Below are 114341 nucleotides of genomic sequence, written 5' to 3' on the forward strand. Positions count from 1 at the left end.
GCTGGACGAAAACGCCCGTTGGCGGCTGCTGGAGGGACTGGACGACATCAGCCTCACCCTCCGGGAGGAAGACTCCATCGCCGCATACGAGGCGAACAGACTGCCCTTCAAGCCGAACGTCGTTCTGTAGTCCGCAGCCGATCCGCACAAAATCCGCCGACCCTGTGAACGGCCGGCGGAAAACGAACAACATTCACCGGGCCGCAGCCACGCGGACCGGGCGAATTAACCTCGTTCTGCGACCGCCCCAAACCAGGCGGTATGTCACGACGCAGAGCAAAGAGGTAGTCCATGTCCATGCCCACCAAGGCCGTTGTCGTCATCGCGGAAGAACTTCCGGTCGGCGTCGCGCTCAATACCGCCGCACTGCTGGGGATCAGCCTCGGCAATCGGGCATCGGATCTGGTGGGTGAGGACGGACCGGACGCCTCCGGGCACCGGCATCTGGGGATGAGTACGCATCCCGTTCCGGTGCTCAAGGCGTCCGCCGAACGCCTCCAGGAACTGTACGCGGACGCCGCGGCGCTGGACGGTGTGCTGGTCGCCGATATGAGCGAGGTCGCGCAGAAGTCGCGCACCTACGACGCCTATCTGGCGACTCTCGGCGGCACCAAGCCGGAGGACATGCGGTATCTGGGCGTGATGCTGCACGGCGCGCGGCCGGCCGTCGATTCCCTCACCGGACAGCTTCCGCTCTATCGCTGAATCCCGGCACATTCTCGCATGGTGAGACTGCTGCGTTCCCCTTCCGGCGCGGCGTGATCGGCGATCTGCTCTCTCATGTTCGCTGCGACGGTGCCGCCGCGCGCTCAGGTCGAATGAGTGAACGGCGAAATGGCGATAGGTGCTGAACAGATTCGGCATCACTGGTTCGGACCGCCCGCCATTGTTAGCTTCTGGGTCGTGGGGGTCGCCTTCTCGGCTGCGCTCCGCATCTCGCATGTTGATACTCACCAAACGCTGGGGGCTCTGTGTCAGTTGACAAGGGAACGCGACGTATATCGGTCTTCGATACGACTCTTCGGGATGGGGAGCAGGCCCCCGGGAATGCCATGACGCCCGAGGAGAAGCTCGATATCGCGCTGCGGATCGAGGCCCTGGGCGTGGACCGGGTGGAGGCCGGCTTCCCGGCCGCGTCGCCCCGTGACTTCGAAGCGACCCGGCTCATCTCCAAGAGCGTCACGAACGCTCAGTTCGTTACCTTCTGCCGTGCCGTGCGCGGCGACGTGGAGGCGGCCGTCGAGGCCGGCGGCACCGCCAACCACCAGGTGGAGACGGTGACCGTGGGCAGTGACATCCACCTCGAGTACAAGCGCGGCATCACGCGCAAGGAAGCCGTCGCGGAGATCGTCGACGTCGTCGAGTTCGCCAAGTCCTTCGGCGTCGAAGAGGTCGCGGTGGCCATCGAGGACGCCACCCGCGGCGCGGACGAGCACCTGCGCAACGTCTCCGAAGCGGTCGTCGAGGCCGGCGCGAGCTGCATCGTCGTTCCCGACACCGTCGGTGCCCTGGTCCCCGGGCAGTACGGTGAGCTGATCGCGAAGTTCCGCGAATGGGTGCCCGGCGTCCGCATTTCCACGCACTGCCACGACGACTTCGGCCTTTCGCTGGGCAATGCGCTGGCCGGCATGGAAGCGGGCGCCGACGAGATCCAGGTGACGCTCGGCGGAATCGGCGAGCGGGCCGGCAACACCCCGCTGGAGCAGCTCGCCGCCGTACTGGCGTACAAGAGCGATTACTACGGCGTGCACAGTGACATCGACCTGGCGGGCATTCACGACGCCTACGCCAGGCTCCGCGAGATCATCAAGCTGGAGGAGCCGCGCAACAAGCCCATCGTCGGGGCCTATGCCTTCGGTACCACCGCAGGCATTCACCAGCAGGGCCTGCTGCGCAACCCCGAGACGTACGAATACGTGAGGCCCGGCGTATTCGGCCGTGAGACCACGATTCTGATCGGCCGGCACTCCGGCCGTGCGGTACTGCGCCATCTGCTCGACCAGATCGGCGTCGAGGTGGATGACAAGCAGCTCGAAGCGCTCTACGAGACGCATATCGCCGAGCGTCCGGGCAGCGACTGCGAGGACCTTTCGGTGGTGCGCGACCGCCTCGAGCGCGAGCTGGCCGACTGGCCGCGGAAGGCCCGGTGAGTCCGGTGCCGAGCAAGGCGGAAGAACTGGTCCGCAGCTACTACGAACGGGTCGACGCCGACGATGTGGACGGCCTTCTGGGGCTCTTCTCCGAAGAAGCCGTCTACCGGCGGCCCGGCTATGAAGCGATGAACGGCCGGGCCGATCTGGAGGCGTTCTACCGGGGGGAGCGGGTGATCCGGAAGGGCAGCCACACCGTGCACACCATCACCGAACAGCTGCCCCGGGTCGCGGTCTCCGGAAGTTTCTCCGGCGAACTCAAGGACGGCCGACAGGTCTCCGTGGAATTCGCCGACTTCTTCACGCTCGAATCGGACGGTCGTTTCGGCCGGCGGGAAACGTTCTTCTACGCGCCGCTGGTGTGAGACCGTTACCGAACGATGGGGGAACTGTGGCAGGCAATGCCAAAGCCGTGGGCGTATCGGTGACGAGCCGGGCGCTCGCGATTCTCGGAGCATTCGACAGGGTGTACAGCGGCCTGTCGCTCTCCGACCTCTCCAGGCGCACCGGGCTTCCACTGGCCACGGCACACCGGCTCATCGGTGAACTCGAATCCTGGGGCGCGCTGGACCGCGATCAGGACGGGCGTTACCGGATCGGGCTGCGCATCTGGGAGCTCGGATCGCTGACGCCCAGCCGTACGGGACTGCGTGAGGCGGCCCTGCCGGCCCTGCTGTCCCTCTCGGAGCTGTCCCGCGAAGAGGTACAGCTGGTCGTCGCGGACGGCGACGACGCGGTGTGCGTGGAACACCTCGGGCCCCGTGAGGGCATCCGCTCGGCGGACCTGAGAGGACTGCGCAGGCCGCTGACCGAGTCCGCCTGCGGGCTGGCGCTGCTGGCCCATCGCGGCGCGGACGGCGAAACGGGACGGGCCGGCGGAGCACCGCGGACCGATGAGGCGCTGCGGGCAGACCCGTCCGTACGCAGCCGCCTGCCACTGATCCGCCGGCACGGCTGTGCGGTGCTCAACGACACCGGACGCCCCGGCCGGCAGACCGTCGCCATGGCCGTCTGTGACGAGGGCGTCGCCGTGGCCGCGATCGGCCTTTCCACGCCCGAGGGCTCCGCCATCGGGCACTGGAGAGAGATGCTGATCGCCGCCACGGCCGGTATCCAGCGGGCGCTGCCGCGCCGCCACGCCGTCGCGGCCTGACCGGCCGCGATCTCTGGGGCGCCCGGCACCACCCGGCCGGGCGCCCCTTCCCGTACAGGCGTTCCCTTGAACTGAACTACTCCCCGGTGAGGCATCACTGTGAGCAAGCAAATTGTCATCATCGGAGGCGGTGCCACCGCCGTGAGCGCCTTCGCGCATCTGGCGGGCAGCTCCGGGGTGGAACGGGTCACCTTCGTGGCGCCCGGCCCCATCGGCCTGGGCACCGCTTTCGGCACCACCGACCCGGCCCTGCTGTGCAACACCTCCGTGGACGTGACGGCCCTGAAGGCCGACGGGCGCTCGGACTTCCTCGACTACCTCGCGTCCCGCGGCCACCCGGTGCACCGCGCCGACTTCGCCCCGCGCTACCTCGTCGGCCAGTACTGCCGCGAGCGCTTCTGGCAGTACTCCGACACGGCCCGCCGGGCCGGCACCCGCGTCACCCACATCCGCGACCGCGCGGTGGCCATCGACCGGCACACGGACACGGACACGGACGGCACGGCGTACCGGGTGGCGCTCGCCGGCGGGGGATCGGTCACCGGCACCGACATCCTGTTCTGCGCGGGCGCGGACAACCCGGTCCTGCCGCCGGAGCTCCGCCCGTACGCCGGGCATCCCCGTCTGATGGCCACCCCGTACCCCTCGCACAAGCTGCGCGCGCTGCCCGCCGACGCCCGCGTCCTGGTCCTGGGCACCAAGCTGTCCGCGATCGACGCGGCGGTGACCCTCTGCAGGACCGGCAACCGGCGTACGGTCATGACCTCGCCCTCGGGCATGCTGCCGGCCGTCCGCAACCGCCTCGTCCGCCCGGCCACCCCACGGCTGCGCCAGGACGTCTGGGCGGCCCTCGCCGCGAGCGGCACCCCGGAAGGACCCGCGGACGACACGGCGCTGGACCGCACCGTCGCCCGCGAACTGCTCTCCGCCATCCGTGCCGGAGCGCCGGGCGCCCGGGTCGCCCGGCCCCGGCTCTCGGGGCGGCCCGCGCCCCTGCTGCGCGAGGAACGGCACCGCGCCGCGGCCGGCCGCATCCCCTGGGAGGACGTGATGGCGGAGCTCATCGACACCGTCAACGCCCAGGTGTCCCGCTGGCGCGCCGACGTGCGCGCCCGTGTGCTGCCCCGCTACCGCGCCCTGATGACCCGTTACATATCCGCCTTCCCGCTGCGCAACGCCACCCTGCTGGACGGCTGGCTCACCGAAGGCAGGCTCCGCGTCGCCCCGCGCTATCCGGAACGGATGGAGCCGAGCGGGACCGGCTGGTCGGTGCGCTGGCCGGACGGCACGACCGAGACCTTCGACCACATCGTGTGCGCCTCCGGATACCGGGTCGCGCCGCTGACGACCACCGCCACCGGCGTACGCATCGGAGGCGAGGCAGCGGACGGCGCCGCAGGCGGGGCGGGCGACGCCGGGCCGCGGCCGGAGATCCTCGAAACCCTGCGGATACGGCTGCGGCCCGACGGCCCCGCCGAACGCATCTGGGCGCTGGGCGCCGGCGCCGGTTCGCGCTTCCCCATCGTCAACTACCTGCGGGCCGCCGCCCAGCACGCGGCCGTCGTCGCCGACCAACTCGGGCAGTACAGCCCCGGAACAACCGAGCCGCTCGCCGAAAGGACGGCCCTGTGATCGCCCTCGTCAACCCCGTCTCCAGCGGAGCGCAACTGACCGAAGCCCTGCTGGAGGAGGGCGCCGAATTCCTGCACGTCTACACGGAGGACCGGGCGCCCGCCGCACCGTCCGGCGGCCTGCCGGTCAAGACCGTGGTGCACGCCGGCCTCGACGCGACCGCCGGACGGCTGCGCGCGATGGGCGTCAGCACCGTGCTCGCGGGCAGCGAGTTCGGCGTCACCCTCGCCGACGAGCTCGCCGAGGCCCTCGGCGTGCCGCACCACCGCCACGAGCTGCGCGCCGCCCGCCGGGACAAGTACTGGATGGCCCGCGCGCTGGCCGACGCCGGTGTGCCGCACGCCGGCACCGAAGCCGTGCGCAGCGAGGAGGAGTTGCGCACCGTGCTGGACCGCTGGGGCACCTTCCCCGTGGTCGTCAAGCCGTTCAACAGCGCGGGCAGCGACGGCTGCCACATCTGCCCCGACGCCGGCCGGGCCCTCGACGCCTTCCGCGCCAACAGCGGCCGGCGCAACCTCATGGGCGAGGTCAACGACGGCGTACTGGTCCAGCAGTTCCTCGAAGGCCCCCAGTACATCGTCAACACGGTGAGCATGGCGGGCCGCCATCTGCTCGCCGAGATCTACGCCGAGCGCATCGACCGCGAGCAGGGCGCGCCCGTCCTGCGGCACATCGTCTCCCGCCGCACGCTCGACGAAGCCGAGACCGAGCTCGTCGCGTACGTCATGCGCTGCCTGGACGCGCTGGGCGTCCGCGAGGGCGCCGCACACACCGAAGTGATCCTCACCGCGGACGGCCCGCGCCTGGTGGAGGTCAACTCCCGGCTCATGGGGCCGTACCTGTCCGCCGACGCCTACCACGTCGCGTACGGGTACAGCAGCCCCCATCTGCTGGCCGAACGCCTGTTGCGGCCCGAGGAGTTCACGAACCGCTTCGACCTGCCGTACGGGCCGGGACGGTCGCTCGCCAAGGTCTATCTTCGGGCCCACCGCGCCGGCACGGTGCGGGCGCTGGACGGTCTGCGCCGGATCCGCCGGCTCCCCGGATTCCACAGCGTGGCCCGGATCCCGGCGGTCGGCGAGCCGGTCCGGGACGGGCAGCTCACCACCGGCGGCTGCGGCGTCGCCTTCTTCGTCCACGAGGACGCCGAACTGCTCCAGCACAGCCTCGACGTCCTGCACGAGATCGAGGACGCGGGCGAGCTGTACCGCATCGAGGACGAGAGCGACGCGTCCCCGGCCGCGGAGAGCGGGAGCTGACCGTGCCCGTCCTCTGCATCATGGCATCGGTACTGCTGCAGTCCGGGGTGTACGGATTCGTCTCCGGCCGGCTCGGATCCACGGACAGTCTGGCGCTGTCCTGTGCGGGATTCGGCGCCGCCGCCGTGGTCTTCAATGCGGTGCTGCTGGTCCGGCGCCTCCGTGCGGGGCGGGGCAGCGCGCCCGTCGCAGCGCCGCCGGGGGCCGGGCGGCTGCTCCTGGCGATGAACGTGGTCACGGCCGTCACCTTCCTCAGCTTCTACGCCGCGCTGAGCTGGATCCCCTCCGCACTCGCCACCGGCATCGAGACCGCCATCGGCCCGGCCGTGCTCGCCCTGCTCGGGCTCGCCGGGATCGGCCGGCGAGCCACGGCTCCGGGCTGGGCGGCGGCGGGCCTGCTGGTGCTGCTCGGCGGGGCCATCGCCTGGAGCTTCACGGGGGACGGCGGGCTGCGGTCGGCCGGATCGGCGGCGGGGATCGGGCTGGTGCTCGTCGCGGGCATCGGAGCTTCCGTACTCGCCCTGGTATCAGCGGAGTTGGGGCGCCGGGGCATCGACCCCGTGCACGCCACCGCGCACCGCTTCCACCTCACCTTCCTCTGCGGCGGCGCGCTGCTGCTCGTCGTGGGCGGCACCGGCGCGGTGCGGTCGGCGGACTGGCCGGCGCTGCTGGTCACCGGTGTCCTGGCGGTCACCGTGCCACTGTTCCTGCTGCAGCGCGGGCTCCAGGGCGCGGACCCGATGGTCGCGATGGTGCTGCTGACCACGCTGCCCGGGGTCACCTATCTCGCCGAGACCGCCTTCCACGGCGGCTTCGACGGATTGTCGTTCGCGCTGATCTGCGCGCTGATGGCGGTCGCCCTGTGGTACGCCCGGCTGTCCCGGGAGGAACCGTCGAAGGGCGAGGGTGACGGCGACGGTACGGAGACCCGTTCCCGCGCGGAGTCCGGCCGGAAGTCCGGTCAGGAGTCCGCGCGGGTCCCCGGTTAGCGCAGCGCGGACAGCACCGCTTCGCGCGTCTCCTCGCTGCGCAGCAGGTCCTTGCGGTCGCAGTCGATCCGTACCTCCCGTACGTCGGCGGCCCCGTGCGCGAAATGGCGACCGGAGCCGCCGGCTGAGTCGATGTGCAGGACCTCGCCGTCCCAGGGGGAGACCCGGGAGCGGTGCGCGGCCACCAGATGGCTGAGCCAGTCGGCGTACGCGCCCGCCATGTGCGCCGCGCTCTCGACGGCCTCGGCCGGGCCGCTGCCCAGCGCGCGCAGCGCGTCAGCGGCCCGCCGTTCGAGGTCGTCCACGAGGGCGTCGACGAACCCCCGCGGATCGTCGGCGAGGCGGTCGGGGGCCGCCCGCTCGCGGACCTCCTCCTCGGACGGGTGGACACCCAGCTGGGCGAGCGCGTCGCGGTAGCTGTCCAGGACCGGGGCGAGCGTTCCGGGTTCGGCGTCGACGAGGACGAGCCGGGGCGCGGCCCCGCCCTCGGGCGCGACCGCACGGGCGAGTTCGAACGCCAGCGGGGCCGAGGCGCAGTAGGCGGCGATGGCGGTGACCGGGCCGGCGGGCGCCGGGTTGGCGAGCAGCGACCGCGCGGCGTACGCCGAGCCGTCCGTGACCCGGGGCAGCGGACGGCGCAGCAGGTCGTGGGTCCGTACGCCGTGCCCGTCCAGGCGGAGATCGGCGAACCGGGCCTCCGGACGGTAACCGGGGTAGTCGAGTACGAGCAGCAGCGGCTCGTCGTGGTGGTCCATCAGTGCTGTTCCTCCAGCGAGCGGAGTTGTGCGGTCATGAGGTCCGCCATGTCGTCGAACATGCGGCCCATGAGGGCGAGTTGGCGGGTGGCCACGCCGGACTCAGGCGTCCCGGGGACAGCGGATTGCGGAGTCCCGGACCGAGGCCGCGCCGTGCGGGACTCCGTGGCCGTCTCCGGAGGCGCGGACATTGCCGGTGCCGTCCCCGGCAGGGCGGGGATCTCGTACCGGTCGCGGCGGAACGGATGGCCCGGCAGCGGGATCCGCCGTCCACGCGGCGCGATGCTCGCCCAGTCCACGTCCGTGCCCTGCTCGTACAGCGCGCCGAGCGCGGGCCACAGCGCCAGGTCAGGACCCGCGCCGCGGGCCCGGCTCGCCGTCCAGCGGCTGTCCGGCAGGGCGGCGCGGCCCATCCCGGTGAGCACGTCCCCGGGGCCGATCTCCAGGAAGTCCGCGCAGCCGGCCGTGCGGAGGGCCGTCAGGGCTTCGTGGAAGAGCACCGGTCGGCGGGCCTGGCGGACCAGGAAGCCGGCGTCCAGTACGGTCCCCGCGTCCAGCACCGTGCCCCCGGCGGTGTCGGCGCACGGCATCCGCAGCGGCGTGAAGCGCACCTTCGCGGCGGCGTCCCGCAGCTCGTTCGCGACCGGGTCGAGCAGCGCGGAGTGGAAGGCCCGGTCGACGGCCAGCCGCCGGTACGCGAGGTCCTCGGCGGCCAGCAGGCGTTCCGCGGCCTCGACCCGCTCCGGCGCCCCGGAGAGCACATGGGACCGGAGGCCGTTGACCGCGGCGACATCGAGACCCGCCGCGTCCCCGACGCGCCGTACGGTCGCCTCGTCGGCGGCCACGGCGAGCATGCCGCCGGCCACCGCCCCGCCGCTCATGGCGCGCCCCCGGGCGATGACGAACCGGAGACCGTCCTCCAGCGAGAACGCGCCGGCATCGCAGAGCGCGGCGATCTCGCCGAGGCTGTGGCCGATGGCGTGCGACGGCTCGACACCCACCGACCGCCACCACCGTGCCTGCGCCATCTGCAGGGCGAACAGCGCGGGTTGGGCCACCGCCGGCTGCGAGGGTGCGGCTTCGGCCCCGTCCGCCAGCAGCACATCGAGCAGACTGCCGCGCTCCGTCCGCCGGTGGATCTCCTCGCAGGTGTCCAGCACCTCGCGGACGACGGGGAGTTCGGCGTAGAGGCCGCGGGCGGCGTCGACGGGGGAGGTGCCCTGCCCGGAGAAGGCGAAGGCAGGCGGTCCCGGGCGGCCGGCCGCACGCCGGTCCCCGCCCTCGCGGCCGGCCAGGAAGTCCCCCAGGGAAGTGGCCAGTTCGGCCGCCGTCCGGCCGTACACCACGGTCCGGTACGCATGGTGCGTCCGGCCGCGCGCCAGGGTGAACAGCACGTCGGAGGCGGAGATGCCGGGATGCCGGGTGAGGTGGTCGCGGAGCGCGACCGCCAGCTCGCGCAGCGACTCCGGGTCGCGGGCGCTGACCGGCACCGGTACCGGCGCGGCGGGCAGCGGTGCTGCGGACCGGACGGGTGGCTCCTCCAGGACGACATGGGCGTTGGTGCCGCCGAACCCGAGCGTGCTGACCCCCGCACGCCGCGGCGCACCCTCCTCGGTGGCCCACTCGCGGGTCTCGGTGGCGAGCCGGAACGGACTCTCGGCCCATGGCAGCCGGGGGCTGGGCCGGGTCGCGTTGACCGTCGGCACGAGGGTCCGGTGCCGGAGCATGAGCACCGTCTTGATCAGTCCGGCCATCCCCGCGCAGGTGTCCAGATGCCCCACGCTCGGCTTCACCGAGCCCAGCACACAGCGCTGCCGGGTCCGGCCGGCACCGTCCCCGGGCGTCCCGTACGCGCGGGCCAGCGCGGCGAACTCGACCGGGTCGCCCAGTTCGGTGCCGGTGCCGTGGGCCTCCACGTACCCCACCGACTCGGGCGCGACCCGGGCGCGGGCCAGTGCCTGCCGTACCGCCTCGGTGTGGCCCCGTACCCCCGGCGCGGTGAACCCCGCCTTGGCGTCGCCGTCGTTGTTCACCGCCGAGCCGAGCAGCACGGCATGGATCTCGTCGCCGTCCGACAGCGCCCGGTCCAGCCGCTTCAGCAGTACGACGGCGACTCCATTGCCGCCTACCGTGCCGTCCGAGGCGGCGTCGAAGGCCCGGCAGACGCCGCTCGGCGACAGGATGAAGTCGGGCTGGTAGGCATATCCGGCCTCCTGCGGCAGATGCACGGCCGCGGCTCCGGCCAGCGCCAGGTCGTTCTCGCCGGACAGCAGGGACTGGGCGGCCAGATGGACGGCCACCAGCGAGGTCGAGCAGGCCGTCTGGACGCCGATCGCGGCGCCGGTGAGGCCGAGCCGGTAGGCGACCCGGGTGGCCAGGAAGTCGTACTGGCCGCCGATCAGGCGCTGCATCTCCGCGGCGATGCCGCCGGTGCCCGAGCCGTGCCGGGCGTAGTACGGCAGGCGCGGGCCGTAGAGGTTCATTCCGCCGCCCGCGTAGACGCCGATGCGGTGACCGTCGTCGCCGCCGGACCCGGCGTCCGCGTACCCGCCGTGCTCCAGCGCGCGCTGGCAGCACTCCAGGAACAACCGGTGCGCGGGGTCGGTCAGTTCGGCCTCGCGCGCGCTCATCCCGAAGAAACCGGCGTCGAAGCGGTCGGCGTCGTCCAGCACGCCCGCCACCGGTACCCGGTCCGGCCCGGCCGGCGCTCCCGGATCCGGCGCGAAGGCGCGCACGCTGCACACCCCGGCCCGCAGATTCTCCCAGTACTGATCGACATCGGCGGCGCCGGGGAGCCGCGCGGCCATGCCGACGATCGCGATCCGCCGGTCGTCGCCGTCCGGCGGCCCGCCGACGCGTTCCTGCGCCGCGGCATCCCCGGAGCCGTCGCCGGTCGCCGCCAGATGGGCCGCGAGGGCGACCGCGCTCGGGTGCTCGAAGAGATCGGTGTCGGTGAGCGGCCGGCCCAGGTCACGCTCCAGGCGCAGCCGCACCCGGACCAGCGCGAGCGAGGTCAGCCCCAGTTCGAAGAACGGCGTGGCCGGGTCGGCCGGCCGCCCCAGGACGTCCTCGACGGCCGTACGGATGTGCCGCAGCAGCTCCTGTTCGGTGCGGTGGGCCATGTCAGGGCTCCTTCCGCGCCGACGCCAGCCGGTCCGCCATGGCGCGGACGGTCGGCGCGGCGAAGAACTCGGCCACCGGGATCCTGCTGCCCAGCTCCGCGCGGACCCGCTCCAGCAGCCGCACAGCGGACAGCGAGTTCCCGCCCGCGTCGAAGAATGACCGGTCCGGCGGCACGGTGCCGCCGCCCAGCTCGACCGCCCACAGCTTGGCCACCCGCTCCTGCAGATCGGCCGGCTCGCCGGGGCCGTCCTCGGCGTCCCGGCCGTCGGCGGGCGTCGCGGTGCCCATGGCCAGCAGCCGGGCGCGGTCGAGCTTGCCGTTGGGGCCGTAGGGCATCCGGTCCAGCCGGAGCCAGAGCTGCGGCACCAGGTAGTGCGGCAGTACCGCGCCCAGCCGCCTGCGCAGCGGCGTACTCCAGTCGTCCCCGGGCGCTGCCTCCGCGCCGTGGCCGGCGCGCGGGCCGTCCGGTACGACGTACGCCGCCAGCGCCGTCTCGCCCGCCGCGTCGGGCCGGGCCAGCACCGCGGCCTCCCGTACGCCGGGCAGCCCGCTCAGCGCCCACTGGGCCTCTTCGGGCTCCACACGATGGCCGCGGATCTTCACCTGGGTGTCCCGGCGCCCGTGGTACTCCAGGACGCCGTCCGACCGCAGCCGGACGAGATCGCCGGTCCGGTAGTACCGCTCCGCGTCGCCGGAAGCCGGCGCGGCCGTGCCGAAGCCGCGCTCCGTGCTCTCGGGATCACCGACGTAGCCGTGCGCGACCTGCACGCCCCCGATGAGGAGTTCACCGACCACCCCGACCGGCACCGGCCGGTCGTGGCCGTCGACGATGCGGACGGTCACGTTGTCGACCGGCCGGCCGATGGGCGGTACCGGCCCGGCGGCCGGATCGACCCGGTGCGAGGTCACCACCACGGACGTCTCGGTCGGCCCGTACTGGTTGCACAGCGTCAGCCCGGGGCACGCGGCGGCGAGCGCGCGCAGTTCGGGCGTGAGGGTGAGCTTCTCGCCGCCGATCAGGAGCTGCCGCAGCGACGGCACCCGCGCCAGCTCGCCCGCCAGGCTCTTGAGCGGCGTGAACGGCACGCTCATGCGCTGCACTTCGTACTCCCGCAGTTGGTCGGCCACCGCGGCGGGATCGTGGCGCGTCGCGTCGTCGAGGAGGACCAGCGTGGCGCCGGAGCCGAGGGTCGAGAAGATCTCCTGCACGCTCACGTCGAAGCCCGGTGAGGTCCACTGGACCGTGCGCAGCGTCCCCAGCGTCCGCAGCTGCCAGCGGATCAGGTTGACCGGGCCCCGGTGCGGCACGGCCACCGCCTTCGGCCGGCCGGTCGACCCGGAGGTGTAGATGAGATACGCGGCGTCCTCGGGGTCCACTGTGCGCCCGAGAGGCGTGTCCGGCAGGGCGTCGTCGAGGTCGTCGATCCACTGGACGGGGCACGGGAAGCTCTCCGCGTCCCCGCCGTCCGCCTCGCGGTCGGCGACGACCAGCGCGGCGCCACTGTCCGTCAGCATGAACCGGCGGCGTTCGGCGGGCAGCGAGCGGTCCACGGGTACGTACGCGGCGCCGCACTTCAGGATGGCGAGGACCGCGGTGATCAGGGCCGTACCGCGCGGCAGACAGACCGCAGCTGTGTCACCCCGGGCCAGGCCCCGGGCCGCGAGGGTGTGCGCGAGCCGGTTCGCGGCGGCGTCGAGCGCGCCGTAGCCGACCGGCTCGCCGTCCCCCACGAGGGCCACCGCGTCCGGTGTCTCCGCGGCCCGCGCCTCGACCAGCCCGTGGAGCGTCGCCGGGTCCGTGGGGTCCGCGTCGACCCGCTCGCCCTGCAGGCGGTCGAGGGTCCGCCGGTCGCTTTCGATGAGGGCGGGCAGCCGGGACAGCGGGAGGCCGGGGGAGTCCACCGCGTGGCGCAGCAGCTCCGCCACGTACTCGACGATCCGGCGCACCGTGGTCCCGTCGAACAGTTCGGTGTCGTACTCGGCGGTGCAGCGGATGCCGTCCGGGCGGTCGGCGAAGTAGAGCGTGAGGTCGACCGGTGTCTCGTTGCGCGGTACGTCGAGCAGCTCGGCGGTCAGGCCGGTGCCGCCGAAGTCGGGCGTGCTGTGCGCTTCGAACTCCACCATCACCTGGAACAGCGGGTTCCGGCCCGCGGCACGCTCCGGGTTGACCGCCTCGACGACCTGGTCGAAGGGGATGTCCCGGAACTGCATGGCCTCGGCCGTCCGCGCGCCGACCCGCCGTACGAGGTCCCCGAAGGCGGGGTCGCCCGACAGATCGAGCCGCAGCGCGACCGTCTCGATGAACATGCCGACCGTGTGCGCGGCGTCGCTCGGCCGGTTGCTGACGGCCGTTCCGAGCACGACGTCGTCCTGTCCGGCGAACCGACCGAGGGTGGCGCCTACCGCGCCGAGGAGCGTCATGAACAGTGTGCAGCCCTGCTCCCTGCCGAGCGCCCGTACGCGCTCGGACAGCGTGGCTTCCAGGGTGTGCGCGAGGCTGGCGCCGGCCGCCGGGGCCGCGGTCCGCGGCCGGTCGGTGGGCAGTTCGAGGGGCGCGGCCCCGGACAGCTCGCGGCGCCAGAACTCCAGGCCCTCGGCGAGGTGACCGCCGGACGGGGCGTCCTCGTCCGCGGACGGCGCGGCGGCGGTGCCCACATCGGCGAGATCCGTCGGTTCGCCGGGCCAGGCGCGGTAGAACGCGGCCAGGTCCTGGCACAGGACGCCGGTGGAGGCGGCGTCGAAGACGATGTGGTGGGCGACCAGGTACAGCAGATGGCGGTCGTCGGCGAGCCGGCCGATCCGCGCGCGCAGCAGCGGCCCCCGCGCGAGATCGAAGTCCTCGGCGTCCGCGTCGTCCCGCAGACGCAGCAGCGCGGTGTCGTCGTCGAGGCCGGCCAGCGGGACGACCGGGCAGTCGACGGCGACGGAGTCCAGCACGGTCTGCTCCAGGACGCCCTCGGCGTTCTCCCGGAAGACCGTACGCAGCTGCGGATGCCGGTCGACGGTACGCCGCAGGGCGACCCGCAGCGCATCGGTGTCCAACGGGCCTTCGAGGAGCAGCGCCTTGGGCTCGTGGTAGGTGTGCCGGCCCGGGTGCATCCGGTCGAGCAGCCACATGCGGCGCTGGAGGGGGGTGGCGGGGGCGCGCCTGGGGGCGGCGCGCCGGTCGTCGGTCCGGAGGGCGGCGTGCCGGTCGTCGGCGCGCGGAGGGTGCCGGTCCTCGGGCCGCGGGGTGTGGCTGTCCTCGGGTCGCGGGGCGTGGCCGTCCTCGGGCCGTGGGGCGGACCGTGTGTACTCCTCGCGGAGTCCGTCCAGTTCGGGAAGCGCGTCGAGCATCAGGTCCGGCCGCACACCGAAGTCGATGAAGCAGCCGATCTCGTCGGCGCCCGCCGCCGTCAGCGCGTCCAGCACCGGGCGAACGCTGTCCCGGCTGCCGATCAGCGCCCGGGACGCGCAGTACCGGTCGTACGCCCGGTCCAGGACGAAGCCCAGGTCCTCCGGGTCCGTGGCCGCCAGGTCGACGTCGATCCCGAGGCTGTTGGCGAGGGAGTCGAAGAGGCCCAGCGAGGACCGCAGATAGTCGCAGAAGGGCCGGCGGGCCTCCTGCCGCGCCCGTTGCGCGTCCGCGCCGAGATACGTGTGGACGAGCACGACGACCCGGCCCGCGTCCGGATCCAGGCCGTGGGCCGCGCGGGTACGCCGGTAGAGCGCGATGTTCTCCCGCAGGTCCTCGACGCTCTGCGACATCAGATTGGTGACGATGCCGAGCCCGGCCCGCGCCGCCCGCGCATAACTGTCCGGGTTCGACAGCACGGCGGCGAACATCGGGGGCGATTCCTGTACGGGCGCGGGGTGCAGGGCGATCTCCACCGCCTCACCGGTGCCGGACATGGCCGGTACGGCACGCCCGGCCCACAATTCCCGTACGGTCTCCAGCCCTTCGTACATCACGTCCCGCTGGCGGCCGTAATTCTCCGGCGCCAGCGCGAAATCGCGGGAATGCCAGCCGCTGGCGAAGCTCAGTCCCGCCCGGCCGCCGGAGAGATTGTCCACGACGGACCATTCCTCGGCGACCCGGACGGGATGGTGCAGCGGGAGCACGACGGAACCGGCGTGCAGCCGGATGCGGGAGGTGACGGTGGCCAGGGACGCCGCGAGCACCGAGGGATTGGGGAAGAGCGCGCCGAAGGAATGGAAATGCCGCTCGGGGATCCAGAGCGTGTGGAATCCTCGCTCGTCGCCGAATTGTGCGGCCTTGAGCAGGTGTTCATAGCCGACCGCGGCGTTCTGGTCCGGATAGTCGCCGAAGAAATAGAGGCTGAAATCGGGGCGGTTGGTGGGGCCCGGTGTCGCGGCGGGCCGCGGGGAGGGGGCCGTCGCCGCCGCAGGCGAGGGCAGTCGGGGGGCCTCGGGGGCCGGGGTGCGGTCCGCCGGCGGGGCGTCCGCGGGCCGTAGCCCGCCGAGCACCCGAAGCTGCTCGGCCGCCAGCTCCGAGAACTTGGTGAACATCCGGTCCGCGAGCTGCAGCTGGGCATTGACGACCGCGACGGCCGACTCTTCCGCCGACTCCGCCAAGGGCCCTGCGGCCGGCTCCACGGCGGGCCCCGCAGCGGGCTCCGAGGCGTCCTCCTGGGCAACCTTCTGGGCCGCCACCGAAACCGCCCCCCGCTCCGCCAGCACCCCCGCCAGCTTATGCGGCGTATCGGTCCCCGAGAACAGTTCCCGGACCGAGACCCGCACTCCGAATTCCTTCTGTACCTCTCTCACCAGAGCCATCAGGGACAGCGAATCCGCGCCGGAGGCGACGAACGTCCGGTCACCGTCGAGCTGTTCCGCCGGGCGTCCCAACTGCCGGGCGACCAGGGCCAGTACGTCAGTAGTGCTTGCCACTTCGCGATTCTCCATTCCTCCGCCGCCCGTCACGCGCCGCGTCGCCAGAACGCGCCCAGGCCGTCGATGTCCTCGATCGGCTCCGTCACGCCGTATTCGTCACGCCAGTCGTGGACCGCTTCCCGGCACACCGGAATGTGGTAGTCGTCGACGATGACGAATCCGCCGGGGGACAGCTTGGGATAGAGATGGACGAGTGTGTCCCTCGTGGATTCGTAGAGGTCGCTGTCCAGCCGGAGAATGGAAAGCCGGTCGATGGGCGCGGTCGGCAGGGTGTCCTTGAACCAGCCGGGCAGAAAGGACACCTGCTCGTCCAGCAGCCCGTACCGCTCGAAATTCCCGCGCACGGTGGTCAGATCGGTGGCGAGAAACGCGTTGTACTGGTCTGTCGCCAGTTCGCGGTCGCCGTCGTGCGTCGTGGCATCCGCCTGCGGCATTCCCTGGAAGGAGTCGGCCACCCATACCCGGCGGTCCGTGACGCCGTACGCCTTGAGAACCGCCCGCAGGAAGATGCAGGTACCGCCGCGCCACACCCCGGTCTCGATGAAGTCGCCGGGAACGCCGTCCGCCAGAACGGTCTTGACGCAGCTCTCCACGTTCTCCAGCCGGCGTATTCCGATCATGGTGTGCGCGACGCTCGGCCAGTCGACGCCCAGCCGCCGGTTGAGCTCGTCGTACTGCTCGGCGGGCGCCCAGGCCGCGGGGATGGGCGGGTCCTCGTAAATGGTGTTGGCCAGGACCTTCTTCATCAGGTCCAGATAGAGCTGTGCGGTGTTTTCGGTCTGTTCGGTCTGCGCGGTCGAGTGCACGACAACCATCCCAGGGCGTCTCAGGGGGAGGGACCGGTGCGGGTGATCCCGCTCTGGACCCTAGGGACGTTGTGCCGCGTCGCGGCCGAGTCTTCCGCAGGACGAAAGCCTTCTGCCGGGCCGGCCCGCGCTCGTGACATCGTCGCCGGGTCGGCCGGGCGCCGGCCTAAGGAGCGGAGGAGAGACCTGGTGTCCATGCGCGTGGGCGAGTTGATCGGGGAACAGGTACGGCGGCGTCCCGACGCCACCGCCCTGATCGCCCCGGACGGCCGGATCGGCTACGCGGAACTGGACCGGCGCGCGAACTCGCTCGCCGGGCGCCTGGTGCGCGAAGGCGTGCGCCCGGGGGACGTGGTGCTCGTCCAGGCGCCGCGCGGTCTGCGGCTCGGCGTGGCCGTGCTGGCCGTGCTCCGCGCGGGCGGTGCCTTCTGCGTCGTGGACCCCCGCTACCCCGAGGACCGCACCCGCCACATGTGGCAGCGCAGCGGGGCACGCCTCGCACTCACGACACCGGACCAGGCACCGGCCCAGGTGCCGGACGGTCTCCGCGTGCTGGTGATGGACGGTACGGAAGGGGCAGACGGGACCGGAGCTCCGGACGACGCGTACGAGCCGGTCGCGGTGCGCCCCGAGGACCCGGCGTACGTCGTCTTCACCTCGGGCTCCACGGGCGGCCCCAAGGCCATCGCCATGCCGCACCGCGCCCTGGACAACCTCATCGCCTGGACCCTGGCCAGTACGTCCGGCCGGCCGTTGCGCACCATGATGTTCGCGCCCCTCGGCTTCGACGTCTTCGTGCAGGAGGTCTTCACCGCCTGGTGCAGCGGCGGCACCCTCCACACTCCGGCCGATGACGAACGCGCCGACCTGCAGCGCGTGCTGGACCGCCTGATCGAGTGGGAGATCGAGCGGCTCTTCGTCCCGCCCGTCGCGCTGAGCCGACTGGCCGACCTGGCCCGCGCGTTCGGCCGCTTCCCGACCGGGCTGCGGGAGGTGGCGGCGGCCGGCGAGGCGCTGCGCATCACCCCGGGAATCCGCGCGTTCTTCGAGCGGCTGCCCGGCTGCCGGCTGCACAACCACTACGGGCCCGCCGAGACGCATGTGGCGGTCGCCCATACCCTCACCGGCCCGCCGCGCTCCTGGCCCGACGCCCCGCCCATCGGCCGGCCGATACCGGGCTTCGCGGCGCATGTACGCGCCGGCGAACTGTGGCTTTCGGGAGTGGGCCTGGCCCTGGGGTACGTGTCCGAGCGGGAGCTGACCGCCGAGTGCTTCCCGGTGGCCGAGGCGGCGCCGGGCGGGGCGCGGGTCCGTATGTACCGCACCGGCGACCTGGTCGCGCGCCGCCCGGACGGCATTCTCGAGTACCGCGGTCGGGCCGATGACCAGGTGAAGATCCGGGGCTACCGTGTCGAGCCCGCCGAGATCGAGGCCGTACTGGGCCGCCACCCCGCGGTCCGGGAGTGCGCCGTGGTGCCGTGGGAGCCGTCGCCCGGCGCCGAGCAGCAGCTGGTCGCCCATGTGGTGGCCGAGCCGGGGTACGAGGCCGGGCAGGAGACCCTGCGACGGCATCTCGCCGCCCGGCTGCCCGACCACATGGTCCCGCGGCACCTCCGTACCGCCGCGTCGCTGCCGCTCTCCCCGAACGGCAAGATCGACCGCAGACGGCTGCCGCCCCCGGTGACCGACCCGGCCCGTACGCCCTCCACCGGACCCGCCGCGTCCTCCCCCTCCCACCGGGGCGGCGTCGAGGGCGCCGTCACCGAGATCTGGTCGGAGGTACTGGGCGTGCCCGTCGGCACGCGCGACGCGTCCCGGCCGTTCGGCGAACTGGGCGGGACGTCGCTCTCGGCCGCCCTCCTCGTCACCCGCCTGCACGCGCGCTTCCAGGTGCGGATCGACATCCACGAGTTCCTGGAGAAGCCGACCATCGGCGCGCTGACCGCCCTGGTCACCGAACGGAGACCGGTATGAGGCCGCCCTGGATCCGCACCTTCCACCGCTCGGCCGCCCCGGCCCGCCGGCTGCTCTGCTTCCCGTACGCGGGCGGCTCGGCGAGCTACTACTTCCCGCTGTCCGCCGCGCTGTGCCCCGCCGTGCAGGTGCTCGGCGTGCAGTACCCCGGCCGCCAGGACCGGGCAGCGGAACCGGCAATCGAGGATCTCGGCGTCCTCGCGGACCGGATCGCCGAGGCGGTCGCCGAGGACATCGAAGGCGCCCGGCCGGTCCTGTTCGGCCACAGCATGGGCGCCTTGCTCGCGTTCGAGACCGCCCGGCGCCTGGAGGAGAAGCACGCCGCGCCGCCCGCCGGTCTCATCGTCTCGGGCATGGTCCCGCCGGACCGCCGCCCGGCGCTCCGCCTCGGCACCGAGGACGAGATCGTCGAGGAGCTCCGCCTGCTGCGCGGTATCGACCCGGCGCTGCTGGCGGACCCGGAGCTGCGCGCCCTGATCCTGCCGGCGCTGCGCAGCGACTGGCGGGCGGTCGCGTCGTACGCACCGGATACGCACGCGGTCCTGTCCTGCCCGATCACCGTGCTGACGGGGCGGGACGACGCAGTGGTGGACCCGGACGCCGCAGGCGGCTGGGCCGCCCGGACCACCGCGGACTTCTCCCTGCGTACGTTCCCCGGCGGCCACTTCTACCTCGACGGCTTCCCGCCGGAGATCACCGCGGCCGTCAAGGCGGCGACCTTCCTGGCCTGAATCCCCGCACGCCCCAAGCCCGCAAGCCCGCAAGCCCGCAAGCCCGCGCACTCCGGGCCCGCGCACCCAAGGCCCCCTGCCCCGGCGGCCCGAAAGGACAGCATCCACCATGCCGGTACGGCTCTATCTGCTCGCGGCCGGGACCTTCTTCCTCGGCACGGACGTCTTCGTCATCGCCGGCATGCTGCCCGGGATCGGGCACTCCCTCGGTACGACGCTCGCCGCCGCCGGCCAGCTCATGACGGCCTTCTCGCTCGCCTACGCCGTGCTCGGCCCGCTGCTGTCCGGCGCGCTCGGCAACCGGGCGCCGCGCACCACCCTCACCGCCGCGCTCTGTGCGGCAGCGCTCGGCAATCTCGTCTGCGCCGGCGCCGACTCGCTCCCGGCCGCGATGGCCGGCCGCGTGCTGGTGGCCGCCGGGGCCTGCCAGTTCACCCCGCAGGTGGCGGCGCTGGCCGCGGCGCTGGTGCCCGAGGACCGGCAGGGCAGGGCGCTGGCGCTGGTCAACAGCGGGCTGGTGATGGGCTCCGTGCTCGGCGTCCCGGCCGGCACGTGGGCCGCCTCGGCCTTCGGCTGGCGCCCCACCCTGGTCGCCCTCGCGCTGGGCACGGCCGCGGTCGGCCTGGGCCTGGTCAGGGGGCTGCGGGGGATCGGTACGGTACGGCCTGCCGTCGGCGCGCGCGAGCGGCTCGCCGCCCTGCGCGGACCGGGCATCCGGGCCGTACTGGCCGTCACCGTCTGTGCCGTGATCGCCGAGTACTCCGTCCTCACCTACGCGGGCGCGGTGTTCGCCGACGCGACCGGCGGCGACGGCACCCGCCTCGCGGTGCTGCTGCTCGCCTTCGGCCTCGGCGGCATGGCGGGCAACACCTTCGCCGGGGCCTGCATGGACCGGCCCGCCGGCCGCCGGCTCGTCCTGATCTCGGTCGTCGGCATGGCCGTCAACTTCCTCGCCATGCCCTGGGCCGTGACCTCCTTCCCGACAGCGCTGGCGTCAATGGTGCTGTGGGGCGTCACCGGCTGGATGTACGCGGCGCCGCAGCAACACCGGCTGCTGCGGCTGGCCGGGCCCGCCGGGCCGCTCGCCGTATCGATGAACAGCTCGGTGATCTACGTGGGAGCCGCGCTCGGCGGCGCGACCGGCGGCCTGCTGCTGTCGCTGCTGTCCCCGCTGGACGGCCGCTGGATCGCCCTCCCCGCCGCGGCCGCCTGCGCCCTGGCGCTCGTGCCCGAGGCCGCCTTCCACCGCGCGACGCGGACGCGCCGGGCCACGCCGCTGCCGTCGGCCCGCTGACCGTACCGAGCCGAGCAGCAGGCTGACCGTACGGAGTCGACCAACCCGTTGAGCATACGGAGCCGGGCGTCGCTCAGGGCCGTCCCGGCGCGCCCGCGCGGAGGCCGGCCATCACGAGGTCCAGGAGGCGGGTCGCGCGGGTCTCCCAGTCCCCGTGGGCGCCGATCTGCCAGAGGCCGGCGATGGCGAGCAGGAAGTCGTCGGGGGTCACCCCCGGGCGGATGGTGCCGGCCTCCTCGTTCGCGCTCAGCAGGAGCGTGACGGCAGAGGTCAGCGGGGCGTGCCCCAGGCCGGCCAGGCTGCCCTGGGAGCAGGTGGCCTTGCGCATCGCGTCGGCCAGGCCGGCCTTGGCCATCGCGTACTGGGCGAGGCGGCTCATCCACTCCCGCAGCGCCTGGTCGGGCGGGCGGGTTTCGAGGAGCTGGGCCGCGGCGTCGGCGACCTGCTGCATCTCGTAGCGGTAGACCTCCAGGACGAGCGCCTCGCGGTTGGGGAAGTTCCGGTAGAAGGTCCCCTGCCCGACGCCCGCCTTCTTCGCGATCGTGCTCAGCGGGGCTTCCGCCGAGCGCGTCAGTTCGGTCAGTGCCACTTCCAGGATGCGCTCGCGATTCCGTTGCGCGTCCGAGCGCAGTGGTGGGTCGTTCGGCTGCTGCACTCGTCCTCCTTCCGAGAACCGCGGACGGGAATCACCGCCGGGCGGGCCTTGCTAAGCGGACAGCTGTCCGATAGGTTCCATGCTTACGGACAGTTGTCCGCTTAGACTCACCATAGCGGCAGATACGGGGGAGTGGACGGCCGGTGGTGACCGAGACCGGTTCAGAGCCTGCGTGAGGGGACCGTACCGGCCCTCCGCCCGGCCGAGCCCGCCGTCTCGACCCGTGCCTCGTCGCCCACCGCGTACCCCACACCGAGACCACCGACACTCACCGCGCACCACACACGCGAAAGAAGGCTGTTCATGGCCCCATCGACGTCCAGCGCCATCACCTTGCACGTCAACGGAGAGAAGTACACGCTGCCCGTCGACCACCGCACCACCCTGCTCGACGCGCTGCGCGAGCGGCTCGATCTGACAGGTACGAAGAAGGGGTGCGACCAGGGGCAGTGCGGCGCCTGCACGGTGCTGCTCGACGGGCGGCGGGCCGTGTCCTGTCTGCAGCTCGCGGTGGCCGCCGAGGGGCGCGAGATCACCACCATCGAAGGCGTGGCCGACGGCGACCAACTGCACCCGGTGCAGCAGGCGTTCGTCGACCTCGACGGTTACCAGTGCGGCTACTGCACGCCGGGACAGATCTGTTCGGCCCTCGCCGTGATCGAGGAGCACGCGGCGGGCTGGCCGAGCGCCGTGACCGACGACGTGCGGCCCGAAGCGGGGCCGCCGCCGCTCACCGCCGATGAGATCCGGGAACGGATGAGCGGCAACCTGTGCCGCTGCGGTGCGTACGTGTCCATCGTCCAGGCGGTCGCGCGCGCGGCCGGAGTGGAGGCCGCGGTATGAAGGAATTCGGTTACCAGCGCGTCCTCGACGTCCCGGGCGCGGTCGCGCTGCTCGGCGCCGAGCCCGACGCGCGCTACCTCGGCGGCGGCACCAACCTCGTCGACCTGATGAAGACCGGCGTGGAGCGGCCCGGGCTGCTCATCGACGTACGTGACCTGCCCCTCGACCGGATCGAGGCGACGGAGGACGGCGGTCTGCACATCGGTGCGACGGTCACCAACAGCGACCTCGCAGCACACCCTGAAGTACGGCGCCGGTACCCGGCGTTGGCGCAGGCCGTACTGGCCGGTGCCTCGGGGCAGTTGCGCAACATGGCGACGGTCGGCGGAAATCTGCTCCAGCGCACCCGCTGCGGCTACTTCACCGACACCGCCAAGCCGTGCAACAAGCGTGTCCCCGGCAGCGGTTGCCCCGCCATCGAGGGCGAGCACCGCAACCACGCGATCCTCGGCGCCTCCGCGCACTGCGTGGCCACCCACCCCTCGGACATGGGCGTGGCGCTCAGCGCGTTCGACGCGGTGGTGACGTACGAAACGGCCGACGGGCCGGGGGAGTTGCCGCTCTCGGAGTTCTACCTCCCGGTGGGCGACACCCCGCATCTGGAGACCGCCCTGCCGGCCGGCGCGCTGATCACCGGCGTCACCCTGCCGCCGGCACCGGTCGCCACCGTCTCGCGGTACCGCAAGGTGCGCGAGCGCGCTTCCTACGCCTTCGCGATCGGCTCGGTCGCCGCAGCCCTCGACGTCCAGGACGGGACCGTACGCGACGTACGCCTCGCCTTCGGCGCGGTGGCGTCCCGGCCGTGGCGCGCGCTGACGGCCGAGCGGCTGCTGACCGGTGGTCCGGCGACCGCCGAAGCCTTCGCCGCCGCCGCGGACGCCGAGCTGGCGGCCGCCGAGGCGCTGCCCGACAACGGATACAAGGTGACACTGATGCGCAACCTCGTCACAGCCGTACTGACCGAGCTCGCCGAGGAGGCCGCCCGATGACCACCATGACCGGAACCCCGGCGGTGACGGGCGCCGTCGGCACCGCGCACACGCGCGTGGAGGGCGTTGCCAAGGTCACCGGCGCCGCGCGTTACGCGGGCGAGATCCCCTACGCCGAACTCGCCCACGGCTGGCTGGTGCTCTCCACCGTCGCCCGCGGCCGCATCCGCTCCGTCGGCGCCGACGCCGTACTGGCCATGCCCGGCGTGCTGTCCGTCCTGCACCACGGGAACGCGCCGCGCGTCGACACCGACTACGTGGGGCTGCTCGGAAAGCCCGACCCGACCCTCGCGGTCTTCCAGAACGACCAGGTGCCGTACCTGGGCTGGCCGGTGGCGCTGGTCGTCGCCGAGACCTCCGAGCAGGCCAGGGAGGCCGCGGAGGCGCTGGTGGTGGAGTACGACGAGGAGCCGCACGACATCGCGTTCGCCGCCGGCCGGGACGGTACGTACACGCCGGAGGACTCCGCCGTGGAGAAGGGGGACGTCGAGGCCGAACTCGCCGCCTCCGCCGTCGTCCTGGACGCGGAGTACACCACGCCCGAAGAGCACCACACGATGCTGGAGCCGCACGCGGCGATGGCGCGCTGGGAGGACGGCCGGCTCGAGGTCGTCGACTCCAACCAGGGCACCATGTGGGTGGCGAATGAGCTCGCGAAGCTGTTCTCCCTCGACCCGGCCTCGGTGCGGGTGCGCTCCGAACACGTCGGCGGCGGCTTCGGATCCAAGGGGATCCGCGCGCACCAGGTGTGCGCGGTGATGGCAGCGACCGCACTCCAGCGGCCGGTGCGCGTCGTCCTGACCCGCCGTCAGATGTTCTCGCTGACCGGATACCGCAGCCCCACGGCGCAACGGGTCCGGCTCGGTGCCGACGCCGACGGGCGGCTGCGCGCGTTCGCCCACGAGGCCCAGAACCTCACGTCGACCGTGCACGAATTCGTCGAGCCCAGCGCCAACGTGGGGCGCGCGATGTACGCCTCGGACGCGCACCACTCCGTCAACCGCGTCGTACGCCTCGATGTGCCGACCCCGACCTTCATGCGCGCACCGGGCGAGGCGCCGGGCTCCTTCGCGATGGAGTGCGCGCTCGACGAACTCGCCGAGAAGTGCGGCGTCGACCCGATCGCGCTGCGGGTACGGAACGAACCGGACGCGGGGCCCGTCTCCGGCCTGCCGTTCAGCAGCCGCAACCTGCTCGCCTGCTTCGACGAGGGCGCCCGCAGGTTCGGCTGGGCCGACCGCGACCCGCGCCCCGGCGTGCGCCGCGAAGGGCGCTGGCTGCTGGGTACGGGCGTGGCGGCGGCCTCGTTCCCCTCGGGCGCCGGCCCGTCCACCGCTGCGGTGACGGCGGAGGCGGACGGCACCTTCACCGTTCGGATCAACGCGGCGGACATCGGTACCGGTGCGCGCACCGCGCTGACCCAGATCGCCGCCGACGCGCTGCAGGTGGAGACCGGCCGCGTCCGGACGCGGATCGCGGACAGCGACTTCGGTCCGGCGTGGATCGCGGGCGGCTCGATGGGCACCCGCTCCTGGGCCTGGGCCGTCACGGCCGCGGCGAAGGACCTGCGGGAGCAGCTTGCGCTGGGCGGCACCGTCCCGCCCGAGGGCATCACCGTACGGTCGGACACCTCGGAAGCCCTTGCGACACTGGCGCAGAAGGAGCGGTACTCCTTCGGCGCGCAGTTCGCCGAGGCCGCGGTGGACGTCACGACCGGCGAGGTCCGCGTACGCCGGATGCTCGGCATCTTCGCCGCGGGCCGGATCGTGAACCCGCTGACCGCGCGCAGCCAGCTCATCGGCGGGATGACTTGGGGCCTGTCCATGGCGCTGCACGAGGAAGCGGTCCGGGACGCGGCCTCGGGCGGCCACGTCGGCGCCGACCTCGCGGGCTACCACGTCGCCGCCAACGCCGACGTGCCGCTCATCGAGGCCGACTGGGTCGAGGACGCGGACGCCGACGACCCGGTCGGGATCAAGGGCGTCGGCGAGATCGGCATCGTGGGGGCCGCCGCGGCGATCGCCAACGCGGTCTGGCACGCGACCGGCGTACGCCACCGCCACCTGCCGATCCGCCCCGACCGCGTCCTGCTGGGGGGCGCCGTCGCACCGGCCGGCGCCGAGGGCCCGGATGCTTGACATCGCCGCCGAGCTGGACCGGTGGGTGCGCGAGGACCGTGAGTTCGCCGTGGCGAGCGTCGTGGCCGTGGGCGGCAGCGCGCCGCGCCGGCCCGGCGCCGCCCTCGCCGTGGACAGCGAGGGCACGGCGATCGGCTCGGTCTCCGGCGGCTGCGTGGAAGGCGCCGTGTACGACCTGTGCGTACAGGCGCTCCAGGACGGCACGACGGTGCGCGAACGGTTCGGCTACAGCGACGAGGACGCCTTCGCCGTCGGCCTGACCTGCGGCGGAGTCATCGATGTCCTGGTCACCCCGGTGCGCGCGGACGCGCCGGACAGAGCGGTCCTCGCGGCCGCCCTGTCCGGCGCGGCCCGGGGCGAGCCGACAGCCCTCGCCCGCGTGGCCGCCGGTTCCCCCGAGCTACTGGGGCGGGCCCTGCTCGTCCACCCGGACGGCTCGTACGAGGGCGCTCTCGGCGGCTCGTCCGGGGGCGGTCCCGATGGTGGCCTCGGCGACTCGTCCGAAGGGGGTCCTGATGGTGGCCTCGGCGACTCGTCCGAAGGGGGTCCCGACGGTGGCCTCGGCGGGCGGCCGGAGCTGGACCGTACGGCCGCGGCCGAGGCCCGCGCCATGCTCGACGTGGGCCGCACCGGCACACTCGAAATCTCCGAGGACGGATCGCACTGCCCGGGCGGCGTCACACTGTTCGTCGAATCCAGCGTCCCACCGCCCCGCATGATCGTCTTCGGTGCCATCGACTTCGCCGCGGCACTCGTCCGCACGGGCAAGTTCCTCGGCTACCACGTGACCGTGTGCGACGCACGCGCCGTCTTCGCCACGCGGGCCCGCTTCCCCGAGGCCGACGACATCGTGGTCGACTGGCCGCACCGCTACCTCGAACGCACCGGCACCGACGACCGCACGGTCCTGTGCGTGCTCACCCACGACGCCAAGTTCGACGTCCCCCTGCTCACGACGGCCCTGCGGCGCCCGGCCGCGTTCATCGGCGCGATGGGCTCACGCCGCACCCACGAGGACCGCGACCGCCGCCTCCGCGAAGCCGGCCTCACCGACCACGACCTCGCCCGCCTCCACTCCCCGATCGGCCTCGACCTCGGCGCCCGCACCCCCGAAGAAACCGCCCTCTCCATCGCAGCAGAAATCATCGCCACCCGGCACGGGGGGACGGGGGTACCGCTGACGGGGGCACGGTTCCCGATCCACCGTGAGGCGTGACCGGGACCATACGCCCATCCTCATACCCGACAAAGGCGGTGCGGAGAATGTCGGGTGATCGGGGGCGGTGCCACCGCACGATGGGGGCATGGATGACACGACCTTGGTATCCCGTTTCCTCCGCGACGGCTTCGTAAAGGTGGAGGGCGCCGTCGCCCCGCGCGTGGCCACGGACTGCGCGCGGCTGCTGTGGCGCGAGACGGGCTGCGCCCCGGACGCCCCTTCGACGTGGACGCAGCCCGTGCACTGGGTGGGCGGCATGGCGCAGGGACCGTTCGCCGCCGCACCCAACTCCCCGTCTCTGCATCATGCGTACGACCTGCTCGTCGGCGCGGGACGCTGGGAACCGCGCTACTCGCTGGGCACGTTCCCGCTGCGCTTCCCACACGAGGAGGAGCCGGACGACGCGGGCTGGCACATCGAGGGCAGCTATCTGCCGGAGGGCGAGAGCTGGTACTTCACGAACCTGCGTTCCCAGGGCCGGGCGCTGCTGATGCTGTTCCTGTTCAGCGAGGTCGGTGAGGAGGACGCCCCGACCCGGATCCGGGTCGGCTCGCACCTCGACGTGCCGAAGGTGCTGGAGAACTACGGGGAGGACGGGGCGAGCGGGCCGGCCCTCGCCCCCGACCTGGTGGCGGCGTCCGACCACCGGCCACTCGCCCTCGCCACCGGGTCCCCGGGCGACGTCTTCCTGTGCCATCCGTTCCTGGTGCACGCGGCGCTACCGCACCATGGGGTGCGGCCGCGCTTCATGGCCCAGCCGCCGCTGATGCCGGCCACGCCGTACGAACTGGAACGGGCCGACGGCGCGTACTCACCCGTGGAGATTGCGATCCGCCGGGGCCTGGGACAGGACACCCCCGGTCCGGACGGGGACGGCACCGACCACAGCGCCGGGTAGACATGCTTCACGACCATCGCCGGCAAGGCGGTCGTGAAAATGGTTGTGAAAAGGGGAAAAGGGAGGAGGCCGGGCATGCTGGAGCGGCTGAACCAGGCCATGGAGCACATCGAGCGCCATCTCGACCAGGACCTAGACGTGGCCGAGCTGGCACGCATCGCGGCCACCTCGGAGCACCACCTGCGCCGGATGTTCTCCGCGCTCGCGGGCATGCCGCTGTCGGAGTACGTCCGGCGCCGCCGGCTCACCCTCGCGGGCGCCGAAGTACTCGTGGGGCGCGAGACGCTGCTGGAGATCGCGGTGCGCTGTGGCTACAGCTCCGGCGAGGCGTTCGCGCGGGCGTTCCGTGCCATGCACGGCATCGGGCCGGGCGAGGCCCGGCGTACCGGCGCCGCGCTCAACTCCCAGTCCCGGATGGCCTTCCGCCTCACCATTGAAGGGAGCAGCAGCATGCGGTACCGCGTCGTGGACAAGGCGGACTTCACCGTCGTCGGGCTCAAGACCCGGGTACCGCTGGTGCATGCGGGCCCGAACCAGGCGATCATGGACTTTGTCCATGGGAGCGACCCGCAGACTCTGGAGCGCCTGGAGAAGCTGTCGGACCAGGAGCCGCACGGCATCGTCGCAGTCTGCGACGGCATGGACCCCAGCCGCGCCGAGGGCACTGAACTCGACTATTACCACGGGGTGATCACCTCCGCGGCCCCGCCGGAGGGCACGACCACGTTGCCCGTCCCGGCCGGCACCTGGGCGGTCTTCACCACCTCCGGGCCGGCACCGCAAGCCATCCAGGAGCTGTGGCGGGACGTGTTCACCGAGTGGTTCCCGTCGAACCCGTATCGCACCCGCACCGGCCCTGAGATCCTGCGCACCCGCCTGTCGCCGGAGAAGACCGAGGCCGACGCCGAACTGTGGCTCCCGGTGGAGCCCGAGCACGGGTGAACACAGCGGCATGCCCCCACCGAGGAAGTCATCCGCGCGGCCCGCGACCTGCTGCCCGGCCCCGGGCCGCGGCGAACTACGGCGGCCCGCCACCCGCGATCAGTGTGCCGAGAGCCGTGCGCCGGTGGGTGACCGAGCGGCCTGTGCGCGTCGTCGTCGCCATGCCTGCCGATCTGAGCGCCGCCGCGTGGGATGAGGCTGTCGCGTTGCTGACGTGGAGGGCACGGGCCAGGGATGTCGTGGTGTGAGGCTCGGCGAGGAGGCGCAGGACGTCGAGCCGGGTGCGGCCCAGGACGGCGGCCAGGGCCTCGACGGGGACGATCGGGCGCCCCGCGGTGGGCGGGAGCCCGGGACCGGCTGGGTACGTCAGGACTGCGGGACGGCCCGGCGTGTCCTGAAGAAGTGGGCCCGCCGGGTGGTGGAAGGTCGGCAGCAGAACAAGGCCGCGCCCGTTGAGACGGACGTCCCGGGCCGACGCTGCCCCGGGCCATTCCCACACACCTTCGTGGAGTCGGCTGCCCGGGGCCAGGCCGGTCAGCGTGGCGGCCACGCCGTGCTCGGCGACAGCCAGGGCGTAGCGGGTGAACTCCTCACGGTGCAGATCCTGTACGACGGACCAGACCGGGGCGAGGACCGTCTCATACGCCGACTGCTGGGCACGGTGCAGGGTGCGCCAGGCCGTCTCGTCGCCCGCGTGCAGGCCGTGGATCCAGCGAGGCGCAGGCACCGCCCCGTAGACCCGCTCCAACTCGGAGCGGATGAGGCCGGGGCTGGTGGCGCGGATCTGTTGGAAGCCGTCGGCCATGGTGTCGCCGAGGACGTCGAGGAAGGAGGGCGGGCGGCCTGCGGGAACCAGGTCGGCGAGCGGGGCAGTGGCGGCCGGAAGGGAGCGCAGGATACGGCCGCGCCACGGTGCGAACAGCGGCCCGCCACGCTGGGTCACGGCTGTCGTCAGGGCGGCGTGCAGCTCCTGGAGCGGCGCCGGGCGGGGTGCGAAGCGGATCCGGGCGAAGTCCTCCGCGGTGAAGTGGAGTCGCAGCACCCTCACAGCTCCTGTCCTGTGCCGGCCTTTCGGTCAGGGCCTGAACCTTCGCGTCGTGACGGTCCCCAGCCCAAGGATGTTCGTATGACTTCTCGACGCACTCTTCTGGCTCGACGCACTCTTCTGCAAGGCACCCTATTCGGGAGTGCCGCCGCCCTGCTGCCCACGGCTGCGTCCGCCTCCGGTGGCGGCCCGTTCCTCCGGCTGCCCGCGCCCGCCGGCCCGTACCCCGTAGGCATGCAGACGGTCCATCTGGCGGACCCTGCCCGTACCGACCCGTGGGTGGGCGGCGTGCGGGAGTTGATGCTGACCGTTCTGTACCCGGCCCGATCGGTACGCGGCTTCTCCCGGGCTCCGCAACTCACCCTGGACGAGGCCGGGGTGTTCGCCGAGTACGCGCCGCGCGTCCACCCGGGGCTGCCGGAGCCGGGAGTGGTGGACTGGGGAGCGGTCCTCACCCACGGGTACGTGGGCGCGCCGCCGCTGCCCGGGCGGCGGCCGGTGCTGGTGTACTCACCGGGCGGGGGCGACTCCCGCACGCTCGGCACAAGCCTCGCCGAGGACCTGGCGAGTCACGGCCGGGTGGTTGTTCTCGTCGACCACCCCGGTGACGCTTCTCAGGTGGAGCTGCCGACCGGGATGCGGACGACTGTCCTGACCGGACCGCCGGATCCGGTGACCTTCCGCACGATGGCAGACACTCGGATCGCGGACCTCCGCCTGGTCCTGGACCGGCTCAGCGGCCTGCCGCTCGCCCCGGTCATGGACTCGGCCCGGATCGGGTTGTACGGGCACTCCGCAGGCGGCACGGCGGCGGTGTACGCGGCCTGTGGCGACCGCCGGATCGGCGCGGTGGTGAACCTGGAGGGCTATCTCGACCTGTACCCGGCACCGGTCGGCTACGACCGGCCGCTGCTGCTGTTCCGCACCGAAAGATTCGAGGGCGCCGCCCGTATCGAGTCCTCCTGGGCAAGCCTGCCCGGCCGCCGCGCGCTACTCGCCGACGCGAACCACTGGGCGTTCACCGACTACGGCTCGCTCGTCCCGCGGCTCCAGAGCGCCGGTCTCGTGACAGCGACGGCGCGGGCCACGCTCGTCGGCACCGGCAACCCGGTGGTGACACTCGCTGAGGTACGGCGCCGGGTGGGGGCCTTCTTCGCCCGCCATCTGTGGTAGCGGGACGATGAACAGGCGGCCAGTGGATCGGAGAGTGTTCTCCCATCTCGCGCAGGCTCGGCTCCGCACTCCAGGTGTGCACGCTGCGGTACATCGGCCTGTTCCGGCCGCGCTGGCCCGGTACGCGCTGGGGGCGAAGGTGCCGCTGCTGGAGCGGATGGCGGAGCCCAGGTGCACGGCGATGCTCACCGCGGTGATGCGGAAGACTGGCCATGCCCACGCAGACATACAGCGGCGACCCCGACGCGTGCCGCTCACCACGTATCCACGAACCCCCGCCCGCCCGCCGCCAGTTCCTCCGCCCGATATCCCTCCAGTGCCGCGGCGATCCAGTCCCGCGAATTCGCCGGGTCGATGACGGCGTCGATCTCCAGGGCCGCGGCCGCGTTCAGTGCCTTGCCGTGTTCGTACAGTTCGGCGACTCGGGTCTCGAATGCGTGCCGGCGCTCGTCCGGGTCCGTGATGGCCTCCAGTTCCTTGCGGTAGCCCAGTCGTACCGCGCCCTCCAGGCCCATGCCGCCCAGCTCGCCCGTCGGCCAGGCCGCGGTGGCCAGTGGGGCGCGGGTCGAGCCGCCCATCATTGCCATCGCGCCGAGTCCGTACGCCTTGCGGAGGATCAGCGACACCACCGGGACGCGGAGGTTGGCGCCGGTGACGAAGAGGCGGGAGAAGTGCCGTACGGTGGCGTCCCGTTCGGCGTCCGGGCCGACCATGAAGCCGGGGGTGTCGCACAGTGCGAGGACCGGCAGGCCGAACGCGTCGCAGAGCTGGAGGAAGCGGGCCGCCTTGTCGGCCGCGTCCCGGTCGATCGCGCCGCCCAGGTGCTCGGGGTTGTTGGCCACCAGGCCCATCGGGCGGCCCGCGACCCGTACCAGGGCCGTCACCACGCCCGTACCGAACCCGGCCCGCAACTCCAGCACCGAACCGGTGTCCGCGAGCCCGTCGATCACCCGGCGCACGGGGTAGGCCCGGCGCCGGTTCTCGGGGATGGCGTGCCGCAGCAGCCGCGGATCGGGCGCCTCCCACTCCTCGGCCGGGCCGCGGAAGTACGAGAGATAGCGCTTGGCCGTGCGGACCGCCTCGGCCTCGTCCGCGACCGGTATGTCCACCACGCCGTTCGGGACCTGCACGGACAGCGGGCCGACCTCCTCGGGCGCGTACACGCCGAGACCGCCGCCCTCGATCATCGCCGGGCCGCCCATCCCGATCGACGCCTCGGGCGTCGCGATCACCACGTCACAGCAGCCCAGAAGCGCCGCGTTGCCCGCGAAGCAGCGCCCGGACGCGATGCCGACCAGCGGGACGAGGCCGCTCAGCCGTCCCATCTGTTGGAACGTCATGACGTTCAGCCCGGCGATCGAGGCGGTGTCGGTGTCGCCGGGGCGGCCGCCGCCGCCCTCCGCGAACAGGACGACGGGCAGCTTTCGTTGCTCGGCCACGCCCAGCAGGCGGTCGGTCTTGCGGTGGTTGTTGTGGCCCTGGGTGCCGGCCAGCACGGTGTAGTCGTACGACATCGCCACGCACGGCGCGCCGTCGACCGTCCCTGTACCGGTGACCATGCCGTCGGCCGGGGTCGAGGCGATCAGGTCGTCCAGGGAGCGGCGACGGCGCTGCGCGGCGATGGCCAGCGCGCCGAACTCGGTGAAGCTCCCCTCGTCGCACAGGTCGGTGATGTTCTCGCGTGCCGTCCGGCGGCCGAGCTTGTGGCGCTTGGCGACCGCCTCCGGGCGCTGCGCGTCCAGGCCGACCGCGTGCCGGGCCAGCGTCTCCGCGAGGTCCGGACGGATGGCGTCCGGGTCGGCCTCCGCGGCGGCCGCCTCGTCTGCCGCATCGCCCGCGACCGGCTCAAGTACCACCAGCGACTGTCCCTCGGCGGCCGTGTCGCCGACCGCTGCCCGTACGGAGCGCACGATCCCGGCGGTCGGCGCCGTCACCACGTGCTCCATCTTCATCGCTTCGAGGACGAGGAGCTGTGCGCCCGCCGGCACGGTCTCGCCGGGCGCCACGGCCACGGTGACGACGGTACCGGCCATGGGCGCGACGACCGCGCCGTCCTCGTCGGTCTCCGCTGCCGCCGGCTCGTCGTGCCCGGCGACCAGCTCGGGCAGATGCTCCGTCACCCAGGAGGTGTCCGTGCCGCCCGCCGCGAACTCCGGGTGGCCAAGCACCGCCCGCAGCAGCGGGATTCCGGTCCGTACGCCCTCCACCGTGAATTCCGCGAGTGCCTGCCGGGACCGCTCGCAGGCCGCGGCGAAGTCCGGTACGGGCACGCGCGTGACGACCTTCGCCAGCAGCGGGTCGTACCGCGCGCCGACGGTCAGCCCGCCGCGCGCACCGGTGTCCACCCGCACCCCCGGCCCGGTCGGCACCTCGAAGCGGGTCAGCGTGCCGGCCGAGCCGCGTACCGTACCGTCCGCCGCCGCCACCTCGGCGTTGACCCGCGCCTGTACGGCGAAGCCACGCGCCGCGGGCGGCCCGTCGGCCAGCCCCAGATCGGCCAGCGTCGCCCCGGCCGCCAGCCGCAACTGCGCGTCGACCAGGTCCACGCCCGTCACCTCCTCGGTGACGGTGTGCTCCACCTGGAGCCGCGGATTGGCCTCCATGAAGTGGTACTCCTCGCCGCTCACGAGGAATTCGAAGGTGCCCACGCCCGTGTAACCGACCTCGCGGGCCATCCGCAGCGCGCACTCCAGCAGCCGGTCCCGGACGGATACGGGCAGTGCGGGCGCGGGCGCGATCTCGATGAGCTTCTGGTGACGGCGCTGCGCAGAGCAGTCCCGCTCCCACACATGCGTGACCGCGCCGGTCGCATCGCCGATGACCTGCACCTCGATGTGGCGCGCTCCGGTCAGCAGCCGCTCGACGTACAGCTCGCCGCGCCCGAAGCCCTGCACCGCCTCCGAGCGGCAGCGCTCCCACACCTCGGCCAGCTCGGCCGCGTCCCGTGCCCGTCGCATCCCGCGCCCGCCGCCCCCGCCGAGCGCCTTGACCATCACCGGGCCGCCCGCGCCGGGCCCTTCGGTCAGGAAGGCGCGAGCCTCCTCCAGCGTCGTCGGGCCGCTGGTGCCCGGCAGGACCGGTACGTCCAGGGACTGCGCGAGCGCCCGGGCCCGTGCCTTGTCACCGAAGAGGCCGAGCACCTCGGGGGAGGGGCCGACGAAGACGGTGCCCGCCTCGGCGCAGGCCCGTGCGAAGCCGGCGTCCTCGCTGAGGAAGCCGTAGCCGGGATGGACGTACGCACAGTCGGCCTCCCGGGCGACGGCCAGCAGGGCCGCCGCGTCGAGGTAGGCGGCGGGCCCGGAACCGGGCAGCGGATGCGCCTCGTCGGCGAGCCGGACGTGCGGGGCTGCCGCATCGTCCTCGGCGTACACCGCGACGCTCCGCAGTCCGGCCGCTGCTGCGGCACGCACCACCCGGACGGCGATCTCCCCGCGATTGGCGACGAGTACGGCTGACCCCATTGAGCAAGCACCTCCACGCTGAGACGGCGCTGTCATGCTCATTGACATTGGCGTCAACGTCAATATGGTCGAGGCGTGGCAAACAATGAAGAGTCCGCCGCCCAGCAGCCGCCCGGCCGCGGACACCGGCCCTGGGCGACCCGCACCGCCCGCGACCGCAGCGACACGCCCGTGCGCCACCGGCTGCTGGACGCCGCCGAGGCGGTCTTCGCGCGCCGCGGCTACGGGCCCGCCACCATCGCCGACATCGCCGCCGAGGCCGAGCTGTCCCGCGCGGGGTTCTACGTCTACTTCGCGTCCAAGGACGAGATCTTCCAGGTGCTCGCGGTGCGCGTACGGGACGCCTTCCTCGCCGCGCAGGAAGTGCCGGACACCGACCCCGACGACGTCCGCGCCGTCGCACACGACTCCACCGCCGCCTTCCTCGCCGCGTACGCCGCCCACCTCCCATTGCTCCGCCTGATCGAGCAGCAGGCGCAGGGGGACGACGGGCTGCGCGAGCTGTGGGAGGAGATCAACCGCCGGCCCACCCGGCGCACCGCCCGCTACATCCGCCGCCTGACCGAGGCCGGTCAACTGGCGCCGGTCGCCGACCCGTTGGCGGTGGCACACGCGGTGGGCGGGATGAGCGTGCGGTTCGCCCAACTGGTCGCGGAGGACCCGGACGCGTACGACGCCGCCGTACGCGATGTCACCGCCATGTACCTGCACCTGCTCGGCGTCCCGGGACGGACGCCGCAGCACCGCACAGCACCGCCGCAGGACGACGAGGGACACCAGGCGATACCGGAGGAGTAGCAGTGAGCCGCGCGACGCGTATCGAGCACTACCTGACCGATCTCCGCACCCGACAGGAACGGGCCCGCAGCGGCCGGCAGCCGGACGCCATCCGGCTCCGGGCCGGCGAGCGGACCGTGCCCGGTTATGTGCGCCACTGGGCCACCACCGCCCCGGACCGCCCGGCCCTCGTCTTCGAAGGCCGGGAGACGACCTACCGGGAACTGGACGAGACGTCCGACCGGCTGGCCGGGTGGCTGGCCGCGCAGGGTGTGCGGCCCGGCGACCGGGTCGGCGTCCACCTCCCCAACTGCCCCCAGTTCCTCGTCGCGATGCTAGCCGTACTGCGCCTCGGCGCGGTCCACGTGCCGGTCAACCCCATGTTCAAGGCGGCCGAACTCCGCCACGAACTGACCGACGCCGGCACCCGCCTGGTCATCTCCCGTACCGAACTGGCCCCGGCCATCGAGGAGATACGCGCGGACACCCCCGTACACGAAGTCCTCCTCGCCGACACCGACGCCTGGGACGAAGCGCTCGCGCACGCCCCGCACGGCCGGATCGCCGACGACCTCGACGCGCTCGCCGCCCTCAACTACACCGGCGGCACCACCGGCATGCCCAAGGGCTGCGAACACACCCAGCGCCACATGGTCTACACGGCCACCGCCATCGACTCCGGCCGCGCCCCCGAACCGGCCCCCGAAGGCATCGTCTCCCTCTGCTACCTGCCCATCTTCTGGATCGCGGGCGAGAACCTGGGCATCCTCGCGCCACTGGTCTCCGGCGGCACGAGTGTGCTGCTCCCGCGCTGGGACCCGGCCGCCGTCCTCGACGGCCTGGAGCGGTACCGCGTCGCCACGATGGCCGGCACGGTGGAGAACTACCTCGAACTCCTGGACCACCCGGACCTCGCGGGGCGCGACCTGTCCGCCTTCACCTCACCGCTCACCGTCTCCTTCATCCGCAAGCTCACGCCGGAGATACGCGACCGCTGGCGCCGCGCCGTCGGCGACCACAGCGTGCCGCGCGAGGCGTCGTACGGCATGACCGAGACGCACACCAGCGACACCTCCACCCTCGGCTTCCAGGAGGGCGACGCCGACCTGCACAGCGAGCCCACCTTCTGCGGGCTGCCCGTCCCCGGCACGGACATCATGGTCGTGGACTTCGCGACCGGTGAGCCGCTGCCGCTCGGCGAACGCGGCGAGATCGTCGTCCGCGGCCCGTCCGTCCTCACCCGGTACTGGCGCGCCCCCAAGGCCACCGAGACCGCACTCCGCGACGGCTGGCTGCACACCGGTGACATCGGCTCCCTCGACGAGGACGGCTGCCTGCACTACCTCGGCCGCGACAAGGACATGATCAAGGTGAACGGCATGAGCGTCTTCCCGACGGAGGTGGAGACGTTGCTCGGACGGCACCCGGACGTGCTGGCAGCGGCCGTCGTGGCCGTACCGGACGAGCGCCGCGGCCAGCGCCCGTACGCCTACGTCCGCACCGTCCCAGGCAGCGCGCTCACCGCCGAGGCCCTGACGGAGTGGGCGGGCGCGGCCATGGCCGCCTACAAGCTGCCCGCCATCGAACTGACCGCGGAGCTGCCGCTCACCGCCACCGGAAAGATCAAGAAGACGGAGCTGGCCGAGCGAGCCATGCGTACGCGGCCCGCGCCGTGAACTCCGGCTGACCGCCCCTGAAGAGGAGCCCGGCGGCCTCGAACGCCGGGTCCCCGGCGGTCTCCGCCACGTACGGGATCGCGATGCACCGCATCCCGGCGCGGCGCGCGGCCTCCGCACCGGGAGCTGCGTCCTCCATCACGACGCAGCTCTCCGGCGCCACCCCCAGCCGCCGGGCCGCCTCCAGGAAGACATCGGGCTCCGGCTTGCCGCGCCCCACCTCCTCGGCCGATACCCGCGTGCTGAGCATCGCGTCCAGGTCCGTGCCCTTCAGTACGGCGTCGATCGCGGCCCGGGACGAGCCGGACGCCACCGCGACCGGATGCCCTGCCGCGTGCAGTTGCTCCACGAAGGCCCGCATCTCCGGGAAGACCTCGGTCTGCGCCCCGGCCAGCTCCAGATAGATCGCGTTCTTCCCGGCCAGCAGCTCGCTCACCGGCGCCTCGATCCCGTACTCCGTCTTCAGGATCTCCAGCGTCTCGCGCGTCCCGATGCCGATGAACCGCGTGTGGTGCTCCCAGGTGAAGTCCTCGACCCCGTACCGGGCGAGCAGCCGCCGCCCCGCCTCGTAGTAGTTGGGCTCGCTGTCGACCAGGGTGCCGTCGAGGTCGAAGATGACGGGCGTACGGGAGGGGGCCTCGGTGCTCATGCCCCCAGCATGCCAAGCCCGCGGTCAGCGCGCCGCCGCGGCCCCGCCGACGTCCTCCACCAGCGGCAGCAGCCGGTGCGGCACGCGCTCGCGCAGTGCCACCTCGGTACGCGTCCGCACCACCCCCGGCATGTTGATCAGTTGCTGGATCACGTCCTCCAGATGCGCCGCGTCCCGCGCCACCACCTTGGCCAGCAGGTCCCCGCCGCCCGTGGTCGAGAACGCCTCGATGATCTGCGGCACCTCGGCCAGCAGGGCCGCGACCTCCTCCAGGTGCCCCTGCGTGACCTCGATGTGCGCGAAGGCGGTGACCGGGTGCCCGAGCGCGGCGGGGGAGAGCCGCGGCCCGTACGCGGTGATCACACCGTCCCGCTCCAGCCGGTCCAGGCGCGCCTGCACCGTGCCGCGCGCGACGCCGAGGATGCGCGCGTACTCCCGCACGCTCGTCCGCGGCTGCTCCAGCAGCAGCCGGAGGATCCGGGCGTCGAGTGCGTCCACGGCCATGGTGAACGGCCTCCTCACGGGTGGTGCGGTCTTACGGGTGGTGCCTGCGGTGCCGGTCGGTCGCCGCCTCCAGTCTGCGGTGTGCCGCCGCGGCCTGCGACAGCGGGGCGGGCGCGACCGTGGCGAGTGGGCGCGGCCGTGACGAGCGGACGGGGCCGGGATATATGAACAGCCCCTCACATGGACATGGAATTCATTTTCATTTACGCTCTTCCGCATGACCGGTGCCAAGTCTTCGCCGACGCGGAACACCCCGCAGCGGGCCGCGGTGCTGCGTGCGCTCGGTAACTGCCAGGACTTCGTCTCGGCCCAGATGCTGCACGCCCGTCTGGTCACCGCGGACTGCGCGGTCGGCCTCACGACGGTCTACCGCGCGCTCCATCAGCTCCAGGCCACCGGCCAGGTGGACGTCGTGCGGGACGGGACGGGCGAACGGCTCTACCGCAGACGCAGCACCGCCGGCCATCAGCACTACCTCCTGTGCCGCGACTGCGGTCGCAGCCGGCCGGTCGACTCGCGCGTGGTCGAGCGGTGGGCCGAACGCATCGGCGAGACAAGTGGGTTCACCGATGTCGAGCACACCGTCGAACTGACCGGCGTCTGCGGCCGCTGCCGGCCCACCGCCCACTGACACCTCCTCAGAAGGACGCCCCATGAGCGAAATCGCCGATGCCGCCGCACGTGACGGCCGGGTGCCCGTCACCGTACTGACCGGCTTTCTCGGCTCCGGCAAGACCACCCTGCTCAACCGCATCCTCACCGAGCAGCACGGGATGAAGATCGCCGTCATCGAGAACGAGTTCGGCGAGGTCGGCATCGACGACGCGCTCGTGCTCGACGCCGAAGAAGAGATCTTCGAGATGAACAACGGCTGCATCTGCTGCACCGTGCGCGGGGACCTCATCCGCATCCTCGGCGCGCTGATGCGCCGCCGCGAGAAGTTCGACCACATCCTGATCGAGACCACCGGGCTGGCCGATCCGGCGCCCGTCGCGCAGACCTTCTTCATGGACGACGAGATCGCCGCCCAACTGCGGCTGGACGCCATCGTCACGCTCGTCGACGCGGCCCACGCGATCCAGCACCTGGACGAGGTGAAGCCCGAGGGCGTGGAGAACGAGGCCGTGGAGCAGGTCGCCTTCGCTGACCGGATCGTCCTCAACAAGACGGACCTGGTGGACGAGACGACGGTCGCGGAGGTCGTCTCCCGTATCCGGGCGATCAACGCCGCCGTACAGATCATCCCCGCCCAACACGCGGCGGTGGACCTCAAGGAGGTCATGGACGTCGGCGCGTTCGACCTGGCGCGGGTGCTCAAGGACGACCCGGAGTTCCTCACCGAGACCGAGCACCAGCACGACACCAGCGTCACCTCGGTCGGCTTCGAGCTGACCGGCGAGCTGGACGAGGCCCGGCTCAACCGGTGGCTCGGCGCGCTGCTGCGCACCAAGGGCGCGGACATCTTCCGCTCCAAGGGCATCCTCGCCCTCGCCGGGTCCCCGAAACAGTACGTCTTCCAGGGCGTGCACATGCTGCTCGACGGGCAGTTCGGGCGGGAGTGGCAGCCGGCCGAGACCCGGCGGAGCAAGCTGGTCTTCATTGGCCGCGGACTGGACCGCGACCAGTTGGAGCAGGGCCTGTCCGGCTGTCTGACCACCGCGGGAGCCGCCGCGTGACCGCCCCCGCCGTTGGTGTGCCGCTCGCCTGGGAAACCACCGTCGAGGATGCGCCCGTCGCGCTCTCCGTACGGGCCGGGACCGCCGCGGTGGCCGGCGCCGACGGCCGCGTCTGGACCGTGGACACCGCCACCGGCGCGGTACGGTCCGCGCTCGAACTGCCCGGCGGCGCGCTGTCCGTCGCGCTCTCGCCCGACGGCCGCCACCTCGTCGCCACCGGGCCCACCGGCTACGGCGTACAGGACCGGGACACCGGCCGTACGGTACTGACCGAGACGGGCGCCTGGTCGGCCACCGCCGTATGGGCGGGCGGGCAGCGGTTCGCCGTGGCCCGCGGCCGGCAGGCGCTGGTCCTGGACGCGCGGGGCGAGCAGCTCTGGGCCACCGAACCGGCCCCCAGCACCGTCACCGACCTGGCCTGGCTGCGCGACGGCCGGCGGCTCGCGGTCGCGGCGTACGGAGCGGTGCGCTGCCACGAGCGGCACACCGCGGCGCCCGTGGTCACCTATCCGTACGTCGGCTCGCACCTCGCGCTGGCCGTGGCGCCCACCGGCCGCTGGATCTGCAGCGGCAACCAGGACGCCTCGATCCATATTTGGCGCACCCGCGACGGCAGCGAACTGACCATGTCCGGTTACCGCGAGAAGGTCTCCCGGCTCGCGTTCGACGACACCGGCTTCTGGCTCGCCGCCGACGGCGCACCGGACGTCACCGTGTGGGACTTCTCCGGCAAGGGGCCCGCCGGTACGGCGCCGCGCTCGCTGAGCGCGCACCGGAAGGTCACCGCACTGGCCTGGCGGCCCGGCGGCGCCGGCCATCTCGCCACCGGCGGCGACGACGGCACGCTCGCGCTCTGGCACGCGACGTCGGGCCGCGCGCAGGCCAGGCTGTCCCCGGCCCGCACGGTGCCCGGCGGGTCGGCGGTCACCGCGCTGGCCTGGGCCGGCTCCGAACTGCTGGTCGCGGCGTACCGGGACGGTGCGGTACGGGCCGTACAGGTGCCGCCGGGGGTGACGCTGTGAGCCGCCCCGCCGGGCGCGCGGCCGCGGCACGGCGCCAGGAACTCGCCGCGCGCGCCGACACGGCGGCGCAGGTGGTGGTCGGCGCCGCCCGCGACCGGCCGTGCACCCTGGTCGTCTGCCGGGGCTGCTGCTGCGGCAACGCGCGCAAGCACCGCGGCTTCGACCACGACGGACAGCTCGCCCGGCTGCGCGCGGCGGCCCGCGCCTCCGAAGGCCGCCTTGCGGTCCGTACGACCGACTGCCTCGGCCCCTGCGACCAGGCCAACGTCCTCGTCGTACAGCCGTCGGGAGCGGGGCGGCGGAACGGCGGCCGGGCCGCCTGGATCGGCTTCGCGATGAGCGACGACGCCACCGAGGACGTCCTGCGGTGGGCGGCCGACGGCGGCCCCGGCATCGCCGCGCCGCCGCCCGCGCTGGAGCTGCAGTTCATCCGGCCACCGGGTGCGGCGCGGCAGGGCCGGGCGGCAGGCAGGCGCGGCCGTGCCCGCCGCTGACGCGGACATCGGCGAAGAGGAGGAGGGGGTGGCCTTGGACGCGGCGACCGCAACGGTCGTCGCGGCCACCCTGCAGGCCCTGGCCGCCCCCTCCCGGCTGCTGATCCTCGCCGCGCTGCGGAACCGCCCGCACCCGGTCTCCGAGCTCGCCGCGGAGATCGGCATGGCCCAGTCAGCCGTCTCCCACCAGTTGCGCCTGCTGCGCACTCTTGGGCTGGTCAGCGGCCACCGAGAAGGGCGGCGCATCGTCTACCGGCTGTACGACGACCATGTCGCCCAGCTCCTCGACGAGGCCCTGCACCACACCGAACACCTCCGGCTGGGCCTGCGGGGCATGCCTTGAGCCCGGTGTCCGGCGGCCCGGCAATTCACCTCGGCGTCACCGCGCATTGGTTCCGAGTCACCCCCACGTCACCTCACCAGGGCATGGATGGAAGGACAGGGACCGCCGCGGCCTCCCGCCGGAAGCCGCGCGGACACGAGCGGAAACGATGCGGCAGGAGTGTGATCCCGGTGAGTGAAGTTCTCTGCGCGGTGCTGGCGAAGGCCGGTCTTGCCATCGCCGAGGCGATCCTCACGCGGTTCGTCATCGATCTGTACACCGCGTACGTACGCAAGCACCGTACGGAAGCGGCGATGGCGACCGCGTGAGGCGACGCGGCCGGCGCCCGCAGGCCCCGCCGTGGCCTGCGTGTGCCCGAAGCGCTACTGGGCGCTCAGCGCCCGACCGGTCGGGACGTGCAGGTCCGAGTCTCGGAGCCGGGCGGTCGCCACCATGCTCACCAGGCCGGTCAGGGCGAGATAGCCGCAGGCCAGCCACGGTGTGCCCGCTCCCAGGGCCAGTAGCGCCGTCATGATCAACGGCGTGATCCCCGAGGCGAAGATGCCCGACATCTGATAGACGAACGACATGCCTGTGTACCGGACGGGGGTACGGAAGAGCGCGGCGAACAGCGTGCCCTGCGCACCGTAGAACGACGCGTGCACGATCCCCAGCGCGATCAGCAGCGCCACCGCGAACGCCCACGCCCCGCCCGTGCCGAAGAGCCAGAACGCCGGGAAGACCGAGACGGCGAAGGCGCCCATGCCCGCGAGGTAGACGCGGCGCGCGCCCAGCCGGTCGACCGCCGCACCGGACACCGGTATCAGTACGGCCATGACCAGCGCGGCGGCCGTCACCGCGAGCAGTACCGGCGTACGGTCCAGCTCGAGCGTCCCCGTCGCATAGGTGATCGCGAAGACACCCCAGGTGTTGAAGGCAGCCCCTTCGCCCCACCGCGCCAGCATGCCGAGCAGGACGTGCCGACGCGCTGCGGGCTCGCGGACCAGCTCCACCAGGGGCGCGGAGCGCGGCAGTTCCTGCAGTCGCCGGACGGCCCGGAAGGCCGGCGTCTCGTCGATCTTCAGTCGTACGGTCAGGCCGACCCCGACGAGCACCAGGCTGACGAGGAAGGCGATCCGCCACCCGTAACCGAGGAACGCGGCGTCGCTCAGCACATCGTTCAGCAACGCGAACACACCGGTGCCCAGGGCCAGTCCGAGCGCCAGACCGATCTGCGGATAGCTGCCGAACCGGCCCTTGCGGCCCTCGGGTCCGTACTCGACCGCCAGCAGGACCGCCCCCGCCCACTCGCCGCCCAGCGCCACGCCCTGCGCGACACGCAGGATCAGGAGCAGTGCGGGGGCGAGCAGCCCGACCTGCTGGTACGTGGGCAACAGGCCGATCAGCGCCGTGGAGACGCCCATCAGTCCCATCGTGAAGGCGAGGGTGCGCTTGCGGCCGATCCGGTCGCCGATGTGCCCGAACAGCAGCCCGCCGACCGGGCGGGCGACGAAGCCCACGGCGAACGTCGCGAACGACAGCATCGTGCCGACCGTGCCGTTCGCCGTCGGGAAGAACAGCTTGTTGAAGACCAGCCCGGCGGCCGTCGAGTACAGGAAGAAGTCGTACCACTCGACGGTGGTGCCCAGCAGACTGGCGAGCACCACGGTCTTCAGCCGGGTCGGCGGGGCGCCTGCCTGCTGCTCATCCGGATGCGGTGGCGCCTGCGAGGGCGCGGGTACCGGGCTCATCGGCCGGCGAACGGGACGATGCCCGCCTCGGTCGTGCGCGGACCGGCCGGGTGCTGCCACAGGCCGCGCCGCTCCAGCAGCGGCAGCACGCCCTCGCCGAACCAGTACGCCTCCTCCAGGTGCGGCACACCGGAGAGCACGAACTCCTCGATGCCCAGCCGGGCGTACTCCTCGATGAGGTCCGCGACCTCGGAGTGGCTGCCCACCAGTGCCGTGCCGGCGCCACCGCGTACCAGCCCGACGCCCGCCCACAGGTTGGGGTAGATCTCGAGCTTGTCGCTGGACCCGCTGTTGTGCAGCTCGCGCATCCGGCGCTGGCCCTCGGACTCGCTGGTCGCCAGGCCCTGCTGCACCGCCTTGATGCGCTCGGGGTCCATCCCCTTCAGCAGCCGCTCGGCCTCGGCCCACGCCTGCTCCGAGGTGTCCCGGCTGATGGTGTGCAGCCGGATGCCGAACCGCACCTCGCGGCCCTGCGCGGCGGCCAGCGACCGGATCCAGTCGATCTTCTGCTTCACCTGCTGCGGCGGCTCGCCCCAGGTCAGGTACACGTCGGTGTACCGCGCTGCCACCTCACCGGCCGCGGGCGAGGAGCCACCGAAGTAGACCCGGGGCGTCGGGTCGGGCAGCCGGTTGAGCTTGGCGCCCTCGACCCGCAGATGCTCGCCGTGGTGGTCGACCGTCTCGCCGTCCCACAGCCGCCGCACGATGTCCAGGAACTCGCCGGTGCGCGCGTACCGCTGGTCCTTGTCGAGGAAGTCGCCGTACGCGCGCTGCTCCGCCGACTCGCCGCCGGTCACGACGTTGAGCAGCAGCCGGCCGTGCGACTGCCGCTGGTAGGTCGCGGCCATCTGCGCCGACAGGGTCGGGCTGATCTGGCCGGGCCGGAACGCAACGAGGAACTTCAGCCGCTCGGTGACCTGCGTGAGCATCGCCGTGGTCAGCCAGGCGTCCTCGCACCACGCACCCGTCGGCGTCAACGCCCCTTCGAAACCGAGTTGTTCGGCGCTGCGCGCGATCTGGCCGAGGTACTCGACGGAGGCGGGCCGGTCCCCGCCGGCGGTGCCGGGCAAGGAGCCGTGGCCGCCGCCGACGATGTGCCGGCTGTCACCGGTCGTGGGCAGGAACCAATGGAACGTCAGGGCAGAAGACATCGAGGACTCCGGGGAAGGGCGGCGGGTCACGTCCCGGCAGGGCACGGCGGCCCGGCGCAGGACATGACGGTGCGCCGCGGAGGAGGCGACGGCGATGCGTCACCAGGTGCGGAAAGGAGAGCTGCGGAAAGTCGAGCTTTGTGAGCAGAGCTTCAGAAAGCGGAGCTTCGGCAAGCAGGAGAAAAGCGCGGCAGCGCGGACCCGGGAAGAGCGAGGAACGCGGCCGGAGACGGCGTCAGGCGCGACAGTTGGCGCTGGTCTGGCGACACAGGTCGACGTGGAGGCGTTCCACGAGGAGGTCGGCAGCAGCAGTCATGCCTGGCATTCTGCGCCGCCCGACCTGCTCGGATCAAGCTCCTGAGACGAGTGTTTCAGCACGTGAGACGGTTCGGCGCCGGAGCGCGCTCAGTGGTCCATTGGCCCGCCCCTGCCGCACCGGACGCGCGGACCGCTGAGCCAATGGCACAGCGAATCCGGACTCGGTTGAGCCACCGTGCTCCCAGGTGCTGTGATGGTCCCATCAATGGCGCTGCGGACCCCCGCGGCGCCTTTTTCATGCCATGGAGTGCTGGAAGGCAGAAGGGCGGGGATCTGTGCTGAAGAGGGTGTTCGTTGCTCCGGATCCGGGGCGGCTGCGGTTGCGCAGTGGGCTGCGGGCGGTGCTCGGCATCGGGGCGGCGGTGGCCCTGTGCGGTCTGGCGGGCCACTCGCTGGTCGCGGCCATCTTCGGTGGGCTCGCGGCCCTGCTGGCACTCTTCACGGTCATGGACCCCACGGTCCGCGGGCAGGCGGTCACCACCGCACTGTTCCCGGCGGTGGGTTTTCCCGTCCTCGCCCTCGCCGCGGTGCTGCACGACCACCCCCTGGCGCGGGACGCAGCGTTCGTCGCCGTGGTCGGCGCCGGGGTGTACGCCCGCCGCTGGGGCCCGCGCGGGCACTCCCTCGGCGTGCTCGGCTTCATGGCCTTCTTCGCGTCGCAGTTCCTGCACACGGTGCCCGGCCAGTTGCCCGAGCTGTACGAGGCCATGGTGCTGTCGCTGCTGGCCTCCTCGGCGGTGCGCTTCGGGCTGTGGTGCTACGAGCGCCGGCTGCCGCCGCCCGCCGTGGTCCCGCCGTTGCACGTCGGCACCGGGCTCGCCCGGCCGACCACGCGGCAGGCGGTCCAGGCGATGGCCGGCAGTGCCTTCGCGCTCGCGGCGGGGGAGGTGCTGTCGCAGGAGCGCTGGTACTGGGCCGTGGGGGCGACGTGGTGGGTCTTCGTGAACACCGCGTCGAGCGGGGAGACGCTGGTACGGAGCTTCCGGCGGGTGCTCGGCACGGTGCTCGGCATCGTGGTCGGGCTGGGCGTTGCCGTACCGCTGCACGGTGCGCCGGTGGCCACCGCGGCGCTCGTCGCGGTCTGTGTCTTCGGCATCTTCTACACGGCCGCCGTCTCGTACACCTGGATGATGTTCGCGGTGACGGTGATGGCAGGGCTGTTGTACGGGCTCCTCGGCGTGCTGGACCCGGGGCTCCTCGTGCTGCGGGTTACGGAGACGGGTGTGGGGGCGCTCGGTGCGGTGCTGGCGGTCCTGCTCGTGCTGCCCGTCACCACGCACGCCACGACGGACGCCTGGATCGAGCGCGCGCTGCGTTGCGTGCACGCCTGCACGGCCGAGGCCGCCGCGCGGCTGGCCGGCTCCGCGGCCGCCGACCCCGCGCCGCGCATTGCCGAGCTGGAGCTGCTGCTCGGCAAGGTGCGGGTCTCGATCGCCCCGCTGGTCCACCCGCTCAGTCCGCTGCGTGCCCGCAAGGAGCGGGCGCGTCAGGTCGTCGCCCTGCTCGACGACTGCGCCCGCGAGGTCCGCGGCCTGGCCGCCGTCGCCGCCGACCCCGAGGCATCCCACGACGACCGCCTCACCGCGGCCTGCCGACGGGTCGAGGCCGCGGTGGCGGCGCTCACGGCGCCGGAACGGACGGTCGGTCAGCAGCGGATGGCCGGTCAGCAGTGGGCGGCCGGCCGGCAGCGGGTGCCCGTGGCAGTGGTGCCCCACATCCCGGCTGCGGAACCGGCCCTCGCCCATCTGCACGGTCTGGAAAGGGCGCTCGCTGAACTCGCGGTACCTCTGCGCGACTCCGACCGCCCGACGCTCATCAGTGCCTGACGACGGCCGCACGGGCGGGTACGGACGGGCTGTATGGACGGGTACGGACGCGGGTACGGACAGGCTCCGCGCCGCCCCGGCTGTTAGCGTCGGTGACCGACCGATGCGGGGCGTGCGGACGAGAAGCGGGGTACGAGTGTGAACGGTGAGAGCCGGAACAGTGCCGGGTGGCGGGCGTACATCGGGTCGACGGCCGGCGGCGCCGGCGTCGTGACCGCGGAGGTCGATCCGGAGAGCGGCGCCCTGAAGGAACTGCACCGCACCGACGCGGTGACCAACCCCTCCTACCTCGCGGTGTCCGGCGACGGCCGGCTGCTGTACGCGGTGAGCGAGACGCCCGACGGCGCGGCCGCGGCGTTCTCGCTCACGGGCGACCGGCCGGAACCGCTCGCACCGCCGGCGCCCGTACACGGCTCCGCGCCCACCCATCTCACCCCGCACGCCGGACACCTGCTGACCGCCAACTACCGCTCCGGCAGTGTGAGCGCGCTGCCCCTGCGGGCCGACGGCGCGCCCACCGAGCCCGGCCCCGGCGCCGTACTCCAGCACCACGGCAGCGGCCCGAACCCCGACCGGCAGACCGGCCCGCACGCGCACGCCGTGGTCGCCGACCTCACGGGACGCTGGGTGCTCAGCGTGGACCTCGGCACCGACTCCGTACGCGTCTGCGACATCGACCCGGGGAGCGGGGAGCTGGTCATGCGCCGGGAGATCGCGCTGCGCGCCGGCAGCGGCCCGCGCCATCTGCGCTTCCACCCGGGCGGCCGGCTCGCCTATGTCATCAACGAACTGGACCCGACGGTCACCACCTGCCGCTGGGACGCCGTACAAGGGGTGCTGACGCCGGTGGGGGAGACGGCCGTACTGCCCGAGGGCGGCGTGACGCCGACACTGCCCTCCGAGTTCGTGGTCTCCGCCGACGGACGGTTCGGCTGGGCCGCCAACCGCGGGGACGACAGCATCGCCGTACTGGCGCTGGAACAGGACGGCCTGTCGCCGCGGCTCGTCACGACCGTGCCGTGCGGCGGCACTTGGCCCCGCGACCTGGCGCTGCACCCCGAAGGGCGGCACCTCTACGCGGCCAACGAGCGCTCCGGGGACGTCACATGGTTCACGGTCGACCCGGAAACGGGGATCCCGGAGCGCGCCGGCTCGATCCCGGTACCGTCGGCTTCCTGCGTGGTCTTCGGGAACCTCCGCGTACGCTCCGACCGTTGAGTATGTTCAGCCGATAGCGGACGCTCGGCGGCGAGATCGTCCGAATGCCGGGCGCGACGGCCAGGAACCGGGCAGTCTGACGGCATGACCGTCGGATTCAGTGGTGAAGTCGCCGAGTACTACGCCCGCTTCCGGCGCGGCTACCGCCCGGAGCTCCTGGACGCCCTGCAGGAGGCATTCGGCCTGACCGCCGGCGACACCGCACTCGACCTCGGCTGCGGCACGGGACAGTTGGCCGTGCCGCTCGCCGCGCGGGTCGGCTCCGTCCTCGGCATGGACCCCGAACCGGACATGCTGCGGCTGGCCCGCCGGGCCGCCGACGAGGCAGGCGTACGCAACGCCACCTGGGTGCTCGGCGCGGACACCGACGTCCCGGCGCTCGGCACGCTGCTCGGCCGCGGCTCCCTGGCCATGACCGCCATCGGCCAGGCGCTGCACTGGATGGACCACGACCAGCTCTTCCGCGAGCTGCGCCCGCTGCTCCGGCCCGGCGGCGGCATCGCCGTGATCGCGAACGGCGTACCGCTCTGGCAGCAGGAGAGCTACTGGTCGGACGCGCTGCGCGGCTACCTGGAGCGGTACTTCGGCACGGTCCTGCAGGCCACCTGCGGCACGGCCGACGACGACCAGGACCGCTACGCCCGGGCGCTGCGGGCGGCGGGCTATGACGGGGTGCGCGAGATCGACCACCGCTACCGCGTGGAGCTGACGTTCGAGGAGCTGGTCGGCGGCGTCTGCTCCGCCGTACCGGCCGACCGGCTGCCGGCCCCCGACGACCGCCCGCATTTCGCCGCCGGTCTGCGGGCCGCGCTCCCGCAGGGCCCGTACGCGGAGGAGGTACGGGTCCGGGTGCTGGTGGGGCGGACGAGCGGTTGAGTGCGGGGGAGCGGACGGGTGCGGGGGGAGCGGGCCCGGATACGGCGATGGGCCGCCCCGCGTGGTGCGGGGCGACCCATCCGGTGCTTCGTCCACTGGTGTGTCTACGGGTTCGTCCACTGGTGCTACCGCCAGGCCGGGGCGCCGGCCACGGGTGGCAGCCGACGGCGGTCCAGCGGGTCGCGGCGCCCTGTGCCGACTAGCGGGCCGCGGCGCCCTGTGCCGACTGCAGCGTGATGCCGAGCGACGCCGCGTAGTTGGACAGGACCAGGCGGCCCACCGCCATGTACGCACCCAGCGCCTCGGCGGAGGCACAGCCCGCCTCGGCCGCGGCCGCCCCCAGCAGCCCGTCGGCGATCTCCGGGCCGATCAGGTACGGGGCCAGCGCGAGCTGCTGCGAGCCCGAGGTCCGGAGCTGCTCGGCCGTACGCGAGATCGCGCCGTCCTCGTCCAGCGCGGCGGCCAGCACCGGCACGGCGAGGCGCGCGGAGAGCAGCATGCCGGTGATGCCGGCGGCCTGCACGGCCTCCTCGCCGCCGACGGTGGCGAGGATGATGCCGTCAGCGGCCGTTGCGACCGTGAACAGGCGGGCGCGGTCGGCGCGTGCGAGGCCGGCCTCGGACAGCCGTACGTGCAGGCCCTCGGCGAGCAGCGGGTGCGGCCCGAGCACATCGGTGAGCTCGGCGGCGGAGCCGCTGTTCATGATCGCCTGGCGTATGCGGCGCAGCAGGGCGTTGTCGGGCCCGGCGAGCAGCGGCACGACCACGGCGGCCGGGCTGTCCTTGAGCTCGTGCGCGCCCGCCTCGATGCGGGCCTTGCGCTCGGCGGCCGCGTGCGCGAGCACGGCCTCCAGCGACGGGAACTCCTCGTCGCCGCCGTCGACGTACCCGATCCGCGCGTCGAGGCCGGGCAGCTCGGAGCGGGCGATGCTGGACACCTCCTCCGCCAGGCTGCGCGACGCGGCGGCGGGGGCGCCGGGAACGGCCAGAACGAGCGCGGGCGCGCCCTCGGGCGCGGCGACCGGCTCGGGTCGGCGGTGGCGTCCGGGCTGGCGCGGACGCGGCATTCGTACAGGCAGGCCGGGTGCGGGCCCAGTGGGGGAACTCATGGCGCCGCATGCTAACGCCTCTTCGGCACTCCGTGCCGAGGGAGGGCACGGTCGGGTGTCTTGTGTACCGATTCGTCCCGCGCGTCTTGGTGTGAACGCGCCGCGACACGCCTTGTGATCTGCGCCGACTTCCGAGCCGGGTGATCAAGGGAGGTGCTGTTGAGGGGATTCCGCTTATGGGATGTCGGGGGTTCCGCTCGGGGGTGCCGGGGCGGTCGGGGGCGAGGTGAGGGCGAGGTAGGTGCGTTTGCTGCTGTTAATGCGGCGACGGGGTCGCCCGCGTACTCACCCGGTGACGTGCAGAAGCCGATCATCGGTGGGCAACCGCAGTGCGTCCCGTGCCACCGCCGACGCGATCAGCAGCGCGCCGTCCAGCGGATCGCCGTCCGCCGCGCGGAGGCGGACGCCGGGCAGTCGCACCGCGAGCGCCGCCCGCAACGGCTCCAGCAGCGGTTCACCCATCTTGAAGAGGCCGCCGGTGTACGCGACCTCCCGGCCGGTGGTCGCGACCGCCGACGGGCAGACCGCGGCCGCGGCGTCGGCGATGTGATGGGCGGCCTCGTCGAGGATGGCGGCGGCGAACTTGTCCTCGGCGGCGCAGCGCGCGACCTCGGGCGCGAAGGAGGCCAGTACGGCGGGCCGGTCCGCGCGCGGGTACAGCTTGCCGGGCAGGCCCGTGACCGGCCCGAACACCGCTTCCGCGCGGGTCAGCAGCGCCGCCGAACCGCCGGGCCTGCCGTCGTGCGCGCGCGTCGCCGCCTCCAGCCCCGCCCGGCCGATCCAGGCGCCGCTGCCGCAGTCGCCCAGCAGGTGGCCCCAGCCGTCGGCGCGGCGCCAGCCGGTCGCCGGGGTCAGGTCCGTGCCCAGGGCGACCATACCCGTGCCGGCCGCGACCACGGCCCCGGGGCGCTGGCCGAGCGCGCCCGCGTACGCGGTGACCGCGTCGGCCGCGAGCGCCAGCCGGTCCGTGCCGAGCGCGCGGGACAGCGCGGCCGGCAGCGCGGCGCGCAGGCCGTCGCCGAGCGTGGCCATACCGGCCGCGCCCACGCACACCGCGGCGCACCGCCCGTCCCCGCCCGCCTCGCGCAGCAGCGCGCCGGCCGCCGGCAGGAGCCGTTCGAGCAGGTCGTCCGGGTCGATGCCGTCCGGTCCCGTACGCACCGGCTCCCGGAAGACGACCGTGTCCAGCTGCCGCACCGGAGCCGGGGCCTCTTCGGCCGCGGCCTCGTTCCCGTGCGCGCTTCCGGGCGTGAGCCCGTGTGCGCGGGCGACCGCGATCCGCAGGCCCGAGCCGCCCGAGTCGACGCCGAGTACGAGCGGTACTGGTCCCGGCGCCGGTGTGGTCTCACCCAAAGCCGCGGGCGTCCTGCTTGAGGGCGGTGTCGACGGTCAGCGCCGTGGCGACCACCAGGCTCAGCAGCGGGTCGGGGAGCTGCTGGTGGATCTGCAGGACATAGTTGTCCGCCGTGGTGAACATCGTCTTGGCGAGGCCCTCCCACGTCTTGGTGATCCGGGCGATCTCCTGGTCGGCGTGGTCGACGATGGCGAAGTTCCAGGCGCGCCAGTTCTCCGCCTTGATCGCGCCGATCTGCTGGCCGTTGACCACCAGCGCAAAGTTGATCTTCCCGATGGCGTTCTGCTGCACGATCTCGCCGACCGGCTGCCCGTCCGGGCGCTCCACCAGCACCTTGGACTTGATGAACTTGGCCGGGCGGGTCAGTACGAGCTGCGGCTGCCCGTACGCGTCACGGATCTCCAGCTTGTGGGTCATGTACTGGTCGAGGCTGGAGACCAGTCGCAGCACCTTCTTGGCCGTGCTCTGGCCGACCTGCACGACCGAGCCGATGGTGTTGCCGTTCTGGTCGAAGACGCTGTACTCGTTCGTCATCTCGATCAGCTTGGCCTTCTGGTTCACGACCAGAACCGGCTCACTGAACAGCGAACCGCCACCGGGGCCGGTCGCACCGCCCGGCGCGGCACCGGGCTGCTGGGGATAGCCGTACGCCTGCGGCTGCCCGCCCGGCATCGGCTGCCCACCCGAGTACGGCTGCCCGCCCGGCTGGGGCTGCCCGACCGGCTGCGGTTGCGGTTGCGGCTGGGCGTACGGCTGCTGCGGCGCTCCCTGCCCGTACGGCTGCTGCGGCGCACCCTGCGCATACGGCTGGGGCTGCGGCTGGGGTTGGGCCTGCGGCATCGGCTGCGCGCCGGGCGCCTGTGCCTGCTGATGTTGTCCCTGTTGGTGCTGTGCCTGCTGGTGCTGCCCCTGGCCGGGTGCCTGCTGCTGCGGTTGGCCGTACTGCTGCGCCGGGCTCTGGCCCTGGAACTGTTGCTGTGCGGGGGCCTGCGCCGGCTGCTGTGCCTGGCCCGTGGCCTGCCCCTGGCTGCCCGGGTGGGTGTGTTCGGTCCACCGGGCGCCGTCCCACCAGCGCAGTTGGTCAGGCGTGCCCTGCGGGTCGGCGTACCAGCCCGCCGGCACGTTCGAGTTCGTGGTCATGCTGGCACACTATCCCTCCAGCTCAGCCCCACCGTCGGCCACCACGTCAGCCCAGCCACCGGCCCGCCGCACCACTGCTGCCGCGCGACCAGGCAGGCCACCGTAGGGCCAGTGCGCAGCGAGGCCGGGGCGCCGCCACGAGGCCGGGGCGCAGGCCGCGAGGGCAAGGCGCCGTGCGGACAGTGCGTCGCCGTGCGGTCAGGGGAGCTGCCAGGACACCGGCTCCGCGCCCTGCCTGACCAGCAGGTCGTTGACCCGGCTGAACGGCCGCGAGCCGAAGAACCCCCGGTCGGCGGACATCGGCGAGGGATGCGCCGACTCCACCGACGGCACCTGCCCGAGGAGCGGGCGCAAATTGCGCGCGTCCCGCCCCCACAGGACCGCCACCAGCGGCCGCTCGCGCGCGGCCAGCGCACGGATGGCCTGCTCGGTCACTTCTTCCCAGCCCTTGCCACGGTGTGCGGCGGGCTTGCGCGGCGCCGTCGTCAGGGCGCGGTTGAGCAGCAGTACGCCCTGCCGGGTCCACGGCGTGAGGTCACCGTTGGACGGCCGTCCCAGCCCCAGGTCGGAGTGCAGCTCGCGGAAGATGTTCTCCAGGCTGCCCGGGAGCGGGCGCACCTCCGGTGCCACCGAAAAGCTGAGCCCGACGGCATGCCCCGGCGTGGGGTAGGGGTCCTGCCCCACGATGAGCACCCGCACGTCGTCGAAGGGCTGTTGGAAGGCGCGCAGCACATTGCTACCGGCCGGGAGGTAGGTACGTCCCGCGGCGATCTCCGCGCGCAGGAAGTCGCCCATCGCGGCGATCCGTCCGGCAACGGGCTCAAGTGCCTTCGCCCAGCCCGGTTCGACGATTTCATGGAGAGGTCGTGCAGCCACGGCGTCACCCTACTGGCCGCCCGGTGGTCCATATCAACCCGTGCCCCCTTCCCCCGGTCATCTCCGCCTCCCTCCGGTCAGCTTCGACCACGACCGCATACAGATCCCGCCATCACCGGTCACCTCGCGACCGCCCGAATCACAGCCACCCGGACCATGAACGCCGCTTCACGCCATCAGGCCACCACCGCCGCCCGTACGCACAGCACGTCCGGCAGGTGGGCGGCGAGCTGCTGCCAGGTGTCGCCGTCGTCCGCGCTGGCGAACACCTCGCCGTTGCGATTGCCGAAGTACACGCCCGCCGGATCCGCGTCGTCCACGCACAGTGCGTCGCGCAGGACCGTGCCGTAATGGTCCTCCTGCGGCAGCCCCTCGCTCAGCGCCTCCCAGCTCGCGCCCGCGTCGGAGGTCCGGAAGACCCGGCAGCGGTGCTCGGCCGGCACCCGGTCCATGTCAGCCGTGATCGGGAAGACATACGCCACGTCGCCGCGGTGCGGGTGCGCGGCGACCGCGAAACCGAAGTCCGACGGCAGCCCCGACCCGATGTCCGTCCACTTCGCGCCCGCGTCGTCGCTGCGGTACACCCCCCAGTGGTTCTGCAGGTAGAGGCGGTCGCGGTTGACCGGGTCCTGCGCGATCTTGTGGACGCACTGGCCGAATTCCGGGTCCGGGTCGGGCAGGAACACGGCCTTCACGCCCGCATTCGACGGCGACCAGCTCGCCCCGCCGTCCAGGGTGCGGAACACCCCGGCCGTGGACACGGCCACCGTCACCGCGTCGGCGGTGCGCGGGTCGGTGATCACCGTGTGCACCGCGAGGCCGCCGCCGCCCGGCACCCACTGGTCGTGCGAGGGGTGCTCCCACAGCGGCCGCACCAGCTCGAACGACTCGCCGCCGTCCTCGGACCGGAACAGCGCACCCGGCTCCGTACCGGCATAGACCACGTCGGGCGCGGCCGGGCCTGCGGGCTGAAGCTGCCACACCCGCTCCAGCGAACTCTCGGTGTAATCCGGGTACTTGACCGCCGGGCGGGCCGGCTCCTCCCAGCTCTCCCCGAGATCGTCCGAGTGGAACACCGAAGGGCCCCAGTGCGCGCTGTCCGCGCCGGCCAGCAGCCGCGGTGTGGCGCGGCGGGTGTCGATACCGATCGAGTAGACCGCCTGGGCCGGGAAGTGGGGCTCGCTCAGCTCCCACCTGCCCCGCCGTCGACGGCCGATGAACAGGCCCTTCCGGGTCCCTACCGCGAGCAGGACATCAGCCGCGTGGGTCGTCATGTCAATGCACCTCCGAACGCCGTTGTTCCAGGTACGAGTCAGTCTGCACCCGACCACTGACAACGGCCCTCGGAAGCGATATCAGCCCAGGTCGGACTGGGTGTGGCGGGTCGTGCGGCAGGTCGTCCGTCAGGTCGTGTAGTCCGCGTTGACGCGGATGTAGCCCTCGGTCAGGTCGCAGCCGTAGACCGTAGCGGCGGCCGCGCCGAGGCCCAGCCCGATCGAGATGTCGACCTCGTCCCGCCGCATGGTCTCGGCCAGCTTTTCGAGGGTGCCGGCCGCCGGCTCCTCCGGGTACACCTCGGTCTCGCCGAACCGTACGGTCACCTTCGCCGGCTCGATGTCCGTGTCCTCGGTGTTCTTGCCGATGGCCATGACGACCCGGCCCCAGTTCGGGTCGGCGCCGTGCACGGCCGTCTTGACCAGCGGAGAGTTCACCACGCTCTTGGCCACCCGCTTGGCCTGCGCGTAGTCGGCGGCCTGCGCCACCGTGACGCGCAGCAGCTTGCTCGCGCCCTCCCCGTCGCTCGCAAGCTGCTGAGTGAGGTCCAGGCACACCTCGGCGAGCGCCGCCGAGAACTCGGCCGGGTCGACCGGCCCCGCCGCCCCGTTGGCGAGCGCGGCCACGGTGTCCGAGGTCGAGGTGTCGGTGTCCACGCTCAGGCAGTTGAACGTCTTCTCCACGGCGCCGCGCAGCGCGGTGTCCAGCGCGGCGGGGGAGAGCTCGGCATCGGTGAACACGTACGCCAGCATCGTGGCCATATTCGGCTCCAGCATGCCGACGCCCTTGGCGACGCCGACGATACGGGCCGGGCCGACGCTCCGGGTGCTGGTCTTCGGGCGGGTGTCCGTGGTCATCATCGCGCGCGCCACATCGAGGGGGCCCGCCTCGAAGGCCGCCGTGCCGCGCTCCGCCGTCGTCTCCAGATGCGCGCGGATGGTGTCCATCGGGAGCGGCCGTCCGATCACCCCGGTGGACCCGATGAGCACGGCGTCGGCCGGGACGCCCAGGATCGCGGCGACCCGGCCCACGACCTCGGCCGCGTTCTCCTCGCCCTGACGGCCGGTGGCCACGTTGGCGTTCTGCGCCAGCGTGGTGACGGCGCGCAGGCGCCCGCCGGCGGCGTGCGCCCGGCTGAGTACTACCGCGGGGCCCGCGAAGCGGCTGCGGGTGAACATCGCGGCGCTGACCGAAGGCCGGTCCGACGCCACGATCGAGATGTCGTCCCCGTGCGCCCGCAGGCCCCCGTTCCCGGTGTACGCCCGGAAGCCGACGGGCCAGCGGAGCTCGCCCGCACCGGAGTCCGCACTCAGAGCTGAAAGTGAATCAATATGTGCCATGCGGAATATAGTTGCGGGCAAGCTCCAGGGAGTCCAGCTATTTTATTGAACCGGGCGCATGACTATGCGCTTCGCCCAGAAGGCGTTACTCGCCAGGCAGGCGTTACTCGCCCAGTACCCGCCCCAGCGCCTCGATCGCCGACGACAGTTCGTCCTCCGTGATGGTCAGCGGCGGGGCCAGCCGGACGGTGGAGCCGTGGGTGTCCTTGACCAGGACGCCCTCCCGCATGAGGCGCTCGCTGATCTCGCGGCCCGTGCCCAGCGCGGGGTCGACGTCGACGCCCGCCCACAGGCCGCGGGCGCGGAAGCCGGTGACGCCCTTGCCGGTCAGGCCGGCGAGACCGGTGCGCAGCACCTCGCCCAGCTCGGCAGCGCGGCGCTGGTACTCGCCGGTGGACAGCAGGTCGATGACGGCCGAACCGACCGCGGCGGCCAGCGGGTTGCCGCCGAAGGTGGAGCCGTGCTCACCCGGGTGCAGCACCTCCAGCACGTCCCGGCGGGCCACGACGGCGGAGACCGGGACGATGCCGCCGCCGAGTGCCTTGCCGAGGAGCAGCACGTCCGGGACGACGGACTCGTGCTCGAGGGCCAGCGTGCGGCCCGTGCGCCCGAGCCCGGACTGGATCTCGTCGGCGATGAACAGGCAGCCGGCCCGCCGCGTCAGCTCGCGGACGCCGGTGAGGTAGCCGTCGTCCGGGATGAGGACGCCGGCCTCGCCCTGGATCGGCTCGATGAGCACGGCCGCCGTGGTCTCGTCCACGGCCGCTTCGAGGGCGGCGAGGTCGTTGTACGGGACGACGCGGAAGCCGGGCGTGTAGGGACCGTAACCGGCGCGCGCCACGGGGTCGGTGGAGAAGCTGACGAGCGTGGTCGTGCGGCCGTGGAAGTTGTCGGCGGCGACGACGATCGTGGCCTGGTCCGGGGCCACGCCCTTGACGTCGTACGCCCACTTGCGGGCGACCTTGATGCCGCTCTCGACGGCCTCGGCGCCCGTGTTCATCGGCAGGACCATGTCCATGCCGGTGAGCGCGGCCAGGCCCTCGGCGAAGCCGGCGAGCCGGTCGTTGTGGAAGGCGCGCGAGGTGAGGGTGACCTGGTCGAGCTGGCGGTGCGCGGCCTCGACGAGCGCCGGGTGGCGGTGGCCGAAGTTCAGCGCCGAGTAGCCGGCGAGCATGTCGAGGTACCGGCGGCCCTCGACGTCCTCGACCCACACGCCTTCAGCGCGCGCCACGACCACCGGGAGCGGGTGGTAATTGTGCGCGAGGACGGGCCCTTCCGCGCGGATCAGCTCCGCCGAGGAGCGGGCGTCCGGTGCGGGGGGCTGCGGCGCGGGGCCGGCCGCGGCGGCGGAGAAGCGGGTGGGCGCGGTCATGAGCGGACCTCCTGGGTGCAGCACTTGATGCCGCCGCCGGCCTTGTGGAACTCCGACAGGTCGACGGGGACTGGAACGTAACCGTGACGGGCGAGTTGTTCAACGATCCCCTCAGCCTGCGGGGCAACGAAGACATGACACCCGTCGGAGACGGAATTGAGGCCGAACGCCAGCGCGTCGTCCCGGGTGGCGAGCACCGCGTCCGGGAACAGCCGCCGCAGCACCTCGAGGCTGCCGGGCGAGAACGCCTCCGGGTAGTACGCGACGTTGGTGTCGTCGAGCGGGAAGAGGGCGGTGTCGAGGTGGTAGAAGTACGGGTCCACGAGCTGCAGGGAGATCGTCGGCACGCCGAGGAACTCCTGCACCTCCCGGTGCGCCTCCCGTGTCGTACGGAAGCCCGTACCGGCCAGGACGTAGCCGCCGACCGGCACGAGGTCGCCCTCGCCCTCGCACACCGCCTCCGGCGTGTGCACGTCGAACCCGGCCGCCCGGAACCACTTCTCGTACGCGACGGACTCCGGGCGGCGCTGCGGCGCGTGGAAGCGCGCACCGAACACGCGTCCGCCCAGGACGAGCGCCGAGTTCGCCGCGAACACCATGTCCGGCAGCCCGGCGACCGGCGGCACGGTCTCCACCGTATGGCCGTGGTCGCGGTACGCCTGGACGAGCGCCGCCCACTGCCGCTGGGCCAGGTCGGTGTCGACCGGCGCGACGTCGCGCATCCAGGGGTTGATGGCGTACTGCACGTCGAAGTACCGGGGCTCGCAGAGCAGGAAGCGCCGGGGGCGCGGCACACGGGGCGGGCGCACGATCGTGCGCATCGCCGCCTCGCTCACGGGCTCGCGTACCGATACGGGCGCGGGTACGGACACGGGTTCGGGCACGGCGGGGTCCTCCGATTCCGCGGACGGGCAGGGGGCGTCGCCCGAGTGACGCGGGGTCACTGAGGGGTGACGCAGGGATGCCCATAACGGTAGGAAGCCGCGGCTGTGCCGGACAAGGCCGGAACGCTGCGCACCGGCGCAGCGAACGTGCGTAAAGGGGCCGGTCGGCGCAGGGTTGCTGCGCCGTCGGATCAGGTGGTGCCGGTGTTCCCCGCGGGGCGGGCGGAGTCCGTGGGGGAGTCGGGGCCGTATCCCTGTACCGCTGACGAGCCGGCGCCCGCCTCCGGGCTGTCCGGAATCAGGTGCGAGAGGACCATGTAGCTGATCGTCTTGCGGATGAAGGACTCGGTGCGGATGCGTTCCAGCACCTCTTCGAAGTGCTCCACATCGGTCGCGCGGACGTGCAGCAGCGCGTCGGCGCCGCCGGAGACCGTCATGGCGGCGGTGATCTCCGGGTAACGGCGGACGACCTCGGCGATGCGGCGGGGCGGGGCCGCGCCGTCGCAGTACACCTCGATGTACGCCTCGGTGCGCCAGCCGAGCGCGGCCGGCCGGACCGTGGCGGTGAAGCCGGTGATCACGCCGGTCTCGCGCATCCGGTCCACCCGGCGCTTGACCGCGGTGGCCGACAGGCCGATGGCCGAGCCGATCTCGGCGAAGCTGGTCCTGGCGTTCGCGGTCAGCGCCGCGATGATCTTGCGGTCCAACTCGTCGAGCGGGCCGGATGCGTGGGGCATAGCGGGTGGTTCCTCCGTCGCTGGGCAGGGCCGTACGGCCGCTGAGGGTCCCTGCGGAGCGCACGGACCACGCGGATCGTATGCGCCGCACGGAGCCCGTGCGCCCCACTCCAGTGCGCAGCCTGCGCGTCCCGCACCGTTCCACGCCTCGTCACTCCGTGTTTCCCGCATCCCGTACTACATCCTGTAGGGTTTCGATCGTGACCCTACAGGTTGTCGGATCAGCTTCCGGAGGAGTGCGTCATGCCCGACCCGTCCGACCACGTCGCCCCCGCGCACGCCGAAGTGGCCGAGATCTGGCCCCGCGACGGCCGGATCCGGGTCCTCGGGCATGTCGTGGGCGTGGCCTCGGGCGCGGGCACGCTGGTCGCCCGGGTGCGCGACGCGGCCGGTACGGAACTGCGGCTGGCGGCGGAGGGGGAGGGCGGTCGCTTCGAGGTATCCGTTCCGCTGGAGGCGCTCGCCTCCGCCACCCCCGAAGGCGACCGGGTCTGGGACCTGTACCTGGTGCCGGACGGCTGTGATGACGCGCTCCGGCTGGGGCGGCACCTGGACGACGTGCCCGGCAAGAAGAAGATCTTCACGTACCCGGCCCAGCGCGCCGGCGGCCTGCGGATCGAGCCGTACTACACCGTCCAGGACAACCTCTCGATCACCTGCCGACGGGAGGAATCCCCGTGAAGATCCGCTTCCTGCTGCTCAACGCCTACGCGGTCGGCGGCACCGTCCGGACGGTCGTCAACCAGGCGAACGCCCTCGCCGAGGCCGGGCACGACGTCGAGGTCGTGAGCGTCCACAGGCACCGCGCCGAGCCCCGCTTCGCGCTGCACCCGAAGGTGCGGCTGCGGGCCCTGGTCGACGACACCCGTCCGCCGTCCCGCTGGACGCGCCCGCTGACGTACCGGCGAGCGCACCACCCCAGCCGGCTCGTCCCCGAGGCCGAGGTCCGCTTCGACCGGTTCAGCCGCCTCACCGACCGGCGCGTCGTGCGCTATCTGCGCTCGCTGCACGACGGTGTACTGATCACCACCCGGCCCGCCCTGAACCTCCTCTCCGCCCGCTTCACGCCCGCGTCCGTCGTACGGGTCGGCCAGGAACACCTGCACTACTCCCACCACAAGGCGGACCTCGCCCGCGAGATCGGGCGCTGGTACCGGCGGCTGGACGCGGTGACCGTACTGACCGCGGCCGACGAGGACGCCTACCTGCGGCGGCTCGGTGACAGTGGGGTCCGTGTCGAGTGCATCCCCAACCCGCTCTCCGAGGCCGCCCCGGAGCGCGCCGCCCTCGACCGGCCGCTCATCGTCTCCGCCGGCCGGCTCGTCAAGGGAAAGGGCTTCGCGACCCTCATCAAGGCGTTCGAGCCCATCGCCCGCGCGCACCCCGATTGGCAGCTCCGCATCTACGGAGCGGGACCGGAGCGCGACCGCCTGCGGGCGCTGATCCATGACCGGCATCTCTACAACCACGTGTACCTGATGGGCGCCACGCAGGAGTTCGACCGGGAGCTGGCCAAGGCGTCCGTCTTCGCCCTCGCCTCCCGGCGCGAAGGGTTCGGCATGGTGCTGGCCGAGGCGATGAGCCACGGCATCCCGCCGGTCAGCTTCGACTGCCCGCACGGCCCCCGCGAGATCATCACCGACGGCCAGGACGGCCTGCTCGTACCGCTCGGGGACACTCCGGGGCTGACCGCGGCGCTCACCCGGCTCGTCGAGGACGACGCGCTGCGCAAGAAGCTCGGCGGGCACGCCGTCGAGTCCGCCCGCCGCTACACCCCGGACCGCGTCCGCGCCCGCTGGGAGGCGCTCCTCACGGTCCTCCTCGCGCAGAAGGAGCGCGTGTGAGGTCGGAGGGGCCGGCCGATGCCCCTGCGCCCTACGAGCTGTAGGGTGTGGTCATGGTAGGCAGAAACCCTCGTGGCAGAGGGGAACGACGCAGCGCCGGCACGCTGGAGAGCGAGGTCCTGGCCGCTCTGTGGGCGACCGAGGCGCCGCTGACCCCGGCCGAGGTGCACGCCGAGATCGGCGGTGACCTCGCGTACAACACCATCCACACGATCCTGAAGCGGCTGCACGACAAGGCGCTGGTCGTACGGGACGCCGAGGGCCGGCGCGGCGCCTACCGGCCGGCCAAGAACGCCGCCGAGCTGACCGCCGAGGTCATGCACCAGGCCCTGGACAAGGGGCCCGACCCGATCGCGGCCCTCCAGCAGTTCGTCACCGGCCTGAGCAGCGAGGAAGAGGCCGCGCTGCGGCAGTTCCTGGCGGAGGACCGCGGCCGGTGAGGCGCTCACCGGATCAGGCGCGCCGGCCGGGTGATCATGTACAGCAGGTACTCCAGTGGCCCGCGCCGGAACAGCCGCTTCCATACGTAGGCGAGCACCAGCACGCCCGCGATGAAGCAGAGCAGCACCAACGGCTCGCTGGAGTCTGACATGTCCTCCGTGTCCAGCGCCCAGATGGCCACGATGTGCAGTACATAGGCGGACAGGGACATCGCGCCGACCGCGGTGACCGGTGCGACCGCCCGCCGGAAGCGCGGCAGCCGGTCCAGTGCGATGGTGCAACCGGCCACGATTAGGAGGGCGACGCCGGTGTTGCCCAGGATCGAGGGAGTCGTCTGGCTGTGCGGCGCGGCCACCAGCAGCCACTCCCGGAAGAGGTGGGTGGGGTCGCCGACGGTGTCGGACCACCAGGCCGACCCGGGCGCGTCGCCGTCCGAGCCCGCGGCGACGGCGGCGTATGCGTTCGGGACGAGGTGCAGGGCCAGCCAGGAGCCCCCGTAACCGAGCACCGCCAGCGCGGCACCGGTCAAGGCGAGCCGGGTGCGGACCAACGGCCGGGTGAGGTCGAGCCGCGCCACCGCCATGCCCGCGATCAGGAACGGGATCCAGGTGAGCACCGGATAGGCGCCGGTGAACAGCAGGTCCATGACCCCGTCCGTGTCGCCGAGCCCGGACAGCGGGTCGTGGGCGATTATCGTGTCGCCCCAACTGCCTTGATCGAGCGAGACCTTGACCAGAAAGAGGTCCTGGGGGAGTACCAGCGCGGTCGCCGCGGCGATGAAGGCGAGGGCCCCGGCCTTGAGGCGGTGCAGGGGGAGGGCCACGACGAACGCCAGCGCGTAGTAGGCGAGGATCACATCGATCGAGGTGTCCAGCGCGGTCAGCGCCATCCCCAGTGCCAGCAGGATGACGGCGCGGATCAGTACCCGCGCGACCGCCTGCCGTCCCGCGCGCCCGGTACGGGGCTCGGGGCGGCCGGTGATGAGCACGATCGAGAAGCCGGCGAGCAGCGCGAAGAGGGCGGAGGACCGGCCGCGCGCGAGCTCCATGAGAAAGCCCACGGGGCCGCCGTCCGACGGATCGGGGCCCAGGTGGGCGGCGAACATGCCCAGTACCGCGAGGCCCCGGGCGAGGTCGATGCCGATCAGCCGGGGCGTACTGGCACGTGCGGTGGGTGGTGAGGGCTGGTCGGGTGTGGTGGCGTGCCGGTCGCCCGGTGGCACTGTCCGTGCCGGGGTCCGGGCGCGCGTCGGCAGGGGCACGCTGCGTGCCCTGGGTAAGTTCTGCGACATGTGCCCAAGATGCCTGTCGCCTCCGCAACGGAGCACGGTTCAGGGGGATTTGGTGACGCATCCGTCACTGTGGCGGTATCGTGCTGCGCCCGCCGGTGCCCGAGTGCACTCCTGGGTTCGCAGGGCGCTCCATGAGCACGCCCGGCGCACGCGCGCCGCGCCCACCTGCCGGTATCTCCCTCCGCGCCCGCCCCGACCGGATGACCCGCCCGGATGGCGCGGAAGGTGGGCGGATAGGCTGTTTCAACAGTTGTTGATTTTCCTGAGTCCCAGCCGCGCGTACCCCTGTGCCGGCCGCGCGGCATCCGAGGGAGCGAAGCGCCATGCGCATCCTGTTCACCGCCCAGGCGAGTTACTCGCACCTCGCACCGCTGGTGCTGCCGGCGGCCGAGAGCGCCCGGCAGGCGGGCCACGAGGTGGCCGTCGCCACCGGGAACGCCGTCGCGGAGCACATCGAGAAGCGCGGGCTGACCGCGCTGCGGCTGCCGAACGTCGAGGCGATGGGGGACGTACTGCAGCGGGGCGACGTCCGCCCGCCCGCGGCCATGCGCCAATTCGGCTCCGTCACCATCGAGTTGGACCCGGAGTTCTTCGCCGCCGCCTTCGTCGGACAGCTTGCCGGCCCCTCGGCGCGTGACCTCGTCGAGGTGGCCCGGGACTGGCGCCCCGACCTGATCCTGCACGAGTCCACCGAGTTCGGCGGCTACCTGGCCGGCGAGCGGCTCGGCATCCCGCACGGCGCGCTGGACATCGCCCCGATGGCGCCGTACGACCACCCGGCCGTCACCGAGGCGCTCAACAAGCAGCGCGCGGACCTGGGCCTCGATCCGATCACCGACCCCTGGCACGTCTTCCGCGCCTTCCGTGCCGGCGTCGTACCGGAGGAGTTCTACCCCGAGGCGAGCCGCCTGCCGAACGCCCACTACTACCGCCTGCCGGTCCCCGCCGGCGAAGCGCCCCTCGACCCGGAGATCGCCCGGCTCCCCGCCGACCGCCCGCTCGTCCTCGCCACACTGGGCTCGAACGCCACCAATTTCCCCGGCGGTGGAGTCCTGCCCCTCCTCGACACCATCATCGAGACGCTCGGAGACCTGCCGGTCACCGGCGTCGTCGCGCTCGGCGTGGGCACCGACCCCCGCGAGTGGCAGGGCGCCCGCGCCGACAACGTCCACCTCACCTCGTTCGTCCAGCAGGAACTGCTCCTGCGGTCCAGCGACGCGTTCCTCACGCACGCCGGCTTCAACGGGACCCGGGAGGCGCTGGCGGCCGGCGTCCCCGTGGTCGCCGTACCGCTCTTCGCCGAGCAGTCGTACAACGCCGCCCGGCTGCAGGAGATCGGCGCCGGCCGCCGGATCGACGTCCAGGACGTCACGCGCGCGTCGCTGACCGAGGCCGTCCGCGCCGTACTGGAGGACCGCACCTACCGCTCCCGCGCCCAGTCCCTCCAGCGCCGCTCCCACGCGCTCCCGGACCTGTCCCGTCTCGCGGCGGACGCGGCGTCGGCGACGGGCGCCACGGACGCGGCGGGCTGAGACGGCGGCGTAGCCCCGGGGCGGCCTGATCGCTTGCGGCCGGGCCGCCTCGTACCGTGGAGACATGATCGTTCGTCATGGGACGGGCCGCCGCCCGGGGTACCCGGCAGCGGCGGCGGTGTTCGCCGTGGGCATGGCGGGCACCACACTCCCCACCCCGCTGTACGGCCTCTACCGCGAAGAGCTGGGCTTCTCGGAGCTGATGGTGACGGTGGTCTTCGCCGTCTACGCACTCGGCGTCATTGCCGTACTGCTGCTCGCGGGCAACTACTCCGACCGGGTCGGCCGCCGCCCCGTGCTCCTTGCGGCGCTGGCCTTCTCGGCACTCAGCGCGGTCTGCTTCCTGTCCGATTTCCTGTCCGGTTTTCCGTCCGGGGGCGGCCTCTCGTTCCTCTTCGCCGGCCGGCTGCTCTCCGGCTTCTCGGCCGGACTCTTCAGCGGCGCGGCCACGGCGGCGGTACTGGAACTGGCCCCGCCCGAACGGAAGTCGCGCGCCGGTTACGCCGCGGCCGCCGCCAACATGGGCGGCCTCGGCTGCGGTCCGCTGCTCGCCGGGATCCTGGCCCAGTACGCCCCGTGGCCGCTCGCGCTGCCCTACCTGACGCATCTCGCCCTCATCGCCGTGGCGTGTCTGCTGGTCCTCCTCCTGCCCGAGACCGTCGACCATCCGGAGCGGTGGCCGGGCCTCCGGCCGCAGGGCGTGGTCGTACCCCCTGAAGTACGCGGTGTCTTCGGGCCCTCGGCCCTCGCCGCCTTCGCCGGCTTCTCGCTCCTCGGCCTGTTCACCGCGGTGGCCCCGGCCTTCGTGTCCCAGACCCTCGGCGTGGCCAATCTGGCCGTCTCCGGCGCCGTCGTCTTCTCGGTCTTCCTGGGCTCGACCGCCGGCCAGTCGCTGACCGAAAAACTTGGAGCGCGCCGGGCACTCCCGGCCGGCTGCCTCGTCCTCGTCGTGGGCCTCGCCCTCGTTGCGACCTCCCTCGCCGTCGAGTCCCTGGCGGCCCTGGTCGCCGGCGCCCTGTGCGGCGGCCTCGGCCAGGGCCTCGCCTTCCGCGCGGCCCTGACGTCCGTCGCGGCCGCCGCCCCCGCCGAACACCGCGGCGGCACGATCTCCACCTTCTTCGTCGTCGCCTACACCGGAATCTCCCTCCCGGTCGTCGGCGTCGGCGCCCTCACCCTCGCCCTCGGCCTCCGCGGCGCCGGTCTGACCTTCACCACCTGCGTCGCCGTCCTGGCCGCCGGCACGGCCGCCCATTTGCTGCGCAGCTCCCGGCGCGACTGACCGGCAGCGCCTCCCACGCGCGGGGTCCCCCGTGCGCGGCGCCTCCCACGCGCGGGCCAACATGCTGGGCCGAGTGCAGCAAAGCAGGTGTGCCGGGCCGGGCCGGCGGTGATCTCCCAGCAGCGGAGCGTCAGCAACCCGCGCAGGACGGGCGGGGTCGGGAAAGGGCACGGTCAGGGAAGGGTGCGGCATGTCCGGAACACAGCAAGAGGACGCGGCACCGGCCGACAGCGAACCGCGCCATCGGTGGACGCACACGGCGAAGGTGATCGTCAGCAGCCTCTGGTTCCCGGCGCTCTTCTTCTTCGGCTTCCTCTTCTGCTACCTGCTCGCCTTCCACAACCCCACCCCGCACGACATCCGGGTGGCCGTGCCCGCCCCGGCGGCGACCCAGGTACAGAAGACGCTCGACAAGGCCGTCCCGGACGGATTCGAGGTGAAGCCCGTATCGGGCGGTGACGCCGCCCTCCGCAGCGCGGTACGGGACCGCCGTGCCGCCGGCGGCTACCTCCCGGATCCGGCCCACCCCGCCCTCTACACCGCGAAGGCCGGCGGCTTCGAGATCGAGGCCGTGCTGCAGCAGGTGTTCACGCCGATCGCCGAGCGGGGCGGGGCCCGGCTCAAACAGGTCGAGCTCGCGCCCACCGCGCCCAAGGACGGGATGGGCACCAGCCTCTTCTACCTCTGTCTGGGGCTCACCATCCCGTCGTACATCATGGTGATGATGATGCTGCGGGCCACCGGCCTCAGCCGCTGGAAGAAGGTCGTCACCTTCGTCGTCTCCGGCGCCGTGATGGCCGTGGCCGCCTTCTACATCTCGCTCGCGATGGACTGCATCGTGGACCGGCCGATCTGTCTGCTCTATATGTTCATGCTGAGCCTGGCGGTCTCGCTGACCTGCTACGGGCTGGTGCCGTTCGTGCGGCAGTTCTTCCCCGGCGTGGCCATCGTCGTCTTCGTGCTGCTGTCCATGCCGGCCAGCGACGGGGCGATCCCGGTCGCGATGGTGCCGGCCTTCTTCCGCTGGCTGCATCCGTACATGCCACTGGGCAATCTGGTCGACGCGCTGCGCAACGAGATGTACTTCGGCGGCGCGCAGCTCTTCCGCCCGCTGCTGGCGCTGAGCATCTGGATCGCCGTCGGCATCGTGCTCATCTGCATCGGATTCTTCTGGGAACGGCACCGGGTGAACGTGGCACGCTCCGACGGGGACGCGGAACTGACCGCCTCGGACCTGGAGGAATCGGTCGAGGACCCGACATTCGAGATGCCGCACCCGATGCCGGTACGCACCTCCACCCACTACATCGGGGCCTCCGAGCCGTTGCTGGCCGGCCGCATCCGGGACACCCAGTCGCAACCGCTGCACGGTGTACTGATCACCGTGACCACCACCGACGGACGGCAGCTCACGCGCACGCGGACCGATGAACACGGCGAGTACAAGCTGACCGGGCTGCCGGAGGGCTTCATCAACGTCATCGCCGGCGGGCCGCGCCGCATCCCGTCCATCAAGCGGGTGTACATCAGGTACGGGAGCCTCGCCCATCAGGATTTCGTGCTGCGACCGCGGCCGCAGGACCCGCCTCCTGGCGGTGGAGGAGTCTCCGCTCCGGCGACGTAAGGAATTGGTGAAGAGTTCCCGTCGTACGATGTCCTTCGGAATACCCACCCGAGTGGGCAAGTTCTCTCCGCACGTACGGCACACGCTCATCGGCGTAATCACCGATGCGTACTCGGCGAGCCCGCCACTCTTCCCGCTTCCGGAGGTCCCAGGTAATGCCCCAGACGATGGCCCATCGACGCACAGGCGGGATAGTCCTCGTCCTCGCCTTCGCCGGCATCGCGGTCGCGGTGATGCAGACGTTGCTCGTGCCGGTCATCAAGGACCTGCCCACCCTGCTGAACACCGCGCCCACGAACGCCACCTGGGTCATGACGGCCACCCTGCTCGCCGGTGCCGTCGCCACCCCGATCATGGGCCGGCTCGGCGATCTGTACGGCAAGCGCCGCATGCTGATCACCAGCCTCGCGGTCATGGTCGGGGGATCGCTGGTCTGCGGGTTCACCAGTGAGCTCCTCGTGATGATCGTCGGCCGTGCGCTCCAGGGCTTCGCCATGGGCGCCATTCCGCTCGGCATCGGCCTGATGCGTGACGAGCTGCCCCGCGAGAAGCTCGGTTCGGCCCTGGCCCTGATGAGCTCCTCCATAGGCGTCGGCGGCGGGCTCGCGTTGCCGCTCGCCTCCCTGGTCGCCCAGCACGCGGACTGGCACGCGCTGTTCTTCGGCGCCGCCGGCCTGGGCGTCCTGGCGATCCTGCTCACCCTGGCGGTCGTGCCGGAGAGCGGCGTCCGGGCCGAGGGCCGCTTCGACGCCGTCGGCGCGCTCGGTCTCTCCCTCGGTCTCGTCCTGTTCCTGCTGCCGATCACCAAGGGCAGCGACTGGGGCTGGAGTTCGGCCACCACGCTCGGCCTCTTCGCCGCCGCACTGGTCGTCCTCGTCCTGTGGGGCCTGATGGAACTGCGCATGAAGGCCCCGCTGGTCGACCTGCGCACCACCGCGCGCCGCGAGGTACTGCTCACCAACCTCGCCTCGATCACGGTCGGCGTCGCGTTCTACGCGATCTCGCTCGTCCTGCCGCAACTCCTCCAGCTGCCGACCGCCACCGGCTACGGCCTGGGCCAGTCCATGGTCGTCGCGGGGCTGTGCGTGGCGCCGCTGGGGCTGACGATGATGTTCACCGCGCCCGTCTACGCCCGTCTCTCGGCGCGGTACGGTCCGAAGCTCACCCTCATGCTCGGCATGCTGATCATCGCGGTCGGTTACGGCGCGGGGCTCGGCCTGATGAGCGCCGCGTGGCAGACCATCGTCATTTCGGTCGTCGTCGGCGCCGGTATCGGCCTTGCCTACTCCTCCCTCCCGGCCCTGATCAACGGCGCTGTCGACCCGTCCGAGACGGGCGCGGCCAATGGACTCAACACCCTGATGCGTTCGATCGGTACGTCCGTGTCGAGCGCCGTCATCGGCATGGTCCTCGCCAACACCGCCCATCACGCGGGGCCGGTGGCGGTGCCGACCATGCAGGGCTTCCGCATCTCGTTCCTCATCGCCACCGGGGCGGTCGCCCTCGGCCTGCTGTTCGCGGTCTTCCTGCCGCGCAGCCGGACGGTGTCCGCACCGCAGCTCCTGGCCAGCAGCGAAGAGGCAGCCGCGCCGGAGCGGGACACCCGGGCAGTACCGATGACACCGGGGCCCCGCGCCGGGTTCCGCGGGCGCGTCCTGGACCCGGCCGGTGCACCCGTCACCGGTGCCAGGGTGGCGCTGATCGACCCGCGTGGGCGCCGGGCCGGTACCGCGCTCACCGACCACGACGGCCGCTACTCGGTCGCCGTCCCGGACGGCGGCGCGTACGTACTGGCCGCCATGGTCGCCGGCCACTCCCCGCGCGCGTCGTCGGCGGTGCACCCCGGCGAGGACCGCCCGGTCGAGGTCGACCTCGTCCTCACGACCGCGGCGGCGGAGCGCCGCACCGCGGTACAGAGCTGAGCAGTCCGGCTGTCAACCGAGTGGTCAGCCGAGGACGAGCGGGAGCTTCTCGGCCGGCTCGCCCAGTTCGGCGCGCTCCGCATCGGTCGGGGCGCGCCGTCCGGTACCGACCAGCAGCGCGTCCTGGTCCGAGAACGACGCGGGGAACGTGGCCCCGGCGATCTGCTCCAGCATCTCGCGGGACCGGGCGAGCCCCTCAGCAGGGGGTTCGGGCACGTCCGGGAGGTGCGCCATCAGGTCGAGGTGGTGCAGTGTCCACTCCAGTACGTACGCGGTGAGGTAGTCGCCCGCGGTGAGGACCATGTCCTGGGTGCTGACCCGGAGATCCGGGTCGGCGAGTGCGGCGGCGCGGCCGGCCGCGGAGCCGACGTCGTCGAGGTGGAACTTGAGCAGCCCGGGGTCCTCGTACGCGGCGGCCAGCCGGACGGTCAGCGCGTCCAGGGGGTCGTCGCCGGTCGGCGGCGTGTCGGCGACGTTCCAGTAGGTCACCGCGTCGTGGGTCGGCTCCGTTTCGGCCGGGGTCACGAGAGTGATCAGGACGTCCTGCGCGTCGATGACCAGATGGCACACCAGGTCCCGCACGAGCCAGCCGGTACAGCCGGACGGCCGCCCGAAGTCCTCGTCCGAGAGGCCGGCGACCGCCGTGCGCAACGCCGTCCAGGTGCGTGAGAAGAGATCCACCTCGGCACGGTAGTGCGGTGCCGAGGCGGCGTACAAGCGCATTTGGACGGCCGGGTCGCGCATCCGGATGGTGTCCGAACCGGTCAGTCCCGCGTCGCGTTCCGGTGGGCGGCGGCCGCGTCGCGCCCGGTCGCCAGGTGCCGCGTCACCAGCTTCTCGACCTGCGCGACATCCCGGTCCGCGAGGGCCTCGTAGAGCTCCTCGTGCTCCTTCGCCATGGCCATGAGGTCGTCGTGCTGCCCCAGCAGCCAGCGCATCCTGCTGCGCAACGTGCGCTCCAGCTCGTTCAGGAGCTCGTTGTCGGCCAGCGATGTCACCGTCTCGTGGAAATCGGCCGCCGCCCGCCGGGCCCGTACCGCGTCGCCCTCGCGCGCCGCCGCCAGCTCGGCGTCGAGGTCCGCGCGGAGCCTCGCCAGCCCGGCGCGGGTACGCCGCTGGGCGGCGAGCCGGAACGCCAGCATCTCCAGTGCCGACCGCACCTCGTCGAGATCGGCGATGTCCGTCGGCGCGAACTCCCGCACCACGGCCCACGTCCGCGGCCGCGGCGTCACCAGCCCCTCATTCACCAGTGCCTTCAGAGCGTCCCGGATCGGCAGCCGGCTCACCCCGAGCTCCGCTGCGAGTTCCCGTTCGACCAGCTTGCTGCCCGGCTCGCGGACACCGTCGATGATCTCGTCACGCAACTGCCGGGTGACCCGCTCCGACTCGGGCTCGAACCCTTCAGACCCTGTCATACCCCCAATTCTCTCATCGGCCCGCACTGCGCCCGGCACCCCGCTGGGGCCGCGGGCGGCGGCGCTCGGGTGTCCCGGGCTCCCGGGCGTCGAAGCGTGCGCGCGTTACGTCAGCTCGCCATCTCGGGCGACCACCCGGCCGCCGTGTACCACCATGTCCCGTGCCGGCATGTCCACCACGATCTGCGGTACGCACTCGCCGCGGAGCAGGAGGAAGTCGGCGGGGGAGCCGGGGGACAGGTCGGCGCGGGACAGGTGCAGCACGTCGGCGCCGCCGTGCGACCCCGCCTCGTAACACCCCGTCAGCTCCGCGTCGAGACGGTCGTCCCGGACCCAGCCGAGCAGATGCGCGCGGTGCAGCATGTCGGCGTTGCCGAAGGGGCTCCATGCGTCGCGTACCCCGTCGGAACCCAGCCCGACCCGCACGCCGTGCTCCTTCAGCCGGGCGATCGGCAGGACCAGCTCGCCGCTCGGCGCCACGGTCGTCAGCGCGATGTCCAGGTCGCCGAGGTCGGCCGCCACCCCGGCCAGCTCGGCGTCGGACAGGCCCGGCAGGCAGAACACATGACTTACCGTCACCTTTCCCCGCAGCGACAGGGCACGGGTGCGGTCGATGATGCCGCGCAGCGCCGTGAGGCCCTTCTCGCCCCGGTCGTGCAGATGGATGTCCACGCCGATGCCGTACCGGTCCGCGAGGCCGAAGACCAGGTCGAGCTGCTCGTCCAGCGCCTGGTCGAAGCCGATCGGGTCGATCCCGCCGATGAAGTCCACGGTCCCGCTGCGTGCCGCCTCCCGGAGCAACGCCGCCGTACCGGGCGTGCGGATGACACCGTGCTGCGGAAACGCAACGATCTGCACATCGAGTGCGTGCCGCAGCCGCTCGCGCGCGGCAGCGACGCCTTCCACGCAGGTCAGACCGTAGGCGGGGGCGATGTCGGCGTGCGCGCGCATGGCCCGTGTCCCGCGGGTCACGGCGTGCGCCATCAGCCCGTACGCCCGCTCGGCGACGGACCGGCTCTGGCGCTGGAACAGCTCCACGTCCTGGGCGGCGTAGTCCGCGATGCTGCTCGCCGGCTTGCGCGACTCCCAGCTCCCGCCCCACGTCGTCTTGTCGGGATGGATGTGCGCGTCCACCAACGCCGGCAGGGCGATGCGGCCGCCACAGTCGATCACCTCGGCGCCCTGGGGGGCCCGCCGGTCCGTGATGCGGCCGTCGACGACGGTGAGGTCCACCGCGTGCTTCGCCCCGAAGGGCCGCACGTCACGGAAGACCACCGGGCGCGCGGCCCGCTCACGGTCCGCTGCCCGCGTCGGCGGTACGGCCGCGGAGAGTACGGCGCCGGAGCCCGCGAGCGAGGCGGCACCCGCGAGAACACCGCGCCGGGAGGGCTGGGAGAGCGGAGGCGTCATGGGAACTCCTTCGGTGGTACAGCCGGTGGGGGAGGGGCGGTAGTACGGGAAGTGGCAGTACGGGGCCCGTGCGCCCCGCGGCCGCCGGGCGAGGCGGCGGCGGAGCACACGCGCCAAGGAGTTGCGTCTACAGCGGCAGCCCCGCGCGCACCACGCGGTGCGGCTTCTTGAGTACGGTGACGTCGGCGAGCGGGTCGCCGTCCACCACGATCACGTCGCCCGCGAAGCCGGGCGCCAGCCGCCCCGCCGTCCGCTCCACACCGAGCAGCCGGGCGGCGCCCGTCGTGGCGGTGCGGATCGCGTCGAGCGCCGACAGGCCCGCCGCGCGCATCAACTCCACTTCCCGGCCGATGGGTTCGACCTCGCCGCCGGAGGAGTCGGTGCCCGCGGCCAGCGGGACGCCCAGCTCGTGCGCGGTACGCACCGCGTCCTTGAGGACCGGCAGATACGTGCGGCCGCGCTCGGCGAGCACCGGGTCGGGCGAGTCGGCCATCCCCGCGATGGGGGTCAGCGTCGGCGTGAAGTACGTCCCCCGGCGCCGCATCTCGTGCAGGGTGCGCTCGCCGACGAACACACCGTGTTCCAGCGACCGGATCCCCGCCCGCACCGCGTCGTCGCAGCCGCGCTCGCTGTAGCTGTGGCACAGCACGCCGTTGCCGCCGCGCCGCGCCGTCGCGACGATCTCGGAAAGCTGCTCGTACGAGTACACCTGGGTCAGCGGGTCCTGATCCGGCAGACCGGCGCGCTCGTTCACCCGCGTCTTGATCACGTCGGCGCCGCGGGCGAGGTTCACCTGGACGACCCGGCGCAGCGCCTCGGCCGACCGCACGCCGTTCTTCAGCCGCGCGAGCGGCGTGAGGTCCGGGTCCGCGAGCACCGTGTCACCCAGGTCGGGCGTGACGAAGACACCGGCGGCCCGCAGCCGGGGCGCCAGCTCGGGTGCCTGGCGGGCCAACTCCCTTACGGCGATGTCCTGGTAGAAGTTGGTGGAGCCGCTGCGCGCGCTGGTGGCACCCTTGCGGACCGCGTCGCGCGCCTCGCCGGCGGTGTTGAGGTGGATGTGCGCGTCGACCAGACCCGGCAGCACCCAGCGGCCGTGCGCGTCCAGGCGCGGCGCACCGGCGGGCACCTCGACCTGCGCCCGGGCCCCGGCGGCCCGCACCACACCGTCGCGGATCACCACGACGGCGTCCTCGGTGACGTCACCGGTCGCCGGGTCGAGCAGGGTGCCGCCCTCGACGACCAGGTCGCCGCCGCGCTGCGCGCTCCGCGCCGCCCCGGCGGCCGATTCCCGCGCCGGGGCGGCAGCGGCGCCCGGAGCCGCCGAGAGGGCGGCGGCCGTGCCGGCCAGGGCCGCGGCGCCGGCGAGCACACCACGGCGGGTGACCCGGCTGGGCGGGGGCGGGACGGACTCGACACACATGGCGGGCTCCTCAGTGCTGTGCGTACGACAGTGCTTTGCGTGCAACCGAGTGCCATTTGGTATCCCAAATTTGAGCACCGGGCAAGGCTGCCTACTGATTGCTGTCCATGTGTGGGGTGAGATGGGGTGATTGCCACTGCCTCGCTTCCGCGACTTGGTATGCCATCGCGCGCGGTCGCCCCGCAACGGATTCCGTTGTCTTGTCCGCACCCTTCCGGCAAACCCCCGCGGCTGCGATCGCGGACCGGACCGGGCAGCCGGAGGCCCACGGGATCGATCACATACCCGACGGCGAGCGCCACGGCCGTCCCCGGGAGCTCTTCTCGGTGTGGGCGGCTCCCAACGTGAGCTATCTGAGCCTGGTCGTGGGTGCCGCATTGGTACTGATGGGCCTCACACTCGTCCAGGCGCTGGTGGTGATCGCCGTCGGCAACCTGCTGTGGGTGCTCACCGGCTGGCTGATCTCCGCCGCGTGTCTGGCACTGAACTGGTCCGCCGCCTCCGTGGCCGGCATCGGGCTCGCCGGGCGGCTCGGCGCGCCGGACAGCCGGGTGATCGACGCGGTGATCATCTGCGCGATCGCCGCGGTCACCCTGGTGGTCCGGACACGACGCCGCGCGGTGAGCGCCGTTGAGGTGGACGCCGCGCCGGAAGCCTGACCGCCGCGGCTTCTCAGGTCGGATTGAGCCCGTTGGCTTTTCAGGTCAGATTCAACCCGCCGTCGAACACGATGACTTCGCCGGTGAGATAGGCACTGTCGATCACCGACGCCACCAGCCCGGCCACGTCGGCGGGCTGGGCCGGGCGGTGCATCGGCGCGCGGTCCCGCCACAGCTCGTGTGCCTGCGCCCAGTCCTTCGTCATCGGGGTGTCCACCAGTCCGGGGGCCACCGCGTTGACCCGCACCTCGGGCCCGAGCGCGGCCGCGAGCAGCCGGGTCACGTGATTCAGCGCGGCCTTGCTCGCCGCGTACGGCACCGACGAGCCCTTGGGGCGCACCCCGGCGTGGCTGGTGATGTTTACGATGCTGCCGCCGCCGGGGGACCGGCGCAGCGCCGGAAGTGCCGCTGTGCACAGTACCCATGGCGCGATCAGGTTGACCTCCAGCAGTTGCCGCCAGTCCGCTGGTGTCGCCGCGGCCAGATCGTCGTGCGGGATCGGCCAACTGATGCCCGCGTTGTTCACCAGCACGTCCAGCCGCCCGTACCGGCCGAGCGCCGCGTCGACCAGCCCCCGGGCCTCCTCCTCCACCGCCAGATCAGCCCGTACGTACGCCCCGCCGAGCTCCGCCGCCAGCGCCTCCCCGGCCTCCGCACTGCGCCGCGAGTGCACGACGACCCGCATCCCGTCCGCCGCCAGCCGCCGTGCGACGGCCTCCCCGATCCCCGACGTCGACCCGCTGACCAGGGCAACGGGCCGATCCGCTTGCTGCATCGTCATGCCGGTGATCTTGTCACGGCCCCGGCCGGGGCCACCGTCCTGGCGTCGCGGTGGCCGGTACCCGTCCCTTATGGCGGCGGAGTACCCACCTTCATCGCCATCTGCGAGAAACCCTCTCCCTGACCGAAGCCACCGTCCATAGGCTTCCCCGTGCCAGGCGAGCGGCGGCCGCTTTCCTCGTGACTCACCGAACGGTTCACCGGAGGGACGTGACGACATGCAGCGGACAGCAATCGCCGCAGCGGTGGTATTGGCGGTGGCACTGCTCGGAGGGTGCGACCGGGCGGAGGGCGAGGACCGGGCCGTCGGGTGTGCGCGGTTCGCGCTCGCGGTGTCCGACGCCATAGGGGACCTGGAACACGCCGTACTGGAGTCCGCCCTCGACCGCCGGGCGGACGCCGCGGTCGATGCGCTCGACGCCGCGGTCGCCGAGCTCACGAAGCGGTCGTCCGGCGCGGAGGTGCAGGAGGCCGCCACCGCGGTCGGCGAGGCGACGGCCGAGGTACGCACGGCCCTGGCCGAGGACCGTAAACCCGACCTGGGACCGCTGCGCAGCGCCGGCCTTCAACTCATCCGGACATGCCCCAACGGGATCAACACGGGCCGTCCGCCGTCTTGATCGACAGGTCGTACTGGACGATCGAGGTTCCGCCGGGGACGAAGACGCTGCCCGAGTCGGAGATCTTCTGTTTGACGGTCATGCAGTGGGCGTATTCGCCCTCGTCCGTGGCGATGTCGTAGTTCCCCGCGCCTTCGTTCTCCTCGTCGTATCCAACGCCGGCGCCGTCCGCGTCACCGGGGTCCGCGGAGGAGACATCGAGGTCCTGCCAGGGGCCGTCGTCGTCGGCCGCGGTCTTCAGGGCTTCCGCGATCAGTGCGGAGTAGTCGCCCGCGTCGTCGACATGCGGTTCCGACTCCAGGTCGGCGGAGGCGCGGCCTATGGCGGTACGGACCTCGTCCTCGTTCCATGAGTAGCGGTCGGCATCCTGAAGGGCCGAGAAGCCCTGGTAAGCCATGATCGCGGCGATGATGAACGCGATGGGCATGAGGGATTTGTTCCGCTTCCGGGCGATCAGCCCCAGCCCGACCAGCGCGGCCGTCAGGATGAACAACAGCACAGCATGCCGGTCATGTGGTCATACCCCTGAATGGATCGATCTTCGGGCGCATGTCTATCAAGAGGGGGTGAACTCCGGCAACGCGATGACTTCCGGGGAAACAGTGTCCGGCGGGAGCGGTGTCTGGCAAAGTGCTGCGTGGTGTGTGGTGAGGGAGATCAGGATCTGATCCTGCGGGGGAGGCCATGCAGTCCGGTGACATGACACGCACGCGTGAATTCCGTGAATACTGGGATCCCACGCATCCCGTTCTCGAGATCCTGCGCGCCCGACGGGATTCGGGGAGCTTACCGGGGCAGCGAAGCGATGGTGCGACCGTCGCCCTCGCCGTCGAAGGGGGCGGCATGCGCGGGGTGATCTCCGCGGCGATGCTCTCCCAACTGGAGGACTACGGCTTCAAGAACGCCTTCGACGTGGTGTACGGCTGCTCCGCCGGCGGAATCAACGGCGCCTATTTTCTCGCCGGAGAGACCTGGTATCCGCTGTCGATCTACTACGACGACCTGACGACCAAACAGTTCGTCGATTTCTCCAGGGCGTTGCGCAGACGCCCCATCCTGAACCTGGCCTACTCCTTCGACCGCATCATGGAACGGGTCAAGCCGCTGGACTACGAGGCGGTGCTCGGCTCGCCGATTCCCCTGGCCGTTCCCGTCACCGATGTCGACGCCCTGCGGACCGTCGTACTGCGGGACTTCGCCTCCAGGGCGGACCTCAAGGCCGCGCTCCGCGCTTCCGCCTGGCTGCCCATCGCCGTGCCCGGTACGTTCCTGATGACCGACGGACGGCGTGCCGTGGACGGTGGAGTACTCACCGCCCTGCCGTTCCGGCTCGCGGTCGACGACGGCTGCACGCACATCCTCTCCCTCAGCACGCGGCCGATGGGCACGGCGGCGGTGGGCAGCAAGCTCTCCCCGCTGCACCGGTACACCTATCTGCACCTCGAGCGCATGCGCCGCGGCCTCGGGAGCGGCTATCTGGCGGCGATCCGGCAGAAACACCGCGACCAGGAGTGGTTGCGCTGCCGGCGGACGGATCCCGGAGACGGCGCCCCGTACGTACTGGACCTCGCGCCACTGCCGTGGATGCCGGAGCTCAAGCGGCACGAGATGGACCAGCACCAGCTCCTCGAACACGCACGGAAGGCGTACGGGATAGCGTTCTGCGCCACCGAGGGCAGGCCCGTCGAACTGATCCGCAGGGGAAGCATCCGTGCGATGCCGAGACTGATGGTGGTGGACACCGCGAATGGAGAACCGAGGGGCGACGCTGGACCTGCTGCTCCCCGCATTGCGCGACCTGACGGGGTATAGCGACCCACAACTGGCGCACCTACTGGACCTGTTGGAGCTGACCGCCGCCGCCGACGACGACCGGCCGGAAACCGCCCGGCAGCGAACGCGCCGCCTCAAGGCATGGCGGCGCATGCTGCAGGACATCCCGCTGGACGAGCGCTCCTTCGACGACCGGTTCGGACTCGCGGGCAGACAGGACACCATCTCCTGCCTGACCTCCTGGTGTCTCGGATACCGTGCGCAACGCGGCCGGCGCCCGGCGAGCCCGGCCGACGCGCTGTTCGGGTTCGTCAGCCTGTTCCTGCTGACCCTGCTCGGCCTCGCCGAGTCCGAGGCGCAACGCTCGCTCCCGCAGCCATCTGCGGTCCCCGGCGGGAGCGGCGCGGCGCTGACCCACGACTGCGGCGGGGTGTGCGGCGTACTCGTCTCGGAGGACGCGGTCGCGGAGGTCATCACCGAGGTCTACGGCCCGCAGGCGCGGCCCGGCACGCGCCGCGTGGCCGCGACGGTGGAATCCACCGACCGCGAATGGCAGGCGATGCAACGCAAGCTGCGCTTCCACCGGCACGGCAGCACCTCGATGATCCTGCGTGGCACCACTGCGAGCGCGGTGCACGGCACCCGCCCGGAATTCGCCCTCAAGCTGATCCTGTACCCGTTCACCAGAATCCCGACTCTCACCCGCGCCACCCGCGAGTACGCGGAGACATACGGCACGTCGGGCACCGGCTCACGGCATCTGGTGCGGGTCTGGGCCAGCTTCGACAGCTGGATACTGATGGATTTCGTCGCGGGCCGCACGCTCGCGGAAGTCGTCCGCGAGGAACGCGAGGAAGCGGAACGCGAAGCGGCCGACGCGGGCCAGGCGCTCTCCCTGCGGCTCGACCGGCTACGGGAGAAAGGGGTGCTGCTCTTCGAAGCGCTGGAGGAGCTGCAACGCATCGCGCGGGACGACACCGACACCGCCCCCGTACACGGACGCTTCACAGGCGTACACGCGGACCTGTCACCCTCCAACATCATCGTCTCCGACGCCGACGGCACCTTCAAACTCATCGACCTCGGCCGGAACTATCTCTACACCCACACCATCACCGGAACGGCAGGGGCCGAGGCCGCCTACATCGCTCCGGAGATCAAGGCCGGCGACGAGGAGAACACCCGGGCCGACCTCTACTCGCTCGGCCAGCTGCTCATCCTCTTCGGCAGCGGACGAGCGAGCCCCGATGGCGTGGTGCCGGACATCTTCTACATGCGCGCCGTGGAGCTGGCACGTTTCCTCGAGGACCTGATCGACGCGGCGCCGGAGCGCCGGCTGCTCATCTTCTCCACGGGCCCGGTACCGGAATCCACCGACTCGGCACCGGAATTCTCCTTCGCCCGGCTGAAGGACAGCTTTCTGGCGGAGATCGAGATGGTGCAGGCCGCCGAACAGGGCGAGACCGACCTACGGATCGAAACCGGCTGGCGGGCCCTGCGCGAGCTGCTGCGCCCACTGGCCGGCGACCCGGGCCGAGAGTGGCGGCTGTGGCGGATGCGCAGACGGCCGGACACACTCCCGGACACGCACCGCGGCCGGTTCACCAACTGGCTGCTCGCCTGGTCGCTGCTGTCGGCGCTGATCTGGGCGCTGACGAACACCACCGTCATCACCTGGCTCCTGCGCGACCTGGACCTCTCCTGGGGCAACAAGCTGGTGGAGCTGGTACAGCACCTCAGCAACACCCCCACGGGCCTCCCGGTCGTCGACTCCTGGCGACACAGCGACTACCGCATACCGGACTGGCAGGCCAACCTCCCGGCCCGGATGGTCGGCCTCTCGTACGCTATCGCGGCGCCGAAGTTCTACCAGATGCTCTACTCCGGCCTCACGCCCCTCGCCATCGGATGGCGGGCCGGCGGGCTGAGCCGGCTGGCCCTGGCGACCGAGGTGGTGATGCGAATGATGGCCGTCGTACCGTGCGGCCTCGTCCTGGCGATCACCCTCGTCGAACCCCGCTGGTGGCCGATCAACTCCGCGATCGGGCAGTGCCTGACCTGGCTCGTGAACTTCCTGATGCTGGCGTACATTCGCGCGGTCATCGCCCGTTCGCGACAGCTCGGACTCAGTACGGTCGCAGCCGACGACAGCAAGATCACTGGCCTGTCGTCGTTCGCCCAGTGGGTGCCGACCTCACTCTTCTACGCCATGGCCGTCACGACCATCGGCACCTGCCTCTACCTGCAGCTTCTCCATGACACCTACGTATACGCGCTGGCCGTCACCTCGACCAACATCTTCCTCTTCTACGTCATCAAGTGCGGCATCGGCGGCCCGACGGTCCGGGTCGCGATCGTCCGCACCTGCCTGGCCGCGGAACGCGTGGGCAGGTGCCAGTAGCTGTATGGCATGAGTTGTGTGGAATGAGCCAGTGGCTCGTCTCAGAGCGTTGAACAGGTAAATCCTGAGGTGGCTGGCGGTTTCATGGCGATACTGGCGTGGTGATGATGGATGTTGCGACCGCGCTGGCTGTGATGCGGGCTGTGGAGACCCAGGGGGTGGAGGTGTGGCTCGGGGATGGTGGCTGGGGCGTGGATGCTCTCCTTGGTGAGCAGACCCGTTTGCACAAGGATGTCGATCTGATTCTCCGTGTCGACCAGGCTGAAGATGCGGTCCGGGCCCTGCAGGGCCTGGGCTTTGCCGTTGCCGAGGGCCGTCTTTCCTCGTGCTTCGTCCTTCGTGATCAGGAGGGAAGGAACGTGGATGTCCATCCCGTTGTCTTCGACGGGGAGGGCAACGGCGACTACACCATGGAGAACGGCGAGGTGTGGGTGTACGAGGCCGCCTGGTTCGGCGGGACCGGGACACTACAGGACCAACCGGTGCGTTGTCTGACGGCGAAGGGGCAGGTGATGTGCCACACGGGGTACGAACTCGATGACGAGGACCGTCGGGACATGGCGGCCCTGCACGAGCGGTTCGGTGTGGAACTCCTGCCTGAACAGCGATTCCGGTGCGGTAGGGGGGACTCACGCCGCTGAGGGGTGTTCGGTACCAGTTCGATGTCGACCACGGTCACAGCCTGGAGGCAGCCTGCCGCTTCACAGACGATGGATCAATTACCCAGCCGACCGATCGAGACGAGCCACTGGACGGAATGAGCTACGTGGAATACCGGAACCCGCTGCGGTACTCGGTCGGTGTGGTGGCCAGTTGGCGGCGGAAGGCACGGATGAGGGTGTCGACGGTACCGAAGCCGCAAGTGCCGGCGATGCGATCAAGCGTCGCGTCGGTCGACTCCAGTTGGTGACGGGCGAGTTCGACGCGGGCGGATTCGATGTACGCGGCCGGAGTCATGCCGAGTTCGGTCTTGAAGATGCGCGAGAGCTGCCGTTCGGAGACGTGGGCGTGCTCGGCGAGGTCGGCGAGGCCGATGGGCCGGGACAGGTTGCGGTTGATGTAGTGCCGCAGGTCCTCGATCCGGCGAGTGGTGGAGACGGGCTCGAGGGGGACGGAGAACTGGCTCTGTCCGCCGGGGCGTTTGAGGTACATCACGAGCTGGCGGGCCACCCGCAGCGCGACGGCTTCACCGAAGTCCTCGGCGACCAGGGCCAGGGACAGGTCGAGGCAGGAGCTGATGCCCGCACCGGTCCACACGGCGCCGTCACGGATGAAGATCGGGTCGGCGTCCACGGTGACGGCAGGGTGGTCGGCGGCGAGCTGGCGGGCGGTCGACCAGTGCGTGGTGGCACGCTTCCCGTCGAGCAGGCCCGCGGCCGCCAGGATGTGGGCGCCGACGCACACGGAGGCGATACGACGTGACGCACCGGCGAGCTGCTTGACGCGGGCGGTGACGCCCGGGTCCGCCAGGGCGCTCACGCGCCGGTCGGCGTCGGTGCGTACGGAGCCGGGCACCAGGAGGGTGTCAATGCGCCGGCCTTCCACCGCGTCGAAGGTGGCGTCGGGCAGGACGCGGACCCCCGCCGAGGTGGTGACGGGATCCATCGTTTCGGCGGCGAGGAGGACGCGGTAGCCGGTGTCCGTACCTGTGTCGACCTCGCGTTGCAGCAGGGCGAACACCTCCGGTGGGCCGGTGATGTCCAGCAGGTCGACGCCATCGAAGACGACTATGACGACGAGCCGTTCCGATGCGGCCACGCGTTCCCTCCCCACGCGATGAACTCTCTGCTGGTGTCCGGATCTGCAAGTTGGGTGTCATTGCAGACACTGACGGGTGATCGTAGCGTCGACCACGTCGGCGTCGCCAGGGCGTCGGACGAAACCAACACCTCACCCGGGACGGCTTCTTCTCCATGACTACGACGACGCTGCGTCAGCTCAACGGCTTCGACGAGACCCCGGCGACCCTCGCCGACGCCACACTCCTCATGGTCGACTTCCAGAACACCTACACCCAGGGCGTGATGGAGCTGGCCGGCTGGCAGGCGGCCCTGGACTCGGCCGCGGCGCTGCTCGCGCGGGCGCGGGAGGCGGGGACGCCGGTCATCCACATCGTCAACGACGGCGGGGAGGGCACTCCGTACGACATCCGCGCGGAGATCGGCTCCATCCACCCCAGCGTGGCCCCGGTCGACGGTGAGCCGGTCGTGGAGAAGCAGGCGCCGAACGCCTTCCACCAGACCGACCTCGAGCACAAGGTCAAGGCCGCGGGCCGCAAGAACGTGATCATCGCCGGCTTTATGACCCATATGTGCGTCACCTTCACTGCCGAAGGTGCGTTCCTGCGCGGCTACGCGCCCACGATCGTCGCTGACGCCTGCGCCACCCGGCCTCTGAAGGGGGCCGGGGGCGAGCTGTCCGCCAAGCAGATCCATCACAGCGCACTGGCCACGATCGAGGACCTCTACGGAGTCGTCGTCGCGCAGGGCTCCGCCCTGGCATAAGGCGGCCTGGTTACTTGCCCAGGCGCATCAGCAGATGGCCCCGGCGGAACCGTTCGTCCTCGCCCGGCTCGCGCAGCATCCGGCCGACTTCGATGAATCCGGCCTCGCCGGCCAGGCCGGCAAGCTCGTCGATCGGCCACCGGTAGGCGGTCGTCACTTTGTGGTCGAACGCCGTGACCGGCTCGCCCTCCGACTCGAAGAAACCGAGCAAGAGGTGGCCGCCGGGCGCGAGTACCCGCCGGAACTCGGCCAGGTACGAGGGCACGTCCTGCGGCGGGGCGTGGATGACCGAATACCACGACACGATGCCGTTCAGTTTGCCGTCGGGCAGGTCCAGGGCGTCCATGGAGCCGACCTCGAACCGCAGGTCGGGGTATGCCTCGCGGGCGAGATCGATCATCACCGGCGACAGGTCGACGCCGAAGACGTCCAGTCCCAGGTCCCGCAGGTGCGCGGTCAGATATCCGGGGCCGCATCCCAACTCGGCGACGTGTCCGGCGCTGGTTCGCGCGAGGTCGGCGAACGCGGCGAGCACCGCGCGGTCCAGCGGGAGAGCGTCAAGCGAGTTGCGGGCGAGTTCGGCGTAAAGGACGGCCATGGCATCGTAGGCATCGGCTGTCGCGCAGAGGTGCGAGGAAGGTTCAGTCACAAGCGAGGACACTAGAGCCTTCCGCTATCCCGCTGAGGGCGGACCCGCCCAGCAGAACTTACCTGCCGGCCGCCCTCAACCAGCCGGTAGCGCCGACCACTTCGCGCGCTATATCGACGACGGAACGCCCGTCGGTCGCCACTCGCGTGGTGTCCACGGGTGTCTGCTCGTCCAAGAGCTGCGCCTTAAAGGCGCTGTTCCTCAGCTCGTTCTCCAACTCCGAGCCGAGCTCCCGGGCCGCCAGCCGTTCGCCGGCGGTCGAATCCGACGCGGTGAGCAATACCCGGATGACCCTGACATCGGCTCCCATGGCCCGCTGGAACATGCCCTCGTTCTCGGCCAGCACGCTCACGGTGTTCGTGTAGATCAGGCGGCGGTGCCCCAGCTCGGCGTAGTTGGACCAGATCGCCGTGAGATTGCGCTCGGCGAGTTTTCTGCGGCGCGGGTCCTCTCGTGGAGCGGGATGTGCCTGCGCCATGAAGTCGCCTTCGATGACGCAGTGCGCGACCATCGCGGCGCGCAGGCGCGCTGAGACCTCCCACCCCACTGTCGTCTTGCCGACGCCGGCCCGCCCTCCGATGAGCAAGACCTCTGCTTGATCCATGGCTGTACTCTGCGCCACCGTGGCCGACCTCCTGAACGACACGCGTTGAGAGAATAGTTGGGCGAATGAGGGTGGCGCCTGATTGAATAGGGGAGATGATCTTGAGCCGCTGTCCTCCGAAAGGTAATCCCTGATGTCGCCCGTCCTCGACCAGGCCCCGGCCGCCGCTGTGTCGACGGAGTTCCGCCGTCCGCCGGCACGCCCCACGACATCGGCACGCCCTACGACAGTGACTCGGCCCACGACACCGGCGCGCGGCGCGACGGCGGCTCGCACCAGGACGGCGCCTCGCCGGGCCGCCGCCCCCCTCGACGCTGCCTGTGCCGAGGTGCTCCGTACCATCGCCAACTCCCGTACCCCGGTCTTCATCACCGTGCATGCGAATGGCCGGCGCCGGTACGGCTACTGGCGGCCGTATGACCCCCGCACCGGCAAGGGGGGCTGCTACATGGCTCTGCCCACCGCGGTGTGCGATCGGCTGGAGTCGGCAGGCCGGATCACGTTCGGTGATCCCTTGGTGGATCCGGCCAAGACGACGTACCGCGTCTGGGCCGCCGACACCCCTGCTGAGCCTGCTCACGCCCCTGCTCGGCCCACCCGTACCCCGGCGGCCGCACCGGTGCGTCTCCCGGCAGCACCCGTGACTCCCGCGGCTCGCGCGACTCCCAGGCGCGCGGTGGCACAGAGGGCTGCCGCTTGAGCTGACGAGCTGACGCTTGCCGCACGAGCTGAGGTCGCCGGATCCTTCGCCATCACCGGCCCGTGACGTCCAGCGCGTCCCGGATCAGCTCTACCGGATACCACGCCGTGCGTTCCGTGCCGTGAAAGATCTGCTGGCGGCAGGAGATGCCGCTCGCGACGAGTACCGTCTCGGCGGGCTCTGCGGCGATCGCCGGGAACAGCCGGTCGCTGCCGACGGTCCGGCCGCAGCAGCCACCGCTCTCCAGCCGTACGTCCCAGCCCGCCCGCTCCAGCAGTTCGACGGGGGCGGGCCGGCGAGCTGCATCGTCGCGAACGGGGCCGCCACATAGGCACCGATCCAGCCGAGCTACCCGTGGGTATCCGCCCACTCCCATCCCTCCGGCGGACTGCGGCGGTGCACGGTAACGGCTTGTACTGCGGCAGCGGGGTGAACCGGGCCGGAAAATGGAGCGGCAGAAGTCGGTGTTCGACCAATCCGGCAGGGCATCGGCTCCGAATACCTTGCGTCAGGGGCAGATGGCCCGGGGCCGGTCCCGGCCGACGGAGGAGTTCCATGAGACCCGCGAAGAGCGCTGTTGCCCGCTCCGGACCGGAGGAGCCAGACCTGGACGCGTTGCTGACGCAGGTCGCGCGCGGCGATCGGGATGCCTTCGAGCAGGTCTATGACCGGGTGAGTGGGCCGGTCCTGGGCCTGGTCCGCAGTGTGCTGCGTGATCCGGCCCAGTCGGAGGAAGTGGTGCAGGAGGTCTTGCTGGAAGTGTGGCGGCGCGCGGCCCGGTTCCGCGCAGACCGGGGCAGCGCGATGACATGGGTGCTGACCCTGGCCCACCGGCGGACCGTGGACCGGGTGCGCTCGGTACAGGCGACGACCGTGCGCGAGCACAAGGCGGCACTTCTTGACCGGACGCCCGCCTACGACGAGGTCACCGAGCAGGTCGAGACCCGCCTGGAGCGGCAGCGGGTGCGGCGCTGCCTGGGAGCGCTGAGCGAAGTACAGCGGGAGTCCGTGACCCTGGCGTACTACAGGGGACTGACCTACAAAGAGGTCGCCGAGTTGCTCATGCTGCCGTTGGGAACGGTGAAGACACGGCTGCGCGACGGTCTGATCCGGCTCCGTGACTGCCTGGGGGTGAGCGTATGACCAGCGCCGATCTGCACACCGCGACTGGTGCGTACGTACTGCACGCGCTGCCCCCCGCGGAGCGTAACGAGTTCGAGCGGCATCTGGCCGTGTGCGAGGCGTGCGCGCAGGAGGTGCGGGAGTTCTCCGCCACCGCCGAACGGTTGGGGCTGGCCGTCGCCGAGCCACCGCCGGCGGAGACGAAGGCCCGGGTGCTGCAGGCGATCAACTCCGTACGGCAGGAATCGCCGCAGGTCGCGGCGCGCGGCGGTGCTCGGTGGTGGAGCCGCTCGTTGTCGCGCTTCACGCTGGCGGCGTGCGTGGCGGCTGCCGCGGCGTTCGGCGGGGTCGCCGTGTGGCAGCACCAGGCGGCCCAGGACGCGCGCAGCCGGGCCCACCGAGCCGAGGAACGGGCCGCTCAGCTCAGTGCCGTGTTCACCGCGCCGGACGCCAAGGTCACCAAGGGCCGGCTCAAGGACGGGGCGAGCGGCACGGTGGTGGTCTCCCGGGCCAGGGACAAGGCGGTGTTCCTCGCCTCGGGGCTGCCCGCACTGCCCGAGGACAAGGTGTACCAGCTGTGGTTCGACGACGGGGGCACGATGCGGTCCGCCGGGGTGATGGGCGGAGCCGGCGGCACCCGCTCCGCGCTGCTGGAGGGCCGCGTGGACAGGGCCTCGGGGATGGGTATCACCGTGGAGCCCGACGGCGGGTCCGCCCAGCCCACCTCCGCACCGATCGGCCTGCTGGCATTTCCCGCCTGAGGAAGACCTGAGAAAGGATCTGAATTGCATGGACGGCACTTCACGTCCGGCGGGAACAAGTGCCGCGCTGCTGGCGCGTGCTGCCGTCCGGGCACCGAACGCCGCGGTACTCGTACTCCACGGCGGGCGCTCCGACGGGCTGGGCGCGCCCCGGCGCTGGAACCTGGCCGCTGCCCGCATGCGTCCCTTTACGCAGGCGATCGAGCGGGCGACGACGGGGGACGGCGTCTTCGTGGGCGAGGTGCGCTACCGCCACCGCGGGTGGAACGGTGACCGGAAGGACGCGGCGCAGGACGCCCTGCGCGCCGTCGACGAGCTGATCCAGCAAGTGGGAGAGGTGCCCGTCGTGCTGGTCGGCCACTCCATGGGCGGCCGCGCGGCGCTGCGGGCCGCCGGGCACCCGCTGGTCCGCTCGGTCGTGGCCCTCGCCCCGTGGTGCCCCGAGGACGAGCCGGTGGGGCATCTGTACGGCCGCCGCCTCGTCCTCGTACACGGTGACCGGGACCGTACGACCGAGCCCCGCGCCTCCTGGCAGTTCGCCGCGCGGGCCGCCGACGCGGGCGCTCGGCCGTGTGCGGTGGTGATGCGGGGCGGCGACCATCCGATGCTGCGCAGGGCCGGCGACTGGCAGCGGCTCACCGTCTCCCTGGTCACGGGCCTCCTGGGGACGGCGCCGCTGCCGCCGGCGGTGGCGGAACGGTTGTCCGCCGGCGATGCGGCGGCAGCGGGGCCCTTGGAGTGGTGAGGCTCCGGTCGGCAGGACCGCAACGCGCGTGTGGGACTTTCTGGACGGCTACCGCGTCCGGCGCCGCAACCGCCGCCACAGGCTTGGCGGCAGCGGGCTGAAGCCACTGGTGCGGGCCGATGCCCAGCAGCCGGGCGCCCGGTTCCCGCGCCGGCTTGCGGCGGATCAGCTCCGGCTTGTCATTGGTCGGTTCGGCGTGACCTGCGGCAACGGCAGGGGGATTCACCCGGTCGGGTGATCGGCCAATCCGCCTGCCCACCGGCTCCGAATGCAGGGTGTGAGTACACGAGGAAGGGCGGCGGCGAGGACCGCCGCAGCGGCGGTCAGCGGACTGCTGGCCGGCTACTCGGCGCTGGCCGTGGCCGAGTTGGTGTCCGTCGCCGTCCGGCCCGAGGCGAGTCCGGTCACCGCGGTGGGCGGCGCGGTCATCGACCGCACCCCCGCGCCGATGAAGGACTGGGCCATCCGCCAGTTCGGCTCGAACGACAAGCTGGTGTTGCAGCTCGGCATCCTGGCCGTACTGGCGCTGTTCGCCATGGCCCTTGGCGTCCTCGCGACCCGTATACGGCGTACCGCCTCCCTCGGCGTGCTCGTCGTCGGGGTGGTGGGAGCGCTGGCCGCGACCGGCAGGCCCGACTCGACCACGCCGTGGGACGCGGTCCCGTCGCTGGTCGGCGCGTTCGTCGGAGCGGGCGTGCTGTACTGGCTCGTCGGACGGCTTGCTACCGGCACCGCCCGCCCGGAGCGGACCGGGCCGCAATCGGATATGCGGACGGAGCGGGAACCGGAGCCGCCGGCGGATACGGACGGCCGTGCGCAGCGCGCGGAGTCCGCCGGTGGGCCGGGGCGCAGAGGGTTCGTCCTCGGTGCGGGGGCCGTTGCGGTCGTCTCCACCGGGGCCGGGGCCCTGGGACGAGAGCTGAACGCGGGTACGGCCGCCGAGGCCGAAGCCTCCCGCGCCGCGGTCCGGCTGCCCGCCCCTGCCTCGCCCGCGCCGAAGCTGCCCCGCGGGGTCGACGAGCGACTGCCCGGGCTGGCGTCCTTCACCACCGCCAACCGCGACTTCTACCGCGTCGACACCGCCCTGACCGTCCCGCGCCTGGACGCCGGGCGCTGGCGGCTGCGGATCCACGGCAAGGGCGTCACCACACCCCTGACGCTGGATTTCCAGGACCTGTTGCGGCGCGGTCTCATCGAACGCGACATCACGATGACGTGCGTCTCCAACGAGGTCGGCGGCCCGTACATCGGCACCGCCCGATGGCTCGGCGCGCCCTTGGCGGCGCTGCTGCGCGAAGCGGGGGTACGGCCACCGTCCCAGGGCGGGCCGGCCGACCAGCTCGTCGCCCGCTCCGTGGACGGCATGACCATCGGAAGTCCGGTGGAAACGGTCATGGACGGCCGCGACGCGATGCTCGCGGTCGGCATGAACGGCGAGCCACTGCCGTTCACCCACGGCTTCCCGGTCCGCATGCTCGTCCCCGGCCTGTACGGCTACGTATCGGCCTGCAAGTGGATCCAGGACCTCGAACTGACCACCTTCGACGCGTACGACACCTACTGGGTCAAGCGGAGCTGGGCACGCAAGGCCCCCATCAAGACCCAGTCCCGCATCGATACCCCCAAGCCGTTCGCCTCGGTCAAGGCCGGCACCGTCACGGTCGCCGGCGTGGCATGGGCCCAGCACAAGGGAATCGACCGGGTGGACGTACGCGTCGACGGCGGCCCCTGGCGACAGGCCCGGCCGGCCACCGAAGGCCCGCGGGACACCTGGCGTCAGTGGCTGTGGGAATGGCCGGCCCGTCCCGGCACCCACACCCTCGAAGTCCGTGCCACGGACCGCACCGGCTACACCCAGACCAGTAAACGCACCCGCCCCATCCCCAATGGGGCCTCCGGCCGGCACTCGGTGGTGGTCACCGTGACCTGACCCCGCTCTTTCCACCCCAGGCAATCAACCGTCTTTTCTACCTCTCCGGAGACAACCATGAACACCACCACCATCCGCCGCGCCGCCCTGGCCCTCACCGCCGCCGTCGCACTGCCGCTCTCGCTGGCCGCCTGCTCCGGCGGTGACAGCGCCAATTCCGGCTCCTCCGACGGCAGTTCCAGCAGCGCCTCGTCGGAGAAGTCCGAGGGAAGCGGCGGAGCGAGCGCGATGAAGGGCCCGTTCGGACCCGCGTGCTCCTCCGTGCCCAAGGACGGCAAGGGCAGCTTCGACGGCATGGCCAAGGACCCCGTCGCCACCGCCGCCTCGAACAACCCCGCCCTCTCCACACTGGTCACCGCCGTGAAGAAGGCCGGCCTGGTCGACACCCTCAACAACGCGGAGAACATCACCGTCTTCGCGCCCACCAACGACGCCTTCGACAAGATCCCCAAGGACCAGCTCAACAAGGTCCTCAACGACAAGGAGCAGCTCACCAAGATCCTGACCTACCACGTCGTCGGCCAGAAGCTCACCCCCAAGCAGTTGGAGAGCGGCTCGTACCCGACCCTGGAGAAGAGCAAGCTCACCACCTCCGGCTCCGGCATGAACTACAAGGTCAACGACAGCGCCGAGGTGGTCTGCGGCAACGTCCCGACGGCCAACGCCACGGTCTACATCATCGACAGTGTCCTGATGCCCAAGGTGTGACACGCAGCCGGTAAGCCACCCTCAAGCAACTGCCGGCAACCGGCGGCAAGCGCCCGCGCCACCGAGTGTCGTAGTCGACAGAGCCCACGGCCCTGCGACTACGACACTCGGCCGGTTGAGCGCTCCGCATGGGCGAAGCGCGTCGTCGCTGCTTCGCTGTTCCCGGGATCGGGCTCAGCGGTGCAGACCGGTCAGGGCGAGGAATTCGCTGCGGGAGCGGGCGTCGTCGCGCAGCGTGCCGAGGAGGGTGGAGGTGAGCGTGCTGGAGCCGGTGGCCTTCACACCGCGCAGGGTCATGCAGGTGTGTTCGGCTTCGATGACGACCCCCACGCCCTTGGGCTCCAGGTGGGTCTGCAGCCAGTCCGCGACCTGTTTGGTGAGGCGCTCCTGTACCTGGGGGCGGCAGGCGAAGTGCTCGACGACGCGCGCCAGCTTCGACAGCCCGAGGATGCGCCGGCCGGGGAGGTAACCGACGTGGGCGGTGCCGACGAAGGGCAGCAGGTGGTGTTCGCAGACCGAGCGCAGCGGGATGCTGCGCGCCAGGACGAGTTCGTCGTAGTCCTCGTCGTTGGGAAAGGTGGTCAGCTCGAATGGGCGGGGGCTGAAGAGCTCGGCGTAGGCCCGGGCCATGCGTCCGGGAGTGCCGCGCAGGCTCTCGGAGGCGGTGCTGATGCCGAGCGCGTTGAGGAACTGTCCTGCGGCGCGCTCGGCGGCGGCCAGGTCGACGCCGTCGGTGTCATGGACGACGCGCAGCGCGGTGGCCTCGGATATCGGCGCCGTCGGGGCATCGGGCGCGAGGTGCGCCGTGGTCTGTGCGGGCTGGGACATGTCAGCTCTCACCGATGCCCAGGGCAGTGAGCAGGACCAGGACGACGGTGATCACGGCGAAGAGGCCGTGCGCGAGGACCACCGGGACCGGGAAGTACCGCTCGGCGGGTTCGGCGTCACCCGTCGTGGTGGCGGTGCGGGTGGCCCGGTAGGTGGGCAGCCAGCGGGCCAGCATCACGAAGCCGAGCAGCGCAACGGGGACCAGCAGGCCGAACGCGGTCCAGGCGAGCGCGGTCCTGTCGGTGATCGCGTAGACGATCCAGAAGACCAGGCCGATCGCGGCCAGGGCGAAGTGCCCGAAGACGACCGGGACGGGCAGCCGGCTGCTGCCGCTGCGGACGCCGCCGCGTGAGAGCCAGGTGCCGAGCATGTAGAAGCCGCCCAGAGCGGTGATCACCCAGGTGATCAGTGCGGCGATGGTCATGAGGAGATCCTTGTCCTTCAGACAGATGAGTGGGGTGGCCGCGCAGGTGCGGTCGTACGGGTGGAGGGGTCAGCCGGTGTGCTGGCCGGTGCGGCCGTGGGTGGGGACGAAGCCTTCGGCCTGGGTGCTCTCGTGGGCGACGCGCACCCCGTAGTGGTAGGCGAGCTTGCCGCCCAGGTAGCCCGAGAGGCCGAGGACGGCCAGGCTCACGGCGTTCAGTGCGAGCATTCCGGCGCCGACGCTGCCGGAGGGGCCGTCGCCCGCCTGCCGCCACCAGAAATTGCCGGCGTAGGCGACGGTGACCAGCAGGTTCAACGTCATGTGCAGCAGTGCCACGCGGAACGCCCGGGTGCCCGGCGGGATCGCGAACAGGTCCAGGAACCCCACCAGCGCGGCCACGAGCGCGCCGATCACTCCCAGCGCGATCAGCCACATGGCTCCTCGTGCCAGGAAGTCCGGGTCGTGCACCAGGTGAAAGGCGATGTCGAAGACCAGGCTGCCCACCCAGGCCCCGATCGGCACCGTGACCAGGATCGGGTGGAACGGATGTCCGTACGGGCCGGCCAGTGCGGCACTGACCGGTCGCTTGGCCTGTTGATGCAATGGTTCGGCCATGGCGGACCACCTCCTATTTCACCAACAAATCTTGGTCTTATTCGGTCCGGCGGTCAAGCGGGCCTCGTCGGGGCTCTGCCGACAGTGCTCCACCCAAGGACTTTGGGAGTTACTGTGAAAAGGTGGCTTCTGACATGACCCAGCCGTCCTCCGCCGGTGACGCGGCGATCGAGTCCGTGAGCGTCCTCAACGAGGACTCGCGACGGCGGATGTTCGCCTTCATCCGGCGCGCCGGCCGCCCCGTCACCCGCGACGAGGCCGCCGCCAGCGTGGGCATATCGCGCAAGCTCGCCGCCTTCCACCTCGACAAACTCGTCGACGCCGGACTGCTGCGCGCCCGGTACGGCGCCCCCGGCGCCATCCGCAAGGTCGGCCGTCAGCCCAAGGTCTACGAGCCCACCGACGCCGACATCCGCGTCAGCATCCCCGACCGCCGCCACGAGCTGCTCGCCGACCTGTTCCTGCAGGCGATCGTGACCGAAGGCGAGGACGAGAGCGCCGCGGAGGCGGCCGTCCGCACGGCCCGGCAGCGCGGCCGGGAACTCGGCCAGGCCCAACGGGAGCAGACCCGCCCCGGCAGGCTGGGCGCCGAACGCGGCCTGACCGCCTGCGAGCGCATGCTCGACCAGCACGGATTTGAACCCGTCCGCGAAGGCCCTGCCGGACTACGGCTGCGCAACTGTCCGTTCCACCCCCTCGCGGCCAAGGCCCCGGACCTGGTGTGCGGCATGAACCATGCCTTCCTCACCGGCTACCTGGAGACCATGGAGATCACCGGCGTCCAGGCCGTCCTCGCCCCCCGCCCGGGCGAATGCTGCGTCCAACTCGGCCCCGAACAGGCGTAACGGCCTCGTCCCCGGCAATCAGGCGGGACCGTTGGATTTGAGTCGATCGGTACCTCGGTGACCACCCCTGACCAGCTCGGAACCGATCCCGATCGAGCACGGTGCGCACCCTGGTCGTAATCTGTGGCCATGACTGACACCGCGAATCTGACTCCCGATGAAGCGTTCGAGCTGCTGTTGGCCGGCAATGAGCGGTTCGTCGCGGGTGCCCCGGAACACCCCAATCAGGACGCCGAGCGGCGGGCGGCGCTGGCTGCGGTCCAGCAGCCCTTCGCCGTGCTCTTCGGCTGCTCCGACTCCCGGCTGGCCGCCGAGATCATTTTCGACCGCGGCCTGGGGGATCTGTTCGTGGTGCGCACGGCGGGCCATGTGACGGGGCCGGAGGTGCTGGGAAGCATCGAGTACGGGGTGGGCGTGCTGGGATGCCCGCTGGTGGTCGTGCTGGGCCACGACGCGTGCGGCGCGGTCGCAGCCGCCCGCGGCGCGGTCGAGGAGGGAGCGACCGCGGACGGGTACGTCCGCGATGTCATCGAGCGGGTCACGCCCAGCGTGCTGGCCGCACGCGCCGCCGGCCTCACCCAGTACGGCGAGATCATCGAAGAGCACACCAGGAACACGGTCGACCTGCTGCTGGACCGCTCCCGCGTCCTGGCCGAGCAGGTCGCGGCCGGGCGCACCGGCGTGGTCGGCCTGACCTACAGCCTGGCCGACGGCAGCGCCCGGATCGTCGCGGGCCACGGCGTGAAGGCAGCCGAGCGCCCCGACATCCAGCACGGCTGACAGCAGTCGGCAGCCCTGATCACCCGGAGCCGGGGATCAGGGCTGCCGTACATGCACTGGGCGCCGAGAGCCCGTCCTTGCGGCTGGTGCGGAAACGGGCCGCAGGTTCCGCAGCGCCCCGTCCGGTCAGGGCGTCTTGTTGCCCAGCGGTACGTCCGTGCCGGTCAGTTCCGCCCGTACGCCGTCCTTCGTCACGGAGATGTCGCGAAGCCGCAGGTCACCGGGCAGGTCATCCGGCAGTTGGGCCGAGAACTGCATCCGCTGCGCGACCTTCGGCTCCCGGACCTTCTGCAGGCCCCGGATCAGCGATGGATCGATGCCGGTGGGCTTCAGCAGCGACGGATGCGCGACGAGCGCGTCCAGCGCCCTGCCCTGCAGCAACTGGTCCGGGCGGAGCCGCTGCTGCCCGGTCGCCTGCTGGAGGCCGCGCTCGTCCACCTTGTCGGCGGCGGGCGTGGTGAGCTGCAGGCCGCCACCCTTGCCCGGGGTGTACGTGAGCAGGCCGGGCACCACCAGCCGGGTGTCCGCCACGGTCATGGCCAGGCCGTGGTCGCCGGTGCGCTGCAGATGTGCCCGCGCCCGGATCGTGGCGTGCTTGCCGGCCACCGGCAGCTCGCCGTTGGCCAGCACGGTGTTCTTCTGAGGGCCGGGCGTCAAGTGGACCTGTGACGCGCCGACTTCGCGGTCCAGGTCGTCGAAGTCGAGGAACACCTCGCCGTGCACCCGGCTCAGGACCGCGCCCTTGACCGAGGTCGGGAGACTGCCGACGATCCGCAGGTCGTCCACCGTTGCCTTCGCCTGCGCGACGGAGACCCGCCCGGCGGGCACATCGGGGACGTTGACCTCGACGTGGTCGAGACGGCCCGTGGCGAGCTGCGCGAGGAACGGGAAGCTGTCGATGTGCACCTCGGGCTCGGCCTGCAGCTTCAGCGCTTCCTGCATCTTCTGCGCGGCCAGATTCTCGGCGTAGAGCACGGCCCAGCGGTCGCCAAGGGCGAGGAACGCGAGCGCGATACCCAGGCCGACGACCGTCTTCGCGGCCCGCCGGGCAGTGCGCCGGCCGGTACGCCGACGCCCGGGGACCGTGTCGTCCATGCCCGAGCCCTCGCCGTCCCGGTCCGCGCCCTCGCGGGGAGCGCGGGCCGCCGGAATGCGTGCCGTGGAGTGGGCGGGAGGTTCGTTCGAGATCACCACCACATGCGATCACACGACGGCGGCTACGGCCAAGTCACGTCCGGCCCACACATCAATGGCCCGTTCACCACCCCTTATTGACGACCCAACAGGCCCTGTTACCGTGGGCCGCGGGTAGTAAATGATCTTCACCCCGACAGTGCTCCCAGGCGGTTGCTGTCGCTCTGCTCCCGCTCTGCACCCGCTCTCAACGATGGATGCCGCTTCATGTCTTCTATGCCGTTCGACCCGACTCCTGCCAACCAAGACGGTCAGCAGCCGCAGCTCAGCCTGTCCACGGCGGCCGCGCGGAATCTGGCGAGTACGACCAAGACCGTTCCGCAGATGCAGGGCATCTCCTCCCGGTGGCTGCTGCGGCTGCTTCCTTGGGTGCAGGTTTCCGGCGGTGCGTACCGGGTGAACCGCCGGCTCACCCACACCCTCGGTGACGGCCGGGTCGAATTCGTCGCCACCGGCGCGGACGTGCGGGTCATCCCGACCGAGCTGCGTGAGCTGCCGCCGCTGCGGGCCTTCGAGGACGAGGCGGTGCTGGGCGCGCTGGCGGAGCGGTTCACGCAGCGAGAGGTCACCGCGGGGGAGACGATCGTGGAGGCCGGTCGCCCGGCCGACGAGGTCGTGCTCATCGCGCACGGCAAGAGCAACAAGCTGGGCACCGGTAAGTACGGTGACCCGACGGTGCTCGGTGTGCTCGCGGACGGCGACTACGTCGGCGAGGGCCTGCTGACCGGCGCGGACGGCGAGTGGGAGTTCACGGTGCGGGCGGTCACCGCCTGCACCGTTCTGAGCCTGTCGCGGGAGGCGTTCGAGGAGGTCCAGGGCCGGGCGGACGCCTTGCGTACGCATCTGGAGGAGGTGCGGTCCGCTTCCCACCTGGCGCAGAACAAGCGGGGCGAGGCGGCCATCGACCTGGCTTCCGGCCATGCCGGGGAGCCGGTACTGCCCAGTACCTTCGTCGACTACGAACTCAGCCCCCGCGAATACGAACTGAGTGTTGCTCAGACGGTCCTCCGGGTGCACAGCCGCGTCGCCGACCTCTACAACGAGCCCATGAACCAGGTCGAGCAGCAGCTGCGGCTCACCGTCGAGGCGCTGCGCGAGCGGCAGGAGCACGAGCTCGTCAACAGCCGTGACTTCGGGCTCCTGCACAATGCCGACTTCAAGCAGCGCATCCGTACGCACAGTGGTCCGCCCACCCCGGACGACCTCGACGAGCTGATCTCGCGGCGCCGCAAGACCCAGTACCTGCTGGCCCACCCGAAGGCGATCGCGGCCTTCGGCCGGGAGTGCAGCAAGCGCGGGCTCTACCCGCAGGGCGTGGAGCTGGAGGGTCACCAGGTGCCTGCCTGGCGCGGCATCCCGATCCTGCCCTGCAACAAGATCCCGGTCAGCCCTGCCGGGACCAGCTCCATCCTCGCGATGCGCACGGGTGAGGAGGACCAGGGCGTCGTCGGTCTTCACCAGGCGGGCATCCCCGACGAGATCGAGCCCAGTCTCAACGCCCGTTTCATGGGCATCGACGACAAGGCCATCATCTCCTACCTGGTGAGCGCCTACTACTCCGCGGCGGTACTGGTACCGGACGCGCTCGGCATCCTCGAAGACGTCGAAATCGGCCATTACGACAACTAGCCGACGCACACCTCGTTTCAGGAAAGGGCCGGGCACCCGTGACACAGCCTTTTGAACTGCCGGATTTCTACATGCCGCATCCCGCGCGCCTGAACCCTCATCTGGAGGAGGCGCGGCGGCACTCGAAGCGGTGGGCCCGCGACATGGGCATGCTCGAAGGCTCGGGTGTCTGGGAGGAGCGCGACCTCGACGCGCACGACTACGCCCTGCTGTGCGCGTACACCCACCCCGACGCGTCCGGCCCGGCCCTTTCCCTGGTCACCGACTGGTATGTGTGGGTCTTCTTCTTCGACGACCACTTCCTCGAGGTCTTCAAGTACTCGAAGGACCGGGAGGGCGGCAAGGCGTACCTCGACCGCCTGCCGCTCTTCATGCCGACCGACCCGGCAGCGGTCGTCCCCGAGCCGACGAACCCGGTCGAAGCGGGCCTTGCCGACCTGTGGGCCCGCACCGTGCCGAGCATGTCGGCGGACTGGCGGGCCCGGTTCGCGGAGAGCACCGAGAACCTCCTCAACGAGTCGTTGTGGGAGCTCTCCAACATCAACGCCCACCGCATCGCCAATCCCGTCGAGTACATCGAGATGCGCCGCAAGGTCGGCGGCGCCCCTTGGTCGGCGGGTCTCATCGAGTACGCGATCGGGGCCGAGGTGCCCGCGCCCATCGCCGCCTCACGCCCGATGAAGGTGTTGCGGGACAGCTTCTCCGACGCCGTGCACCTGCGGAACGACCTCTTCTCGTACCAGCGCGAGGTCGAGGAGGAGGGGGAGAACAGCAACGGTGTGCTGGTGCTGGAGACCTTCCTCGGCTGCAGTACGCAGGAGGCCGCCGACGCCGTCAACGACCTGCTCACCTCCCGCCTCCAGCAGTTCGAGAACACCGTCTTCACCGAACTCTCCCCGCTTTTCGCCGAGACCGGCCTGGGCCCGGACCAGTGCGCGGACGTCCTCGCGTACGTCAAGGGGCTGCAGGACTGGCAGTCGGGCGGCCACGAGTGGCACATGCGGTCCAGCCGCTACATGAACGGGAGCGCGGATGGGGGGAGTTCGGGCGCGTCCTTCTCGCTCGGGGGCTTCTCGCTCCTCCCGAGCGGCCTGGGCACCTCGGCGGCGCGGATCGGACTGACGACCACCCGCCGCGCCGAGGCCGGCCGGCTCCGGAGCTTCACCCACGTCCCGCACCGGCGAGTGGGTCCCTCGCAACTGCCGGACTTCCACATGCCGTTCACCACCCGGCTCAGCCCGCACCTGGACGGCGCGCGCCGGAACGTGGTCGAGTGGGGGCGCCGGATGGGCATGCTCGAAGCCCAGCCCGGCATCCCCGGCTCGCACATCTGGAACGAGGACAAGCTCGCCGGCTTCGACTTCCCCCTGTGCGCGGCCGGCATCCACCCCGATGCCTCACCCGGCCAACTCGATGTGACGTCCGGCTGGCTGACCTGGGGGACGTATGGGGACGACTATTTCCCCGTCGTCTTCGGCCGCACGCGGGACCTGGCGGGAGCGAAGGCGGCCAACACCCGGCTGTCGGCCTTCATGCCGGTGGACGGTTCCACTCCGCCCGAGCCCGCCAACGCGTTGGAGCGCGGCCTGGCCGACCTCTGGGCCCGTACGGCCGGTCCGATGAATCCGCAGGCCCGCCGCACCTTCCGCACCGCCATCGAGGACATGACGTCGAGCTGGCTGTGGGAGCTGGCCAACCAGGCGCAGAACCGCATCCCCGACCCCGTCGACTACATCGAGATGCGCCGGATGACCTTCGGCTCCGATCTCACCATGAGCCTGTGCCGGCTGGGCCACGGACAGCAGATCCCGCCCGAGATCTACCGCAGCGGCCCCATGCGTGCCCTGGAGAACGCCGCCGCGGACTATGCCTGCCTCCTCAACGACGTCTTCTCCTACCAGAAGGAGATCGAGTACGAGGGCGAGGTGCACAACGGCATCCTGGTCGTCCAGAACTTCTTCGACTGCGACTACCCGACCGCCCTCGGCATCATCCACGACCTGATGACCTCGCGGATGCGGCAGTTCCAGCACGTGGCGGAACACGAACTCCCCGTCCTCTACGAGGACTTCAAGCTGGGCCCGGACGCCCGTCGCATCCTGAACGGCTATGTGCGCGAACTCGAGAACTGGCTGTCGGGCATCCTGACCTGGCACGAGCGCTGTCACCGCTACAAGGAGGAGGACCTGCGCCGCGACCTTCCCACCCAACCGCAACGCCGCATCGACCTCCCCACCGGCCTGGGAACCTCGGCCGCGCGGATCCCGCTGCTCACCGGGCGGCGTTGACGCGGCCCACGGGTCGTTGGGACCTCTGAGGGGAAAGGGCGCCACGGAATCCGGGCGAACACACGGGCGCGCCGACGGGGCTGACCGTGCGGGCGCTTCTCACTCCAGCCGGCCGAAGCGGTGGGCGGCCCACAGCAGCGCGCTCACGCCCAGGAGCGCCAGGGCCACGATTTCGAGTGCGGCCGGGACCTGCCAGTCGCCCCAGTGCACTGTGGTGGCGGCCGGGGCGCCGGGGACGTGCTGCGCGATGCTGCGGCGCAGTACGTCGACGGCGTACGCCAGCGGGTTGACGGCTGTCAGTTGGGCGAGCCAGCCGGGGAGGGCGGTCAGCGGGAAGAACGCTCCGGAGAGGAAGAGCAGCGGCATCAGGGCCAGGCTGAGCAGGACGTGGAAGGACTCCACGCTGCGGATTCCGATGGCCAGTGCCGCTGCCAGGGCGGTGAGGACGAACGAGGCGAGCGCCACGGTGGCGAGCAGCGAGAGCAGCAAGACGGGATGGTAGGGCAGTCCGACGGTTCCGGCGGTGGCGAGCAGGACCGCACCTTGGACGGTGGCTTCCGTGGTGCCACCCAGGCAGCTTCCATACAGCAGGGTGGAGCGGCGTACGGGCGCCATCAGTGTTTCGCGGAGGTGGCCGCTCTCCCGGTCGGTGATCAGCCGCATGCCAACCGTCACCGCGGGGGTCTGGACGGTCATCACCAGCACGCCGGGGAAGAGGTAGGCGCGGTAGTCGCCGCCCACGGCCGTCGCGGGCACGAGGGCGGCCAGGCCCCCGCCGAGGAGCAGCAGGAACAGCAGGGGCTGAATCAGCATCAGGGCGGTCTGGGTGGGCTGGGCGAGCATGCGCAGCAGGTCACGCAGGACGAGGGCGTGGACGGCGCGCAGTTCCCGTACGAGCGGTCCGGGAGTGGCGGGCGGCGCCGGGACCGGCTGCCGCGGCGGCGCGGCACCTTCCGCGGAGGATGTCACCGCTGTCTCCCGTCGCCGTGACCGGGCGGCGGCCCGGGGTGGGTGATGCTGCGGCCGGTGTGGTGGAAGAAGACATCGTCCAAGGTGGGTTCCGTGAGGGTGATTGCGTGCACGGGGACGCCACGGGTGGCCAGGGCGGCGCACAGCCGGGGAATCTGCCGTGCGCCCGCCTCCACTGCGACCGTCAGGCCGTCCGGTCCTGCGGCAGGACGCAGGGCGAGGTCCTGCCGCAGAGCGGCCGCCGCCGCGGCGTCGTCAGCGGTGCGCACGCGTACCCGGTCGTCACCGATGGCGGCCTTCAGGGCCGCCGGGGTGCCGTGTGCGACGACCCGGCCGCGGTCGAGGATGGCGATGCGGTCGCAGTGCTCGGCCTCTTCCAGGTAGTGGGTGGTGACGAACACGGTGGTGCGCTGGTCGGCGCGGAGGCGCGCCAGGTGGTCCCAGACCTGGGCGCGGGCGTGCGGGTCGAGGCCGACGGTGGGTTCGTCGAGGAAGAGCACGCCGGGCTCGTGAAGCAGGGCGCGGGCGATTTCCAGGCGGCGGCGCAGCCCGCCGGAGAGGGTGCGTACGCGGTCCCGGCGGCGCGCGGTGAGCCCGGTCAGTTCCAGAAGCGTGGCGCCCCGGGCGCGGGCACGGGAGTGGGAGAGGCCGTAGAGGCGAGCGTGGAGGTAGAGGTTGCGTTCGGCGCTGAGGTCCGGGTCGACAGCGCTGTGCTGGAACAGCAGGCCGACGCCGCGCCGCACCTGTTGCGGCTGGCTGCGGATGTCGGCCCCGGCCACGCGCGCGTGCCCCGAGGTGGGGCGGGCCAGGGCACAGAGCATCGCGATGGTGGTGGTCTTGCCGGCACCGTTGGGGCCGAGGAAGGCGAACGTTTCCCCGGGGTGTACGTGGAGATCGACTCCGCGGACCGCCTCGGCGCCGGGGTAACGCTTAGTCAGGCCATGGGCATAGATCGCGTATTCGTCGACGTCGCCGGCGTGGCGGCCGGTGCCGGTCACCGCCGGGCTCCCGGCGTACGGGCGGTGTGCGACGGCCGGCCGTTCCCCGCTCCCGGGCTCACCTGGTCGCTTCCTTTTGACGTGGCACGCTCCACCCCGCAGGCTAGGGAAATAGAGGGGGAAACCACTCTATATGTCGCATACCGCCCCAGCGGCAGCGACCCGAGAGCAGAAGGAAAGTGACGACAATGCGCCTGCGTTACACGCCTCCGAAAGTCGTCCGAATCGGACGAGTCGAGAAGTTGACCGGGCAACTGCGGCGGGGTACCCCCGACGTGCTCGGCCACGGCAACCTGGCCTGACCGATACCAGTACGGGGCGGAGCCGAGGCGGCTCCGCCCCGTACTGCGGTACGACACCCCGGAGAGAGTGATGGCCGACCAGTACCTCACGGAGTTTCCCGGCTGTTCCGGACGGATCGCCGCCGGTACGACCGCCGTGGACTACGCGTACGTACCGTTCGACGCCCGTCACGGCCACCGCCCGACCGGCAGCCACGTGCGCCAGTGGATCCCGGCAGGAACAGCCGTTCCCGCCTCCGGCATCCCACAACCGGTCCCGGACGCCTTCCTCGCCCTGGCCGGCCCGGCTCCGCGAGAACTGCCGCCGGAACAAGTGGACCGTCTGGTCCGGGACGTGGAGCGGGGCCGGTACGCTGCGCTCCACCACCTGCCCCCGGAACTCGCCGGCGCCGTCGTGACACCCCGGCGCGTCGTCCTCTTCCGCGGGGTATGCAGCGCCGACCAGCTCTTCTTCCGCGTAGCAGGCGGCTGGACACACTGGTCGGGCGACCCGCGCGATCTCCTCGACGGGCCACCGGAGTTCGACCGCGAGACGCTGTGGCGCGCTTGCCGTGGCGAGGACGTCTTTGTCTACCCCGGCCTGGGTCTGCTGCCTCCCGGCCGTCTTGCCGTCGCGGACGGCCGGACCGCGCGCACCGAGACCTACGACGAGATCACCGCGCTACCGCTGCCGCGCCGCACATCGCTCCGCCGCTACGCCGACCTGGCCCACGAACTGCTGAGGGAGGAGATCCGCCGCTACGCGTCCGGCGGCCGCATCGGCGTCCTGCTCTCCGGGGGCGTCGACTCCGCCACCGTACTCGCCGCGCTCGCCGACCAAGGGGCCGACGTCACCGCCTACCACATGCACAGCGCCGACCCGCTCGCCGACGAGTCACCGCGGGCGCGCGAGGTGTGCCGTGCGCTGTCGGTCCCGCTGGTGATGGTGGACCCGCCCGGCGAGGACGAGTCCTACTTCCCCGTCGCACACGACTTCCCGCTGCCCTTCAACCACGTCTGGTTCCGCCGCCTGGACCTGACGGCCCGCCGGATCGCCGAGGACGGGGTACGTACACTGCTCACCGGTCTGGACGGGGACGTCGTCTTCGGCCCGCTGCGCTACGGGCTGTACGACATCGCCGTCGCGGACGTACCGTGGCGCGAACGGTGGGCCATGGCCAACGGACTGTGCAGTTCCCGCTGGGAGCTGAGCCGCATCGTCCGCAGCCTTCGCCCCGGCTACTCGCTCTACGAGGACCCGGAAGCGAGCGCCGAGACCGAGCGCGCGAGCGACTTCCTCGTCCCCGTCCCCGGCGCCTGCCCCGAGCGCTACGAGCCGGATTCGGCAGCGCAGGAACACACCCTGAACCTCACGGTCTGGCGGCCGCACGGCCTCCACTGTGCCAAGCCCTGGGGCGGCCGGGGGCTGCGCCGGCTGGCGGCCCGGCTGCCCAACGCCTATCGAGTCATCCCGTACGCGGGGCGCACCATCGACAAGCCCGTGTTGCGTCTCGCCGCCGCCCGCCGTGGCATCCCCTCCCGCGTGTGGCGCCACTATGGGCGGGACTGGCTCGGCTCACCGGACGAGACGTGGTGCCTGCGCCACCCGGAAGCCGTCGCGGACGTGCTCGGCGGGCCCGGTGCCCGGCTGGCCGCCTTGGGCGTCGTCGATCCGCGCGGCCTTGCCGCCGTCCTCGCCGATCCGCGCGCACTGCGGCGCAATGCCGAGAACCTGCTGTGTACGGCCATGGTTGAGCTGTTCCTGCGCGACCTGGCGCACAAGTCCGCCCCGGTTCCCGGCGCGTGAACGCCCGACACGGGCCGCCGGTCCCCGCCCACCAGGTGAACGCCGTGGGCCCAGCCCCTGCGACAGGAGACCCCCGATGCCTCTGATCCGCCTCGCCGAACAGACCGTCTTCGACCCCGCCGACGGTACGGGAGTCCTCCTGGACACAGCCGAAGGCGTCTACTTCGAGCTGAATCCCACCGCGACCCTCTTCCTGGAGGCGGCACTGCGTTGCGAGACGTACGACGAAGTCGTCGGCGACCTCGCGGAACGCATCGACGCCAACGAAGGCGAACTGCGCGAGGGCATCACCTCGCTCGCCGCCCAGCTTGCCGAGAGCCGCCTCATCGAGCCGAGCGGCGTGATGCCGTGACGGACGGGGCGATGCCGGGCCGGGGGACCGCGCACCGATCGGCCGTGCACCGACCGACCGCGGACTGGGCCTTCCTGCTGTGGGGCGATGATGCGGTCGGGCCCGTGCCCCGTACGTCCCCTTCGGCGCGGCTGGCCGCCGCCGTGCACACGGCACGGGCGCTGCGGGTCCTGGGCCGGCACGGCTGGGGAGCGGCGCAGGCCAGGCTGCGCGACCTGCGGCCGTCCACGGGCGCCCACCGCGGCCTGCCGGAGGCGACAGCCATCCGCATCGCCCGCCGCGAACTGCCCCGCTGCCAGCTCGTGATCCGGCTGGCCGACCCCAACGCGCTCTGTCTGGCCAGGTCGTTCGCCCTGGCCGTACACCTGTCGACGATCGGGCTGCCGGCCGAGACCGTCATCGCCCGGCAACGGTCGTCGATCGGCGCCCGGTTCGCCTTCCACTCCTGGACCGAACTGTACGGCGAGGTCCTCAACGACGTCCCGGTCGTGCAAAGCGGCCACACGGTACTCCAGCGGGTCGGGTGCACCGCACTCCACTGACTCCAGTGCGGAAGGTGTTCGCCGGCTCGTCCCCTCTCAGAACGGGCGGGGTGGCAGCAGCACCGCGAGTTCCTGGGCCGCGTTCGTCAGGGCGGGGCGCAGGGACAGCAGGTCCGGTGCCGGCATGCGGAAGGCGGGGGCGGCGACCGAGAGGGCGGCGTGGGCGACGCCGTCCGGGGCGAGGATGGGGACGCCCAGCGCCCGGATGCCCGGCTCGTGTTCCTCGTCGGCGACGGCGTGGCCTTCGGCCCGTACCTTCTCGATCTCGGAGCGGAACGCCGCGCGGTCGGTGATCGATTGGGGGCCCAGCTTGGTCAGTTCGACGCCTTCGATGAGCGCTTCGCGTACCTCGGCGGGTGCGAAGGCGATCAGTACCTTGCCCATCGAGGTGCAGTGCACCGGGCCGTGCTTGCCGGGCTCGCCGCGCACGCTCACCTGCTGCGGGCCCTCGACGTGGTGGATGTAGAGCTGCTTGTCGCCGTCCAGTACCGACATCAGGACGGCTTCCCGGCAGGTCTCGGCGAGCCTGCGCATCACCGGCAGCGCGACGCCCGCGAAGCCGTGCGCGTGCGAGACGCGCTGACCGAGCTGATACACCCGTAGCCCCAGTGTGTAGTGCTTGGTGCGGGCGTCGAACTCCACGAAGCTGTCCCGGGTCAGGGACTTCAGGAGCCGGTAGCACGTGCTGGTCGGGAAGCCGGAGGCGCGGGCCAGCTCGGAGAGGGTGACGCCGGCCGGGCGCTCGCCGAGCAGGGTGAGGACGTGCAGGGCCTTGCCGACCATGTCGGAGGCCGGGGTGCTGGTGGACATACGGTCAGTTTCCCATACGGCTTCTCGCATGGCGGCAAGGCTTTCTCCCAGTCGGAAACAATCCGTTGACAGGCGGAAACGCGGCCGTCATTCTCTTTTCAGTTAGCGGCAGTGCTTGCCACATCGTGGCAACTAGCCCTGCCCCGCTGCCCTTTCCGTCTCGGGAGAAAGGCCACCTGGATGTCGACCCCGCACCCGGCCGCCGCCCCGGCGCCCGCCGTCGCCGCCCTCAGCCGCCGGCGCTGGACCCGGCTGATGCCCGTGGTCTTCGTGACCTACAGCTTCGCCTACCTCGAACGCTCCAACTTCTCCGTGGCCGCCGCCGGCGGCATGGCCGACGACCTGCACATCACCGGCTCCGTCTCGGCGCTGCTCGGCTCGCTCTTCTTCCTCGGCTACTTCGCCTTCCAGATCCCCGGCGCCGTCTACGCCGAGCGACGGAGCGTCAAGAAGCTCATCGTGTGGTGCCTGCTGCTGTGGGGCCTGCTCGCCACCGCGCAGGGACTGATCCCCGACGTACGCGTGCTGATGGTGGTGCGCTTCCTGCTCGGCGTCTCCGAAGCCGCCGTCCTGCCCGCGATGGTCATCCACATCACCCACTGGTTCACCGCCCGCGAGCGCGGCCGCGCCAACACCTGGCTCATCCTCGGCAACCCCGCCACCGTCCTCTGGCTCACCGTCGTCTCCGGCTACCTCGTCGAATGGGTCGGCTGGCACGGCATGTTCATCGCCCAGGGCGTACCGGCCCTGGCCTGGGCGTTCGTCTTCCACAAGTGCATCGACGACCACCCGCGGGACGCCAAGTGGCTCACGCCCGAGGAGCGCACCGCGCTGGAAGGTGCCCTCGCCGCCGAACAGGGGCGGCTGCCGGCCGGCGGCAGCTACCTCGCCGCGCTCCGCTCCCGCAACGTCGTCCTGCTTTCCCTCCAGTACTTCCTGTGGAGCCTCGGCGTCTACGGCTTCGTCTTCTGGCTGCCCTCCATCGTCCGCGCCGGCAGCGACGAGGGCATCGGACTCACCGGACTGATCTCGGCGCTGCCGTACCTCTTCGCCTGCGCCGCGATGCTCTGGAACAGCCGCGCCTCCGACCGCGCCGGCGCCCGCAGCCGGTACGTCTGGCCCTGGCTGCTGCTCGGCGCCGCCGGCTTCTACGGCTCCTATCTGCTCGGCGACGCGTTCTGGCTGTCGTACCCGCTGCTGTGCGTCGCCGCGGCCGGTATGTACGCGCCGTACGGCCCCTACTTCGCCACCATCCCCGAACTCCTCCCGCAGAAACTGAGCGCCGCCGCCGTCGGCCTCATCAACTCCTTCGGCGCGCTCGGCGGCTTCGCCGGCAGCTACCTGATCGGCACGCTGAACGACGTGACCGGCTCCACCGCCACTTCGTTCCTCACCATGGCCGGCTGCCTCGTACTCGCCGCCGCGCTGATGTTCGCGGTAAGGGCGCCCCGGGCCCACGCCGCCCCGGTGCCGCGGCCGGCACCCCTCACGAAGGACGCCTGACAGCAGCATGCGCATCGCCCGAATCGCCCACGCCGGCGGCACCGCACACGCCGTACTCGACGGAGACACCGCCGAGGTCATCGCCGACCCCTTCGGGGCCGGGGGAGCGGCCCACGGCGCCGCCGGCCGGGCGCCCGTCCGCCTCGGCCCCCGCCTGCCCCTCGCCGAGGTCCGGCTGCTCGCCCCCGTCCAGCCGCGCACGGTCGTCGGCATGGCCCACAACACCGGACCGGCCGACCGCGAACTGCCGCCCCAGGCATTCCTCAAGCCCGCCCGCTCCGTCATCGGCCCGGACGAGCCGGTGTACCTCCCGGACGGTATCGGCCGCGTCGACGCCGAGGCCGAACTCGCCGTCGTCCTCGCCGCCTCGCCCGCCGGACACACCCCCGACACCGTCCTGCGCACCGTCTTCGGCTGGACCGTCGCCAACGACCTCACCGCACGCGACCTGCAACGCAACGACCCACTGTGGACCTCGGCCAAGGGCCACCCGGGCTTCACCCCGCTCGGCCCCTGGATCGAGACCGGGCTCCCCGCACCCGACGACACCGAAGTGGCACTCGCCCTCGACGGCGTACCGCTGCGCCCCGCCTCGACCCGCGAACTCGCCCGCGGCGTGGCCGAGATCCTCTGCTGTCTCGGTGGCTTTCTGCCGCTCGGCCCCGGCGATGTGATCCTCACCGGCGCCCCCGGTGAGTACGGTCCGGTCCGGCCCGGCGGCCGCGCCGACGCCACCGTCGCCGGCATCGGCACCCTGACCACCCCTGTCCACGCCGGAGGCCCCCGTTGACCCCGACCCCCCTTCCGCCGCCCCGCCTCGACGTGGTGACCTTCGGCGAGGTCATGGGCATGCTCGTCGCCGCCGACGACGGACCGCTGGCCGACGTCACCCACTACACCCGCTCCCTGGCCGGCGCCGAGATCAACGTCGCCACCGGACTGGTCCGCCTCGGCCACACCGCTGGCTGGGTGGGACGCGTCGGCGACGACCCGCTCGGCGCCCACGCCCTCGCCGCCCTGCGCGCCGAAGGCGTGGACACCGCCCAGGTGACCGTGGACCCTGACGCCCGCACCGGCTTCCAGCTCAAGAGCCGCGTCGCCGAGGGCGACCCGGAGGTCGTGTACTTCCGCAAGCACTCCGCCGGCAGCCGCCTCGCGCCCTCGGAAGCCGCCGACGCCTACATACGCGGCGCCCGCCACCTCCACGTGACCGGCATCCCCGCCGCCCTCTCATCCACCGCGCGCGCCTTCACCCACCGCGCCATGGCCGCGGCCCGCGACGCCGGGCTCAGCATCTCCTTCGACCCGAACCTGCGCCCCGCGCTCTGGCCCGACCGCGACGAGATGGTGCGGACCGTCAACGACCTGGCGGCCCGCGCCGACTGGGTACTGCCGGGGCTGGGCGAGGGCCGGCTGCTCACGGGGGCGCAGGACCCGGCCGACGTGGCCGGCTGGTACCTGGCGCGTGGCGTGCGCCGCGTCGTCCTGAAGGACGGGGCACGCGGCGCCACGCTGTACGACCGCACCGGCGGGGCGTGGACACAGCCCGTCCTTCCCGTACGGGCCGTGGACACCGTGGGTGCGGGCGACGGCTTCGCGGCCGGGCTGATCAGTGCCCACCTGGACGGGCTCGGCCCGCGGCAGGCCCTCGCCCGGGCCGCCGCCGTGGGCGCCCTCGCCACCACCAGCCACGGCGACCGGGACGGCCTGCCGACCCGCGCCCGGCTGGAGAGCTTCCTCCGCACGCACGCGGCCGCCTGAACCACCCCGAACAGACCGAGAACTACGAGGAGTTGGCCCCATGGCCGTACACCTGCAGATCGCCCTGGACCGGATGCCCCTGGAACGGGCGGTCCGGCTCACCGAGGCCGTCGCGCCGCACGCCGACTGGATCGAGGTCGGCACCTCGCTGATCAAGCACTTCGGGATGCGCGCCGTGACCGAGGTGGCCGCGGCCGCGGGGAAGGTCCCCGTACTGGCCGACCTGAAGACCGCCGACGACGCGGTCTTCGAGTTCACGCTCGCGTACGACGCGGGCGCCGCCTCCGCGACCGTCCTCGGTGCTGCCGCCGACGCGACCCTGGACGCCGCCGTACGCGTCGCCGCCGAGCGCGGCGCCGAGACCGTGGTCGACCTGATGCAGACCACCGAGGAGCGGCGGACCGCCCTCGCCGCCCGGCTCCCGGCCGACGTCGTCCTGGCCGCGCACGTCGGCAAGGACGCCCAGCGGACCGGCGGGAACCCCGCCGACCTGCTCGGGCCCTGGCGGCAGGGCCGACGGGTCGCCGTCGCGGGCGGCCTGACCGCCGCCGACTTGCCGGCCTTCGCCGGCCCCGACGACATCCGCGTCATCGTCGGCTCAGCGGTGACGGCGGCCGCCGACCCCGAAGCGGCGGCCCGTGCCCTCGCCGCGGCCGCGGGCCGCTGACACCCGTACACCTCACGGAAGGAACCACCTCATGCCCGCACACGACGAACTCTCCACCGCAGCAAGCCTCCTGGACACCGTCCAGGCAGAGCTCCGCGGCGTCCTCGCCGCCGTCGACGCCACGTCCCTCGACGCGCTGGCCACCGTCCTCCTGCGCGCCCGGCGCATCTTCGTCGCCGGCGAGGGCCGCTCCGGGTTCATGGCCAAGGCGTTCGCCATGCGGCTGATGCACCTGGGCCTGCCCGTGCACGTCGTCGGCGAGACCACCACCCCGGCCGTCGCCGCCGGCGACACCGTCGTCGCGGTCTCCGGATCGGGGACCACGGCCGGCACCGTGCGGGTGGCCGAAGCGGCCGTCAAGGCCGGCGCCGAGGTGCACGCCGTGACCACCGCGCCGGACTCCCCGCTCGGCACCCTGGCCGCAGCCGTCCTGCTGCTGCCCGCCGCGACGAAGTACCGGCGGCCCGGCGAAGCCCCCAGCGTCCAGCCGCTGTCCAGCCTCTTCGACCAGGCCACCCATGTCACCCTGGACGTCGTGGCGCTCCGCCTCGCGAACCTCCTGGAGGTCGACAACGAACGGGCCCGCACGGCACATGCCAACACGGAGTGAGTGACCACCGGTGATGGCGGCCGCGGTCGGCGCGAGCGTGACCCCGGCCGCTTCCGCTACGGTCACCGCCGCCTCTTCGCGGGCCGCGCGGGTCCGATGCGGTATTTCTCGGCACGATCCCGACAGCAAAACGCGCCAAACGGGCGAAGCTGGACATGCCAGGTGAATATGCGTAGTTTCGCTTCACATTCACCGCGCTCGCGCCTGCGCTGCGGACCTGCGCGCACGCGCCTACCGAGGGATCGGATACATGGACAATGAGCCCGTCCGGCACACACCGGCCACGCTCCTCGCATGAGCACGGAAACGCTGACGGCCGAGGCCGACTTCGTCGCCCCCCGCGCGGCCATCGACGATCTCCTCCGGGAGTTCCTGACGGAGAAGGCGCACACCGCCGCCATGCCGGGCCAGTCGGCGCTCGCTCTCCTGCTGCGTGACTTCCTCGACGGAGGGAAGCGGGTGCGCCCACTGCTGTGCGTGACCGGATGGCACGCGGCAGGGGGGCCGGGTGACCCCGCGAACGCCGTCAGGGTGGCCGCCTCCATCGAACTGGCGCATGCCTGCGCTCTCGTCCACGACGACATCATGGACGCGGCCGACAGCCGCCGCGGACGCCCCACGGTGCACCGGGTCCTGGCCGACAACCACCAACTGCCGTCGATGGCCGAGCGGTTCGGCCTCAGCGGGGCCATCCTCGTGGGTGACCTCGCCCTCGTCTGGTCCGACGAACTGCTGCACACCACGCCCATGCCCGACACCCACCGGGCAGCCGTACTGCGCTGTGTCGACCTCGCGCGGAGCGAGCTGATCGCCGGTCAGCACCTGGACCTGCTCACCACCGGCGACCTCGACGTGAGCGTCGAGACGACGCTCACCGTCGTCCGCTACAAGACGGCCAAGTACACCGTCGAACGCCCCTTGCAGGTAGGCGCCGCCCTCGCCGGTGCCGGGCAGCAGGTCATGGACGCGTGCAGCGCCTTCGGCGTGCCCCTGGGGGAGGCGTTCCAACTCCGGGACGACGTGCTCGGAGTGTTCGGCGACCCGGACCGGATGGGCAAGTCGCACCTGGACGACCTCCGCGAGGGCAAGTGCACCAGCCTCATCGCCCATGCCCTGCGTGCCGCCGTTCCCGCCCAGGCCCGCCGGCTGCGCGCACTGATCGGCGACCCGCACCTGGGGGAGCCGGAAGCCGCGGAGGTCCGGGACATCCTCATGAGCACCGGCGCCCGGGCCGCGGTCGAGCGGATGATCGAGGAGAGGTACCGGCAGGCCCTGGACGCCCTGGCCGCCGCGCCCTTCCCGCCCGCCGCGGTCCGCACGCTGGAGACCGTCGCCGAGGCGACCGTACACCGCACGGCATGAGTCCCGCGGACACGCACACCCACACCGCCTGCCCGAGCACGGAGTACGGAGCCGAGCAATGACCACGTTGACGACGAGCGCGCCCGCGACGGTGGCACACACCATCTGGCGGGAAGTCCGGGTGAGTTGGCTGTTCATCCGTGTCGACCGCTGGGCCACCGTGTTCCCCGCCACCTGCTTCGTCATGGCGGCCGCCAGCCACGCACGGCTCGCCCCGGGAGAGGCCGTAGCCGTCGTCGCCGCCGGAGCGCTGTACTTCTGGCTGTTCGTCTACGAGCACAGCCTGGCCAACCAGATCGTCGGCGTCGAAGAGGACCGCGTCAACAAGCCCGCACGCCCGCTCGTCACCGGACAAAGCAGCGTCCGGGGCGCCCGGCTGCGCCTGGCCGCCGTCAGGATTCTCTTCCCCCTCTACGGCTACTGCCTGGGCGTCCTGGAATGGGCCCTGTTGTGGCAGCTCCTGTCCCTGCTCCACAACGGCTACGGGTGGAGCCGTCACTGGCTCGGGCGGAACCTCTACGTGGGCATCGGGATCGTCGCCCAACTGCCCGCCGCGTGGGAGATCGCCACCGGTCTCACGCCGTACGCCTGGCGCTGGATCGCGACGCTGGCGATCACCGCGTCCCTCCTGATCTCCGTGCAGGACCTCCGCGACATGGCCGGCGACCGCGCGGTCCACCGCTCCACCATGCCGATCGTCCTCGGGGAGCGGCGTACCCGGATCCTCCTGTGCGTCGGCTTCGCCGTCGGACCGGCGGCCATTCACCACTTCCTGATGGCCCCCGCCGGAACACACTGGTGGACCGTCGCCACGGACGTCCTCCTGGGGGGCTGGAGTCTGTTGCTGGCCGCCCGGGTCGCCTTGCTGCGCGGACCGGAGAACGACCAGCGGACCTACCGCCTGGTGGAACAGTGGTACACCTTCGCTCTCGCCGCCTCCATCTACACACTTCGCTGACCAAGGAGGCCCGTCGTGCGGGCAGAGGACACGCAACGGCCGTCACGGTTGCGGATCGGCGGGGTGTGGAAGGCGTACGGCCGCAGGCAGGTGCTGCGCGGCGCCGACCTCGACGTACGGGCAGGGACGCTGACCGGAGTCGTCGGTGAGAACGGCGCGGGCAAGAGCACACTGCTCCGGATCGCCGTGGGGCAGCTGACACCCGACCGCGGCACGGTGGTACGGGCCGGGGCGGTGGGGTACTGCCCGCAACACGCCGTGCTGAACGACTCCTTCACCGTCGGACAGCACCTGCGGCTGTTCCAGGTGGCGCACCGGCTGCCGACGCTGGACCGGGCCCACGAACTGATGGACCTCCTGGGGCTCACCGACTGCCGGCGACAGCGCACCGGCGAACTGAGCGGAGGGACGCGGCAGAAGCTCAACCTGCTGCTCGCCCTGATGCACGACCCGCAGCTCCTGGTACTGGACGAGCCCTACCAGGGCTTCGACTGGGACACCCATCAGCGTTTCTGGTCCCTGGCCGCCCGGCTGCGCGACGAGGGCCGGTCGATCGTCGTGGTCTCGCACCTGCTGCACGACCTGCACCATTTCGACGCGGTCGGCCGTCTGCGCGAAGGCCGCCTCGACATCGAGGAGCTCGTCCGATGAGTCTGCACCGGGCGGCGTTCGCCGAGATGCTGCGCTGCACCCTGCTGGGCCACCTGCGCAACCGTCTGGCCCTGCTCCTGGCGGTCGTGTTCATCCCCGCGTGGATCGCCGTGGCGCGCCTGTGCGCTCCGGACCGGCCGCTGCGCTTCGCCTTGGACGCCGCCGGCACCGACGCCCTCGCCCGGGCGAGTCATGTCAGCGAGGTCGCCAACGCCCTCGCGGCCGTCACCCTGGTCACCGGATTCGTGATGTTCATGGAGACGTTCAAGGCCGGGGAACTGGACCGCCGGCTCCTCCTGGCCGGCTACCCCCGGGTCCCCATGCTGCTGGCCAAGGTCGCCGCCGTCGCCCTCATCGCTGCACTCCTGGCCCTGTACACCACGGCCCTGCTGTGGTTCGCCCTGCCCGTACGCCAGTTGGGGCCGCTGGCCCTTGCCGTTCTCGGTGCCGGACTCGCGTACGGCGGTATCGGCCTCCTGCTGGGCTCGTTGGTACGAGGTGAGCTGGAGGGCTTCTTCCTCGTCATCATGCTCAGCCTGGTCGACACCGGCCTGCAGAACCCCGTCCTCAACGTGGCCGACCTGCCCGGCCTCGCCGCACTTCCCCTGTACGGCGCGAACCAACTGGCGCTGGCCGCGGCGTTCACCTCCCTCGCCCCCTGGTCCCAGGGCCTCCTCTCGCTCGCCTGGTCCGCCGGGGCCGGCTCGCTGGCCCTGCTCGTCTTCCACGCCCGCACCCGCTCCCACTGCGAGGCGGGCACGGACCCGGACACCGGAACCGCCCCCGCTAGCGGGACCCGGCTCCGTTGTTCTGTCGCCGGACGTAGCGGCCCAGCGCGGTGAGGGGAAAGACGTGCCCGTACAGGCCGTAGTGCAGCGCGTTGAAATCGGGGATGGCGGTGCCGGTGCAGTACGGCTCGTCCCAGGAGCCGGAGGCCGACTGCGTGCGGATCAGCCGACGCACCCCGGCTTCGACCGCCGCGCCCTCGCGTTCCCCCGCGGAGAGCAGTGCGAGCAGTGCCCACGCGGTCTGTGAGGCCGTGGACGGGCCGCGTCCGGCGTACGACGGATCGCTGTAGGAGCGCCACTCCTCCCCCCAGCCGCCGTCCGCGTTCTGTACGGACTCCAGCCAGGCGACGGCACGCCGGACGGCGGGGTGGCCGAGCGGGACCCCGGCGGTGATCAGGGCGGGGACCACGCACCCGGTGCCGTAGAGGTAGTTCACCCCCCAGCGGCCGAACCAGGCACCGTTGTCCTCCTGCTCGTCGAGCAGCCAGCGGACACCGCGTCGGGTGCGCGGATCGTCCTTCAGCCCGAGAGCGGCCAGCATCTCCACGACGTGGGCGGTCACGTCGGCGGTGGGCGGGTCGGTGCAGTAACCGACGTCGAAGAAGGGGACCTTGTCGGGCAGGGAGCTGGTGTTGTCGGCGTCGAAGGCCCCCCATGCGCCGTTCTCGCTCTGCATACCGAGGTTCCAGCGCAGCGCCCTGCCCACCGCCGCCTCGACGCGCGCCGGGTCGGGGTGGGCGACACGGTGCAGCGCGAGCGCCACTTCCGCGGTGTCGTCGGTGTCGGGGGAGGTCTCGTTGTGGAATTCGAAGGCCCAGCCGCCGGGCTCCAGACGCGGCCGTCGCACGGCCCAGTCACCGCGACGCGTGGTCTGCCGGGCGAGCATCCAGTCGGCGGCCCCGACGAGTGCCGGGTGGTCGGCGGGCAGACCGGCGTCGACGAGCGCGATGGTGGAGAGGCAGGTGTCCCAGACGGGGGACTGGCACAGCTCCGTCCGCCGCACGCCGTCCTCGGGCCAGTCGGCATAGCTGTCCAAGGCGCCCAGGGCGGACTTGAGCACCGGGTGGTCCAGCGCGAAACCGTGCAGATACAAGGCGATCACGCCCAGTGTGCTGAAGGTGCGGATGCCTCCCCAGCCGCCGTCCGCCTCCTGGCGTGCGACGAGCCACTGGACGCAGGCGTTCACCGCGGTCCGGCGGACCCAGCGCGAGCCGACCCTGCGGTGGACGCGCAGAACAGTGTCCAGACGCTGGAAGAACCCCTCCCAACTGCCGATCGGAGCCTTGCGTGCCGGACGCGGGGGTGCGCCGCGGCCGGTGAAGAGCTCGTCGATGCGGAAGGGCGCAGGTTTCACGGGACGGTGCGCGCCGATCACGAGGAGCGGCACCAGTGCCAAGCGCATGAAGGAGTTGAAGGAGTAGATGTTCAGCGGTGCCCAGCGCGGCAGCGCGATCATCTCCGGCGGCATCTCGGGCAGGTCGTCCCAGCTCCACCAGCCGAACAGGGCGAGCCAGACGCGGGCCGGCAACTTACTGGCCGCCACCCCGCCGTGCTCCCGCGCCCACGCCGCCGAGCGCAGCATGTGCGGCTCGTCCGGGCCGTCCCCGGCCAGCCGGAGCGCCACGTACGCCTGGACGGTGGCCGTGATGCTGCCCGGATTGCCGTGGACGGCGGCCCACGACCCGTCCGCACGCTGCTGCGAGCGGAGCCAGCGGCCGGTCGCCGCGGTCACGCGCTCGTCCATGATGCCCAGGAACTGCCGCATCAGCAGGTCCTGGGCATCGAACATCGGGTCGGACCCCATGACGCCGCGCCAGTACCCCTCGGCGTGCTGCCGCTCCAGCAGATGGTCCGTGGCCCGCCGCACCGCTCGCCGAGCGGCCTCCTCGGTCTGCTCGGCGGCGGCTTCCGCCCGTGACGAGTCGTCGGCTGTGGTCGTCATGGCACTCCTGCACGTCACGGGAACCGAATATGCCGCGAAACTATACGTAAGGGATAAGTCGGCACATTGGGACGCGCGGGCAGGCACGTATCCGTCTCACGGAAGGCCACGCGGTGGGGTCAGCGCAGGCACGGCCGCCGTCAGCTTTCGTAGCCCGCCGTCAGCCGCGGGTCCCGGGTGGCGACCGGCTCCAGGATCGCCTCGACGGCCTTGAGCACCTCCGGCTCCAGCGTCACCCCTGCCGCCTTGACGTTCTCCGTGACCTGCTCGGGCCGCGAGGCGCCGATGATGGCGGCGGAGACGTTGGGGTTCTGCAGGACCCAGGCCACCGCGAGCTGGGCGAGCGAGAGCCCGGCCTGCTCGGCGAGCGGCTTGAGCTGCTGGACGCGCTCCAGTACCTCGTCCCGCAGCCAGCGCGCGACGAAGGTGGCGCCGCCCTTCTCGTCCGTGGCGCGCGTCCCGGCCGGCAGCGGCGCGCCCGGAAGGTACTTGCCGGTCAGCACGCCCTGGGCGATCGGCGACCAGACGATCTGGCCGATGCCCAGCTCCTCACTGGCGGGCACCACCTCGGCCTCGATGACCCGCCACAGCGCGGAGTACTGCGGCTGGTTGGAGATCAGCGGGACGTGCAGCTCGCGGGCGAGGGCGTGGCCCGCGCGGAGCTGGTCGGCGGTCCACTCGGACACGCCGATGTAGTGCGCCTTGCCGGACCGGACCACGTCGGCGAACGCCTCCATGGTCTCCTCCAGCGGGGTGCTGTGGTCGTAGCGGTGGGCCTGGTACAGGTCGACGTAGTCGGTCCGCAGCCGGCGCAGCGATCCCTCGATCGACTCCATGATGTGCTTGCGGCCCAGGCCCCGGTCGTTCCGGCCCGTGCCGGTCGGGAAGTAGACCTTGGTGAAGATCTCCAGCCCCTCGCGCCGCTCGCCCTGGAGCGCGGCGCCGAGCACGGACTCGGCGCGGGTCTCGGCGTAGACGTCGGCGGTGTCGAAGGTGGTGATGCCCGCGTCCAGCGCGGCACGGATACAGGCGGTGGCCGCGTCCTGCTCGACCTGCGAGCCGTGTGTGAGCCAGTTGCCGTACGCGATCTCGCTGATGGTCAGGCCACTGCGGCCCAGTCGGCGGTATTCCA

At 71.9% G+C, this 114341-nt stretch carries 104 protein-coding genes and 1 pseudogene (1 of these 105 running past the window's edge); 65 read left to right on the top strand and 40 right to left on the bottom strand.

All coding sequences use genetic code 11. The annotated features are described in order from the left end of the window. From IG84_RS0113590 to IG84_RS0113625, 8 genes and pseudogenes are all read left to right on the top strand, one after another. Window positions 1-130, top strand: a pseudogene (locus IG84_RS0113590) (3-isopropylmalate dehydratase small subunit); the annotation flags it as partial. A gap of 161 nt (window positions 131-291) precedes the next feature. After that, window positions 292-705, top strand: a complete 414-nt coding sequence (locus IG84_RS0113595; protein WP_031055605.1) for a DUF2000 domain-containing protein — start codon at window positions 292-294, stop codon at window positions 703-705. 266 nt (window positions 706-971) lie between these two features. After that, window positions 972-2150: a LeuA family protein gene (locus IG84_RS0113600; RefSeq protein ID WP_031055610.1), complete on the top strand. Its 1179-nt coding sequence runs from the start codon at window positions 972-974 to the stop codon at window positions 2148-2150. A 5-nt stretch (window positions 2151-2155) separates the two neighbouring features. After that, window positions 2156-2515, top strand: coding sequence for a nuclear transport factor 2 family protein (locus IG84_RS0113605; protein ID WP_031055613.1), 360 nt, complete (start codon window positions 2156-2158; stop codon window positions 2513-2515). 26 nt (window positions 2516-2541) lie between these two features. Further along, window positions 2542-3303, top strand: coding sequence for an IclR family transcriptional regulator (locus IG84_RS37965; protein ID WP_157848870.1), 762 nt, complete (start codon window positions 2542-2544; stop codon window positions 3301-3303). Window positions 3304-3402: 99 nt separating this feature from the next. After that, window positions 3403-4935 (top strand): FAD/NAD(P)-binding protein, encoded by a 1533-nt coding sequence (locus IG84_RS41575; RefSeq protein WP_031055620.1) that lies wholly within the window; start codon window positions 3403-3405, stop codon window positions 4933-4935. Further along, complete coding sequence (locus tag IG84_RS0113620) at window positions 4932-6194, top strand: ATP-grasp domain-containing protein (RefSeq protein WP_051861691.1); 1263 nt, start codon at window positions 4932-4934, stop codon at window positions 6192-6194. The genes IG84_RS41575 and IG84_RS0113620 overlap by 4 nt, the downstream gene beginning before the upstream one ends. A gap of 20 nt (window positions 6195-6214) precedes the next feature. After that, the gene (locus IG84_RS0113625; protein WP_157848871.1) at window positions 6215-7183 is read left to right on the top strand and encodes an EamA family transporter; all 969 of its coding nucleotides are present in this window, start codon (window positions 6215-6217) and stop codon (window positions 7181-7183) included. On the opposite strand, the gene IG84_RS0113630 is transcribed toward IG84_RS0113625, so the two are convergent. Genes IG84_RS0113630 through IG84_RS0113645 form a run of 4 tightly spaced genes read right to left on the bottom strand, consistent with a single transcriptional unit; the run spans window position 7180 to window position 16760 of the window. Continuing rightward, a complete protein-coding gene (locus tag IG84_RS0113630; protein ID WP_031055629.1) occupies window positions 7180-7938 on the bottom strand; it encodes a hypothetical protein in 759 nt (252 codons plus the stop codon). The two genes, IG84_RS0113625 and IG84_RS0113630, sit on opposite strands and share 4 nt — an antisense overlap. Beyond that, the gene (locus tag IG84_RS0113635) at window positions 7938-11060 is read right to left on the bottom strand and encodes a type I polyketide synthase (RefSeq protein ID WP_051861692.1); all 3123 of its coding nucleotides are present in this window, start codon (window positions 11058-11060) and stop codon (window positions 7938-7940) included. Before IG84_RS0113635 ends, IG84_RS0113630 begins: the two co-directional genes overlap by 1 nt. 1 nt (window position 11061) lies before the next feature. After that, window positions 11062-15951, bottom strand: a complete 4890-nt coding sequence (locus tag IG84_RS0113640; RefSeq protein ID WP_051861693.1) for a non-ribosomal peptide synthetase — start codon at window positions 15949-15951, stop codon at window positions 11062-11064. A gap of 29 nt (window positions 15952-15980) precedes the next feature. Next, window positions 15981-16760, bottom strand: a complete 780-nt coding sequence (locus tag IG84_RS0113645) for a TylF/MycF family methyltransferase (RefSeq protein WP_245659346.1) — start codon at window positions 16758-16760, stop codon at window positions 15981-15983. Between the two features lie 195 nt (window positions 16761-16955). Here IG84_RS0113645 and IG84_RS0113650 point away from each other — a divergent pair, with 195 nt between their 5' ends. From IG84_RS0113650 to IG84_RS0113660, 3 genes are all read left to right on the top strand, one after another. Continuing rightward, window positions 16956-18734 (top strand): non-ribosomal peptide synthetase, encoded by a 1779-nt coding sequence (locus IG84_RS0113650; protein WP_245659354.1) that lies wholly within the window; start codon window positions 16956-16958, stop codon window positions 18732-18734. Beyond that, window positions 18731-19465, top strand: a complete 735-nt coding sequence (locus IG84_RS0113655) for a thioesterase II family protein (protein WP_037800236.1) — start codon at window positions 18731-18733, stop codon at window positions 19463-19465. Before IG84_RS0113650 ends, IG84_RS0113655 begins: the two co-directional genes overlap by 4 nt. Before the next feature lie 109 nt (window positions 19466-19574). Beyond that, entirely contained in the window at window positions 19575-20759 is a 1185-nt protein-coding gene (locus IG84_RS0113660; RefSeq protein WP_051861695.1) for an MFS transporter, read from the top strand. Between the two features lie 73 nt (window positions 20760-20832). Here IG84_RS0113660 and IG84_RS0113665 read toward each other — a convergent pair whose 3' ends face one another. Continuing rightward, window positions 20833-21414, bottom strand: a complete 582-nt coding sequence (locus tag IG84_RS0113665) for a TetR/AcrR family transcriptional regulator (protein WP_031055649.1) — start codon at window positions 21412-21414, stop codon at window positions 20833-20835. A 303-nt stretch (window positions 21415-21717) separates the two neighbouring features. On the opposite strand from IG84_RS0113665, the gene IG84_RS0113670 reads away from it, so the two are divergent. The 6 genes from IG84_RS0113670 (at window position 21718) to IG84_RS0113695 (ending at window position 28443) form a co-directional block, all read left to right on the top strand. Next, a complete protein-coding gene (locus IG84_RS0113670) occupies window positions 21718-22257 on the top strand; it encodes a 2Fe-2S iron-sulfur cluster-binding protein (protein WP_031055651.1) in 540 nt (179 codons plus the stop codon). Then, window positions 22254-23246, top strand: a complete 993-nt coding sequence (locus IG84_RS0113675; protein WP_031055652.1) for an FAD binding domain-containing protein — start codon at window positions 22254-22256, stop codon at window positions 23244-23246. The genes IG84_RS0113670 and IG84_RS0113675 overlap by 4 nt, the downstream gene beginning before the upstream one ends. Further along, window positions 23243-25384 (top strand): xanthine dehydrogenase family protein molybdopterin-binding subunit, encoded by a 2142-nt coding sequence (locus tag IG84_RS0113680; RefSeq protein WP_031055655.1) that lies wholly within the window; start codon window positions 23243-23245, stop codon window positions 25382-25384. The genes IG84_RS0113675 and IG84_RS0113680 overlap by 4 nt, the downstream gene beginning before the upstream one ends. Then, on the top strand, window positions 25377-26600 hold the full coding sequence (locus IG84_RS0113685; RefSeq protein ID WP_031055658.1) for an XdhC family protein: 1224 nt from the start codon (window positions 25377-25379) through the stop codon (window positions 26598-26600). Before IG84_RS0113680 ends, IG84_RS0113685 begins: the two co-directional genes overlap by 8 nt. Before the next feature lie 88 nt (window positions 26601-26688). Beyond that, window positions 26689-27501, top strand: coding sequence for a phytanoyl-CoA dioxygenase family protein (locus IG84_RS0113690; RefSeq protein WP_031055660.1), 813 nt, complete (start codon window positions 26689-26691; stop codon window positions 27499-27501). Window positions 27502-27576: 75 nt separating this feature from the next. Continuing rightward, window positions 27577-28443: an AraC family transcriptional regulator gene (locus IG84_RS0113695; protein WP_031055662.1), complete on the top strand. Its 867-nt coding sequence runs from the start codon at window positions 27577-27579 to the stop codon at window positions 28441-28443. A 76-nt stretch (window positions 28444-28519) separates the two neighbouring features. On the opposite strand, the gene IG84_RS0113700 is transcribed toward IG84_RS0113695, so the two are convergent. Beyond that, window positions 28520-29485 carry an ArsR/SmtB family transcription factor gene (locus IG84_RS0113700; RefSeq protein WP_037800238.1) on the bottom strand — a complete coding sequence of 322 codons (966 nt, stop codon included), beginning with the start codon at window positions 29483-29485 and terminating at the stop codon, window positions 28520-28522. Window positions 29486-29569: 84 nt separating this feature from the next. On the opposite strand from IG84_RS0113700, the gene IG84_RS0113705 reads away from it, so the two are divergent. Then, window positions 29570-30661 (top strand): alpha/beta hydrolase family protein, encoded by a 1092-nt coding sequence (locus tag IG84_RS0113705; RefSeq protein WP_031055667.1) that lies wholly within the window; start codon window positions 29570-29572, stop codon window positions 30659-30661. Between the two features lie 254 nt (window positions 30662-30915). Here the strand turns inward: IG84_RS0113705 and IG84_RS0113710 are convergent, their stop codons facing one another. Beyond that, the gene (locus tag IG84_RS0113710) at window positions 30916-34122 is read right to left on the bottom strand and encodes an acetyl-CoA carboxylase family protein (protein ID WP_031055672.1); all 3207 of its coding nucleotides are present in this window, start codon (window positions 34120-34122) and stop codon (window positions 30916-30918) included. A gap of 75 nt (window positions 34123-34197) precedes the next feature. Between IG84_RS0113710 and IG84_RS0113715 the strand changes: the two genes are divergently transcribed. Together IG84_RS0113715 and IG84_RS0113720 are read left to right on the top strand one after the other, a co-directional pair. Next, window positions 34198-34920, top strand: coding sequence for a TetR/AcrR family transcriptional regulator (locus IG84_RS0113715; protein ID WP_051861696.1), 723 nt, complete (start codon window positions 34198-34200; stop codon window positions 34918-34920). 2 nt (window positions 34921-34922) lie between these two features. Then, entirely contained in the window at window positions 34923-36575 is a 1653-nt protein-coding gene (locus IG84_RS0113720; RefSeq protein ID WP_031055677.1) for an AMP-binding protein, read from the top strand. Here the strand turns inward: IG84_RS0113720 and IG84_RS0113725 are convergent. Both IG84_RS0113725 and IG84_RS0113730 read right to left on the bottom strand, forming a co-directional pair. Further along, window positions 36523-37224: an HAD family hydrolase gene (locus IG84_RS0113725; RefSeq protein WP_031055680.1), complete on the bottom strand. Its 702-nt coding sequence runs from the start codon at window positions 37222-37224 to the stop codon at window positions 36523-36525. The two genes, IG84_RS0113720 and IG84_RS0113725, sit on opposite strands and share 53 nt — an antisense overlap. A gap of 24 nt (window positions 37225-37248) precedes the next feature. Continuing rightward, on the bottom strand, window positions 37249-37728 hold the full coding sequence (locus IG84_RS0113730) for an Lrp/AsnC family transcriptional regulator (protein ID WP_031055683.1): 480 nt from the start codon (window positions 37726-37728) through the stop codon (window positions 37249-37251). A 217-nt stretch (window positions 37729-37945) separates the two neighbouring features. Here IG84_RS0113730 and IG84_RS0113735 point away from each other — a divergent pair, with 217 nt between their 5' ends. The 6 genes from IG84_RS0113735 to IG84_RS41145 all read left to right on the top strand — a co-directional run bounded on the left by IG84_RS0113735 (window position 37946) and on the right by IG84_RS41145 (window position 41571). Then, on the top strand, window positions 37946-38359 hold the full coding sequence (locus IG84_RS0113735) for a Fur family transcriptional regulator (protein WP_031055686.1): 414 nt from the start codon (window positions 37946-37948) through the stop codon (window positions 38357-38359). A gap of 22 nt (window positions 38360-38381) precedes the next feature. Continuing rightward, on the top strand, window positions 38382-39404 hold the full coding sequence (locus tag IG84_RS0113740; protein ID WP_037800239.1) for a CobW family GTP-binding protein: 1023 nt from the start codon (window positions 38382-38384) through the stop codon (window positions 39402-39404). Then, on the top strand, window positions 39401-40426 hold the full coding sequence (locus IG84_RS0113745; protein WP_245659348.1) for a WD40 repeat domain-containing protein: 1026 nt from the start codon (window positions 39401-39403) through the stop codon (window positions 40424-40426). Before IG84_RS0113740 ends, IG84_RS0113745 begins: the two co-directional genes overlap by 4 nt. Window positions 40427-40497: 71 nt before the next feature. After that, a complete protein-coding gene (locus IG84_RS0113750; RefSeq protein ID WP_031055693.1) occupies window positions 40498-40920 on the top strand; it encodes a hypothetical protein in 423 nt (140 codons plus the stop codon). Further along, on the top strand, window positions 40907-41263 hold the full coding sequence (locus IG84_RS0113755) for an ArsR/SmtB family transcription factor (protein ID WP_425424029.1): 357 nt from the start codon (window positions 40907-40909) through the stop codon (window positions 41261-41263). The genes IG84_RS0113750 and IG84_RS0113755 overlap by 14 nt, the downstream gene beginning before the upstream one ends. A 170-nt stretch (window positions 41264-41433) precedes the next feature. Beyond that, window positions 41434-41571: a hypothetical protein gene (locus tag IG84_RS41145; RefSeq protein ID WP_157848872.1), complete on the top strand. Its 138-nt coding sequence runs from the start codon at window positions 41434-41436 to the stop codon at window positions 41569-41571. Window positions 41572-41625: 54 nt separating this feature from the next. Here the strand turns inward: IG84_RS41145 and IG84_RS0113765 are convergent, their stop codons facing one another. Both IG84_RS0113765 and IG84_RS0113770 read right to left on the bottom strand, forming a co-directional pair. After that, the gene (locus IG84_RS0113765; protein ID WP_031055699.1) at window positions 41626-42993 is read right to left on the bottom strand and encodes an MFS transporter; all 1368 of its coding nucleotides are present in this window, start codon (window positions 42991-42993) and stop codon (window positions 41626-41628) included. Beyond that, a complete protein-coding gene (locus IG84_RS0113770; protein ID WP_031055701.1) occupies window positions 42990-44144 on the bottom strand; it encodes an LLM class flavin-dependent oxidoreductase in 1155 nt (384 codons plus the stop codon). Before IG84_RS0113770 ends, IG84_RS0113765 begins: the two co-directional genes overlap by 4 nt. A gap of 94 nt (window positions 44145-44238) precedes the next feature. Between IG84_RS0113770 and IG84_RS41150 the strand changes: the two genes are divergently transcribed. The 4 genes from IG84_RS41150 to IG84_RS0113785 all read left to right on the top strand — a co-directional run bounded on the left by IG84_RS41150 (window position 44239) and on the right by IG84_RS0113785 (window position 48382). Further along, complete coding sequence (locus IG84_RS41150; protein ID WP_157848873.1) at window positions 44239-44505, top strand: hypothetical protein; 267 nt, start codon at window positions 44239-44241, stop codon at window positions 44503-44505. 232 nt (window positions 44506-44737) lie between these two features. After that, window positions 44738-46288, top strand: a complete 1551-nt coding sequence (locus IG84_RS0113775) for an FUSC family protein (protein ID WP_031055703.1) — start codon at window positions 44738-44740, stop codon at window positions 46286-46288. Between the two features lie 138 nt (window positions 46289-46426). Next, the gene (locus tag IG84_RS0113780) at window positions 46427-47506 is read left to right on the top strand and encodes a lactonase family protein (protein WP_031055706.1); all 1080 of its coding nucleotides are present in this window, start codon (window positions 46427-46429) and stop codon (window positions 47504-47506) included. 84 nt (window positions 47507-47590) lie between these two features. Beyond that, on the top strand, window positions 47591-48382 hold the full coding sequence (locus tag IG84_RS0113785) for a class I SAM-dependent methyltransferase (RefSeq protein ID WP_031055709.1): 792 nt from the start codon (window positions 47591-47593) through the stop codon (window positions 48380-48382). 199 nt (window positions 48383-48581) lie between these two features. On the opposite strand, the gene IG84_RS0113790 is transcribed toward IG84_RS0113785, so the two are convergent. The 9 genes from IG84_RS0113790 to IG84_RS0113830 all read right to left on the bottom strand — a co-directional run bounded on the left by IG84_RS0113790 (window position 48582) and on the right by IG84_RS0113830 (window position 58468). Further along, a complete protein-coding gene (locus IG84_RS0113790; protein WP_169749876.1) occupies window positions 48582-49490 on the bottom strand; it encodes a sirohydrochlorin chelatase in 909 nt (302 codons plus the stop codon). A gap of 285 nt (window positions 49491-49775) precedes the next feature. Continuing rightward, window positions 49776-50843, bottom strand: a complete 1068-nt coding sequence (locus IG84_RS0113795) for an N-acetylglucosamine kinase (RefSeq protein ID WP_031055713.1) — start codon at window positions 50841-50843, stop codon at window positions 49776-49778. Further along, window positions 50836-51984, bottom strand: a complete 1149-nt coding sequence (locus IG84_RS0113800) for an LURP-one-related family protein (RefSeq protein WP_031055714.1) — start codon at window positions 51982-51984, stop codon at window positions 50836-50838. Before IG84_RS0113800 ends, IG84_RS0113795 begins: the two co-directional genes overlap by 8 nt. Window positions 51985-52182: 198 nt before the next feature. Next, window positions 52183-52860: a uracil-DNA glycosylase gene (locus IG84_RS0113805; protein ID WP_031055718.1), complete on the bottom strand. Its 678-nt coding sequence runs from the start codon at window positions 52858-52860 to the stop codon at window positions 52183-52185. Between the two features lie 176 nt (window positions 52861-53036). Continuing rightward, complete coding sequence (locus IG84_RS0113810; RefSeq protein WP_031055720.1) at window positions 53037-54134, bottom strand: WD40/YVTN/BNR-like repeat-containing protein; 1098 nt, start codon at window positions 54132-54134, stop codon at window positions 53037-53039. Between the two features lie 129 nt (window positions 54135-54263). Then, window positions 54264-55475, bottom strand: coding sequence for a bifunctional glutamate N-acetyltransferase/amino-acid acetyltransferase ArgJ (gene argJ / locus IG84_RS0113815; RefSeq protein WP_078648812.1), 1212 nt, complete (start codon window positions 55473-55475; stop codon window positions 54264-54266). Between the two features lie 103 nt (window positions 55476-55578). Further along, window positions 55579-56847, bottom strand: a complete 1269-nt coding sequence (gene rocD, locus IG84_RS0113820; RefSeq protein WP_031055737.1) for an ornithine--oxo-acid transaminase — start codon at window positions 56845-56847, stop codon at window positions 55579-55581. Continuing rightward, window positions 56844-57668 carry a dimethylargininase gene (gene ddaH / locus IG84_RS0113825; protein ID WP_031055738.1) on the bottom strand — a complete coding sequence of 275 codons (825 nt, stop codon included), beginning with the start codon at window positions 57666-57668 and terminating at the stop codon, window positions 56844-56846. Before ddaH ends, rocD begins: the two co-directional genes overlap by 4 nt. A gap of 254 nt (window positions 57669-57922) precedes the next feature. Continuing rightward, window positions 57923-58468 (bottom strand): Lrp/AsnC family transcriptional regulator, encoded by a 546-nt coding sequence (locus tag IG84_RS0113830; RefSeq protein WP_051861697.1) that lies wholly within the window; start codon window positions 58466-58468, stop codon window positions 57923-57925. Between the two features lie 243 nt (window positions 58469-58711). Here IG84_RS0113830 and IG84_RS41155 point away from each other — a divergent pair, with 243 nt between their 5' ends. The 3 genes from IG84_RS41155 to IG84_RS0113845 are packed head-to-tail and all read left to right on the top strand — an operon-like array spanning window position 58712 to window position 60752. Further along, a complete protein-coding gene (locus IG84_RS41155; protein WP_031055745.1) occupies window positions 58712-59149 on the top strand; it encodes a hypothetical protein in 438 nt (145 codons plus the stop codon). Continuing rightward, the gene (locus IG84_RS0113840) at window positions 59146-60312 is read left to right on the top strand and encodes a glycosyltransferase family 4 protein (RefSeq protein WP_031055748.1); all 1167 of its coding nucleotides are present in this window, start codon (window positions 59146-59148) and stop codon (window positions 60310-60312) included. The genes IG84_RS41155 and IG84_RS0113840 overlap by 4 nt, the downstream gene beginning before the upstream one ends. A 53-nt stretch (window positions 60313-60365) precedes the next feature. Further along, entirely contained in the window at window positions 60366-60752 is a 387-nt protein-coding gene (locus IG84_RS0113845; protein WP_031055750.1) for a BlaI/MecI/CopY family transcriptional regulator, read from the top strand. A gap of 5 nt (window positions 60753-60757) precedes the next feature. On the opposite strand, the gene IG84_RS0113850 is transcribed toward IG84_RS0113845, so the two are convergent. After that, window positions 60758-62044: a DUF418 domain-containing protein gene (locus IG84_RS0113850; RefSeq protein ID WP_078648813.1), complete on the bottom strand. Its 1287-nt coding sequence runs from the start codon at window positions 62042-62044 to the stop codon at window positions 60758-60760. A gap of 323 nt (window positions 62045-62367) precedes the next feature. Between IG84_RS0113850 and IG84_RS0113855 the strand changes: the two genes are divergently transcribed. The 4 genes from IG84_RS0113855 (at window position 62368) to IG84_RS0113870 (ending at window position 68401) form a co-directional block, all read left to right on the top strand. Continuing rightward, window positions 62368-63576 (top strand): glycosyltransferase, encoded by a 1209-nt coding sequence (locus IG84_RS0113855; RefSeq protein ID WP_031055754.1) that lies wholly within the window; start codon window positions 62368-62370, stop codon window positions 63574-63576. A gap of 64 nt (window positions 63577-63640) precedes the next feature. Continuing rightward, window positions 63641-64855, top strand: coding sequence for an MFS transporter (locus tag IG84_RS0113860; RefSeq protein ID WP_031055756.1), 1215 nt, complete (start codon window positions 63641-63643; stop codon window positions 64853-64855). Between the two features lie 190 nt (window positions 64856-65045). After that, window positions 65046-66479 carry a carboxypeptidase regulatory-like domain-containing protein gene (locus IG84_RS0113865; protein WP_051861698.1) on the top strand — a complete coding sequence of 478 codons (1434 nt, stop codon included), beginning with the start codon at window positions 65046-65048 and terminating at the stop codon, window positions 66477-66479. A 155-nt stretch (window positions 66480-66634) separates the two neighbouring features. Next, on the top strand, window positions 66635-68401 hold the full coding sequence (locus IG84_RS0113870) for an MFS transporter (protein WP_031055760.1): 1767 nt from the start codon (window positions 66635-66637) through the stop codon (window positions 68399-68401). Between the two features lie 24 nt (window positions 68402-68425). On the opposite strand, the gene IG84_RS0113875 is transcribed toward IG84_RS0113870, so the two are convergent. From IG84_RS0113875 to IG84_RS0113890, 4 genes are all read right to left on the bottom strand, one after another. Then, complete coding sequence (locus IG84_RS0113875) at window positions 68426-69082, bottom strand: maleylpyruvate isomerase N-terminal domain-containing protein (protein WP_031055762.1); 657 nt, start codon at window positions 69080-69082, stop codon at window positions 68426-68428. A gap of 83 nt (window positions 69083-69165) precedes the next feature. Beyond that, a complete protein-coding gene (locus tag IG84_RS0113880) occupies window positions 69166-69816 on the bottom strand; it encodes a GntR family transcriptional regulator (protein ID WP_031055763.1) in 651 nt (216 codons plus the stop codon). A 105-nt stretch (window positions 69817-69921) separates the two neighbouring features. Beyond that, on the bottom strand, window positions 69922-71226 hold the full coding sequence (locus IG84_RS0113885; protein ID WP_031055766.1) for an amidohydrolase: 1305 nt from the start codon (window positions 71224-71226) through the stop codon (window positions 69922-69924). A 127-nt stretch (window positions 71227-71353) separates the two neighbouring features. Continuing rightward, the gene (locus tag IG84_RS0113890; protein ID WP_031055769.1) at window positions 71354-72649 is read right to left on the bottom strand and encodes an amidohydrolase family protein; all 1296 of its coding nucleotides are present in this window, start codon (window positions 72647-72649) and stop codon (window positions 71354-71356) included. A 200-nt stretch (window positions 72650-72849) separates the two neighbouring features. On the opposite strand from IG84_RS0113890, the gene IG84_RS42215 reads away from it, so the two are divergent. Next, window positions 72850-73308, top strand: a complete 459-nt coding sequence (locus IG84_RS42215; RefSeq protein ID WP_031055771.1) for a cytosine permease — start codon at window positions 72850-72852, stop codon at window positions 73306-73308. Between the two features lie 40 nt (window positions 73309-73348). On the opposite strand, the gene IG84_RS0113900 is transcribed toward IG84_RS42215, so the two are convergent. Further along, window positions 73349-74089 carry an SDR family NAD(P)-dependent oxidoreductase gene (locus IG84_RS0113900; protein WP_031055774.1) on the bottom strand — a complete coding sequence of 247 codons (741 nt, stop codon included), beginning with the start codon at window positions 74087-74089 and terminating at the stop codon, window positions 73349-73351. 217 nt (window positions 74090-74306) lie between these two features. Here IG84_RS0113900 and IG84_RS0113905 point away from each other — a divergent pair, with 217 nt between their 5' ends. Further along, a complete protein-coding gene (locus IG84_RS0113905; RefSeq protein ID WP_157848874.1) occupies window positions 74307-74708 on the top strand; it encodes a hypothetical protein in 402 nt (133 codons plus the stop codon). Here IG84_RS0113905 and IG84_RS0113910 read toward each other — a convergent pair. Next, window positions 74683-75201, bottom strand: a complete 519-nt coding sequence (locus tag IG84_RS0113910) for a hypothetical protein (protein ID WP_157848875.1) — start codon at window positions 75199-75201, stop codon at window positions 74683-74685. The genes IG84_RS0113905 and IG84_RS0113910 overlap by 26 nt on opposite strands. 206 nt (window positions 75202-75407) lie before the next feature. On the opposite strand from IG84_RS0113910, the gene IG84_RS0113915 reads away from it, so the two are divergent. From IG84_RS0113915 to IG84_RS0113925, 3 genes are all read left to right on the top strand, one after another. Then, window positions 75408-76520: a patatin-like phospholipase family protein gene (locus IG84_RS0113915; protein WP_031055783.1), complete on the top strand. Its 1113-nt coding sequence runs from the start codon at window positions 75408-75410 to the stop codon at window positions 76518-76520. Beyond that, window positions 76456-78882: a protein kinase family protein gene (locus tag IG84_RS0113920; RefSeq protein WP_078648814.1), complete on the top strand. Its 2427-nt coding sequence runs from the start codon at window positions 76456-76458 to the stop codon at window positions 78880-78882. The genes IG84_RS0113915 and IG84_RS0113920 overlap by 65 nt, the downstream gene beginning before the upstream one ends. Before the next feature lie 104 nt (window positions 78883-78986). Next, the gene (locus tag IG84_RS0113925; RefSeq protein WP_245659356.1) at window positions 78987-79523 is read left to right on the top strand and encodes a nucleotidyltransferase domain-containing protein; all 537 of its coding nucleotides are present in this window, start codon (window positions 78987-78989) and stop codon (window positions 79521-79523) included. Window positions 79524-79644: 121 nt separating this feature from the next. On the opposite strand, the gene IG84_RS0113930 is transcribed toward IG84_RS0113925, so the two are convergent. After that, window positions 79645-80640, bottom strand: a complete 996-nt coding sequence (locus IG84_RS0113930) for a GlxA family transcriptional regulator (protein ID WP_031055793.1) — start codon at window positions 80638-80640, stop codon at window positions 79645-79647. A 155-nt stretch (window positions 80641-80795) separates the two neighbouring features. On the opposite strand from IG84_RS0113930, the gene IG84_RS0113935 reads away from it, so the two are divergent. Continuing rightward, the gene (locus IG84_RS0113935) at window positions 80796-81386 is read left to right on the top strand and encodes a cysteine hydrolase family protein (protein ID WP_031055797.1); all 591 of its coding nucleotides are present in this window, start codon (window positions 80796-80798) and stop codon (window positions 81384-81386) included. A 10-nt stretch (window positions 81387-81396) separates the two neighbouring features. Here the strand turns inward: IG84_RS0113935 and IG84_RS0113940 are convergent, their stop codons facing one another. The 3 genes from IG84_RS0113940 to IG84_RS0113950 all read right to left on the bottom strand — a co-directional run bounded on the left by IG84_RS0113940 (window position 81397) and on the right by IG84_RS0113950 (window position 83709). Then, window positions 81397-82035 (bottom strand): class I SAM-dependent DNA methyltransferase, encoded by a 639-nt coding sequence (locus IG84_RS0113940; RefSeq protein WP_031055801.1) that lies wholly within the window; start codon window positions 82033-82035, stop codon window positions 81397-81399. A gap of 58 nt (window positions 82036-82093) precedes the next feature. Further along, the gene (locus tag IG84_RS0113945; protein WP_031055803.1) at window positions 82094-82639 is read right to left on the bottom strand and encodes an AAA family ATPase; all 546 of its coding nucleotides are present in this window, start codon (window positions 82637-82639) and stop codon (window positions 82094-82096) included. 752 nt (window positions 82640-83391) lie between these two features. Continuing rightward, window positions 83392-83709 (bottom strand): hypothetical protein, encoded by a 318-nt coding sequence (locus IG84_RS0113950; RefSeq protein WP_031055806.1) that lies wholly within the window; start codon window positions 83707-83709, stop codon window positions 83392-83394. Between the two features lie 185 nt (window positions 83710-83894). Between IG84_RS0113950 and IG84_RS0113955 the strand changes: the two genes are divergently transcribed. Genes IG84_RS0113955 through IG84_RS0113980 form a run of 6 tightly spaced genes read left to right on the top strand, consistent with a single transcriptional unit; the run spans window position 83895 to window position 88605 of the window. Next, a complete protein-coding gene (locus IG84_RS0113955; RefSeq protein ID WP_031055807.1) occupies window positions 83895-84482 on the top strand; it encodes a sigma-70 family RNA polymerase sigma factor in 588 nt (195 codons plus the stop codon). Continuing rightward, complete coding sequence (locus IG84_RS0113960; protein ID WP_031055809.1) at window positions 84479-85222, top strand: anti-sigma factor; 744 nt, start codon at window positions 84479-84481, stop codon at window positions 85220-85222. Before IG84_RS0113955 ends, IG84_RS0113960 begins: the two co-directional genes overlap by 4 nt. A 28-nt stretch (window positions 85223-85250) precedes the next feature. Beyond that, entirely contained in the window at window positions 85251-85967 is a 717-nt protein-coding gene (locus tag IG84_RS0113965) for an alpha/beta hydrolase (RefSeq protein WP_063761793.1), read from the top strand. Window positions 85968-85995: 28 nt separating this feature from the next. Continuing rightward, window positions 85996-86205: a hypothetical protein gene (locus IG84_RS0113970; RefSeq protein WP_031055813.1), complete on the top strand. Its 210-nt coding sequence runs from the start codon at window positions 85996-85998 to the stop codon at window positions 86203-86205. A 30-nt stretch (window positions 86206-86235) separates the two neighbouring features. Then, a complete protein-coding gene (locus IG84_RS0113975) occupies window positions 86236-87897 on the top strand; it encodes a molybdopterin-dependent oxidoreductase (RefSeq protein WP_051861700.1) in 1662 nt (553 codons plus the stop codon). A gap of 57 nt (window positions 87898-87954) precedes the next feature. Next, window positions 87955-88605 (top strand): fasciclin domain-containing protein, encoded by a 651-nt coding sequence (locus IG84_RS0113980; protein ID WP_031055820.1) that lies wholly within the window; start codon window positions 87955-87957, stop codon window positions 88603-88605. Between the two features lie 174 nt (window positions 88606-88779). On the opposite strand, the gene folE is transcribed toward IG84_RS0113980, so the two are convergent. From folE to IG84_RS0113995, 3 genes are all read right to left on the bottom strand, one after another. Further along, window positions 88780-89433, bottom strand: a complete 654-nt coding sequence (gene folE, locus IG84_RS0113985; protein WP_078648815.1) for a GTP cyclohydrolase I FolE — start codon at window positions 89431-89433, stop codon at window positions 88780-88782. A 1-nt stretch (window position 89434) separates the two neighbouring features. Beyond that, on the bottom strand, window positions 89435-89857 hold the full coding sequence (locus IG84_RS0113990; protein ID WP_031055825.1) for a hypothetical protein: 423 nt from the start codon (window positions 89855-89857) through the stop codon (window positions 89435-89437). 69 nt (window positions 89858-89926) lie between these two features. Then, window positions 89927-90472 (bottom strand): DUF2231 domain-containing protein, encoded by a 546-nt coding sequence (locus IG84_RS0113995; RefSeq protein ID WP_031055827.1) that lies wholly within the window; start codon window positions 90470-90472, stop codon window positions 89927-89929. A gap of 134 nt (window positions 90473-90606) precedes the next feature. Between IG84_RS0113995 and IG84_RS0114000 the strand changes: the two genes are divergently transcribed. Next, window positions 90607-91317, top strand: a complete 711-nt coding sequence (locus IG84_RS0114000; RefSeq protein ID WP_031055830.1) for a helix-turn-helix transcriptional regulator — start codon at window positions 90607-90609, stop codon at window positions 91315-91317. Window positions 91318-91446: 129 nt separating this feature from the next. After that, window positions 91447-92097 carry a carbonic anhydrase gene (locus IG84_RS0114005; RefSeq protein ID WP_031055833.1) on the top strand — a complete coding sequence of 217 codons (651 nt, stop codon included), beginning with the start codon at window positions 91447-91449 and terminating at the stop codon, window positions 92095-92097. 126 nt (window positions 92098-92223) lie between these two features. Here the strand turns inward: IG84_RS0114005 and IG84_RS0114010 are convergent, their stop codons facing one another. Continuing rightward, window positions 92224-93288, bottom strand: a complete 1065-nt coding sequence (locus tag IG84_RS0114010) for an LmeA family phospholipid-binding protein (RefSeq protein WP_031055836.1) — start codon at window positions 93286-93288, stop codon at window positions 92224-92226. Between the two features lie 219 nt (window positions 93289-93507). On the opposite strand from IG84_RS0114010, the gene IG84_RS0114015 reads away from it, so the two are divergent. Continuing rightward, window positions 93508-94920: a family 2B encapsulin nanocompartment shell protein gene (locus tag IG84_RS0114015; protein WP_063761794.1), complete on the top strand. Its 1413-nt coding sequence runs from the start codon at window positions 93508-93510 to the stop codon at window positions 94918-94920. A gap of 38 nt (window positions 94921-94958) precedes the next feature. Continuing rightward, entirely contained in the window at window positions 94959-97208 is a 2250-nt protein-coding gene (locus IG84_RS0114020; RefSeq protein ID WP_031055842.1) for a family 2 encapsulin nanocompartment cargo protein terpene cyclase, read from the top strand. Window positions 97209-97307: 99 nt separating this feature from the next. Here the strand turns inward: IG84_RS0114020 and IG84_RS0114025 are convergent, their stop codons facing one another. Both IG84_RS0114025 and IG84_RS0114030 read right to left on the bottom strand, forming a co-directional pair. After that, window positions 97308-98177, bottom strand: a complete 870-nt coding sequence (locus IG84_RS0114025) for an ABC transporter permease (protein ID WP_078648816.1) — start codon at window positions 98175-98177, stop codon at window positions 97308-97310. Next, on the bottom strand, window positions 98174-99175 hold the full coding sequence (locus IG84_RS0114030) for an ABC transporter ATP-binding protein (protein WP_051861701.1): 1002 nt from the start codon (window positions 99173-99175) through the stop codon (window positions 98174-98176). Before IG84_RS0114030 ends, IG84_RS0114025 begins: the two co-directional genes overlap by 4 nt. A 372-nt stretch (window positions 99176-99547) precedes the next feature. Between IG84_RS0114030 and IG84_RS0114035 the strand changes: the two genes are divergently transcribed. The 3 genes from IG84_RS0114035 (at window position 99548) to IG84_RS0114045 (ending at window position 102157) form a co-directional block, all read left to right on the top strand. Further along, entirely contained in the window at window positions 99548-101263 is a 1716-nt protein-coding gene (locus IG84_RS0114035) for an asparagine synthase-related protein (protein WP_031055851.1), read from the top strand. 76 nt (window positions 101264-101339) lie between these two features. Further along, window positions 101340-101615, top strand: coding sequence for a PqqD family protein (locus IG84_RS41160; protein ID WP_031055854.1), 276 nt, complete (start codon window positions 101340-101342; stop codon window positions 101613-101615). A 44-nt stretch (window positions 101616-101659) separates the two neighbouring features. Next, complete coding sequence (locus tag IG84_RS0114045) at window positions 101660-102157, top strand: lasso peptide biosynthesis protein (RefSeq protein ID WP_157848877.1); 498 nt, start codon at window positions 101660-101662, stop codon at window positions 102155-102157. A 36-nt stretch (window positions 102158-102193) separates the two neighbouring features. On the opposite strand, the gene IG84_RS0114050 is transcribed toward IG84_RS0114045, so the two are convergent. Beyond that, window positions 102194-102967 (bottom strand): IclR family transcriptional regulator, encoded by a 774-nt coding sequence (locus IG84_RS0114050; RefSeq protein ID WP_031055861.1) that lies wholly within the window; start codon window positions 102965-102967, stop codon window positions 102194-102196. Between the two features lie 180 nt (window positions 102968-103147). Here IG84_RS0114050 and IG84_RS0114055 point away from each other — a divergent pair, with 180 nt between their 5' ends. The 9 genes from IG84_RS0114055 to IG84_RS0114095 all read left to right on the top strand — a co-directional run bounded on the left by IG84_RS0114055 (window position 103148) and on the right by IG84_RS0114095 (window position 111321). Beyond that, on the top strand, window positions 103148-104470 hold the full coding sequence (locus IG84_RS0114055) for an MFS transporter (protein WP_051861702.1): 1323 nt from the start codon (window positions 103148-103150) through the stop codon (window positions 104468-104470). Window positions 104471-104477: 7 nt separating this feature from the next. Beyond that, complete coding sequence (locus IG84_RS0114060) at window positions 104478-105260, top strand: fumarylacetoacetate hydrolase family protein (RefSeq protein ID WP_031055865.1); 783 nt, start codon at window positions 104478-104480, stop codon at window positions 105258-105260. Continuing rightward, window positions 105257-106231 (top strand): sugar kinase, encoded by a 975-nt coding sequence (locus IG84_RS0114065; RefSeq protein ID WP_031055868.1) that lies wholly within the window; start codon window positions 105257-105259, stop codon window positions 106229-106231. The genes IG84_RS0114060 and IG84_RS0114065 overlap by 4 nt, the downstream gene beginning before the upstream one ends. Before the next feature lie 40 nt (window positions 106232-106271). Then, window positions 106272-106898 carry an orotidine 5'-phosphate decarboxylase / HUMPS family protein gene (locus IG84_RS0114070; RefSeq protein ID WP_031055871.1) on the top strand — a complete coding sequence of 209 codons (627 nt, stop codon included), beginning with the start codon at window positions 106272-106274 and terminating at the stop codon, window positions 106896-106898. Window positions 106899-106929: 31 nt separating this feature from the next. Next, the gene (gene hxlB / locus IG84_RS0114075) at window positions 106930-107508 is read left to right on the top strand and encodes a 6-phospho-3-hexuloisomerase (protein ID WP_051861703.1); all 579 of its coding nucleotides are present in this window, start codon (window positions 106930-106932) and stop codon (window positions 107506-107508) included. A gap of 294 nt (window positions 107509-107802) precedes the next feature. Continuing rightward, a complete protein-coding gene (locus IG84_RS0114080; protein ID WP_031055878.1) occupies window positions 107803-108870 on the top strand; it encodes a polyprenyl synthetase family protein in 1068 nt (355 codons plus the stop codon). Window positions 108871-108928: 58 nt separating this feature from the next. Continuing rightward, complete coding sequence (gene stsC, locus IG84_RS0114085; RefSeq protein ID WP_031055880.1) at window positions 108929-109828, top strand: somaliensene A/B synthase; 900 nt, start codon at window positions 108929-108931, stop codon at window positions 109826-109828. 15 nt (window positions 109829-109843) lie between these two features. Beyond that, window positions 109844-110479: an ABC transporter ATP-binding protein gene (locus IG84_RS0114090; RefSeq protein WP_078648818.1), complete on the top strand. Its 636-nt coding sequence runs from the start codon at window positions 109844-109846 to the stop codon at window positions 110477-110479. Beyond that, window positions 110476-111321 carry an integral membrane protein gene (locus IG84_RS0114095; RefSeq protein WP_031055885.1) on the top strand — a complete coding sequence of 282 codons (846 nt, stop codon included), beginning with the start codon at window positions 110476-110478 and terminating at the stop codon, window positions 111319-111321. The genes IG84_RS0114090 and IG84_RS0114095 overlap by 4 nt, the downstream gene beginning before the upstream one ends. On the opposite strand, the gene shc is transcribed toward IG84_RS0114095, so the two are convergent. Together shc and IG84_RS0114105 are read right to left on the bottom strand one after the other, a co-directional pair. After that, window positions 111266-113209, bottom strand: coding sequence for a squalene--hopene cyclase (gene shc / locus IG84_RS0114100; RefSeq protein ID WP_031055888.1), 1944 nt, complete (start codon window positions 113207-113209; stop codon window positions 111266-111268). The genes IG84_RS0114095 and shc overlap by 56 nt on opposite strands. Window positions 113210-113349: 140 nt before the next feature. Further along, window positions 113350-114341 carry the 3' portion of an aldo/keto reductase family protein gene (locus tag IG84_RS0114105; protein WP_031055892.1) on the bottom strand. The gene runs 1 nt beyond the window's last position, so only the last 992 of its 993 coding nucleotides appear in the window; the start codon is cut by the window's right edge — 2 of its three bases fall inside, at window positions 114340-114341; it ends in the stop codon at window positions 113350-113352.

The sequence above is a fragment of the Streptomyces ochraceiscleroticus genome (genome assembly GCF_000720485.1).
Classification (GTDB): domain Bacteria; phylum Actinomycetota; class Actinomycetes; order Streptomycetales; family Streptomycetaceae; genus Streptomyces; species Streptomyces ochraceiscleroticus.

Coding starts and splice junctions, on each gene's coding strand:
- IG84_RS0113890 (WP_031055769.1), bottom strand. CDS start 72,649: ATGTGTGTCGAGTCCGTCCCGCCCCCGCCCAGCCGGGTCACCCGCCGT.
- IG84_RS0113865 (WP_051861698.1), top strand. CDS start 65,046: ATGTCCGGAACACAGCAAGAGGACGCGGCACCGGCCGACAGCGAACCG.
- IG84_RS0113885 (WP_031055766.1), bottom strand. CDS start 71,226: ATGACGCCTCCGCTCTCCCAGCCCTCCCGGCGCGGTGTTCTCGCGGGT.
- IG84_RS0113860 (WP_031055756.1), top strand. CDS start 63,641: ATGATCGTTCGTCATGGGACGGGCCGCCGCCCGGGGTACCCGGCAGCG.
- IG84_RS0113975 (WP_051861700.1), top strand. CDS start 86,236: ATGCAGGGTGTGAGTACACGAGGAAGGGCGGCGGCGAGGACCGCCGCA.
- IG84_RS0113960 (WP_031055809.1), top strand. CDS start 84,479: ATGACCAGCGCCGATCTGCACACCGCGACTGGTGCGTACGTACTGCAC.
- IG84_RS0114005 (WP_031055833.1), top strand. CDS start 91,447: ATGACTGACACCGCGAATCTGACTCCCGATGAAGCGTTCGAGCTGCTG.
- IG84_RS0113650 (WP_245659354.1), top strand. CDS start 16,956: ATGCGCGTGGGCGAGTTGATCGGGGAACAGGTACGGCGGCGTCCCGAC.
- rocD (WP_031055737.1), bottom strand. CDS start 56,847: ATGACCGCGCCCACCCGCTTCTCCGCCGCCGCGGCCGGCCCCGCGCCG.
- IG84_RS0113765 (WP_031055699.1), bottom strand. CDS start 42,993: ATGAGCCCGGTACCCGCGCCCTCGCAGGCGCCACCGCATCCGGATGAG.
- IG84_RS0113735 (WP_031055686.1), top strand. CDS start 37,946: ATGACCGGTGCCAAGTCTTCGCCGACGCGGAACACCCCGCAGCGGGCC.
- IG84_RS0113980 (WP_031055820.1), top strand. CDS start 87,955: ATGAACACCACCACCATCCGCCGCGCCGCCCTGGCCCTCACCGCCGCC.
- ddaH (WP_031055738.1), bottom strand. CDS start 57,668: ATGCGCACGATCGTGCGCCCGCCCCGTGTGCCGCGCCCCCGGCGCTTC.
- IG84_RS0113900 (WP_031055774.1), bottom strand. CDS start 74,089: ATGACGATGCAGCAAGCGGATCGGCCCGTTGCCCTGGTCAGCGGGTCG.
- shc (WP_031055888.1), bottom strand. CDS start 113,209: ATGACGACCACAGCCGACGACTCGTCACGGGCGGAAGCCGCCGCCGAG.
- IG84_RS0113595 (WP_031055605.1), top strand. CDS start 292: ATGTCCATGCCCACCAAGGCCGTTGTCGTCATCGCGGAAGAACTTCCG.
- IG84_RS0113730 (WP_031055683.1), bottom strand. CDS start 37,728: ATGGCCGTGGACGCACTCGACGCCCGGATCCTCCGGCTGCTGCTGGAG.
- IG84_RS0113670 (WP_031055651.1), top strand. CDS start 21,718: ATGGCCCCATCGACGTCCAGCGCCATCACCTTGCACGTCAACGGAGAG.
- IG84_RS0114015 (WP_063761794.1), top strand. CDS start 93,508: ATGCCGTTCGACCCGACTCCTGCCAACCAAGACGGTCAGCAGCCGCAG.
- IG84_RS0113955 (WP_031055807.1), top strand. CDS start 83,895: ATGAGACCCGCGAAGAGCGCTGTTGCCCGCTCCGGACCGGAGGAGCCA.
- IG84_RS0113850 (WP_078648813.1), bottom strand. CDS start 62,044: ATGTCGCAGAACTTACCCAGGGCACGCAGCGTGCCCCTGCCGACGCGC.
- IG84_RS0113705 (WP_031055667.1), top strand. CDS start 29,570: ATGACTTCTCGACGCACTCTTCTGGCTCGACGCACTCTTCTGCAAGGC.
- stsC (WP_031055880.1), top strand. CDS start 108,929: ATGACCACGTTGACGACGAGCGCGCCCGCGACGGTGGCACACACCATC.
- IG84_RS0113965 (WP_063761793.1), top strand. CDS start 85,251: ATGGACGGCACTTCACGTCCGGCGGGAACAAGTGCCGCGCTGCTGGCG.
- IG84_RS0113785 (WP_031055709.1), top strand. CDS start 47,591: ATGACCGTCGGATTCAGTGGTGAAGTCGCCGAGTACTACGCCCGCTTC.
- IG84_RS0113855 (WP_031055754.1), top strand. CDS start 62,368: ATGCGCATCCTGTTCACCGCCCAGGCGAGTTACTCGCACCTCGCACCG.
- IG84_RS0113680 (WP_031055655.1), top strand. CDS start 23,243: ATGACCACCATGACCGGAACCCCGGCGGTGACGGGCGCCGTCGGCACC.
- IG84_RS0113725 (WP_031055680.1), bottom strand. CDS start 37,224: ATGAGCACCGAGGCCCCCTCCCGTACGCCCGTCATCTTCGACCTCGAC.
- IG84_RS0113660 (WP_051861695.1), top strand. CDS start 19,575: ATGCCGGTACGGCTCTATCTGCTCGCGGCCGGGACCTTCTTCCTCGGC.
- IG84_RS0114000 (WP_031055830.1), top strand. CDS start 90,607: ATGACCCAGCCGTCCTCCGCCGGTGACGCGGCGATCGAGTCCGTGAGC.
- IG84_RS0113635 (WP_051861692.1), bottom strand. CDS start 11,060: ATGGCCCACCGCACCGAACAGGAGCTGCTGCGGCACATCCGTACGGCC.
- IG84_RS0113630 (WP_031055629.1), bottom strand. CDS start 7,938: ATGGACCACCACGACGAGCCGCTGCTGCTCGTACTCGACTACCCCGGT.
- IG84_RS0114050 (WP_031055861.1), bottom strand. CDS start 102,967: ATGTCCACCAGCACCCCGGCCTCCGACATGGTCGGCAAGGCCCTGCAC.
- IG84_RS0113695 (WP_031055662.1), top strand. CDS start 27,577: ATGCTGGAGCGGCTGAACCAGGCCATGGAGCACATCGAGCGCCATCTC.
- IG84_RS0114070 (WP_031055871.1), top strand. CDS start 106,272: ATGGCCGTACACCTGCAGATCGCCCTGGACCGGATGCCCCTGGAACGG.
- IG84_RS0113935 (WP_031055797.1), top strand. CDS start 80,796: ATGACTACGACGACGCTGCGTCAGCTCAACGGCTTCGACGAGACCCCG.
- IG84_RS0114060 (WP_031055865.1), top strand. CDS start 104,478: ATGCGCATCGCCCGAATCGCCCACGCCGGCGGCACCGCACACGCCGTA.
- IG84_RS0113925 (WP_245659356.1), top strand. CDS start 78,987: ATGATGGATGTTGCGACCGCGCTGGCTGTGATGCGGGCTGTGGAGACC.
- IG84_RS0113790 (WP_169749876.1), bottom strand. CDS start 49,490: ATGAGTTCCCCCACTGGGCCCGCACCCGGCCTGCCTGTACGAATGCCG.
- IG84_RS0113625 (WP_157848871.1), top strand. CDS start 6,215: ATGGCATCGGTACTGCTGCAGTCCGGGGTGTACGGATTCGTCTCCGGC.
- folE (WP_078648815.1), bottom strand. CDS start 89,433: ATGTCCCAGCCCGCACAGACCACGGCGCACCTCGCGCCCGATGCCCCG.
- IG84_RS0113690 (WP_031055660.1), top strand. CDS start 26,689: ATGGATGACACGACCTTGGTATCCCGTTTCCTCCGCGACGGCTTCGTA.
- IG84_RS0113845 (WP_031055750.1), top strand. CDS start 60,366: ATGGTAGGCAGAAACCCTCGTGGCAGAGGGGAACGACGCAGCGCCGGC.
- IG84_RS41150 (WP_157848873.1), top strand. CDS start 44,239: ATGCGTCACCAGGTGCGGAAAGGAGAGCTGCGGAAAGTCGAGCTTTGT.
- IG84_RS0114095 (WP_031055885.1), top strand. CDS start 110,476: ATGAGTCTGCACCGGGCGGCGTTCGCCGAGATGCTGCGCTGCACCCTG.
- IG84_RS0113915 (WP_031055783.1), top strand. CDS start 75,408: ATGACACGCACGCGTGAATTCCGTGAATACTGGGATCCCACGCATCCC.
- IG84_RS41160 (WP_031055854.1), top strand. CDS start 101,340: ATGCCTCTGATCCGCCTCGCCGAACAGACCGTCTTCGACCCCGCCGAC.
- IG84_RS0113880 (WP_031055763.1), bottom strand. CDS start 69,816: ATGACAGGGTCTGAAGGGTTCGAGCCCGAGTCGGAGCGGGTCACCCGG.
- argJ (WP_078648812.1), bottom strand. CDS start 55,475: ATGGCACATATTGATTCACTTTCAGCTCTGAGTGCGGACTCCGGTGCG.
- IG84_RS0113920 (WP_078648814.1), top strand. CDS start 76,456: ATGGAGAACCGAGGGGCGACGCTGGACCTGCTGCTCCCCGCATTGCGC.
- IG84_RS0113770 (WP_031055701.1), bottom strand. CDS start 44,144: ATGTCTTCTGCCCTGACGTTCCATTGGTTCCTGCCCACGACCGGTGAC.
- IG84_RS0113830 (WP_051861697.1), bottom strand. CDS start 58,468: ATGCCCCACGCATCCGGCCCGCTCGACGAGTTGGACCGCAAGATCATC.
- IG84_RS0113675 (WP_031055652.1), top strand. CDS start 22,254: ATGAAGGAATTCGGTTACCAGCGCGTCCTCGACGTCCCGGGCGCGGTC.
- IG84_RS0113800 (WP_031055714.1), bottom strand. CDS start 51,984: ATGACCACGAACTCGAACGTGCCGGCGGGCTGGTACGCCGACCCGCAG.
- IG84_RS0113655 (WP_037800236.1), top strand. CDS start 18,731: ATGAGGCCGCCCTGGATCCGCACCTTCCACCGCTCGGCCGCCCCGGCC.
- IG84_RS0113685 (WP_031055658.1), top strand. CDS start 25,377: ATGCTTGACATCGCCGCCGAGCTGGACCGGTGGGTGCGCGAGGACCGT.
- IG84_RS0113710 (WP_031055672.1), bottom strand. CDS start 34,122: ATGGGGTCAGCCGTACTCGTCGCCAATCGCGGGGAGATCGCCGTCCGG.
- IG84_RS0113995 (WP_031055827.1), bottom strand. CDS start 90,472: ATGGCCGAACCATTGCATCAACAGGCCAAGCGACCGGTCAGTGCCGCA.
- IG84_RS0114035 (WP_031055851.1), top strand. CDS start 99,548: ATGGCCGACCAGTACCTCACGGAGTTTCCCGGCTGTTCCGGACGGATC.
- IG84_RS0113870 (WP_031055760.1), top strand. CDS start 66,635: ATGCCCCAGACGATGGCCCATCGACGCACAGGCGGGATAGTCCTCGTC.
- IG84_RS0114080 (WP_031055878.1), top strand. CDS start 107,803: ATGAGCACGGAAACGCTGACGGCCGAGGCCGACTTCGTCGCCCCCCGC.
- IG84_RS0113905 (WP_157848874.1), top strand. CDS start 74,307: ATGCAGCGGACAGCAATCGCCGCAGCGGTGGTATTGGCGGTGGCACTG.
- IG84_RS0114055 (WP_051861702.1), top strand. CDS start 103,148: ATGTCGACCCCGCACCCGGCCGCCGCCCCGGCGCCCGCCGTCGCCGCC.
- IG84_RS0113945 (WP_031055803.1), bottom strand. CDS start 82,639: ATGGATCAAGCAGAGGTCTTGCTCATCGGAGGGCGGGCCGGCGTCGGC.
- IG84_RS0113990 (WP_031055825.1), bottom strand. CDS start 89,857: ATGACCATCGCCGCACTGATCACCTGGGTGATCACCGCTCTGGGCGGC.
- IG84_RS41155 (WP_031055745.1), top strand. CDS start 58,712: ATGCCCGACCCGTCCGACCACGTCGCCCCCGCGCACGCCGAAGTGGCC.
- hxlB (WP_051861703.1), top strand. CDS start 106,930: ATGCCCGCACACGACGAACTCTCCACCGCAGCAAGCCTCCTGGACACC.
- IG84_RS0113740 (WP_037800239.1), top strand. CDS start 38,382: ATGAGCGAAATCGCCGATGCCGCCGCACGTGACGGCCGGGTGCCCGTC.
- IG84_RS0113810 (WP_031055720.1), bottom strand. CDS start 54,134: ATGACGACCCACGCGGCTGATGTCCTGCTCGCGGTAGGGACCCGGAAG.